Genomic DNA, 110,392 nt, shown 5'->3' with positions numbered 1-110,392 from the left:
ATGTGGCGCCCGCCGGGTTGGCGGGCGCCAAGTGGTGGGGCGTTTCGTTGGGCGTGTCCGGTCAGTCGGTGCCGTGCTGGCGGCTGCCGATCTCCTGCCGCTCGGGACGGGCGCTGACCGGCGGGTGGCCGGGCGACACCGGCGCTTCGGCTGGTTCCTCGATCGGATAGAAGAAGCCCCGGATGGCCGGTCCGAGCGCTCCGAGCCGGTTCATCTTCTTCGGCACGACCCAACCGGCGTACGGCAGCGCGGCGTGACCGTCGTGCCCGTCAGCACCGTGCGGCACGTCGGCGAGCGGCTGGTGGACCTCGTAGAACCGCCCGTCGGGCTGCCGGCGGATGATGCCGGTCTCCACGCCGTGCGCGAGCACCTCCCGGTCGTGCTGCTGGAGGCCCAGGCAGATCCGGTACGTCACGTAGTACGCCAGCGGCGGCACCAGCAGCAGGCCGATGCGACCCGCCCAGGTCATCGCGTTCAGGCTGATCTGGAACTTGTCCGCGATCACGTCGTTGCCACCGGAGAGCGTCAGCACGATGTAGAAGGCCACCGCCATCGCGCCCAGCGCCGTCCGACCCGGGTTGTCCCGGGGCCGTTCCAGCAGGTTGTGGATGCGGTAGTCCTTCGACCGCCGCGCCTCGATGAACGGGTAGAACAGCGGCAGCATCGTCAGGATGCCCGGCAGGACCACGGTGGGCCAGAAGATCGGCGGGATGACGTACCCGTCGCCGATCGGGATGTTGATCTGCCAGGCGGGCATGAGTCGGGTCGACCCGTCCAGGAACATGACGTACCAGTCGGGCTGGCTGGCCGCGGAGACGACCGCCGGCTCGTACGGGCCGAAAAGCCAGATCGGGTTTATCTGGAACACACCGCCGAGCAGGGCGATGACCCCGAAGACGATCATGAAGAAGCCGCCCTGCTTGATGGCGTACCGCGGGAACATCCGCTCGCCGACGACGTTCTCGTTGGTTCGACCGGGGCCGGGCCACTGGGTGTGCTTCTGCTTGAAGATCAGCCCGAGGTGGACGCTGATCAGCGCCACCAGCAGGCCCGGAATCAGCAGCACGTGCGCGATGAAGAACCGGCTGATGATGATCGTGCCGGGGAACTCACCGCCGAAGATCGACGAGCTGACCCAGGATCCGATGACCGGGATGGACAGGATGATCGCCGAGGCGATCCGCAGCCCGGTCCCGGAGAGGGCGTCGTCCGGCAGCGAGTAGCCGGTGAAGCCGGCCAGGAAGCCGATCCAGAACAGCAGGACGCCGATGATCCAGTTGGCCTCACGCGGTTTGCGGAACGCGCCGGTGAAGAAGACCCGCAGCATGTGCACGACGATCGACGCCATGAACAGCAGGGCCGCCCAGTGGTGCATCTGGCGCATGATCAGGCCACCGCGCACGTCGAACGAGAGGTTCAGGCTCGACGCGTAAGCGGAGGACATGGTGGTGCCCTGCAACGGCCGGTAGCTGCCGTTGTAGACCACCTCGGTCATCGCCGGCTCGAAGAAGAACGTCAGGTAGACGCCCGTCAGCAGCAGCACGATGAACGAGAACAGCGCGATCTCACCGAGCAGGAACGACCAGTGGTCGGGGAAGACCTTGTTGAGCAGGCCCCGCAACGGGGTGGCCACCTGGAACCGCTCGTCGACCCCGGCGGCGGTCTTGGCCGGTATCGCCCTCAGGTCCGTCTTTCGGCGCTTCACGGCCGCTCCCAGAAGTCCGGCCCGATGGTCTCGGTGTAATCCGACTTTGCCACGAAGAAGCCCTCGTCATCCACCCCGAGGGGCAGCTGGGGCAGCGCACGGCTGGCCGGCCCGAACACGGGCTTGGCGTTGTCGATGAGCAGGAACTGCGACTGGTGGCACGGGCAGAGCAACCGGTTGGTCTGCTGCTCGTACAGGCTGGCGGGGCAGCCGGCGTGGGTGCAGATCTTCGAGTACGCGACGTAGTTGCCGTACATGTAGTCCTGCTTGCCCGCGCGCTCGTTGGCCGTGCGGGCCGTCTGCGCGGCGTCGGGGCGCAGGTGGATGAGCAGCGTGGGCGAGTCACCGTACTTGTTGGTGTGCCCCTCCGGGATGCCGGGGAAGACCGTCATCTGCCCGCCGGTGCTGACGTCCTCGGGACGGATCGGCGTGCCGTCCTCCCGGGTGAGCCGGATCGGCTTGCCGTCCCGCGGCGCCCAGCCGGTGGTGAACATCTGGTTGTTCTTGTGCGGGTTCTGGATCAGCCCGCCGACCAGCGGTGCCGCCGCGACCAGACCGACCGGGGCCAGGCCGGCCAGCACCGACAGGCCGAGCAGCGGCCGCCGGCGTACGCCCAGCTCGTCGGCCAGGTAGAGCATGGTCTCCCCGGTGAGCTTCCGATCATCGTCGGACGACGGCCCGGTGTGCCGGTCCTGGATCGAGATCTCCTTGGGCAGCAGCTTCTTGCCCCAGGCGAGCACGCCGAAGCCGACGAGCAGCAGGGCCAGCCCCAGGGTGACACCGAGCAGCGGCGTGAAGAACCGCGAGGCGTCCTTGTCGAACTTCCACGGCCACCAGATGTAGACCACCAGGAAGGCGGTGGCCAGCAGGCCGACCAGCAGGAACATCCCGGCCAGGGTGCGGGTCAGCCGGCGTTCCTGCTTGGTGCCCGGCACCGGGAACTGGGGTTCGTAGTGGACGATCTCGATGTCGTCCCGGCGGGCCCCCTCCCGGACGATGTCGAACCGGGACAGCGCCGGGTCGTTGATGTCCACCCGATCCGCCCCCTCCTGCTCCTTGGCGCTCATGACTTCCCCGCAATCCACAGGGCGGCGAACACCAGGGCCACGATCCCGACCAGGAAGATCGCCAGGCCCTCGGTCACCGGCCCGTACCGGCCGAGGTTGAAGCCACCCTGGTCGGTGTGCTGATTCTTGAGAGTGTCCTGCACGTACGCGATCAGGTCGGCCTTCTGGTCCGGCCGGAGCTGGTTGTCGCCGAAGACCGGCATGTTCTGCGGGCCGGTCAGCATCGCCGCGTAGATCTGCCGGTCGCTGGCCGGACGCAGGCTCGGGGCGAACTTGCCCGAGGAGAGCGCGCCGCCGCCTCCGCCGAAGGCGTGGCAGGACGAGCAGTTGATCCGGAACAGCCGGCCGCCCTCGGCGACGTCGGCGCCCTCGGTGATGTTCCGGTCCGGCACCTGCGGACCGCCGCCGAGTTCCTGGATGTACTGGCCGAGCTGGCGGACCTGGTCGTCGTTGAAGACCGGCGGCTTGCGCTGCGCCTGGGCCTCCTGCCGACCCATCGGCATCCGGCCGCTACCCACCTGGAACTCGACCGCCGCGGAGCCGACGCCGACCAGGCTGGGGCCGCGACCCTCGACGCCCTGCGCGTTGGCACCGTGACAGGAGACGCAGCTCACGTCGTAGAGCGCCTTGCCGTCGGCTGCGGCCATGCTCAGCTGCGCGTTGTCCTCGGCACTGGCCTGCAGGCCCGGGGCGAACACGGAGTACGCACCGCCGGCCAGGGTGAGCGCGGCGAGCAGTCGGACCGCGGCTCCCAACCGCCGGCGGCCCCTGCCGGGGCGCAGCCGGCGCCGGGGGTTGGCGGAGGCGAGCACCGGCTCCGCCCCCCTGCCGGGGCGCAGCCGGCGCCGGGGGTTGGCGGAGGCGAGCACTGGCTCAGCTCCCCTGCTGCGCGGCGCGGACGGCCCGCGACGCAGCCGCGCGAGCAGACCGCGCGATCCCGTGCGGTCCGGGCGGCCGGCGCCGGATCGCGCGTCGGGGGTGTCAGATGTCATGGCCTGTGTCCTTAACGGTTTCTCGACCTTGTTTTCTCAAGACGGAGCGTCGGCGCGGAACGTGACGTCGCCAAGATCACTGCAACCAGTAGATCATCCCGTACAGCGCGATCCACACCACGTCGACGAAGTGCCAGTAGTAGGACACGACGATCGCCGAGGTGGCCTGCGCGGGGGTGAACCGGCCCATGGTGGTACGGATCATGAAGATGATGAACGCCACAAGGCCGCCGGTCACGTGCAGCCCGTGGAACCCGGTGGTCAGGTAGAACATCGACCCGTAACCGTCACCGTTGATCTTGACGCCCTCTTCGACCAGGTGGCGGTACTCGTTGACCTGACCGAGCACGAAGATCAGGCCCATCACGAACGTGACGGCGAACCAGCGCCGCAACGCGAAGACGTCGCCCCGCTCCGCCGCGAACACGCCGAGCTGACACGTCACCGACGACGCCACCAGGATGAACGTGAAGACGCTCGCGTACGGCACCTTCAGGACCTCGGTGTGCGTCGCCCACTGGTCCGGCGCCGCCGCCCGGATGGAGAAGTACATCGCGAAAAGCGCCGCGAAGAACATCAACTCGCTGGAGAGCCACACGATCGTCCCGACGCTGACCATGTTGGGACGCGTCAGGGAGTGGATCCGGCTCTTGTCAATCGCTGGGGCCGCAGTCACGCGGTCATTATTGCCCCCGACCCCCGTCGGCCATCGGCGGGGTGGCCAACTTCGTCCCGGAACGGGTCACCGATATGGTCCGGAAGGCCAGCCCAAGGCCCCACCCGGGCCGGGTCGCCACCGTACCCGGGCCGGGCCACCGCCGGGCGCCGATCGGCGGTGTCGGGGCCCCCCGAGGCGCCGGGAACTTACCGGTACGATCAGCGGGCAGCTACGAGGTGGGAGCCCGATGAGCGATCGTCTTTACACCGTCCTGCTCTACAGCGACGACCAGGCCGTCCGCGACCGGATGCGCCTGGCCGTGGGCACCCGGCCCGCCGCCGACCTGTCGGTCGAGTTCGTCGAGGCCAGCGAGTACAACGAGTGTGTCCGGCTGGTCGACGAGTACGAGATCGATCTGATGCTGCTCGACGGCGAGGCCAATCCCGGCGGCGGTCTCGGCATCGCCCGGCAGATCAAGGACGACCGGCCGGACGCCCCACCCACCTGCCTGGTCATCGCGCGGGCCGCCGATCGCTGGCTCGCCGCGTACGCACGGGTCGACGCCACCCTCGTCCACCCGCTCGACCCGGTGGCCACCGGCCAGACCGTGGCCGCCCTGTTGCGGGACCGCGCCGCCGGCGCGGCGCCGGTCCGCTAGCCGGAGCGGGTACGGCACCGGGTCGGTCCACCGGCCCGGTATCCAACCGTCGGATCGGGAGGCTCGCCGTGGGCGATCGAACCTGGCCCAACCTGCTGGCCGCGCTGCTGCGCGGTGAGCATCTCGCCACCGCCGACACGGCGTGGGCGATGCAGGAGATCATGACCGGGTCCGCCACACCCGTGCAGATGGCCGGCTTCGCCGTCGCGCTGCGGGCGAAGGGTGAGACGCCCGCCGAGGTGACCGGCCTGGCCGAGGCCCAGCTGAGCCAGGCCCTGCTGGTGGACCTGCCCGAGGCGGTACGCGCCGAGTCGGTGGACGTGGTCGGCACCGGCGGCGACCGCGCGCACACCGTGAACATCTCCACGATGACCGCCATCGTGCTGGCCGGCACGGGCGTCCGGGTGGTGAAGCACGGCAACCGGGCCGCCTCCTCGCTCTGCGGCACGGCCGACCTGCTCGAACACTTCGGCATTCCGCTGGATCTGGGCCCCGAGGGCGTCCGGCGGTGCATCCTGGAGGCCGGTATCGGCTTCTGCTTCGCCGCCCGGTTCCACCCGGGGATGCGGCACGCGTCGGTGACCCGACGGGAACTCGGGGTGCCGAGCTTCTTCAACTTCCTCGGCCCGCTCACCAACCCGGGCCGGCCCCGGGCCGGCGCGGTCGGCTGCTTCGACGCCCGGATGGCCGGTGTGCTGGCCGCGGTCTTCGCCGAGCGCGGCGACTCGGTGCTGGTGATGCGCGGCGAGGACGGTCTGGACGAGTTCACCACCACCAGCCCGACCCGGCTCTGGCTGGCCCGGGACGGCCAGGTCACCGAGACCGTGCTGGACGCGGCCGACCTCGGCCTGCCCCGCAGCTCCCCCGCCGACCTGCGGGGCGGGGATCCGGCGTTCAACGCCGACGTGGCACGCCGGCTGCTGGCCGGGGAACGCGGTCCGGTCCGGGACGCGGTCCTGGTCAACTGCGCCGCCGCCCTGGCCGCCGCGTCGGGCCTGACCGGTGACCTCGCCACGACGATTCGCGCCAACCTGGACCGGGCCGCCGCAGCCATCGACTCGGGAGCGGCGGCCGAGGTGCTGCCCCGGTGGATCGAAGTGGCCAACGCGGCCCGCAGCGCCGACTGACCGCCACATCCCGCGCCCCACGCCAGGCCGCCCGGCCCGGGAACTCTGGGCGCCCGGACCGGGAAACTGTCGGTGCGGCGTGGAAACTACAGGGAGGTAGTTTCACGCCGGTCAGGAGGAGACACCCGTGTCGAGCCGAGAGCTGCCCTGCGACGTCTGCGACGACCTGATGCTCTTCGAGGCGCCGCCGTGCCCCGACGGGCACGGGATCGACTGCCCCGAGCTGAGCTGCGTCGGCTGCGGCACGGCCGTCCTGATCGGTCCCGGGCCCCTGACGGCCGTCGGCGCCCGGTCGGGCCGGGCCGCCGGCGCCGGGCGTCGCCCGCCGCGCCGGCCCGTCCGGCCCGCAGCCCGCCGCCACGCGGCCTGACCAAACCGGCCACCGCGCGCTCTGACCAGCCCAGGAGCGCCGGGCCGGACCACCGCGTACGGGGGCTGAGGAACCGGCCGCCGCACAGGGGGCCTGAGGAACCGGCCCGCCGCGCACGGAGGCCTGAGGAACCGGCCGCCACGGGGCTCGCGGGACGGGTCGGCCGCGACGGGCCAGGTCACCGGGCGCGGCCCTGACGAGCGACATGAGAACGAGGGCCGGTGACGGGATGTCACCGGCCCTCGGCCGTTGGTACGTCGTGGAACCGGTACGTCGTCGACCGCGTCCGGCGTTGGCCGGTCCACGGCGACGCCGGACGCGGTCCGTCGACGTGGGCCGGGTCGGACCCGGGTCGGTGGAGATGGACCCGGTCCTGCCCCAGGATCAGTGCTCGGCGGTGCGCCGGGTACCGGTGTAGTACTCGAAGATCAGGCCACAGGCGCCGAAGACGACCGCCACCAGCCCGACGCCGAGCAGCCAGAGCTGCCAGAACACCAGGCCCAGACCGGCGACCGTGGCGGCCAGCGCGAGCCCGAACGGCCAGTAGCTGCCCGGGCTGAAGAAACCGACCTCGCCCGCGCCATCGGCGATCTCACCGTCCGCCCGGTCCTCCGGGCGCAGGTCGATCCGGCGGGAGACGAACCAGAAGAAGCCCCCGAGCATCGCCGTCAGCAGGAACGACAGCAGCAGGGCCACCGAGCCCACCCACTCGACGTGACCACCGGGCTGGCCGGCCGTCCACGCGGCGTACAGGGCGGTCGCCACGAGCAGGAAGCCAGCGACGACGCTGAAGATGCGCCACTCGGTCCTCATTCCGGTCCCCTCAGTTGCCCGCGCCGGCGGCGGCGGCCTGGTTGAAGTTGGTGGCGTTCCGCTTGGTGTCGAAGGGCTTGGTCCGCTCGGCGTACGGTTCCTCGCCGATCTGCGACAGCGCCTCCTGGGTCGACTTGCCAGCCTTCTTGGCCGCCATGAACTGGTCGAACTTCTCCGGCGAGACGGCCCGCAACTCGAAGTTCATCATCGAGTGGTACGTGCCGCACAGCTCGGCGCAGCGTCCCACGTACGCGCCCTCGGCGGTGATGCTCTCCACCTCGAAGACGTTACGGATGGTGCCGGGGAAGACGTCCCGCTTGAACAGCAGCTCCGGCACCCAGAACGAGTGGATCACGTCCCGGCTGGTCTCCTCGAACCGGATGGCCCGGCCGGTGGGCAGGACCAGGATGGGGATCACGTCGGAGGTGCCCAGCGTCGAAGCGACGGTCTTGGCCTCCGGACCCTCGCCGTCCCGGTAGTTGAACTGCCAGTTCCACTTGAACGCCACGACCTCGACCACGACGTCCGGGTTCCGGTTCAGCTTGTCGACGTTCGTCTGCACGATCGCGGTGTAGTAGAACAGCACGCAGACCACGAGGATCGGCGCGATCGTGTAGAGGAACTCCATCGGCATGTTGTAGCGGGTCTGCGCCGGCAGTTCGTCGCCGCGCTTCCGGTAGCGGATGACGCACCAGAAGATCAGGCCCCACACGAACACGCCGACCACCAGGGCGGCGATGACCGAGCCGATCCACAGGTCGTACATCCGGTTGGCCTGCGGGGTGACGCCGTTCTGCGGCCAGCCGAAGCCGTCGAAGGTCTTGCCGACGTCGCAGCCGGTCAGCACGGTCAGCAGCAGCGCGGACCCGAGACCGAGCCCGACGACGCGGCGCACGCCCCGCGCCTGAGCACGTCCACCGGCCCGGGGCCGTTGCTTCGAATCCCAAGCGTGCACCTGGTCCTGCCTCCCTTACGCACCGCCGGTGGTGCGGCGATCGCTGCCCACACCGGCGGCAAAGGCCTCACCGACGGTCGCAGATTACTCGACCTTCACAGGATGACCGGCCCGGGGGTGGGATGTCCGGCCTACGCCCGATCTTGTCCTCCCGGGGTGGGGATACCGTTTCCGGATGCGTCTGGGACGGGTTTCACCGGTGTCGGTAGGGCGGAGACGGGGCCCGGGTGACGGCCGCGGGGACGAGGGTCGGGCATGACGGTTCCACAGGTGTATCTGGACGCCGCCAGCGCCGTACCGCTGCATCCGGTGGCCCGGCAGGCGCTGCTCGCGGCCCTCGCGGACGGCTGGGCCGACCCGAACCGGCTGTACGCGGCCGGCCGCCGCGCCGCCCAACTGCTCGACGCCGCCCGCGCCGCCGTGGCGGAGGTGCTGGGGGTACGTCCGGACGAGCTGTCGTTCACCTCCGGTGGCACCACCGCGGGGCACGCCGCGGTGCTGGGCGGACTGGCCGGCCGGCGGCGGGCCGGGGCGACCCTGGTACACAGCGCGATCGAGCACTCGGCCGTGTTGCAGGCGGCGCAGCGGCATGTCGCGGCGGGTGGCGCGGCGGTGTCCGTCCCGGTCGACCGGCTGGGCCGGCTGGACCTCGCGGCCTGGTCGGCGGCGGTGACTCGACCGGGGGTTGCGCTGGCCGCGCTGATCGGGGCCAGCCACGAGGTGGGCACGGTGCAGCCGGTGGTCGAGGCCGCCGAGGCGAGCGCGGCGGCGGGGGTCCCGTTGTACGTGGACGCCGCCCAGCTGATCGGCCGAGTGCCGGTCCCGGCGGGATGGTCGGTGCTGACCGGCAGCGCGCACAAGTGGGGCGGCCCGGCCGGGGTGGGGCTGCTGGTGGTGCGCAAGGGGACCCGGTGGGAGTCGCCGTACCCGGCCGACGAGCGGGAGTTCGGTCGTACCCCCGGGGTGCCGGATCTGCCGGCGGTGGTGGCGGCCGCCGCGGCCCTGCGCGCGGTGGCGGCCGAGGCCGCGGACCAGGCGGCCCGGTTGTCCGCGTTGGTGGACCGGATCCGGGCGGTCGTCCCGGCGTCCGTGCCGGACGTGGAGGTGGTGGGCGACCCGGTACGCCGGTTGCCGCACCTGGTGACCTTCTCCTGTCTGTACGTCGACGGTGAGGCCCTGCTGCACGCGCTGGACCGGCGCGGCTTCGCGGTCTCCTCGGGCTCGTCCTGCACCTCCTCGACGCTGCGACCGTCGCACGTGCTGGAGGCGATGGGGGTGCTGTCCCACGGCAACGTGCGGGTCTCGCTGCATCCGGGCACCACGGCGGACGAGGTGGAGCGGTTCCTGCTGGAGCTGCCCGGGATCGTCACCGACCTGCGGGCCGAGGCGGGGGTGACGGATCTCTGAGCGATTATTGACAGTAACTATCAACTTGGCATCTACTCTCATTATGAGAGTAGATGCCAAGAGAAATGCCGCCGTCGTCTCCTCCGACTCCCGCCGATGGTGGGGCCTCGCGGCCCTCGCCCTGAGCGGCCTGGTGATCGGGCTGGACATCACGGTGCTCAACGTGGCGCTGCCCACCCTGGCCACCGGGCTGCGAGCGAGCACCGGCGACCTCCAGTGGATCGCCAACTCGTACAACCTGGCCCTGGCCGCGGTGCTGCTGCCCGCCGGCATGCTGGGCGACCGGTTCGGCCGCCGACGACTGCTGCTCGGCGCGCTCGCCCTCTTCGGCACGGCCTCGGTGGCCTGCGCGTACGCCTCCTCGGTCGGCTCGCTGATCGCCGCCCGGAGCCTGCTCGGGATCGCCGCGGCCGCCGTGCTCCCGCTGTGCATGGCGATGCTGCCGGTCCTGTTCCGACCCGCCGAGCGGACCCGGGCCATCGCCGTCTGGGTGACCGCCAACGGGATCGGGATCCCCCTCGGGCCGGTCCTCGGGGGCTGGTTGCTGGACCACTACTGGTGGGGATCGGTCTTCCTGATCAACGTGCCCGTGATCGCCGCCGCGCTGCTGGCCGGGACGCTGCTGCTGCCCGAGTCCCGCAGCGACCGGCCGCTGCGGATCGACGCCGTCGGCATCCTGCTGTCCGGCGTCGGGCTTGTGGCGGCCACGTACGGGATCACCACCATGGGTGAACACGGACCGGGCGACGGTCCGGCGCTGACCGGCCTGGTCGCCGGAACGATCCTGCTCGTCGCCTTCGCGGGCTGGGAGCGCCGGATCCACCGGGCGGGCCGGCCGCCGCTGGTCGACCCCAGGCTGCTGCGCTCCCCCGTCTTCGCCTGGGCGGTCGCCCTGGTCACCATCGTGATGTTCACGACGTTCGGTGCCCTGTTCACGCTGCCGCAGTACTTCCAGGCGGTACAGGACGCCGACGCGCTCGGCACCGGCCTGCGCCTGCTGCCGATCATCGGTGGTCTGGTCGTCGGCGCCCGCCTGGCCAGCACGCTGGTACCACGCACCGGACCACGGGTCCCGGCCGCCGCCGGCTTCCTGGCGCTGGCCGCCGGGATGCTGGCCGGCACCACCACCGACATCACGACCGGGTACGCCGTGGTCGCCGGGTGGCTCACCGTCGCCGGTCTCGGCATGGGGCTGGTGGTCTCCGCCGGCATGGACACCGCGATCGGCACCCTCCCGCCGGACCGCGCCGGCGCCGGATCGGCCCTGATCCAGGCGCTGCGCCAGGTCGGCGGAAGCATCGGGGTGGCCGTACTGGGCAGTGTGCTCAACGCCGGCTACCGGGACCACCTCGACCTGCCGGGCGTACCCGGCCAGGCTCGGGAGACGCTGCGGGAGAGCGCGTCGGCCGGTGTCGCCGTGGCCCGGCAACTCGGCGACCCGACCATCCTCGCGGCGGTCCGGTCCGCCTTCGTCGACGGCATGACCGGCACCCTGTGGGTCTGCGCCGGGCTCGGCGTCCTCGGTGCCGTCCTGGCGTCGCTGTTCCTGCCGGGCCGGTCGGTCGGATCGGCCCCGGATGCCGGGGTCGGTGGACCAGCGCCAGCTACCGGGGTCGGTGGACCAGCGCCAGCTGCCGGGGTCGGTGGACCGGGTCCGGCTGCCGGGGTCGGCGGACCGGCTCCCGAACCCGGGGTCGGCGGACCGGGTCCGGACGCCAAGGTCGGCCGGTCGGTGGATGGCACCGCCGGTCAGGTGGTCCCGGCGGTGCGGGTTGGCTCGACTAACGGGGAGACGGGACAATCGGCGGACAGGGTCGACGAGTAGAGGAGGCTGGACGCCAGGTGCCGGGGCTACGGGAACGGAACAAGGCCAGGACCCGCGCGGAGATCCGCCGGCAGGCGTTCCGGCTGTTCAGCGAGCAGGGGTACGCGGCCACCACGGTGGACCAGATCGCCGCCGCCGCGGATGTGTCGCCGAGCACCTTCTTCCGATATTTCCCCACCAAGGAGGACGTGGTCCTCCACGACGACCTCGATCCGCTGGTGATCGCGGCGTTCCGGGCCCAGCCGCCCGACCTGACCCCCGTGCAGGCCACCCGCGCCGCCTTCCAGGCCGCGCTGAGCGGACTGCTCAGTGACCAACTGGCCGAGGAGGCGGAACGGCAGCGACTGATCCAGTCGGTGCCCGAACTGCGGGCCCGCAGCGTCGACGCCCTGGTGCAGGCGGTGTATCTGCTGGCGGGCCTGGTCGCCGAGCGGATCGGCCGGCCCGCCGACGATCTGCCGCTGCTGGCGTTCGCCGGCGCGGTGACCGGGCTCGGTCTGGCTACCATGTTCGACCCCGAGCGGAGCCTGGAGGAGCGGTTCCAGCGGATGGACGAGGCGCTCGGCATGCTCGAGGCGGGCCTGCCGCTGTGACCGGCGACCGGGCGGACGCCGCTGCCGGCGACGAGGATCTGACTGCCGGCGTCGGGAGCGGTACGGAGACGCTGGACTGTCTCGGGCAGCGCTGCCCGCTGCCGGTGATCGCGGTAGCCCGGCGCATCCCGCACGTACCGGTCGGCACGGTGTTGCGGGTGTTGGCCGACGACCCGGCGGCGGCGATCGACATCCCGGCCTGGTGCCGGATGCGCGGACAGGACTTTCTCGGCGCGGTGCGCACCGGCGCCGGCCCCGGATACGAGGTCCGGCGCCGGCACTGAGCCGGGCGATCCGAGAGATCGTGGATTTCTGCTGCCCCGTCCGGGGCAGCAGAAATCCACGATGTCGGCGTGCGGAGCGTGCCGACCGCGGTGTCGATGTCGGCGTGCGGAGCGTGCCGACCGCGGTGTCGATGTCGGCGTGCCGACCGCGGTGTCGATGTCAGCGGATGGTCACTGGCCCAGGTGGTTCCGGACGTCGTCACCGGCCGCGTCGCCGTACGACTCGGTCATCCGCTTGACGAACACGTCCCGGCGGACCTCGTACTCCTGCCCGCCGAAGGATTCCAGCACCATGGTCGCGAGCAGGCAGCCGACCTGCGCCGAACGCTCCAGGTCAAGCCCCCAGGACAGCCCGGCGAGAAAACCGGACCGGAACCCGTCGCCGACGCCCGTCGGGTCGAGCGCCTGGATCTCCCGGGCGATGGGTACCCGGATCGGGGCGATGTCCCGACCGGCGATCTCCACACCGTCCTTGCCCAGCGTGGTCACCCGGATCTTGACCCGTTCCAGGAGTTGGGCGTCGGTGAGCCCGGCCTTGCTCTGCAACAGCGACTTCTCGTAGTCGTTGGTCATCAGGTAGTCGGCGCCGTCGATCAGGCCGACCACGTCCGAGCCGTCCATCCGGGCGAGCTGCTGGGACGGGTCGGCGGCGAAGGCGTACCCGCGCTCGCGGCACTCCTGCGAGTGCCGCAGCATCGCCTCGGGGTCGTTGGCGCTGATCATCACGAGGTCGAGCCCGTCGAGCCGGGCGGCCACCGGCGCCAACTCGATGTTGCGGGCCTCGCTCATGGCGCCCGCGTAGAACGAGGCGATCTGACACATGTCGGTGTCGGTGGTGCAGACGAAGCGGGCCGTGTGCGCGATCTCGCTCACATGCACCGAGTCGCAGTCCACGCCGTGCCGCTCCAGCCAGGACCGGTAGTCGGCGAAGTCCGCGCCCACCGCGCCCAACAGCACGGGCCGCAGACCGAGCTGAGCCAGACCGAAGCAGATGTTGGCGGCGACACCACCGCGCCGCAGCACCAGGTCGTCCACGAGGAAGGACAGCGACACCTTGTGCAGCTGGTCCGCGATGAGCTGGTCGGCGAACCGGCCGGGGAAGTTCATCAGGTGATCGGTCGCGATCGAGCCGGAAACGGCGATCTTCATGTAGGGCCCTCGGAGTCGGCTACGGGGGAGCGCGCGAAACGCCGGGTCAGCCTACCGGCTCGGTGATCCCCCCGGCCCCGATCGGCGAGCTGACCGACACGGTGCCGTGATTCACGCGAACGGGGCCACCACCGGCGGTAACCGGCGATGGCCCCGTATCGGGCGTTATCTCAACCAAGGAACGTTCCCCGACGGCGATCTTTCTTCACGACCCCGGGCGTTCACGGGCCGCGACAGCTTCGCGACCGCTACCGTTCCCGGCTGTCAGGGTTTTCTCGACTCAGTGGAACGAGTCACCGCAGGCGCAGGAGTTCTGCGCGTTCGGGTTGTCGATGGTGAAGCCCTGGGCGTCGATGCGGTCCGCGAAGTCGATCGTGGCACCCGTGAGGTACGGCGCGCTCATCCGGTCGACCACGACCTCGACGCCGCCGAAGCCGCTGACGACATCGCCGTCAAGCGACCGCTCGTCGAAGAACAGCTGGTAACGCAGTCCGGAGCAGCCACCCGGCTGCACCGCGACCCGCAGCCGCAGGTCGTCGCGGCCTTCCTGCTCGATCAGGGCCTTGACCTTCTGCGCCGCGACGTCGGTCAGGACGACGGTGGTCGGGGCCTGAGCCTCGGTCGACTCGGTCTGCGCTGGCGTGGTCACGTGGAACTCTCCCCTGCGACGGTTTGGACATCCGTACTGGCCAACGCTATCCGTCCGGCCGGCCATTCCCAATGCGTACGGAACCCATTGTAGGCCGGTGCGGCGCTCGTCACCCTGGTGACGGCGGGCACCCGACGAGCGGACGGACGGTGGCAGGCCGGCGCGGGGCCGTTAACGGGGCCGTTGACGGGGCCGTTAAGAAGGGGCCCTTCCTCCGAAAGCGATAACAAGGTGCCCTTCCTTACAGCTCAGCGGCTCCACTGGGTGGCTAGGCGGGCGGCCAGGGCGCGCAGCCCGTCGGCCGGCTCGGCCAGGGCCCGGTCCAGCCCGCCGTGCTCCTCGCCGCCGTAGTGGTCCACCAGGCTGTGCGACTCGGTCACCCCGGCGGCGGCGGCCTCGCGGCGGCCGGCACTGACCTGACCGGCCAGCACCACGCACGGCAGCCCGCGGTCCCGGGCCGCCCCGGCGACCCCGGCGACGACCTTGCCCCGCAGCGACTGGTGGTCGAACGAGCCCTCGCCGGTGATCACCAGATCGGCCCCGTCGAGCGCGGTGTCCAGGTCGAGCGCCCGGGTGACCAGGTCGATCCCGGACTCGCACCGGCCGCCGAGGGCCAGGATCGCGGCGCCGAGCCCGCCGGCGGCACCGGCGCCGGGCAGGGCGGCCAGTCCGGCGGGACAGGTCGGCAGGTTCTCCTCCAGCACGGTGCCGAAGCGCTCCAGGGCCGCGTCCAGCAGCAGGACGTCGGCCCGGGTGGCGCCCTTCTGCGGCCCGTAGACGTTGGAGGCGCCGTGCAGGCCGGTCAGCGGGTTGTCGACGTCGGTGGCCGCGACGAGGTCCACCTCGCGCAGCCGGGGGGTGCCGGTCAGCCCCGCCACGGCCGTGAGCGCGGCTCCGCCGTACGGCAGCGGCGCGCCGGTCCCGTCCACCGGCACCGCGCCGAGCGCCGTGAGCATGCCGGCTCCGGCGTCGTTGGTGGCCGAGCCGCCCAACCCGATCACCAGGCGGCGCGCTCCGCTCTCCACCGCCGTGGCGATCAACACACCGAGCCCGTACGAGGTGGTCGCCTTCGGGTCGCGCTCCGCCTCGGTGAGCAGGTGCAGGCCACATGCCTGGGCGCTCTCCAGATAGGCGGTCGGCGGCGTGCCGTCTCGGGCGTCGACCAGCAGGACCTCGCCGGGCACCGGCCGGCCCAGCGGGTCCCTGGTCGGTACCGGCACCCGCCGGCCGGGCAGCGCCGTGGCCAGCACCTCGACGAAGCCGGGCCCGCCGTCGGCCAGCGGACGGACCACCAACCGGTCGTCCGGGGCGGCCGCCCGCCAGCCGGCCACGATGGCGGCGGCCACCTCGGGCGCCGGGAGCGTGCCGGCGAACTTGTCCGGACAGATCAGTACCCGCATGGGCGGATAGTGTGGCAGCCCACATCCGTCGCCGCGGCGGCCCACCCGGGTTGTGGGACCATGGTTTCGTGACGTCGACCTGGGTTGAGCCCGACAACACCCCCCTCGCCCTGCTGCTGCTCGGTCGGGGCAGCGACCCCGCCACCGAGCGCGGCGTGGAGTGTCCGGGCGAGCTTCCCCCGCCGAGTGACCCGGACCTGGTGGCTCGGGCCACGGCGGCGAAGGCCGCGCTCGGTGACCGGGTTTTCGTGCTCGGTCACCACTACCAGCGCGACGAGGTCATCCAGTTCGCCGACGTGACCGGTGACTCGTTCAAGCTGGCCCGCGAGGCCGCCGCCCGGCCGGGCGCGGAATACATCGTGTTCTGCGGTGTGCACTTCATGGCCGAGAGCGCCGACATCCTGACCGGCGACAGCCAGCGGGTGGTCCTGCCCGATCTGGCCGCCGGCTGCTCGATGGCCGACATGGCCGCCCTGTCCCAGGTCGAGACGGCCTGGGAGGTGCTCGCCGACGCCGGGGTGGCCGACTCGACCGTCCCGATCACGTACATGAACTCCTCGGCCGACATCAAGGGCTTCGTGGGTCGCAACGACGGCGTGGTCTGCACCTCGTCGAACGCCCGCCGGGCCCTGGACTGGGCCTTCGAACGCGGCCAGCGGGTGCTGTTCCTGCCCGACCAGCACCTCGGCCGCAACACGGCCGTGCTGGAGCTGGGCCTGGACGCCGACGACTGCGTGCTGTACGACCCGCACAAGCCGGGTGGTGGGCTGACCGCCACCCAGCTGCGCGAGGCCAGGATGATCCTGTGGCGGGGGCACTGCTCGGTACACGGCCGGTTCACGCTGGACAGCGTCAACGAGGTCCGGCAGCGGGTGCCCGGGGTGAACGTGCTGGTGCATCCCGAGTGCCGGTACGAGGTGGTCACCGCGGCCGACCAGGTCGGCTCCACCGAGTACATCATCAAGACCATCGAGGCCGCGCCCGCCGGCTCGGCCTGGGCGGTGGGCACCGAGCTGAACCTGGTACGCCGGCTCGCGAAGGCGCATCCGGACAAGGAGATCATGTTCCTGGACCGGGCGGTCTGCTACTGCTCGACCATGAACCGGATCGACCTGCCGCACCTGGTCTGGGCGTTGGAGGAGTTGGTCGCCGGGCGGGTGGTGAACCAGATCACCGTCGACCCGGAGACCGCCCGGTACGCGCGGGCCGCGCTCGACCAGATGCTGGCGCTGCCCGGCACGGACAAGCCGGTCAGCAGCGCCCGTAATGACTGGGTGTGACCGAGGTGGGACGCTGAGCGGGTAAGTCATCCGATTGATCGCTGAAAGACCGGTCTGACCGAGTCATTATGGTCACCGAGGGCTATGCTCCCTCCGGCGACATCGAAGCCGGCTTCCCACGCCGGCAAGCGTCCGAACTCGACGGGGCCGGATCGGAAAGCCCCACACCCCCCAAACTGCAGCACCCGACCCGCTGGAGGTTGCGTTGACCGACGACGTACTGGTCGTGCACGGAGGTACCCCGCTGGAGGGGACGATCCGGGTCCGCGGCGCCAAGAATCTGGTTTCCAAGGCGATGGTCGCCGCCCTGCTCGGCGACCAGCCGAGCCGGTTGTACGACGTACCGCGGATCCGTGACGTCGAGGTGGTCCGGGGCCTGCTCGACCTGCACGGCGTCCGGGTGACCGACGGTGCGGAGGACGGCGAGCTGGTCCTCGACCCGGCGAACGTGGAGAGCGCGCCGACCGACGAGATCAACGTGCATGCCGGGTCCAGCCGGATCCCGATCCTGTTCTGCGGACCGCTGCTGCACCGGCTCGGCCACGCCTTCATCCCCGACCTGGGCGGCTGCCACATCGGGCCGCGCCCGATCGACTTCCACATGCAGGCGCTGCGCGAGTTCGGCGCCGTGGTGGACAAGCGGCCCGAGGGCCTGCACCTGACCGCGCCGTCCGGGCTGCACGGGACGAAGTTCGCGCTGCCCTACCCGAGCGTCGGCGCCACCGAGCAGGTGCTGCTCACCGCGGTGCTCGCGGAGGGCGTCACCGAGCTGCGGAACGCGGCCGTCGAGCCGGAGATCATCGACCTGATCTGCCTGCTCCAGAAGATGGGCGCGATCATCAAGGTGCACACCGACCGGGTCATCGAGATCCAGGGTGTGCCGCGGTTGGGCGGGTACGTCCACCGGCCCATCCCGGACCGCATCGAGGCGGCCAGCTGGGCCGCGGCGGCGCTGGCCACCCGGGGTCACGTCGAGGTGCTCGGCGCCCAGCAGGCCGACATGATGACCTTCCTGAACGTCTTCCGCTCGATCGGCGGCTCCTACGAGGTGACCGACACCCGGCCGCCGCGCAACGGTCACCCCGGGCAGGAGGGCGGGATCCGGTTCTGGCACCCGGGCACCGAGCTGAGCGCGACGGCGCTGGAGACGGACGTCCACCCGGGCTTCATGACCGACTGGCAGCAGCCGCTGGTGGTGGCGCTGACCCAGGCCCGCGGCCTGTCGATCGTGCACGAGACCGTCTACGAGCAGCGCCTCGGCTACACCGACGCGCTGAACAAGATGGGCGCCAACATCCAGGTCTACCGGGACTGCCTGGGCGGGACGCCGTGCCGGTTCGGCCGGCGCAACTTCAAGCACTCCGCCGTGATCGCCGGGCCGAGCAAGCTGCACGCGGCCGACCTGGTCATCCCGGACCTGCGGGCCGGGTTCAGCCACCTGATCGCGGCGCTGGCGGCCGAGGGCACCTCCCGGGTGTACGGCGTCGACCTGATCAACCGGGGCTACGAGGACTTCGAGGCGAAGCTCGCCAACCTCGGCGCCCACGTCGAACGCCCGTAACGGCACGTACCACCGCCCGGACCGCGTCCGGCCGCACCGCGGTGTGCGGTCGGCGCGGCGGGTTGGCTACCCTTTCTGACGTGCCCGCGCTGTTCCGTCGCAAGCCCGCCGACCTCGTCGAAGAATCCGCCGACGAGGTCGAAGCCGCCACGCCCGCCGCCGCCCGCCGGGGATACACCCCGGCCAAGGGACGGGAGACGCCCAAGCGACCCGGGACCAATCCCCGGCGCCCGGCGACGACCGGTCCGCTCAGCAAGGAGGAGGCTCGGGCCAGGCGCCGCGAGGCCCGGGCCGAGGCGACCGCCGAGTTCCGCAAGGTCGGCGGGCCGCGCGACCGGGGCCCGGAGCGGGCGTTGGTGCGGGACGTGGTCGACTCCCGGCGCACCGTGGGCACCTGGTTCTTCGGTGGTGCCCTGGTCGTTCTGCTCGGCTCCGGGCCGAGCATGCCGCGCGCCGTCCAGTTGGCCTCGAACCTGATCTGGGTGCTGCTGGCGCTCGGTGTCGTGATCGACTCACTGCTGATCTCCCGGAAGATCCGGAAGCTGATCCGCGAGCGGTTCCCGAAGAGCCAGGAACGGTTGGGCTCGCTCTACTTCTACGCGATCATGCGGTCGATCGCGTTCCGCCGGATGCGCACCCCGACCCCCCGGGTCCAGGTCGGCGACCCGATCTGAACCCGACGTGCTGATCATTGGGCGGCGGGCGCCGCACCGGTGACCGGGACGTGCTCCGGAGCGCGGTAGAGCCTCGTCACCACGTCCTCGATGTCCGGCTCCACGATCGAGATGTCCCGCAGCGCCGACAGTCCGGCCAGCTGGCGTACCAGCTCGCCGGCGGTCAGTTCCTCCAGCGCGAAGACCAGACGCCGACCGTCGGCCTCGACCCGGCGTAGCGGCGCGCCGGGCACCACCGGCAGCTCGGCCACGGGTTCCGCCAGGTCGACCACCACCGTCCGGTGCGAGCCGTAGCGGGCGTGCAGCCGCTCGATCGACCCGTCGTGCACCACCCGACCATGGTCGATCACCACGAGCCGCCGGCACAGCCGCTCGATGTCGGCCAGGTCGTGGGTGGTCAGCACCAACGTGGTGTCACCGGCCCGACCCAGCTCGGCGAGGAACTCCCGGACCGCCTGCTTGCTCACCACGTCGAGCCCGATGGTGGGCTCGTCCAGGAACAGCACCTCGGGGCCGTGCAGCAGCGCGGCGGTGAGTTCCCCGCGCATCCGCTGCCCCAGCGAGAGCTGCCGGACCGGCGTGTCGAGGAAGGCGTCCAGGTCGAGCAGTTCGTGGCAGCGCCGCAGCCGGGCGGCGTGCTCGGCCGGTGGCACCCGGTAGACGTGCCGGAGCAGGTCGAACGAGTCCCGCAGGGGCAGGTCCCACCACAGCTGGGAGCGTTGCCCGAACACCACGCCGATCCGCAACGCCAGCCGGGTGCGCTGGGCGACCGGCACCAGCCCGCAGACCCGCACGTCACCGGCCGACGGGGTGAGCACCCCGGTGAGCATCTTCAGCGTGGTGGACTTGCCGGCGCCGTTCGGCCCGATGTAGCCGATCATCTCCCCGCGTTCGATGGTCAGGTCGACCCCGTCGACGGCGCTCACCGTGCGCTTCTCCCGCCGGAACCGGCCGGCCCGGACCCGGATGTCGAAGTCCTTCCGCAGCGCGCGTGTCCTGATCACGATCTCGCTCATGTCCACCCCTCGCCGCGCTCGGTCATGACCCCGTACTCCGGTAGTGCCTGATCCCGGTCCGCCAGGCGGCGGCCGCGGCGACCACCGCCAGCATCGCGACGCCCGGCGCGGCCCAGCCGGTCCAGCCCGGCAGGCCCAGCGGGTCGGTCCGGCCGAGCAGCGCCAGCGCCGGGTAGTAGGCCACGAAGGCGAACCCCAGACCGTACGCGAAGATCGCCCGGAACCAGCCGCCGTAGACGGTGATCGGATAGCTGGTGAAGTCCCGGCCGCCGTAGGTGAAGGCGTTGCCGATCTCGCCCGAGTCGATCCACCAGAACGCCACCGAGGCGGAAGCCACGAAGATCGAACCGAAGAAACAGGTCCCGGCCAACGGCGCGACGATCGCCAGCAGCACCCGCCCCGGCGTCCAGTCGAGGTCGGCCGTGCCCAGCGCGATCAGCAACACGGCGGTGCCGAAGATGACCCGGGACAGCTTGCGCATCGGCAGATCCATCAGCAGCAGCTGCGGCAACGCCCGCAGCGGCCGGACCAGCACCGCGTCCATCAGACCGGACCGGACGTACCCGCGGACCCGCTCGACGTTGCCGACCGTGAAATCGGCGGCGGCGAACGAGCAGGACGAGAGCCCGACCATGACCATGCCCTCGCGCAGGGTGAACCCACCCACGTTCCGGGTGACGCTGAACAGCACCAGCACGGTGGCCACGTCGAAGACGGTGGCGCCCACGTTGCCGACCAGGTCGATCACGAACGACGTCCGGTAGGCGGCCTGCGACCGGGCCTGCGCGCGCAGCAGCGCCAGGTAACCTCGCGCGGTGCCACCGGTGACCGTCCGCTCAGCCGCCCGGCTGCCGTCGGTGCTCGTCCGCTCAGCCACCCTGCACCACCAGCCGGCGCTCCGCCCGGCGCTGCACGACCCGGCAGGCCAGCAGGATCAGGCCCGCCCAGCACACCTGGACGCCGACCAGGCCGAGCTGGATCGGTGGTGGATCCCGCTCGACAAGCACGTCCAGCGGGGCCTGGAAGAGGCTGGGCAGCGGCGTCAGCGACCAGATCGCCACCACGACCGATCCCGGCAGGAACCGCAGCGGGAAGTAGAGCCCGGCGCCCACCCCGGACAGCAGCGTCCAGAGGATCATCGGGCCCCGCACGTCGTTCAGCCAGTATCCGGTGGCGTTGACCAGGTAGCGGCAGCCGAAGCAGATGACCACCGCCAGCGCCACGGAGAGCGCGAACAGCGGTGGGGTGGACCAGCGGTGTGGCAGGTACACGTCGAAGAAGACCGGGCCGATCAGCAGCGGCGGCAGGAAGCGGGCCAGCAGCGCGTAGCCCGCCCGGCCCAGGTCGGTGGCCAGGTAGTGCGACACCGGCGAGACCGGCCGGAGCAGGTCCGCGACCACATCCCCGGTCCGGATCCGTTCGGCCAGTTCGGTCCATCCCCACAGCAGGACGACGGCCAGCAGTCCCTGGCCCACCCAGACGAACGTGACGAGCTGGCTCCGGTCGTACCCGCCGACCCGGCCGGAGGCTGCCGAGCCGGCCACCGCCATGAGCAGGTAGCAGCGGAGGAATCCGAAGACGGTGTTGGTGAACGCCCCGGCCACCGCTGCCTGCCGATAGGTGGCGTAACGGCGGAAGCCGGCACGCGCGATGGCATGGAATGTCCGAAAGCGTGCACTAGGCTGGTCAGGGTCCGCGGGCCGAACGCTGGCGTTCACGAAGGCCACGCCGTTACCCTCCTTCCGCGACCAGGCTGTCGCAAACCGGGTGACTCTAACCCGGTACGGACCGCTGCCCAGCTTATTTTCCGACGAGGTGGAACCCCCGTGAGCGAGCGACGCGAGCCGGCGTACCGGCCGCGCCACACGCCCCACGCCGGGTGGACGCACGGTCACGGCGGGGCACGGCCGTCCGCCGGCACCGGCCGCGGCGAGGTGGCAGCGTGACGGACAGGTACGACCGGTGGGGTGACGCGGCGGAGCCGACCTGGATGGTCGAACCGACCTCCGAGTGGCGCGCCGAGTTCCCGGGCCAGCGCTACCCCGGCGACATCGGGCCGCATTCGCCGGGTGGACCGTCCCGGAACCGTCCGACCGCGACCGGCCGGGCGGGAGTACGACGATCCGGGCCCCGGCCGGCCGACGAGGAGCCGGAGGAGCGCACCGGGGCCAGGTTCATCGACTCCGGCCGCCCCGCCGCGAGGTTCATCGACGCCGACGGGCCGGGTCAGCGGTCCGGCCAGACCGAGCGGTCCGGGCCTCGGTTCGGCGCCGACGGCCGGTACCGGTGGCAGGCCGACCGGCCCGGTGCCCGGCACGCCGGCCGGGATGCCGCGCCGGTCGACGACCAGGGAAACCCGTGGGACGGCGAACGGCCGAGCCCGTGGCGGGCCGGCCGGGACAGCGGGTGGAGCGAGACCGGCCCGGCCGCCTGGGCCGGCGTCGACGAGGACTACGACGAGCCGGAGTACGGCCCGGTCGATCCCCTCTACCAGGCGGAAGCCGAACACTATCCGGAGCCCACCGTGCCGTGGCGGGCCGAACGCCGCCCCGCCGGTCGCGATCCACGTGAGGATCGCACCAGCTACCCGGGGTCGCCCGCCCCGGGTGGCGGCCGGCCCGCAGCCCGGGACGGCTGGACCCCCACCGACCGTCCCGACCGGTGGACCCCCGCCGACCGTCCCGACGGCTGGGTCCCCGCCGCCCGTGCGGACGACCGCTCGGCTGCGCCGGTCAGTGGCGGCTCCCGATTCGGTCCTCGCCCCGAGCCGCCGTACGACGACGTCGACCCGTCCCGGGAGCGGCGCCGGACCCGGGGACCGGTCCCGCCGGAGCACCCGCCCGTCTCGCCGGCCCGGCCCGGTCACCGCCGGGACATCGAGCCGGACGACCCGTCCGGCGGACGCGGACAGTTCCGCGACGCGGATCCGTACGACACTCCGGTCCGGCCGGCCGCCGGGCACGCCCAGCGACAGGACTTCCGGCCCGCCCCCAACCGGCCTGGGCAGCCCCGACACGACCGCCCGGAACCGGTCGACGCGGATGGTGCCCGCCTGTACGGCCGGCCGCGACCCGACCCGCACCGACCCGACCCGCACCGACCCGACCCGCACCGATCCGGTGGCCCGAGCGAGTCGACGCCACGCTCCGCACCCCCGTACCGGCCCGGTGAAGAAGCCGCCCGCGGAACCGCACCACGATCGGCACCTCCGTACCGGCCGGCCGACCCGGCACCGCCGCGGCACAGCCGTCCCGCCGAACGGCCGCCGCTGCGTCTGGTACCCGACGAGCCCGAGTCGCCGCAGCCGACCGCCGCCGACGATCGACCACTGCGGGCCGTACCGCCCGTCGAGGCGGCGCCGCCGGTCAAGCCGGCGCCATCCGTACCATCTGTCCGACCCGTGCCGCCACGCGCGACACCGGCCGCCGACCAACCCTCGGTCCGGCCGGTGCGGCCGGCCGAGCCGGCCCCGGTGACGCCGCTGCCGCTGCCGGTGCCGCCACCGGACGGGGTGGTTCCGCCGCCCACGGTGGTCTCGGCCACCCCACCCCCGCCGCCGACGCCGGTTCCCACCACCCCGTTGGCGACGCCCACGGCGGTGCCGCTCACCCCGCTGGCCCCGCCACGGCCCGTAGCGGCGACTCCCCTGGCGGCGCCCCCGGCGACTCCCGCGGATCCGGAGACGCCGCCGGCTCCGAAGCCGCAGGTGCCCAAGCCGGCCCCGACGCCCACACCCAAGCCAGCCCCGGCACCCGCACCAACTCCGACGCCCCAACCAGCCACGCCGGCCCCGGCGTCCGAGCCGACACCGACACCGGCACCGGCACCCGAGTCAATCCCGACACCCGCCCCGGACCCGGCACACCAGGCGGACGCGGCGGCTCCGAGCCCCGGACCGGCCCCTGCGCCTGTGCCTGCGCCTGCGCCTGCGCCTGCGCCTGCGCCTGCGCCGATCGTGCCCGTGCCGACCCCCGAACCGGCGCCCACGCCGGTCACGCCCGCGCCGACCCTCAAGCCCGCACCCACGCCGGTCACGCCCCCGCTGGTACGGCCCGCGCCGGAACCGCCGCGACCCGGGTCCTCCCCCTCGCCCGCGTCGGTGCCGTCCCCACCCGCCCGGCTGGAGCCACCCACGCCTGCCCGGCCGGGGCCGCCTCCGCCCGCCCGGCCGGGGCCGCTGGCCCACCCACGGCCCGCACCGGAAACATCCGCCACCCCGCCGGTACGCCCACCCGCGCCCGCGGTCGAACAGCCAGCCGCCGAACGCCCCACGCCGGTGCCTCCCGCCACGCCGGAGCCGCCCACCCGGTTCACCCCGAAGCCGTTCACACCACCGCCCGCCACACCACCGCCGTCCACACCGCCGAACGTTGACGAACCATCGGTGAATCGGCACGTGGACCCGGCGCCGGTGGACGACTGGTTCCAGCCGGCGGCCCGGACCGCGTCCTACGCCCCACCTGTGCCGGACGCCGAGGTGTCCAACGGTCCCTCGACTCCCTCGGATCCCTTTGCTCCCTCGGCTCCCTCTGCCGAACCGGTGGTATCCCGCGAACCGGTGGAATCGGCTCCGATCGTCACCGGTCCTCGGCCGGGCGGCCCAGCCGACCCGCATGGGTCACCGGACGGCATGCCCGCTGAGCCGGACGACCTGCGCGCGGAACCAGACGACCTGCGTCTGGAGCCGGGCGCAACCGCCTTGACTTCGCCGCCGGCCGTCGCCGAGTCCCCTGCCGGTCCGTCGGCCGGTACCGCACCGGACCACGCCGACCCGTCCGCTGGCGACGAACCGGCTGGAACCGATCAACCCGACGTCGCCGGTGCAGCGGCCGGCGCTGATCACTCGCACAGTGGCGACGAAGCCGCCGGCACCGGTCGACCGGATGTTGCCGGCGGACGGGCTGGAACCGGCCAACCGGACAACGACAGTGGGCCGGCCAGGCTTGATCGCCCGGGTCGCGGCGACACATCGGCCAACGGTGGCCAGCCGGTCCCGGCAGCCCGACTGGACCGGCCGGAACCGGCAGGCCGTACCGAAGCACGGCGGCACCCGGTCATCCCGGCCTCGTCCGCCGCAGCGCTGCGGCTGGACTTCCGATCCAGCTCCCGACCCGCCGCCGCGAAGCCGGTGGCGTCCGCTGGCGCGGCACCGCCCGGCCCGGCCCAGGACCAGGCGCTGGACCGGGACCACAACCCGGCGCAGACACAGGCCCAGAACCCGGCCCCGGCACGGGAGCAGGCCCAGAGCCGAGACCAGGGCCAAGGCCAGGGCCAGGGCCAGGGCCGGAACCAAGCCCAGGGCCAGGGCCAGGGCCAGGGCCAGGGGGAGGTTGCTCCGGACGACACCGGGTCGGCGCCCGTCCCGGCCATGGCGGTCCGCCACCCGGCGGATGACGCGGCGCCGATCCTCGACGGGGGCGACCCCGCGCCGGCCGCCCAGGACGGTCCGGTAACCATCGCCGGGGCGGCCGACCCGACGACGGTGGTCGAGGCGGAGGACGACCCGGCGGCCCTCACCGATGAGGCCGCCCCCGCGCCGACCGCCGAGGAAGCCGGCCCGGCATCCGCTACCCAGGAACCCAGCGCGGCATCCACCGCCCAGGAATCCAGCGCGGCATCCACTGCCGAGGAGCCCAGCGCGGCATCCACCGCCGAGGAAGTCGACCCGACATCGACGGCCGAGGAGGTCGACGCGGTTGCGGCTCCGCCCGAGGATCCGGAACAACTGCTCGCCTCGCACCGTTGGCGGTTCCACCCCGAGACGTTGCGGGAACTGGTCGACGATCCGGACGAGTTACGCCGGATCCGCGACGGTCTCACCGAGAAGCTGAGCAGCGCCGCCGACAACCGCCGCCGGGCCCGGTTGCTGAGCCTGCGGGCCGTGGTCTCCCGCATCCTCGGGGACCTCGACGCGGCCACGGACGATGGCCGGCTGGCGGTGACCCACGCCGAGGCCACCGGCGAGCTGCGCCGGATCGCCATCGCCCAGGCCCGGCTCGCGCACGTACTGCAGTGGCGGGGTGACTTCGTGGAAGCCGACCGGCTGTTCGCCGAGGCGAACTCGCCGGAGCTGCCCGACCGGCTCCGGGCCACCATGCACGAGCACGCCGGGCGTTCGTGCTACGACCAGGGCCGCTACATGGAGGCGTGCAACCACTTCGAGCGTGCGCTGGACCTGCGCCGGGCGGACGATCCGAACCTCATCGCCCGTACCGAGGTGGCGCTCGACGCCGTCTTCACGAAGATGGCCCAGAACGGGCTGGGACCGTACCCGCGTACCCCGGACGAGATCCGCCAGATCCACCGCCCGCCGATGCCGGTGCTCGACGAGGAGCGGGGCCGATGGGGTTATGACACCCCCGAGGGGACCCGGACCATCCCGGCCGAGTTCAGCGAGGCCCGGCCGTTCCACGACGGACTTGCCTGGGTACGCCGGCCGGGAAACCGGACCTGGGACCTGATCGACGAATCCGGTACCCGAATCGAGGCCGCCGCGGGTTACCGGGCCGTGGGCTCGTTCGCGGAGGGTCTGGCCTGGGTCTCCCGGGAGGGCACCGGCGGATGGATCGCGATCGACCGGAACGGTGCGGTCGTGATCGGCGTCGGCTTCGAGGACGTACGACCGTTCCGGCGCGGCCTGGCGGCGGTCCGGCGCGGCGCCTGGGGCGCGATCGACCACACCGGTCAGGTGGTGCTGCCGCTGCGGTACGGCGCGTTCGTCACGGCGCTGGCGGACGGCCGGTACGTGGACGGCTTCACCGACGAGGGCCTCGCGGTGGTCGACCTGGACGGCCGGCGCGGGGTGGTCGACCGGACCGGGGCCGTCGTCGTCCCGCCGAGGTACTCCGGGCTGGTCATCCACCCGGTGGCGTTCCTCTTCGCCGCCGGTGTCGGCCGGTGGGGCGCGCTGGACCGCCGGGGTGACCTGCTGATCGAGCCGGTCCATCCGAGCCGGGCCGAGGTGACCGAGGAGATCGAACGGCTGCTGGCGGACACCGAGCCGGTGCTCTGATAAGACGTTAGGAAGGGCCCCTTCCTATACAAAAAGCGATAACAAGGGGCCCTTCCTTACATCACGGGCCGGGCCAACGGGCCGATTTGCCTGGTCAACGATATGGTCGGTGTCATGGAGTTCCGACACCTTGGCCGCTCCGGCCTCATGGTCAGTGAGATTTCGTACGGCAACTGGATCACCCATGGCTCACAGGTGGAGGAGGACGCCGCCCTGGCCTGTGTCCAGGCCGCACTGGACGCCGGCATCACCACCTTCGACACCGCGGACGTGTACGCGGGCACCCGGGCCGAGTCGGTGCTCGGGCGGGCGTTGAAGGGCGAACGCCGGGAAGGGCTGGAGATCTTCACGAAGGTCTTCTGGCCGACCGGACCGGGCCGCAACGACCGTGGCCTGTCCCGCAAGCACATCATGGAGTCGATCGACGGCTCGCTGCGCCGGTTGCAGACCGACTACGTGGATCTCTACCAGGCCCACCGGTTCGACTACTCCACGCCGCTGGAGGAGACGATGGAGGCGTTCGCCGACGTCGTACGCTCCGGAAAGGCGCTCTACATCGGCGTCTCCGAGTGGAACGCCGCGCAGATCCGCGCCGGCTTCGAACTGGCCCGCAGCCTCAACATCCAGCTCGTGTCGAACCAGCCGCAGTACTCGATGCTCTGGCGCGTCATCGAGGCCGAGGTCGTGCCGACCAGCGAGGAGTTGGGCGTCGGCCAGATCGTCTGGTCGCCCATCGCGCAGGGCGTGCTGACCGGGAAGTACCTGCCGGGGCAGGCCCCGCCGGCCGGCTCGCGGGCCACCGACGAGAAGTCCGGCGCCACCTTCATCTCCCGGCTGATGAGCGACGAGGTGTTGACCGCCGTGCAACGACTCAAGCCGCTCGCCGAGCAGGCGGGGCTGAGCATGGCCCAGTTCGCCATCGCCTGGGTGCTGCAGAACCCGAACGTCTCCTCGGCGATCATCGGCGCGTCGCGTCCCGAGCAGGTCGGCGAGAACGTCAAGGCCGCCGGGGTCAGGCTGGACGCCGGCCTGATCAAGGCCGTCGACGAGGTGTTGAACCCGATCGTCCAGCGGGATCCGTCGCTGACCGAGAGCCCGGCCGAGCGACCGTGACCGACGGCCCCGGCCCCACCCCGGCAAGAGTGACCGGTCCTACCGGTCTGCGCCGACCGTGACCGACCCGGCCGTTCTCCGCGACAGCGACCAGCGGATGTGCCGGCGAGCGTGACCCACCCGGCCGTTCCCCGAGCCGTTCGACGGCCGGGGAACGGCCGGTCCGGGCATCAGGCCGACCAGAACCGCATCAACCGCAGGCCGACCGCGGCGAAGTCGGTCGGCAGGCCGATCAGATCGGCCAGGGCGTCCACGCCGGAGAAGAACCAACCGCCGATCCGGGGGTTCCACAGCAGCGCGATGAGCAGCAGGAACCCGTACGGGGCGAACAGGTCGTACATCCGCCGCCACTGCGCGGACAGCCACGGTTCGATGATGTTGCCGCCGTCCAGACCCGGCACCGGCAGCAGGTTGAGCAGGCTGGCGGTCAGTTGCAGGAAGCCCAGCGCCGCGAGCCCGAACCAGAATTCGGTGTGCTGATACGGATCGATCCCGACCACGAACGGCACCGCCACGACCAGCGCGAAGAGCACGTTCGTGGCCGGACCTGCGAAGCTGACCAGGGTGTGCCGCAACCGGCCGGGGATCGCGTGCCGGTCCACCCAGACCGCCCCACCGGGTAGACCGATGCCGCCGAGCAGCACCGCCAGCACCGGAAAGACGATCGACAGCAGCGGGTGACTGTACTTCAGCGGGTTCAGCGTCAGGTAGCCCCGGTGCGCCACCGTACGGTCACCGGCCCGGAACGCCACCACGGCGTGCGCGTACTCGTGCAGGCACAGCGACACCAGCCAACCGGACACCACGAACAGGAAGACGCTGAGCCGGACGTGACCCGCCCCGGTCCAGGCCAGCACGCCGCTGGTGACGAAGAGGGCGACCAGGGCCAGGAAGATCGGACTTGGCCGGAACGCCGCCCGGGGTACGCCGAGAACCAGCCGGTCATCCCCGGTCCGGTCGAAGTTCATGGCGCTCACCGTGCCGCCAGCCCGGTTCGTGACTGCGAGGCTCGCAAAACCGGCTCACTCCTCGCGCTCACCGCACTCACTGTGACCCTGGCTGGAGGCTCATCCGGTACTCCACCCGCTCGTCCTCGATCAGGGTGACCGAACTGACCCCTGCGGCCGCGAGCTCACGCCAGGTCTGGCCGATCCACGACTCGGCGTCGGCCTGGCTGCCGAACGTCTCGCCCGGCCCGCTGACCGGCTCGCCGTCCGTGCCCTCGTACCGCCAGCTCCACGGCATTGTCGCGTCTCCCCTCGCCGATGTCCCGCCGACAACCTCCGCAAGCGTAGTCGGGGTCCGCGCGGATCGGCCGGCGCCTCTGCGCCGACCCCGGAGCCGGCCGGGGAGCCACCTCCCAGCGAAAACCACGGCACGGCGCTCTAAGGTACGGACATGTCGGTTGACGGGTGGAACACGCTCCTCGTACTCGGCGGAATTCGGTCAGGTAAGTCCGAGTTCGCCGAGTCACTGCTGCGCGACACCGGCCGGGTCCGGTATGTCGCAACGGCCGCCGACACCGGCCCCGACGACCCGGAGTGGACCGCGCGGATCGCGGTACACCAGGGCCGCCGGCCGGAGACCTGGGACACCGAGGAGGCGAGCGCCGACCCGGCCCGATTGATCCAGCTGATCGTGGAGGCCGGTCCCGACGAGACGCTGCTGGTGGACGACCTGGGTGGCTGGGTCACCGTGCTGCTCAACCCGGCCCACCAGCCGGCCGACGACGTGGCGACCATCGAGGAGTTGGCCGGGGCGGTCCGGAACTGCGCCGCCCGGGTGGTGCTGGTGAGCCCCGAGGTGGGGCTCTCAATGGTCCCGATCACCCCCCTGGGGCGGGCCTTCGCGGACGCGCTGGGCGCCACCAACCAGGCCGTCGCGGCCGCCTGTGACGCGGTGGTGCTGGTGGTGGCCGGCCAACCCGCGTGGCTGAAACCGGACCACGGGGCATCGGCCGGCCTGGTCCGCGACGACGGCACCGCCGTACCGGCCGGGAGCCCGGTCGGGGCGTCCGCGGGCGACCCCACCGGCGCCGTCGTACCGGCCGGGACATCCACCGACGACCCGACCGCCACCGCCGGGTCGGGCGGGACGCCCACCGGCGGCCCGGTCGCGACCGTCCCGGCGCAACCGGGCGGGCCGGCCGACGGGGTGCCCGACGCCGCCTCCCCCGACGTGCTCACCCCGGCCGTGGCCCCGCCCGCGCCGAGCGCCCCACCCGCCGGTCCCGGTTGGGCCGCGCCGACCATGACCCTGCCCATGGTGGCCACCGGTCTGGTCATCCAGGCCGGTATGGAGTTGCCGCTGCCGGACGAGTTCACCGGGCCGCGCGGGGTGGACCGGTTGGCCACCCTCGATCTGCCCGGCGCCGGCCTGGGCAACCTGGACCGGGTGGTCGGGTTCGCCGCGGGTACCCAGGGCACGGCGGTGCCCGAACCGTGGCGCTCGGTCCGGGTCCTGCTCGTACACGGCGACCACGACGGCGGAGCCGCGGCCGGCGTACCGGCGGGTGAGTCGGGACGCCGGGCCGAGCAGGCCCGCGCCGGAGAGGGGCCGCTGGCCCGGTTGGCCGCCGAGGTGGACGCCGGGCTCCAGGTGATCGACGCGCCCACCGCGGCGCCCATCGAGGAGGAGTCCGCGCTGACCGACGCGGCCGTCGAGTCCGCCCTGCGGTACGGGTGGCGGCTCGCCGAGGAGGCCGCCGACGCCGGCGTACAACTGCTGGTGCTGGCCGCCTGCGGTGCCGGCGCCGACACCGCGGCCGCCGCGGTGCTCGCCGCGACCGCCGGCGCCGAGCCCGCCGCGGTGCTGGGCCGGGTCTACTCGGCCGGCGGCCGGATCGACGACAACGCCTGGATGGAGCGTTGTTCGGCGGTCCGGGACGCGCTGCACCGGACCCGCCGTAGCTCGCGTGGGCCTCGGGAGATCCTGGCCGAACTGGCTGGCGGGGACATCGCGATCGCCACCGGAATCCTGCTCGGCGCGACCGCCCGGCGGCTGCCGGTGCTGCTCGACGGCCCGGTGGGCGTCTCCGCCGCGCTGATCAGCCGGGACCTCGCCGGACAGGCCCGGCACTGGTGCCTGCTGCCCGACCACGGCGGCCACCCGGCCGTGAAGCTGGCCGCCGACGTGCTCGGCCTGACCCCCCTGTTCGACCTGCGGCTCGACCTCGGCGAGGGTGCCACGGCGCTGGTGGCGCTCCCGCTGCTGCGCTCCGCGCTCACCCTGGCCCGGTCGCTGCCGGCCCACCCGCGGCTGCCCACCGGCGGCGACCCGGACCCGGACCGGTCGGCCAACACCGGATCCGGGTCGAACGTTCCCGGGCACGACGAGACCGACGGGAGCGGTTGGACCGGCGGCGGGGTGGGTGACGACCACCGCGCGGCGGACGAGGAGTTCGGCGAACCGGACGGGGCGGGTCCAGGGCCCGCCGACCCCGAGCGTCCGTCGCAGTCGCCGCCGGATCCGGCGAACGGGCCCGGTACGTACGCCGAGGACAGCCGCACACCGTACGGTGGCTGACCGGCCGTTCGGCCCCGGCGCCCGGCTGGCGTTCACCACCTTCACCGTGCTGCCGCTGCCGGTCGGCCGGGTGGACCGGCGCACCGCGGGGGTGGCGATGCTGCTCGCCCCGGTGGTCGGCGCGCTGCTCGGCGCCGCCGCGTCGGCGACGCTGCTCGGGTTGACCGCCGCCGGCGCGCCGCCGCTGGTGGCCGGTGGGCTCACCGTGGCCGCCGGGGCGGCACTGACCCGTGGACTGCACCTGGACGGCCTCGCCGACACGGTCGACGGGCTTGGCTCCTACCGCACCGGCCCGGCCGCGCTGGAGATCATGCGCCGGCCGGACATCGGCCCGTTCGGCGTGGTTTCCCTGGTACTCGTGCTGCTGATCCAGGCGGCGGCGCTGGCGGCGCTGCCCGGACGCCCGTGGCCGACGGTGCTGACCGGTCTGGTCGCGGCGGCGGCCACCGGGCGGCTGGCGGCGGCCTGGGGTTGCCGGCGGGGCGTGCCGGCGGCCCGGCCGGACGGGCTGGGCGCGCTGGTCGCCGGCACGGTGGGCACGGTGCCCCTGGTCCTGGCCGCCGTGGCGGTCGCGGCGGTCGCGCTGCCGGCGGTGCCGCACCGCGCCTGGCAGGGTCCGGTCGCGGTGCTCGGCGGGCTCACCGCCGCCGGGCTGCTGCTGCGGCATCTGGTACGCCGGCTGGGCGGAATCACCGGCGATGTCCTGGGTGCCCTGGTAGAGACCGCCGTGACCGTTGTCTACCTGGGACTGGTGCTGACCGCCTGAACCCTGTCGGTCGGCAGAGGTAGCGTCGCGGGAGACCGTAACGGCTACCGGGAGCGCGCATGACCATCACGGACGACTTCCTACCCGTCCCGGTTCCGGAGGCGCTGACAGCGACCTACCTGGTACCGGTGGTGGGTCGGGCGCCCGATCCGGCCGAGGCGCTGGCGGCGCTCGGCCCCCAGTTGGCCGGGCCGATCCGCGACCTGGCCGAGCAGATGCTGGCCGGACCACTACTGACCGTACGGACCAGTTCGGTGGCCGAGATGCCGACCCTGCCCCCCGACCTGCTGGCCGCGTTCGGTGCCGCCGACGGGCAGTTGACCCGGCTGCGCGCCGCGACCGAGCTGACGATGGTGCAGGCCGAGTTCCGGCCGGGCTGGCCGCCGGCGCACGAGTGGGCGGCCCGAGCGGTGGCGGCGGCACTGGCCCGGTCGATGGGCACCGACCTCATCGACGTCTTCGGCTTCCAGTTCCTGGACCCGGCCACCGCCGTGCGTTCGCTGCCCGACGACAAGGGCCGGATCCGGCTGGTGGACTGGCTCCTGGTGCCGTATTCGGACCATCCGGACGGCCTGTGGTTCACCACCAAGGGCTTGCGCCGGTTCGGCCTGCTGGAGTTGCAGGCCCAGGGCGTGCCCGCCGCGCTCACCCGGGCCTGGGCGGCGGTGATGACCGGGGTGGCCCGTCGGCTGCTGCGCACCTGGACCGACCGGCTGGGTGACGAGGACCTGCCGGCCTTCGTCCAGCTCCCGGTGATGGCCTCGGTGAACAGCCACGACATCGCGGTCGCGTACGGCAATCCGGAGCGGCACGACGGCAGCCCGCCGGCCCGGCTCCGGCTGGAGCTGGACCCGTCGACCGACCCCGAGGCCGATTCGTTCCTGTCGCTGCTGCCGCCCGAGGGTCACCCCGGACCGCCCGGCCGGTACTTCGGGACCGTCTGCGCCACCCTGTTCGGCACCGACCGCCCGGAGATCCGGCACACCCGGGCCGACGACGCGATGGCTCGGGCCATCGCCACCGCCCGGACCGGCCTGCCCGGCGCCCGGGACCGGTTCCTCGCCGGTTCACTCCCGGACGGCACCCGGCTGGTGGTGAAGTACGGTCTGCCCGGCCCGGACGGGCCCGAGTACGTCTGGGCCGAGGTGACGTCCTGGCGGGCGCCCGAGCGGATCCTGGGCGCCAGCGCCAGCGACGCGGCGAACGACGCCGAGATCCGGGCCGGCGCACCCGTGGTGGTCAACGCGGCCGACGTGGTGGACTGGGCGTTGCTGGCCGGCGACCGGATGGTCGAGGGCGGCTGGACCCAGGCCGTGCTCGACAACGGCTGAGCCGGTGCCCGACCGTGCCCCGGCACTCGCCGGGGCACGGGGGTCAGCGCACGGACGGTCGGACGAACGGTGGCTTGACCACCCGCATGGCCGACCGGCGGCCCCGGACGTCCACCTCGACGGTGTCGCCGTCGGCGAGTCCGGCGGTCGTGTCCAGCAGGGCCAGCGCGATGCCCACCTTCCTGGACGGCGAGAAGGTACCGCTGGTCACCTGGCCGACCTCGGTGTCACCGACGAACACCGTCATACCGGGACGCGGGATGCCCCGGTCCACCGACTCCAGCCCGCGCAGCGTGCGGCGGGGTCCGGCGGCCCGTTCGGCGAGCAGCGCCGCCCGGCCCCAGAAGGCCGGCTTGTCCCAGCCGACGGCCCAGCCCGACCGGGCCTGCACCGGCGTGATCTCCAGCGAGAGGTCCTGGCCGTGCAGCGGATATCCCATCTCGGTCCGCAGCGTGTCCCGGGCGCCGAGGCCGCAGGGCCGCAGCCCGAACTGCTCGCCGGCCGTCAGCAGCGCGTCCCACACCCCGACCGCGCCGGCCGCCGGCACGACCAGTTCGTACCCGTGCTCGCCGGTGTAGCCGGTGCGGCAGACCACCAGTTCCGTTCCGGCCAGGGTGCCCGGCGAGAAGCTCAGATAGTCGTGCTCGGTGGGCAGGCCGAGGGCGGCGAGCAACTCGGCCGAGCGCGGGCCCTGGACCGCCAGGACGGCGTGCTCGCTGTGCTCGTCGGCGACGGTGATCCCGGCCGGCGCCGCGGCCCGGAGCCGGCGGACCACCTCGGCCGTGTTCGCCGCGTTGGGCACCAGGAACACGTGGTCGGCGCCGTACAGGTAGGCGATGATGTCGTCGACCACGCCACCTGTCGACTCGTCGCAGCAGAGCGTGTACTGCGCCCGGCCCGGGCCGATCCGTCCCAGGTCGTTGCTCAGGCAGGCGTTGACGAAGTCCGCCGCGCCCGCCCCGGTGACCCGTACCTTGCCCAGGTGGGACACGTCGAAGACGCCCACCGCGGCGCGTACCGCCGCGTGTTCCTTCAGCACCCCGCCGCCGGCGTACTCCAGCGGCATGGACCAGCCGCCGAACGGGGCGAACTTGGCACCGAGGGCGGCGTGCCGATCGTGCAGGGGCGAGTGGCGCAGGGCGGTGGGGGCGTCCCCGGTGACGTCCGTCATGCCTGGCAACCTACCTGGCCCGGACCGCCGGCCGACGGCGGCCGGACCGCACGGTGCCCCGGCGACCTGGCATCGTGGCGCCCGGCGACCTGGCATTGCGGGGCCGGGCGGCGGGACAGGCATCCGGGCCGGCAGGTAGGTTCGCCCGTGAGAACGTCCACCGCCGGCCTCCCACGAGGAGTCCGGCCAGCCCGTCCCGGAGCCGCCGAGTGACACCGTCCAGCCCAACCCTCAGCCTGGTCGACACCGATCCCGCCGAACTGGCCGTGGACGCGGTCGTCATCGGCGTACACAGTCAGTCCGAGACGTCGACCGAGGCGGCCGGACCGGCCGGGCTCGCCGGGACGCTGCTGCTGGCCACCGGCGCCGAGGCCCTGGCGGTCGCGTTCGACGGCAAGCTGACCGAGACGCTGGCGCTGCTCGGTGCCACCGGAGCCCCCGGCGAGGTGACCAAGCTGGCGACCCTGGGCACGGTGACCGCGCCGGTGGTCGTCGCCGTGGGTCTCGGGCCCGAACCGACCGGCGCCGCCCCGGCGCCGGAGACGCTGCGCCGGTCCGCCGGCGCGGCCGTCCGGGCGCTGGCCGGTGCCGAGCGGGTGGCGTTGGCCCTGCCGGTACCGGACGACGCGGACGCCGCCACCGCGCTACGGGCGCTGGCCGAGGGCGCCCTGCTCGGCGGTTACCGGTTCGCCGGCTACAAGACCAAGCCGCAGCCGGCCCGGCGGGCACCGGTGTCCCAGGTGGTCATCTGCGTGCCGGACGCCGCCGACGAGCGGGCCGGGACCGAGGTCGCCCGGGCCAGCGCGGTCACCCGGGCGGTACGGCTGAGCCGGGACTGGGTCAACAGCGCCCCCAACGAGCTGCGCCCGCCGTCCTTCGCCGACGTCGTCGCGAAGGCCGCCGGCGAGGTCGGGCTGGCCGTCGAGGTGCTGGACGAGGTCGCGCTGGCCGACGGCGGGTACGGCGGCATCCTGGCCGTCGGGCAGGGCTCCACCGCGCCGCCACGGCTGGTCAAGCTGTCGTACCGGCCGCAGGACGGCGGCAACGGCAAGCGGGTCGCCCTGGTGGGCAAGGGCATCACCTTCGACTCCGGCGGCTTGTCGATCAAGCCGGCGCAGGGCATGTGGGAGATGAAGTCCGACATGGCGGGCGCCGCCGCGGTCGGCGCGGCGATGCTGGCCATCGCCGAACTCAGGCCGGCCGTCGCGGTCGACGCCTACCTGTCGATGGCCGAGAACATGCCCTCGGGCGGCTCCTACCGTCCCGGTGACGTCATCACGATGTACGGCGGCAAGCGGGTCGAGGTGCTCAACACCGACGCCGAGGGCCGGATGGTGCTGGCCGACGCCATGGTGCGGGCCTGCGAGGACGGCTGCGACTACCTGCTGGAGACCTCGACCCTGACCGGTGGCCAGGTGGTGGCGCTGGGCAAGCGGGTCGCCGGGGTGATGGGCACCGCCGAGCTGTGCGAGCGGGTCAGGGTGGCCGGCGACGCGGCCGGCGAGCCGGCCTGGCCGATGCCGCTGCCCGACGACGTACGCCGGGGAATGGACTCCGACGTCGCGGACATCTCCCAGACCAACGCGGGGATGGACCGGGCCGGACACATGCTCCAGGGTGGGGCGTTCCTGCGGGAGTTCGTGGCCGAGGGCGTGTCCTGGGCGCACATCGACATCGCCGGCCCCGGCTACCACAGCGGCGAGGCGACCGGCTACCTGACCCGGGGCGGCACCGGCGTGCCGCTGCGTACCCTGCTGGAGCTGGTCGACGACATCGCCGCGCACGGCTGAGCGGGTAAGGAAGGGCCCCTTCTTATCGCTTTTCGTATAGGCGGGGGCCCTTGTTAACCGCGTGCCGTCCGGCTCAGCCCGGCGGGCGGAGCTTGCGGCGGGCGTTGTAGTCGCGCATCCGCTGGGGATAGCCGACCAGCCGGACGTCGTACACCGGGATGGCCAGCCGGTGCGCGAACCGCCGGGCCCCCTCCGGGCCGTCTATCCGGCGGCGGGTCCACTCGCCGTCGGCGGCGATCAGGATGATGGTGGTTTCGGTGACCGTGGTACGGGGCTCGATGAGCGCCTCGACGCCGCGTCGGGTACGGACGAACTGCTCAAGGTGGTCAAGATCGGCCTTCCGGGCCGGTGGGTCCCCCGCCACGCTCAGCGCCCGCCGGCGCCGCCGAAACCAGGCCACCGATAGTCTCCCCCCGACCGGCCGCGCCAGGATGCCCGGCGATTGCGGCAAGCGTACGTGCCGCGAACGTGTCCTTGGGCACCTCGCTCAGCGCAGCGCGATGACAAGTGACAAGATGACCGAGGCGACTGTGTCCATTTACCTGGCACGACCCTCGTAGCAGTGACGCGACCTGGGAGAGAAACTGTGACCGAGCCCAACGAGGCAACCTTCGACGTCGTCATCCTCGGAGGCGGCAGCGGCGGCTACGCGGCGGCACTGCGGGCCGCGCAACTGGACCTGTCGGTCGCGTTGATCGAGAAGGCCGAGCTGGGTGGCACCTGCCTGCACCGCGGCTGCATCCCGACCAAGGCTCTGCTGCACGCGGCCGAGGTGGCCGACCAGACCCGCGAGTCGGAGCAGTTCGGCGTCAAGGCCGAGTTGGTCGGCATCGACATGGCCGGCGTGAACTCCTACAAGGATGGCGTCGTGGCCCGCCTCTACAAGGGCCTCCAGGGGCTGGTCAAGGCCGCCAAGGTGACCTTCGTGGCCGGCGAGGGCCGGCTGGTCGCCAAGAACGCGGTCGAGGTCGACGGCAAGCGCTACACCGGTCGCAACATCATCCTGGCCACCGGGTCGTACTCGCGGAGCCTGCCCGGTCTGGAGATCGACGGTCAGCGGGTGATCACCAGCGAGCAGGCGCTCAAGCTGGACCGGGTGCCCTCCTCGGTGATCGTGCTGGGCGGCGGGGTGATCGGCGTCGAGTTCGCGAGCGTCTGGCGCTCCTTCGGCGTCGACGTGACCATCATCGAGGCGCTTCCCCGGCTGGTCGCGGCCGAGGACGAGGAGTCGTCGAAGGCGCTGGAGCGGGCGTTCCGCAAGCGCGGGATCGTCTTCAAGACCGGCAAGCGGTTCGAGAAGGTCGAGCACTCCGACGCGGGTGTCAAGGTGACGGTCGAGGGCGGCGAGACCGTCGAGGCCGAGCTGATGCTGGTCGCCGTCGGTCGTGGCCCGACCACCGCCAACCTCGGCTACGAGGAGCAGGGCGTCCGGATGGACCGCGGGTTCGTGCTGACCGACGAGCGGCTGCGGACCAACGTCGAGAACGTGTACGCGGTCGGCGACATCGTCCCGGGCCTGCAGCTCGCGCACCGCGGCTTCCAGCAGGGCATCTTCGTGGCCGAGGAGATCGCCGGCCTGAACCCGGCGGTGATCGACGAGAACGGCATCCCCCGGGTGACGTACTCCGACCCCGAGCTGGCCTCCGTCGGGCTCACCGAGGCCAAGGCCAAGGAGCAGTACGGCGCCGACAAGGTCACCACGTACAACTACAACCTCGGCGGCAACGGCAAGAGCCAGATCCTCAAGACCAACGGCTTCGTCAAGCTGGTACGGGTGCAGGACGGCCCGGTGGTCGGCATCCACATGGTCGGAGCCCGGGTCGGCGAACTGGTCGGCGAGGCTCAGCTGATCTTCAACTGGGAGGCGTACCCGGCCGAGGTCGCACAGCTCGTACACGCCCACCCCACCCAGGGCGAGGCGCTCGGCGAGGCACACCTCGCGCTGGCCGGCAAGCCGCTGCACGCGCACGCCTGAGATTTTTCCGCGCCGCCCGCCGGTACGCGGGCCAGGATCGCACCACGCGACGAAGGAGTCTGGAGAGATGCCGGTATCGGTCACCATGCCCCGGCTGGGTGAGAGCGTGACGGAGGGCACCGTCACGCGCTGGCTCAAGCAGGAGGGCGACCGGGTCGAGGTCGACGAGCCGCTGCTCGAGGTCTCGACCGACAAGGTCGACACGGAGATCCCCTCCCCGGCAGCCGGGGTGCTCAGCCGGATCGTGGTGAGCGAGGACGAGACCGCCGAGGTGGGCAGCGAGCTGGCCGTCATCGCCGGTGAGGGCGAGTCCGCTGGCGACTCCGGCGGCACGGCGGAACAGCCGGCCGCCGAGGAGCCGGCGCAGCAGCCCGCCGCCGAGGAGACCGAGCCGGAGCCGCGGGCCGAGGCGACCCCGCAGGTGCGGGAGTCGGCACCGCAGGGTGGTCAGCAGTCGGCCCCGGCCGGGCCGAGCGGTGGCGACGCGGGCGGCGAGCAGACCTCCGTGACCCTGCCGGCGCTCGGCGAGAGCGTCACCGAGGGCACCGTCACCCGGTGGCTCAAGCAGGTGGGCGACACGGTAGAGGCCGACGAGCCGCTGCTGGAGGTCTCCACCGACAAGGTCGACACGGAGATCCCGGCCCCCGCCGCGGGTGTGCTGGTCGAGATCAAGGTGAACGAGGACGAGACGGTCGCGGTCGGCACCGAGCTGGCCGTGATCGGGGCGGCCGGCACCGCGCCGGCCGCCGCCCCGTCGACCGAGCAGCCGACCCCGGAGCGGGGCACCGAGCCGCCGTCCGTCGCGCCGAAGCAGGAGGCTCCGAAGCAGGAGGCTCCGAAGGAGGCTCCGAAGCAGGAGTCGGCACGGCCGGCGGCCCGTACCGAGCAGGTCAGCGAGCCGACGCCGGGGGTGTCGTACTCGGAGCCGGCCCCGCAGACCGAAACCGCCGCGCAGCCGGCCCGGACCGAGCAGGCGGCCCAGCCCGCGGCACCGAGCGCGGGCGCCGAGCGTCCGACGCCCGCCCCGAACGGCGCGGAGGCAGCCGGATACGTCACCCCGCTGGTCCGCAAGCTCGCGGGCGAGCACGGGGTGGACCTTTCCAAGCTCAACGGCACCGGGGTCGGTGGCCGGATCCGCAAGCAGGACGTGCTGGCGGCGGCGGAGCAGGCCAAGGCCGCCGCGGCGGCGCCGGCTGCCGCCCCGGCGACGGCCACCCCGGCCGGTACCGCGCCCGCCAAGCCGGCCGCGAAGCCGCAGCCGAGCCCGAAGCGCGGCAGCACGGAGAAGCTGCCGCGGATCCGGGCCACCATCGCCAAGCGGATGCAGCAGTCGCTGCACGAGATGGCGCAGCTGACCACGGTGATCGAGGTGGACGTCACCAAGATCGCCCGGCTGCGGACGCAGGCCAAGGACGCCTTCCAGCAGCGGCACGGGGTGAAGCTGTCGTTCCTGCCGTTCTTCGCGGTGGCGGCGGTGGAGGCGCTCCAGACGTACCCGGTGGTCAACGCCAGCATGGACCTCGACGCCGGCACGATCACCTACCCGGGCTCGGAGCACCTGGGCATCGCCGTGGACACCGAGCGCGGCCTGATGGTGCCGGTCATCCACGACGCCGGTGACCTCAACCTCGGCGGCGTCGCCAAGCGGATCGCCGACCTGGCCGAGCGGACCCGGACCAACAAGATCAGCCCGGACGAGATCGCCGGGGCGACCTTCACGCTGACCAACACGGGCAGCCGGGGCGCGCTGTTCGACACCCCGATCGTGCCGTCGCCGCAGTCGGCGATGCTCGGCACGGGTGCCGTCGTCAAGCGCCCGGTCGTGGTCAACGATCCCGATCTGGGTGAGGTCGTCGCGGTCCGCTCGATGGTCTATCTGGCCCTCTCGTACGATCACCGGCTGATCGACGGCGCGGACGCCGCCCGATTCCTGGTGGCCGTGAAGGAACGCCTGGAGGCCGGCAACTTCGAGGCGGAGCTGGGCCTGGCCTGAGCCATCCGCACCAGCACGAACGGGGGCGCCCCGACCAGTCTCGGTCGGGGCGCCCCCATTCGTCGCACCCGACCCGACCCGTCCGCTAGGACCCGCCCGCGCGGCTCGGCTGGCCTGCCTGTTCGGATCTTGGATTTCTGCTGCCCTTCTGGGGGCAGCGGAAATCCAAGAGCTGAACATGGCTACCGGTTTTGATAGTGTCCCGGGCGTGGTTTCGGCGGTGATCATCGGTGGGACCGGGCTGATCGGCCGGGCCGTGGCCCGTCGGTTGGTCGCGGCCGGATGGCAGGTCACCGTCACCGGCCGGGACCGCACCCGGATGCCGGCCGACCTCGCCGGCGCCGGGGTCCCGTTCCACCCGGTGGACCGGGACGACGCCGCTGGCCTGGCGACAGTCGTGGGCGATGGCTGTGACCTGCTCCTGGACTGTGTCTGCTTCACCGCCGCCCAGGCTCGGCTGCTGGTGCCGCCGGCCCGCAACGCCGGCTCCACGGTGATGATCTCCAGCAAGGCCGTGTACGTCGACGACGCCGGAAACCACAGCAACTCCACGTCCCCACCCCGGTTCACCGCCCCGGTGACCGAGCAACAGCCCACGATGGCACCGGGCGACATGCCGTACGACTCGCCCGAGGGGTACGGCCCGAACAAGGTGGCCGCCGAGCGGGTCCTGCTGGACAGCGGCCTGCCGGTGACCGTGCTCCGCCCGTCCAAGGTGCATGGCGAGGGCGCTGCACCGGCGCGGACCTGGTACTTCGTCAAGCGGGCGGTGGACCGCCGACCGGCGCTGCCGCTGGCCGCCCGCGGCACCGGCGCGGACCATCCGTCGGCGGCCGTCAACATCGCGGCCCTGGTCCAGGTGGCCGCCGAACAGCCGGGACGGCGGGTCCTCAACGCCGCCGACCCCGACGCCCCGGACGGCCTGGCGATCTCCCGGGCGGTCGGGGCCCGCACCGGGTACGCCTGGCGGGAGGTCCTGCTCGACGACGAGGCGCCGCCGGCACTCGGCCGGCACCCGTGGCACCGGGTGCCGCCGGTCGCCCTGGACACGAGCGCGGCACGGGCGCTGGGCTACCGCCCGGTCGGCGACTTCGCCACGACGGTCGCCGACGAGGTCGACTGGCTGCTCCGCTCGGCGACCCGCGATCCTGGCTGGTCCCCGCCCGGGGTCGACGAGGGGCTCCCCGGCCGCTGGTTCGACTACGCCGCCGAGGACGCCTGGCTGCGCGACTCCCCCGCGCGATGACCGGCGCCCGGCCCACCTACCTGAAGCCGACAGCCGGCTGCCGGCTGCCGCTGGCCCGCCGCCGCCGACCCGGCCGGCCATTGACGAAGAGCACACCAGGCATCGACAATCGGTAATCTTCGCTCGCTCCGGGAGGTCACATGGAACACCGGCTGTCGACCGGGTGGCGCCGGGCCGCTGCCGTGCTGAGCATGGCGACCGGTCTCGTGCTGACCGCAGCGGTCACACCCGCTCAGGCGAAACCCACGCTCACGCACTACATCTCGTTCGTCGACTACTACAGCGACGCGACCTACACCCAGTTGGTGGGCAGCCGCACCTGGAACGACTGCCCCGGCGAGCAGGGCACCTACGGTTGGGGCCTGCAGACCTCGTACCACGTCACCACGTACGAAGAGTGCCCCTGAGCACCGCCGCTGGACGACTGCCGGAGCCGTGGCCACCACGGACATCCCGGCCCGCCCGTGCCCGCTCCAGGTCCCGCACGGCAGACCGATGTCGCCGTCCCGGGCGACAAGGCCGGGGATCAGCCCGCGATCTCCTCGTAGTAGCGGATCTTCTGGCGCAGGTGGTCGTACTGCCGCTGGAGCAGCCGCATCTGGCCGGCGACCGTGTCGGCGTGCTCCTCCAGCAGCTTCCGGCGCTCGGCCGCGGTGTGGTCGCCCTCCCGGGCCAGTGCCGCGTACCGGCACATCTGCGCGATCGGCATGCCCGTGTCCCGCAGGCATCGAAACAGGTCGAGCCAACCCAGGTCGTCATCGGTGAAGATCCGACGACCGCCGGTGGTCCGGCCGACGCCGCTGAGCAGCCCGATCTTCTCGTAATAGCGCAGGGTGTCGAGGCTGAAACCACTCCGGCGGGCGGCCTCGGACGGCGAGTATCCGCTCATGGTCCCATCGTACTTGACCTGGAGCGCGCTCCAGGTTGAACAGTGGGCTGATGACGACGACACGGAGACTGGGACGCAGCGGCATCGAGGTGAGCGCGATCGGCATGGGTTGCTGGGCCATCGGTGGTCCGCTGTGGTCGGGCGGTCAACCGTTCGGCTGGGGCGAGGTCGACGACGCCGAGTCGATCCGCACCATCCACCGCGCGCTCGACGTCGGCATAACCCTGTTCGACACGGCCAGCAACTACGGCGCCGGGCACGGCGAACGGGTCCTCGGCCGGGCGCTCGCCGGCCGCCGCGACCAGGCTGTCATCGCCACCAAGTTCGGCAACCGCTCCGACGAGGCGACCCGGGAGTGGACCGGCAACGACGGCAGCCCGGCGTACGCGGTCGCCAGCCTCGACGAGTCGCTGCGCCGGCTGGACACCGACCATGTCGACCTCTACCAGCTGCACATCAACGAACTGCCGGCGCCCCAGGCGGTCGATCTGGTCGGCACGCTGGAGGATCTGGTCGCCCAGGGCAAGATCCGGGCGTACGGCTGGAGCACCGACTCGGTCGAGTCGGCGCGTGCCTTCGCCACCGCCGGTAAGCACTGCGCGGCGATCCAGCACGACCAGTCGGTGCTGGCGGACAACGCCCCGATGCTCGCGGTCTGCGAGGAGTTGGACCTGGCCAGCCTGAATCGCGGCCCGCTGGCCATGGGCCTGCTCACCGGAAAGTACGGCCGGGGCGGGAGCCGACCGGCCACGGACGACGTCCGGGGCACCGCGCCGGACTGGCTGCGCTGGTTCACCGACGGGGCGGCCACGCCGGAATGGGCGGATCGGGTGGAACGGGTCCGCGCCGCGCTCACGGCCGACGGCCGTACCCTCGCCCAGGGCGCGCTCGGCTGGCTGCTGGCCCGCAGCCCGCGCACCGTGCCGATCCCGGGTTGCCGCACGGTGGCGCAGGCGACGGAGAACGGCGGCACCCTCGCGGTCGGCCCGCTGCCCGGTGACGCCTACGCCGAGGTCGAGCGACTGCTCGCCGAGTTGCGCGCGTGAAAGGAAGGGCCCCCTGTTATCGCTTCTTGTATAGCAAGGGGCCCTTTTTAACGTACGGCGGAGTTGCGGTCAGCCCGACCGATTGGCCGGCTGCCCGGCCGGATCCCGGACCATCGGCGAAGATGGGGACATGCGCATCATTCTCGCCGGCGCGTCCGGGTTCCTGGGACGTTCCCTGGCCGACCGGCTCGGCGCGGACGGGCACCGGCTCACCCGGCTGGTACGTCGGCCGCCGCACCACGCCGACGAGGCCCGGTGGGACCCGTCGGCCGGATACCTGGACCCGGCCACGCTGGCCGGCGCCGACGCGGTGATCAACCTGGCCGGGGCGGGCGTGGGCGACAAGCGGTGGACCGACGGGTACAAGAACGTGATCCGGTCCAGCCGGGTCGACAGCACCACCACGATCGCCACGACGATCGCCGGGCTGCCCCCGGCGGACCGGCCGCGGGCCCTGCTCAACTCCTCTGCCGTCGGCTGGTACGGCGACACCGGCGACGCCCCCGTGACCGAGGAACACCCGCCGGGCGACGGGTTCCTGGCCGACGTCTGCCGGGTGTGGGAGGCCGCGACCCGGCCGGCCGAGGATGCCGGGGTACGGGTGATCCGGCTGCGTACCGGTCTCCCGCTGGACGCCTCGGGCGGTCTGTTGAAACCGCAACTGCTGCCGTTCCGGCTGGGCGTCGGCGGGCGACTGGGCGGCGGGCGGCAGTGGATGCCGTGGATCTCGCTGCCGGACTGGTTGTCCGCCGTGGCGTTCCTGCTGGACCGTGCGGACCTGGCCGGCCCGGTGAACGTGGTCGGCCCCGCGCCGGTGACGAACGCCGAGTTCACCCGGGAACTGGCCGCCGCGCTGCACCGGCCGGCCCTGCTGATGGTGCCCGGCCTCGGGCTGCGGGCGCTGCTCGGCGAGTTCGCCGGAGAGGCCCTGCGCAGCCAGCGGGTGCTGCCCGGGGTCCTGGACCGGTCCGGATTCCGCTACGCCCACCCGGATCTACGTTCCGCCCTACCCGCCGCCCTACACACCCAGCCCACCCCCACCTGACCCCCCACCGCCCACCGCCCACCGCCCACCGCCCGCGCACGCGCACGCGCACGCGCACGCGCACGCGCACGCGCAGATCTTGGAACCCTGCTACCCCGCGCGGGGTAGCGGCATTCCAAGATCTCACCGCTCTCCCTCCCCGGTGCCGGCTTGAGGTGGTCGGTCTGCCTCACCGGCGCCGGCTTGAGGTGGCTGGTCTGCCGCCGCTTAGGTGGTCGGTCTGCCTCACCGGTGGCGGCTTGAGGTGGCTGGTCTGCCGCCGCCGCTTAGGTGGTCGGCCGGGTCGGGTTGGTAATCTGCGGCGTGCCGCTATCCCCGCCACTGCTCACCGGGCCGTCGCCCGACCCGGCCGACCCGGCCGACCCGGTCGGCCCGCCGGTCGGCGCCGGGCCGCCGCGCCGCCGCGTCGACCTGTTGGCCGTGGCGGCCAGCCTGGCGTTGGCGTTCTGGGTGACCAGCGGCTTGTGGACCGATCCCAACCGGCGGGCCGTCGCGGTGAACTCCAGCGACCAGTCGCTGTTCGAGTGGTTGCTGGCGTTCGGGGCGCACACCGTGAGCCACGGCGAGAACCCGCTGTTCACCCACCTGATCAACGTGCCGGACGGCGCCAACCTGGCGGTCAACACCTCGATCACCGTGTACGCGGTGCTGTTCGCGCCGCTCACGTACCTGCTCGGGGTGCCGCTGACCTTCCTGGTCATCCTCACCGCGAACCTCGCGGCCACCGCGCTGGCCTGGTACTGGCTGCTGTCCCGGCACCTCGTCCGGACCGCCCCGGCCGCGCTGCTCGGCGGGCTGTTCATCGGCTTCTCCCCCGGCATGGTGTCGCACGCGAACGCCCACCTGAACTGGACCGCCGGCTGGCTGGCCCCGCTGATCATCTGGCAGGTGCTGCGGCTGGCCGGACCGGGCCGGTGGCGGCGGCGGCGCGGCATCGCGCTCGGGGTGGCCGTGGCCGTGGCGTTCTCGATCGCCGCCGAGGGACTGTTCTTCATCGCGCTGGCCTGCGCGGTGTTCCTGGCCGCCTGGGCGGGACACCCCACCAACCGGGCCGCCGCCCGGGCCGCGCTGCCCAGTTTCGTACGTGGTCTCGCGGTGGCCGGCGCCGTCACGCTGGTCCTGCTGGCGTACCCACTGTGGCTGCACTTCCTCGGACCGCAGCGGTTCCACGGGACCGGTTTCAACCCGATCATCCATGCCGAGGACATCGCGGCGTACGTCGCCTTCCCGCAGCGCTCGCTGGCCGGGCTGGCCGGCCTGGGCACCTCGCTGGCGCCCAACCCGACCGAGGAGAACTCGTTCTTCGGCGTACCTCTGCTGGTTCTCGCCGTGGCCTGCGCGATCCTGCTCTGGCGGCGGGCCGGACCCCCCCCCCGGGCCACCCTGTGGGCGCTGCTGGTCACCGCGGGCGTCTTCGTCGTGCTCTCCTGGGGTCCGAAGGCCAAGATCCTTGGTACGCACACGGCCGTCCCGCTGCCGTTCGCGCTGCTCGGGCACCTGCCGGTGATGAACGCGGCGCTGCCCTCCCGGCTGGCCCTGGTGGTGACGCCGATCGTCGCGCTGCTCCTCGCGTACACCGTGGACAGCCTGGCGCTCGATCCACCCGCCGGCCGCCGACGGCGGGTGAGCTGGGTCGCCGGCTTCGCGCTGGCCCTGGTGCCGCTCCTCCCGATCCCCCTGCTGACCATCGACCGGGAGCCCGTGCCGCGGTTCATCACGGCCGGGACCTGGCAGCGGTACGTCCCGACCGGCGGGGTGCTGGCGCCGCTGCCGTTCACCCTGGACGTGACTCCGGACGGGCAGCGCTGGCAGGCGTACGCGCTGACCCACCGGCAGGGCGAGTTCGCCATCCCGTCCGGCTTCTTCCTCGGTCCCGGTGGCCCGGCCGGGCGGGGTCGGATCGGCCCGGTCCCCCGGCCCACGGACGCGCTGCTCAACGAGGTCGCCGAGACCGGTGAGGTGCCCCCGATCGGCCCGGCCGAGCAGGCGGCGGCCCGGGAGGACCTGCGGTACTGGCGGGTGGACGTGGTGGTGCTGGCCGACGAGATCCACGGGGCCAAGTGGCCGGTCCGGCACGACGCGCTGCTGCGGGCCGCGACCGAGTTGTTCGGCCCACCGCAACGGGTGGACGACGTCTGGCTGTGGCGGGTCCCCCGGACCTGAGCATCACGCGGCGGTGATGGGTGTCACCGGCGGTGAGGTCACCGGTGGGACTACCCTGAGCTGGTGACCGGCACGATTTCCGGGCTCTTCCCGGTGCGCATGGGCGTGGTCGATTACACCGCCGCCTGGGACGAGCAGCGCCGTGTGCACGCGGCGGTCGTCGCGGGCGAGACGCCGGACACGGTGCTGCTGCTGGAGCACCCGAGCGTCTACACCGCCGGCAAGCGCACTGAGCCCTGGGACCGGCCGACGGACGGCACCCCGGTCATCGACGTCGACCGGGGCGGCAAGATCACCTGGCACGGTCCGGGTCAGCTGGTGGGTTACCCGATCGTCAAGCTGCCCCAGGTCGACGCCGGGTTCCGGGTCGACGTGGTGGCCTTCGTCCGGCGGGTCGAGCAGATGCTCATCGACGTCTGCGCCGAGTTCGGGGTGGCGACCACCCGGGTGCAGGGCGACAACCGGAGCGGGGTGTGGGTGCCGGCGGACGACCGCGGGCCGGACCGCAAGATCGCCGCGATCGGCCTGCGGGTGGCCCGCCTGGTCACCCAGCACGGCTTCGCGCTCAACTGCGACTGCGATCTGAGCTGGTACGACCGGATCGTGCCGTGTGGCATCCGCGACGCCGGCGTGACGTCGCTGAGCGCCGAGCTGGGCCGACCGGTCACCGTGGCCGAGGCGCTTCCGGTGGTGGAGCGGCACCTGCCCACGCTGCTGGGCTAGGGCGGGGGTCGAAGCCGCTGGCCGGCCCGCGTCGGCCCAGGCGGCGCCCCGGCGGGCCGTTGGTCCCGAGGTGTGACCCGTTGTGACGGTGCCGTTCCCGTCCAGCACAGCGAAGAATTAGCCTGAAGCGACGGGCCCGCCGAGGTGGCGGCGCCCGCGCCACTCACGGCGGCGGTGGCTCGGTTGTTGCGGGTGCAGGTCCTCGGCGAGGTACGCGCGTGGCGGGACGACCACCCGGTCGATCCCGGCCCGGCGGCCCGGCGCGCGGTGCTCGGCCTGCTCGCGCTGGCCGGTGGCCAGCCGGTGCCGCGGGCCGATCTCGTGGCGGGCGTGTGGCACGGGCGGCAGCCCCCGCCGAGCGCGGTCAACATCCTGCACACCCACGTGAAACACCTGCGTCGGCTGCTCGAACCGGAGCGGACCGCCGGCACGACCGCGACCGTTCTGCGCCGCGTCGGCGAGGGCTACGCCCTGCACGTACCCCTGTGCGGGGTGGACGTGCTGGAGTTCCGCGGCGACGTGACGGCCGCCGCGAAGCTGCGTCGGGAGGGCGACCTCAGCGGCGCGGCCACGCGGCTGGAGCGGGCGTTGTCCCGGTGGCAGGGCCCGGTGCTGGCCGACGTGCCGGCTCTCGCCGGGCATCCCAAGCTGGTCGCGCTGGCCGAGGAGCGGCGCTCCGCACTCGGCTGGTACGCGGATCTGATGATCAACGCGGGGCGGGCGGCCGAGATCATCGGCGGGTTGGAGGAGGAAGCGGCGGTCCACCCGCTTGACGAGGCCGTACAGGCGCGGTTGATCCTCGCGTACCGCGCGCTTGGGCGCCGCAACGAGGCGTTCGCGATCTACCACGCCGTGCGCCGCCGGCTCGTCGACGATCTCGGCGTCGACCCCGGGCCGGAGCTGACGAGCGCCCATACGGACCTGTTGCGCGACGCCCCGCCCGTCGCCGGAGAGGTGGCCACCCACGGCGGGCCGGCTGCCGCGCCGCCCGCGTCCGAGCGCGTACCACCGGCGCAGCTGATCGTCGACCTGCCGGTGTTCGCGGGCCGGACGGCAGAGTTGGCCCTGCTGGACACGGTCCTCGACGCGCTGGACGACCGGTCGGGGCCCGGCACCGACGCCCCCGGGGCGGTCGTCCTGTCCGGGCCCGCCGGGGTGGGCAAGACCAGCCTGGCGGTGCACTGGGCGTACCGGGCGGCCAGCCGGTTCCCGGACGGCCAGTTGTACCTGAACCTTCGTGGGTTCCACCCGACGGGCGCCGCCGTGGAACCGGCGGAGGCCCTGCGGATCTTCCTGGAGGCGCTCGGCGTCCCGGCCGCCCAGATCCCGACCGACCTGGACGCGCGGGCCGCCCTCTACCGGAGCTGGTTGGCCGGCCGGCGGATCCTCGTCCTGCTGGACAACGCCGCCGACGTGGCACAGGTCCGACCGTTGCTGCCGGGCCGCGCCGCCTGCCTGGCCGTGGTCACCAGCCGTAACCAGTTGGCCGGCCTGGTCGTCGGGGAGGGGGCGCGGCCGGTCCCACTCAGCCCGCTCACCACGGCGGAGGCCACAGACCTTCTGGTACGCCGGATCGGCGCCACCCGCGCCGCCCGCGAACCCGGCGCGGTGTCGGAGATCGTCGAGCGGTGCGCCGGGTTGCCCCTTGCGCTGGCGGTGGTCGCCGCCCGGGCCGCCATCGACGCCGGCCAACCCCTCCAGGGGTACGCCGAGGAACTGCGTCCGACCGGGAGTCCGCTGGACGCGCTGTCCGCCGGTGACGCGGCCACCGACCTGCGTGAGGTGTTCTCCTGGTCCTACCGCGCCCTCGGCGACCTGCCGGCCCGGCTGTTCCGGCTGCTCGGCACGCATCCCGGCCCCGACATCTCCGTCGCGGCGGCGGCCAGCCTCGCGGGATGCGCCCCCCAGGACGCGCGTACGGCGCTGACGGAACTCGCGTCGGCCAGCCTCGTGCTGACGCCCGTACCCCGGCGTTACGCGCTGCACGACCTGGTCCGGGTGTACGCCGCCGACCTGGCCGGGCGTACCGATCCGGCGACCGACGCCCGCGCCGCGAGCCGCCGGCTGCTCGCGCACTGCCTGCACACCGGGTACGCGGCCGACCGCGTGATGAATCGGAACCGCGATCCGATCGCGCTGGACGACCCGCCGCCGGGCGTGACTCCCGAACCGATCACCGACAGCGCGCACGCCATGGCGTGGTTCGCCGCCGAACACGCCGTCCTGCTCGCCATCGTCCGCGACGCCGCGAGGTCCGGACGCGACACCGAGAGCTGGCAGCTCGCCTGGACCCTGTGGACGCATCTCGACCGGCAGGGGTACTGGGACGACCTGGTCGACGTCTCGCACCTCGCCATCGCGGCGACCGGGCGGACCGGCGGCCCCCTCGCACAGGCCGCCGCGTACCGCATGCTCGCCCGGGCGTACACCCGGCTGAACCGGCTGGACGACGCCCGTGCCCAGCTACGCCGCGCGCTCGAGTTGTGCCACCGCACGGGGGACCGCCCCGGTCAGGCGGAGACGAACCTGAACCTGGCACTCGTGTGGGAGCGCCAGGGCGATCACACGATGGCGCTCGACCGGGCCCGTACCGCCCTCGCCCTTTTCATCGCCGAGGGTGATCGGGCCGGGCAGGTCCGCGGACGCAACGCGGTCGGCTGGTACCACACGCTGCTCGGCGACCACGTCCAGGCGCTGGCGCACTGCCGGGCGGCGCTGGCCGACGTGGCCGCGATCGGCGGCGGTCCGGGCGCGGCGCCGATCTGGGACAGCCTCGGCTACGCCCATCACAAGCTCGGCGATCATGTCCGCGCGATGGCGTGTTTCCGGCGCGCCATCGATCTCTACCGCGAGCGGAACGACAGGCATCTCGAGGGCATCGTGCTGGTCCATCTCGCCGAGGCCCGGCAGGCGCAGGGCGACACCGCCGGGGCGCGGGCGGCGTGGCACTCGGCGCTGGTCATCCTCACCGAACTCGATCCGCCCGCCGCGGAGCGGGTCCGCGCCGCCCTGGCGGGCCCGCCGAGCGGGCCGGCGGCTCAGGACTGACCGGGCACGGCCCGACCCGACCCGTTGCCCCCCGACCCGGCCCGTCGCGAGCCCTTGCCGACCCGATGCCGCCCTTGTCGGCCCTTGCCGACCCGATGCCGCCCTTGGCGGCCCCTTGCCGACCCGACCCGACCCGGCTCGTCGCGGGCCCGGGCCGATCGTTCGTGGCCGCCGGGCGATCCAGTCGAAAACCAGGGCAGGTCCAGTGCGTGTCGCCAAGCTGAGATCCATCTTGGACTTCTCCTTGAAGGAGGAACTTTCGTGACAACCTTCGCCCGTACCCTCCGCCGCCGGGTGATCGGCGTGCTCGCGATGGCGCTGGCCGCGCTCGTGATCGCGCCGTCGCCGGCGCACGCCTCACTCGGCCCCGCGCAGACCATCGACGTTCAGCTGACCACCTACTCGAACTACGGGTACCTGGTCCAGGTGGGCCGGGTGTACGGCACGATCCAGTTCGACACGAACAACACGCAGTACTACCTGTCGTTGGTCGTCTGCCGGCAGTCCAGCTACACCAGCCCGAACGTGCGTTTCAACGTCAACGGCTCGGTCAGCGGGGTCTACAACGCCGAGGACAGCACGCGCCGGCCACAGATCTGCGGCGGATGGGGCACCTCCGGGGTCATCGCCGGCACGTTCTCGTACGGCACGACCGTGAGCGGCGTCGGGGTCGGCGTCGAGGGCATCTACTTCGACGGTTCCAGCGCCCGCTCCGTCGGCGGCGGTGCGTACGCCGACAACCCGTACAACTGACCGCTCGCGCCGCGGCACGGCGGCACGGCTTCGGCCGTTCGCGAGGATCGCTGGGCCCCACCTGTTAGGAAGGGCCCCCTGTTATACAAAAAGCGATAACAGGGGGCCCTTCCTTTCCTCTCAGGGCGTGAGGCGGTGCAGGTCGCGCGGGAAGGCGGTCACCTCCCGTACGTTGGCGGCGCCGGTCAGCCGGGCCACGAACCGTTCCAGCCCGATCGCGAAGCCGCCGTGCGGCGGCATGCCGTGGGCGAACGCGGCCAGGTACTCCGCGTACGGCTCCGCCGGCTCGTTCCGGGCGGCTAGCGCGGCGAGGTAGTCCGCGTGCCGGTGCAGCCGCTGCCCGCCGGTCACCAGCTCCAGTCCCCGGAACAGCAGGTCGAAGCTGTTCGACCAGGTCGGTCGGGCCGGGTCGGGATGGGTGTAGAAGGGCCGCTTCGCCATCGGGTACCCGGTGACGAAGACGAAGTCCGAGCCGTGTTCCCGGCGGGCCCAGTCGGCCACCGCCCGCTCGTGCGCGGGCGCCAGGTCCGGTTCCTCCGCCGGTGCGCCCGCGATCTTCAGCGCCTCGGTGAAGTGGACGGCCGGGATCTCGACGGGTACGTCCGGCAGCTCGACGCCGAGCGTCGCGCAGGCCGGGCCGGCCCGCTCGGCCACCTCGGCCAGCATCCCCGCCACGGTGTTCCGCAGCACGGCCATCACGTCCCGGTGGTCGGTGACGAATCCCAGTTCCGCGTCCAGCGAGGTGTACTGGGCCAGGTGTCGGGCGGTGTCGTGCGGCTCGGCCCGGAACACCGGACCGACCTCGTACACGCGCTCGAACACCCCCACCATGAGCTGCTTGTAGAACTGCGGCGACTGGGCCAGGTACGCGGGCCGGCCGAAGTAGTCGAGGGCGAACACGTTCGCCCCGGACTCGGTGGCCGAGCCGACGATCTTCGGGGTGTGGATCTCGGTGAAGCCGGCCCGGTCCAGCGTCGCGCGGAAGCCGGCGGTCGCGGCCGCCGAGATGCGCAGGGCCGCCGACCGGCGCGGGTGACGCAGCGCCACCGGCGCGTTGTCGAGCTGGGTGGGAAGGGTCGCCGCCAGCTCGGGCCGGAACAGGTCGAACGGCGGGGGTACGGCCGGTGCGCCGAGCGGGCGTACCAGCGGGTCGGTCAGCTCGACCCCGCCGGGAGCCGCCGGGTTGGCCACGGCCGTGCCGGTGACCTCGACGACGCTCTCCTCGGGCAGCGCCTCGACGGCGGCCCGGGTGGCCGGGTCGGTGATCACCACCTGGGCGGTTCCGGCGACGTCCCGCAGGATCAGGAACGCCACCGACTTGAGCAGCCGGCGGCGGTGTACCCAGCCGGCCAGCCGGACGGGCTCACCGGCGTGCCGGGACAGTTGGTCGGACAGGATGCGTTGCATGGCGGCTACCTCCTCGTGGACTGCGCAACGCGATCCCAGGGAGGTGTGGGCGAGCGGGAACCTCGCGGTGCCACCACACCTTCACCACCGGCTACCCGGTCTCCCCGACGGGGGGCGACCGTGCGGCCGGCGGCCTCATTCAGCCCCGTGACGTGGGGCAGCGGCGGGCTCTACTGAGGGTTAAGCGGGGACCCTTGCTATACCGGAAACGATAAGAAGGGGCCCTTCCTTACACCGTTCTTCCCGCGGCTCGGGAGGGTCTTCGCGGGCCGGCCGGAGACCACCTTCCAGCAACCGGTGGCTCTCTGTACTCCGGGATCGACCCACTACTTGGCTCCGTCGACGCCTTGCGCCGTACCATAGTCGATCCGGGCCCGCGTACGACACTTACTTATGACACCGAAAAATCGGTAGACGGTGAGGGGTGTCACAGCATTGGAGGACGTGAGCCCGATCGCCCACGGTTCAACGACAGCTGGTCCGGGCGTAGTCTCGAACCCGTGACCATCGCTCCCGAAGGACGCCGGCTGCTGCGGATCGAGGCGCGCAACGCCGAGACCCCGATCGAGCGTAAACCGCCATGGATCAAGGTCAAGGCCAGGATGGGCCCGGAATACAGCCACCTGCGCGGCCTGGTGGCTCGTGAGGGCCTGCACACGGTCTGTCAGGAGGCCGGGTGCCCCAACATCTACGAATGTTGGGAGGACCGGGAGGCCACCTTCCTCATCGGGGGTGACCAGTGCACCCGCCGCTGTGACTTCTGCCAGATCGACACCGGCAAGCCGGCGGAGTTCGACGCCGACGAGCCGCGCCGGGTGGCCGAGTCGGTGGCCACGATGGGTCTGCGCTACGCCACGGTCACCGGCGTCGCCCGGGACGATCTGCCCGACGGTGGTGCCTGGCTGTACGCCGAGACGGTCCGGCAGATCCACGCGCTCCAGGCCGGGTGCGGCGTCGAGCTGCTGATCCCCGACTTCAACGCCGTTCCCGAGCAGCTCGCCGAGGTGTTCGGCTCCCGACCAGAGGTGCTGGCACACAACGTGGAGACCGTGCCACGGATCTTCAAGCGGATCCGGCCGGCCTTCCGCTACGAACGGTCGCTGGACGTCATCCGGCAGGCCCGCGCCGCCGGCCTGGTCACCAAGTCCAACCTCATCCTCGGGATGGGTGAGGAACGCGACGAGGTGTCGCAGGCGCTGCGCGACCTTCACGAGGCGGGCTGCGAGTTGATCACCATCACGCAGTACCTCCGCCCGACGCCGCGGCACCACCCCGTGGAGCGGTGGGTCAAGCCCGAGGAGTTCGTCGAGCTGAGCGCCGAGGCCGAGGAGATCGGTTTCGCGGGGGTGCTGAGCGGGCCGCTGGTGCGCTCGTCGTACCGGGCCGGCCGGCTCTACCGGCAGGCGGTCGAGGCCCGCGCCACCGCCGCCGCCGGCTGAGCCCGCGCGCCGCCCCTTCCCACCGCCGGATCAGTTCGCCGCCGGATCAGCTCGCCGCCGGTACGGCCAGCAGACCCAACCGGTGCGCGACCGCGGCCGCCTCGATCCGGTTGGCGACGTCCAGCTTCGCGATGATCCGGGACACGTGGACGCTCGCCGTTTTCGGTGAGATGAACAGCCGCTGGGCGATCTGGCTGTTGCTCAGTCCCTCGGCCACCAGTCGCAACACCTCGTGTTCGCGGGCGGTCAGCGGGTCCGTGCCGCCGCCGTCCGCCGGCGTGGCCGAGCGCAGGCCGACCCGGCGGGCCAGGACACCGATCCGCTCGGTCAGCGGCGCCGCCGCGAGCCGCCGGGCGATCTCGGCCGCCTCCTCGACCGAGGCCGCCACGGTCACCCGGTCGCCGGCGGCGGCCGCCGCCTCGGCCTGCCAGAGCAGGGCCCGGGCCAACGGGTACGGCTGACCGGTCCGGCGCCAGGCCGCCACCGCGACCCGCCACTCGTCGACGGCGACCGAGGGCTCCGCGAGCAGCGCCGACAGCTGGGCGGCGTAGGCCCGTTCGGCCGGAAAGTCGGCCCGGAGCGCGGCTGCCGCCCGGGTGATCCGGTCGGCGAGCCGGGCCCCGCCCGAACCACCCGCAGCAGAGCCACCGGCGAACCCGGACGCACCCGAGCCACCGGCGAACCCGGCCACGCCCGAGCCACCGGCGAACCCGGACGCACCTGGGTCGGCATCGAGTCGGGTGGCCACCTCGGCGCTGGCGGCCAGCACCGGCCAGGCGTACCGGGGAAAGGTGGTGACGGCGGGGTCGGCGAGGGCGGCCTCGGCGCTCCCGACCGCGTCGGTCAGGTCCCCGGCGGCCAACGCCGCCATCATGCGCAGTTCCAGTAGCGGCAGGCGCTGTTGGGGGTGCAGGTACGGGCGGCCGAGGAAGGCGAGTGCCCGCCGGGTCAGTTCGGTCGCGCCCTCCTGGCCCCGGGCCAGTCGCAACCGGGCCCGAAGCTCCAGCCAGTGCAGCCCGAGCGTGGCCGCCGGGTCCAGGCGGGCCGCTTCGGCGCAGGCGGCATCCGCCGCGTCCCAGTCGCCGAGCGCCAGCAGCGCCTCGGCCCGGTTGCTGAGCAGGAACGCACCGGTCGAGCGGCTGATCCCGACCCGCCTGGCCACCGCGTCACCCTCGGCCGCCACGGCTACCGACTCGGCGTACCGGCCCTGCTCGAACAGCGCGTCCGAGATGTTGACGAGCGCGTGCACCAGGCCCGTCGGGTTGTCGTTCGACCGGGCCAGTTCCTCGGCCCGGCGCAGGTCGGTCAGCCGGGTGTCCGCACCGGCGTCCCGGCCCCGCAACCGACCCCGGGCCAGGTGGGCGTGGATCAGCGCGGTGACGTCGCCCAGCGCCTGCGCGGTGGCCATCGCCTCGCCGAGGATCTGATCACCCTCGGTCGGGTCGAGTTTGGACAGGTACGAGCCGATCTCGGCCAGCAGCCGGACCCGGCGCGGGTCGCCGTCCGACGGCGTCCCCGCCACCAGCCGGTACGCCTCGCGCAGCTCGTCGACCCCGTCGCTCTTGCCGAGCACGGTCAACAGCCGGCTGCGCCGGGTGAACAGCCGGGCCGCCCGGACGGGCTGCGCCACCGGGTCGACCTCGGCCAGCGCCGCCCGGCTGAGCGTCAGGGCTCGGGCGTGGTCACCGGCGGCCGAGGTCGCGGCCAGGGTCATCTCCACCAGGGCCAGATGATCGGTGCCGAGCAGGTCAGCGGCGTCGGGCACCTGCTCCCACAGCTCCAGCACCCGCTCCAGCAGCCGGCTCTGCTCGGCGTACGCGCATCGGACCCGCGCCGCCTTCGCGGCGGTCAACGCGCTCACCAGCGCCCGCGGGTGGTCGTGCGCCGCGTGCCAGTGATGGGCCACCTCGGCCGCCGCCCGGCCGGCGGCGACGAGCTGGGGATCGGCCTCGATCGCCGCGGCGTACCGGGCGTGCAACCGGGCATGCTCGCCGGGCAGCAGCTCGTCGTGGACCGCCTCGCGCACCAGGGCGTGCCGGAACTCGTACCCCCCGTCGGGGTCCGCGACGACGAGTTGGGCCGCGACGGCGGGGCGTAACGCCTCCTCCAGCTCCCCGTCCGGCAGGTCGGCCACCGTCGCGAGCAGGTCGTGACTGAGCCGGCCGCCGCCGGCCGCGGCCATCCGCAGCACCCGCTGGGCCGGATCGGGCAACCGCTCGACCCGGGCCAGCAGCAGGTCCCGCAGGGTCTCGGGCAGGGTCGCGCAACCGGCCGGGTCGCCGGCCACGGTCAACTCCTCGATGAAGAAGGGGTTGCCCTGCGCCCGTTCGTGTACCGCGTCCACGGCGGGGCCCGGCGGTTCAGCCCCGAGCAGATCGGTGAGGATCGCGGCGGTGCCGTCCCGGTCGAGCCGGCCGAGCTCGCGGCGCTCCACGCCGCGTACCCGGTCCAGCTCCGCCAGGAACGGCCGCAACGGGTGACCCCGGTGCAGCTCGTCGGTGCGGTACGTGCAGATCAGCAGCGCCGGGGCGGGCCGGGCGGCCCGGACCAGGAACCCGATGAGGTCGCGGGTGGACCGGTCGGCCCAGTGCAGGTCCTCGATGACCAGCACCAGCGGCTGGTCGGCGGCGAGCCGGGCGAACAGCTCCGCCACCACCTCGAACAGGTAACCCCGGTGCCCGTGCGGGGGGTCGGCCCCGGCCAGCATGCCGGCGGACAGCCCACGGCCGAGCTCCGGCAGCAGCCGGGTGAACTCCGCCTCCTGCCCGGCCAGCACCCCCGGCCCGTGTCGGCGCAGCACCTCGCGCAGCGCCGCCGCGAAGGGGGCGAACGGCAGACCCTCCTCACCGAGCTCGAGGCACTGCCCCACGAACATCTGGGCGCCGTCGTCTGCGACGAGCCGACCGAACTCCTCGACCAGGCGGCTCTTGCCCACGCCCGCCTCGCCGCCGACCAGCACCGCGCCCGGCGTACCGCCCCGGGCGCGCTGCTGGGCGGCCCGCAGCGCGTCGAGGTCGGCTGCCCGGCCGACGAAGGTCCGGCTACTCATCCGGGTGGTCACGGCATCGAGGATGCCACGTCGCTCCGACAGGTTGCCCGACCCGGTGGTGGACGTCCCGAACCGGGCCGGTCCGGGCGCGCCCCTGACCGCCGCCGCAGGCGCGCCCGTGGCCGATCGGGCCGGTCCGGGCGCGCCCCGTGCCGCGCCCGGACCGGACAGCCGCCCCCCGGAGGTGCCCCGGACCGGGTGTGCGGACCCGGACCCCGGGGGTACGGCGATCACCCGAGGTGCCGGTCGGCCGTACCCCGACGCAACCAGGACCTCCCCGTACCGTGCCGGGTACGCGGCACCGCACGCGCGAGCCGGATCTCGTCCGCCTGACGGCGCAGCTCCCGGGACCGCATGTGGTACATGTCGAGCAGGACTTCCTCGTGGGTCGGACCGAACATCGCTGGCCTCCTGAGCCGTTGTCGTTCCCTGATGACACTGACTCTGCTCGGGCAGTCACCCCCGGCACATTGGCAACGGGCCTCATCCGGGACGCCCCGACCCTCCTTACCCGGGCCGGCCACGACCCCGGAGCCGGCTAAGGTCCTTAGCCGTGCCGGCCGGCGGGCGTGACCTGCCGGACGCGAATCCGAGGGATCAGTGGCGACCACTAGACTTCCTGCCATGGCAAAGCCCCAGGAGAAGGCGTCGTTCGGCCAGCGGCTGAAGCAGATCGGGATGGTTTTCTCGTTCACCGCCAAACAGGACAGGTGGTTCATCCCGCTGCTGGCGGCGGCGGTACTCATCCCGCTGGCCGTCACCGTGGTCGCCGCGCTCATCTGGGGCTGGATCTGGCTGCCGGTCGGCATCCTGATCACGCTGCTCGCCGCGCTGATCGTGCTCAACCTGCGGTCCAACGCGGCGATGATGAACGCGGCCGAGGGACAGCCCGGCGCGGCGGCGCAGATCGTGGAGAGCATCCGCGGCGACTGGCGGGTCACCCCGGCCATCAGCGCGACCACCCAGATGGACATGGTCCACCTGGTGATCGGCAAGCCCGGCGTGATCCTGCTGGCCGAGGGCAACCCGCAGCGGGTCCGCGGCCTGCTCGGCCAGGAGAAGCGTCGGCTGGCCAAGGTGATCGGCTCGGCCCCGCTGTACGACTACCTCATCGGACCGGGCGAGAACGAGCTGCCGGTCCGCAAGCTGCGCAGCACGCTCATGCGGCTGCCCCGCAATCTCACCGGCAAGGACGTGAACGCGCTGGACAAGCGCCTCAAGGCGCTGTCGGCCCGGCCGCAGATGCCCAAGGGCGCCATCCCGAAGAACATGCGGCCGCCGCGGGGCGCGTTCCGGCAGATGCGCGGCCGCTGACCCGGCCCGAACGGCGAACCCGCTCCGGACCGGCTGGTGAGCCCGGCCGGCCCGGAGCGGTCGGGCGGATCAATCGAGTACGACGTACGCCCGCACGGGAAACGTGCCGAACTCGCGTACCCGGGGTGGGGCGGCGTGCAGCCGGGCACCGGTCACCGGCACCTCGGCCAGTCCGGTGAGGTGCTCCAGCACCGGGATCCCCGCGCCTAGCAGGATCGTGTGCGCCGGTCGGTGCGGGTCGGCCGTGTCGTCGATGTTGACGCTGTCGATGCCGACCAGGCTGGCCCCGGCCTCGACCAGGTACCGCGCGCCCGCCTCGGTCAGGAACGGAGCGGGATCGCCGTAGCCGTCCGTCCCCCAGTGCCGGTCCCAGCCGGTGTGCAGCAACACCGCCCGGCCGGCCACGTCGAGCGCCGCCAGGGCGGGCAGGTCGATGCCCCGGCGACCGCTGTCGGCCAGCCGCGCGACGGTCACCGGCAGGTCCGCCACGGCGGTCAGGGCCAGGTCCGCCAGGTCCGCGCCGCCGCTGAACCGGTGGTACGGGCTGTCCAGGTAGGTGCCGGTGTTACCGATCAGGCTGATCCGGTCGATCGAGAACTCCACCTCCGGGGCGTACCGCCGCCGGGACTCCGCCCGGGTCAGATGTGGGGTGATCTCGGGGCCCGGCAGGCCGGGATAGGTGGTCATGCCGGCGGTGATCGGGTGGTTCAGCTCGACCAGCCGCCGTGCGCTCCGCCCCGACCCGGCAGGGCTTCGCTCCGACGGCTCGGCCGACGACGGCCGCGGTGGCTCGGCCGGCGACGGCTGTGGCGTCTCGGCCGGCGACGGCCGCGGCGTCTTGTGCGGCTCGGCGAAGATCCGCAGGTTGCTCAGCCGGATCCGGTCGACCATCACCAGATTCAGCAGCTTGACGAACAGGGCGGCCACCCGTTCCTCGGGCACCTCGGCGGCCGGCAGGTCCAGCCGGAAACCCTGGGCCTGTAGGCCACCACCGTTCAGGAAGGTCACGTCGGCGTCGAACTCGGCGCGGTATTCGGTCACGACGCAATGGTCGACCGATTCCGCGTTCGGGCGGTACCGGTTTTGCGGCCGGGCCGCGTGGGGGTCAGCGGCTGCGTGGGGGTCAGCGGCTGCGTGGGGGTCAGCGGCTGCGCGGGGGTCAGCGGCCGCGCGGCGGTGCGGGTATCACGATCGAGCCGGCCAACCGGTCGTGCCAGCCACGTCGTTGGTCATCCATCAGGACGGCCGGTACGACCAGGGCCAGCAGCACGCCGCGCAGCAGTGCCCGGGCCACCCCGATCCGGCCGCCGTCGACGAAGGACACGCACCTGATCCGGGTCAGCAGCATGCCGGGGGTCTGGGCGAACAGTCCGATGAAGAAGCCGTACTCAAGGATCAGGACCAGCACCGGCGGCCAGCCGGCGTGGACGGGATCGGCGATGAGGCCCCCGGCGAGGAGGCAGAGCACCCAGTCGACGAGGAGGGCGCCGAACCGCCGACCGAGGCTGGCCGGATCGATCCCACCGGCGGCGAGCCCGGTGCCGGGTGCGGACCCGGCGGGCCGTTCGCGGTCGTACTGTTCGGTCACGGCATGTCAGCGTAGTCGTGACCCGGCCGGCGACTCGGACCGGCCGGCTCAGCGGGACAAGGTCCTGGCACGCCACCCAGGGACACGCCACCCAGGGAAATGAGCGGCGACATGATACCGGGAGAAACGCCGCAAAGCTCCACGTCTTCCCGCGACCACCGGGCCGGGCGTATCGTCAACGGTGGTCGTAACACGGCAGAAACACACGTGGAACGTCGAAGCAACCACCCAGCCCTACCCTCGCCAGCGACGTCGGAACGCCAAGCGGACGTGCCAGGAGGAACGAGTGTTCGCAAATCCCGAGGAACTGCTGCGGTATCTCAAGAACGAGGACGTCAAGTTCGTCGACGTGCGGTTCTGCGACCTGCCCGGGGTGATGCAGCACTTCAATCTGCCCGTCGAGTCGTTTGACGAGAGCGTCTTCGAGGATGGCCTGGCCTTCGACGGATCCTCGATCCGCGGCTTCCAGGCGATCCACGAGTCCGACATGCTCCTGCTCCCGGACGTGGCGAGCGCGTTTGTCGACCCGTTCCGGACCCAGAAGACCGTCGCGCTCAACTTCTTCATCCACGACCCGTTCACCCGCGAGGCGTACACCCGCGACCCGCGTAACGTGGCGAAGAAGGCCGAGGCCTACCTCGCGGCCAGCGGCATCGCGGACACCGCGTACTTCGGGCCGGAGGCCGAGTTCTACATCTTCGACTCGATCCGTCACGAGACCTCCGCGCACCAGGCGTACTACTACATCGACTCGATCGAGGGCGCCTGGAACTCCGGCCGGGAGGAGGAGGGCGGCAATCGCGGTTTCAAGACCGCGTACAAGGGCGGCTACTTCCCGGTGCCGCCGGTCGACCACTACGCCGACCTGCGCGACCAGATCGTGCGCCGGCTGGTGGACACCGGCTTCACCGTGGAGCGTTCGCACCACGAGGTGGGCACCGCCGGCCAGGCCGAGATCAACTACCGGTTCTCCACCCTGCTGCACGCCGGTGACCAGCTCCAGCTCTTCAAGTACATCGTCAAGAACCAGGCCTGGGCGGCCGGCAAGACGGCCACCTTCATGCCCAAGCCGCTGTTCGGCGACAACGGCTCCGGCATGCACACCCACCAGAGCCTCTGGATGAACGGCGAACCGCTGTTCTACGACGAGACGGGCTACGCCGGACTCTCCGACACCGCCCGCTGGTACATCGGCGGTCTGCTGCACCACGCGCCGTCGCTGCTGGCCTTCACCAACCCGACGGTCAACTCGTACCGCCGGTTGGTGCCGGGCTTCGAGGCGCCGGTCAACCTGGTCTACTCGCAGCGCAACCGCTCGGCCTGCACCCGTATCCCGGTCACCGGCAGCAACGCCAAGGCCAAGCGGGTCGAGTTCCGGGTGCCGGACCCGTCGGCCAACGTCTACCTGGCCTTCTCGGCCATGCTGATGGCCGGCCTCGACGGCATCCGCAGCAAGATCGAGCCGCCGGAGCCGATCGACAAGGACCTGTACGACCTGCCGCCGGAGGAGTGGGGCTCGGTCAAGCAGGTGCCGGGTTCGCTGCCCGAGGTGCTCACCGCCCTTGAGGCCGACCACGACTACCTGCTCGACGGCGGGGTCTTCACGCCGGACCTGATCTCCACCTGGGTGGACTGGAAGCGGGCCAACGAGGTTGACCCGGTCCGGCTGCGCCCGACGCCGCACGAGTTCGAGATGTACTACAACGTCTGAACCGAGTCGCACGGCGGCACCGGACGGCTTGAAGCCGTCCGGTGCCGCCGTTTTCGTGATGGCGACGACGTCAACCGAGCTTGTCGTGACAGCGAGGCCAACCGACCCAGCCGGTTACGGCCACCAGCCTGTGGCACTTCCCACAGCGCCGCAGAGCTGGGTGCCCGTGTGGCACTCACCGGCCGTAGAGACAGATTCATAACATCACGCTGTGCCCTCACAACAACACGAAGCGTTGATCGAGCTGTTCCGGCATCGGCCCGCCCTTGCCGCCGAGTTGCTCAGCGGCCAGCTCGGGGTTCCCGTCCCCACCTATCAGCAGATCCGCCTCGATTCCGACGATCTTCCGGATCTCACCCCCACCGAATACCGCGCCGACGCCGTCATCACGCTCATCCGTGACGACGCTCCCGTACTGTCCGTGGTGATCGAGATCCAACTCCGCCCGGACCGGGGCAAACGACGCAGCTGGCCCGTCTACCTGACCACGCTGCACGCCCGCTCGCGCTGCCCCGCCATGCTGCTGATCCTCTGCGCCGACGAGCGCACCGCCGGTTGGTGCGCCACCCCCATCAAGATCGGCCACCCCGGCTGGACGCTGGTCCCGCTCGTGGTGGGCCCACAGCGGATCCCAGCCGTCACCGACCCCGCCCAGGCGAGCGCCAGCCCCGAGCTGGCGGTGCTCTCGGCCATGTCACACGGCACCCATCCGGACCGGGACAAGATCCTTCAAGCCCTGTTCAGCGCGCTGAACACGATAGATCGAGACCATGCCACGCTGTACGCTGACGTCGTGCTCGCCGCCCTCCCGCAGGCGGCCCGGCAGCACCTGGAGGCCCTGATGACCAGTGCGACCTACGAATACCAGAGCGACTTCGCCCGCCGCTACTTCCACCAGGGCAAGGCCGAAGGCATCGCCGAGGGAATCGCCGAGGGCAGGACGGAAGGCAAGGCCGAGGGCAAGGCCGAAGGAGAAGCCACCGCGCTGCTCGCGGTGCTGGCGGCGCGCGGCATCGACGTATCCGGTTCGGCACGGCAACGGATCACCGGGTGTACCGACACCGACCAACTCGAAACCTGGATTCGCCGCGCCACCTCCGCCAACACGATCGACGAGATCTTCGCCTGACGCTCCGGCGGTGAGCGAGCACGGGTACGGGGAGCCGTCGACCGCAGCCGGCGAGTGCTCCGGTCGTTAAGCGGGGGCCCTTCCTATACAAAAAGCGATAACAGGGTGCCCTTCCTTTCAGCTCAGCCTTCGAGGACGCGCTCCATGGCGGCCCGGGAGCGGCGGGCGGTCCGCAGGTAGTGGTCGAGGAACTCGCCCGGATCGTCGGCACCGAGCAGCCGGACCACCCCGGCCAGTTCCACGCCGTGCCGGGGAAGCTGGTCGCCGACCCGACCCCGGATCAGCATCAGCGCGTCCCGGACCTGGGCCGCGAGCGTCCAACCGGCGGCCATCGCGGCCGCGGCGTCGGCCGGGAGCAGGCCGGCGTCCCGGGCCGCGGCCAGCGCCGCCAGGGTACGGGTGCCCCGCAGCTCGGGCTGCCTCCCGGCGTACCGCAGCTGGAGCAGTTGTACGGCCCACTCGACGTCGGCCAGCCCGCCCCGGCCCAGTTTGGTGTGGGTGGCCGGGTCGGCTCCCCGGGGCAGCCGTTCGGTCTCCACCCGCACCTTGATCCGGCGGATCTCGACCATCTGTTCCCGGGTCAACCCGTCGGCCGGATACCGGATCCGGTCGGCGACCGCCAGGAACTCCTCCGCCAGGTCGGCGTCCCCGCAGACGTACCGGGCCCGCAGCAGCGCCTGCGCCTCCCAGACCTTCGACCAGCGGGCGTAGTACGACGTGTACGCGGCGAGGCTGCGCACCAGCGGGCCCTGCCGGCCCTCCGGTCGCAGGTCGGCGTCCACCACCAGCGGCGGGTCCGGTGCCGGCATGCCCAGCAGCCGGCGCAACTGCTCGGCCACCGCCAGCGCGGCGGCGCTGGCCGCGTCCTCGGCCAGCCCGGCGGGTGGGTCGTAGACGAACAGCACGTCGGCGTCGGAGAGGTAGTTCAGCTCCCGACCACCCAGCCGACCCATGCCGATCACGGCGAAGCGCATCCCGGGCGGCATCGGTCGGGTCGCCAGGGCCACCCGCAGGGTCGCCGCCAGTGTCGCGTCGGCCACGTCGGACAGCGCGGCGCCGATGTCCGTCACGGCCAGTGACTCGGGCGGGGCCAGCGACCCGGCCCGGTGCAGCACGTCGGCACAGGCCAACCGGAGCAGTTCGCGCCGGCGCAAGGCCCGGACCGCCCGGCTCGCCTCGATCGCCGCGCCGTCGTCCGGTGTCCCGCCGGCCCGCGACCCGGCAACGGCCGGCCCCGAGCCGGCCGACCCCGAGCCGGCCGGCCCACCGGCGGACGGTCCCGAACCAGCCGGTCCGGCGACGGCGGTCGGACCCGTGTGCCGGTCCACCGCGGCGGTGAAGCCGGCCAGCAGCGCCGCCGGTGGCCGTGGCACCAGTTCGGTGTCGGTGGCGAGCAGCCGCAGCGCCTCCGGCTCCCGGCCGAGCAGGTCGGCCGCGTACCGCGACAGCGCCAGGGTCCGGGCCAACCGCCGGGCCACCGGTCCCTCGTCGCGCAGCACCCGCAGGTACCACGGCGTGCTGCCGAGCTTGTCCGAGACGTGCCGGTAGGTGAGCAGGCCACGGTCCGGCTCCGGGGCGTCGGCGAACTCGGAGAGCAGCACGGGCAGCAGGGTGCGCTGGATCGCCGCGGTCCGGGTCAACCCGCCGGTGAGTGCCTCGATGTGCCGCAGCGCCCCGGCCGGGTCGGCGAACCCGAGCACCTCCAGCCGGCTGCGGGCGGCCTCCGGGGTGAGCCGCAGTTCCTCGGCCGGCACCCGGGCCACCGCCTCCAGCAGCGGGCGGTAGAGCAGTTTGGCGTGCAGCCGGCGTACCTCGGTGGCGTGGGTGACCCACTCGGCCCGGAACGCCTCGACGGCGTCCCGGCCGGCGCTCGGGGTGTAGCCGAGCGCCTGGGCGAGCCAGCGCAGCGCGGCGCGGTCGCGCGGGACCGTGTGGGTGCGGCGCAGTCCCTGGAGTTGGAGGCGGTGCTCCACGCCCCGCAGGAACCGGTAGCCGCGCAGCAGCGCCTCGCCGTCGGCCCGGCCCACGTACCCGCCGGAGACCAGTGCGCGCAGCGCGGGGATGGTCCCGGGCCCCCGTAGCGACTCGTCGGCCCGACCATGCACCAGTTGCAGCAGCTGGACCGCGAACTCGATGTCGCGCAGCCCGCCCGGCCCGCGTTTGATCTCCCGTTCCAGTTCGGCGGGCGGAACGTTGTCGATGATCCGCCGGCGCATGGCCCGGACGTCCTCGACCGCCTCGGGGCGTTCGGCGGCGTGCCAGACCAGGGGGGCGAGCTGATCGATCCACTCCTGGCCGAGGTCGATGTCGCCGGCCGCCGGCCGGGCCTTGAGCAGCGCCTGGAACTCCCAGGTCCGCGCCCACCGCCGGTAGTACGCCAGGTGACTGGCCAGGGTGCGGACCAGCGGACCGCGGCTGCCCTCGGGTCGCAGTGCCGCGTCCACCGGCCAGGCCACCAGCCCGCAGACGTGGATCAGCCGGGTGGCCACCGTGGTGGCGGTGGCCAGATCCTCGTCCCCGCCGGCCACGAAGATCACGTCCACGTCGGAGACGTAGTTCAGCTCGTCACCGCCGCACTTGCCGAGCGCGACCACGGCCAGCCGGGGCGTCGTGGTGCCCGCGGGCAGTTCACTGAGCGCGAGGTCGTAGGCCGCCGCCAGGGTGGCGTCGGCGAGCCCGGAGAGAGCGGCCATGGTCTGCTCCAGCGACGCGCCGCCGGTGAGGTCGGCCGCCGCGATCCGCAGCAGGGCCCGACGGTACGCCAGCCGCAACGCCGGCACGGTGGGCTGGCCCTCCGGGAACGCTTCGAGCCTGCCGGCGGCCGCCGGGGCAACCCCGTCCACCCCGGCCAGCGCCCGGCAGTCGCCGGGGTTGGCCACCAGGTGATCGCCCAGTGCCGACGAGGCACCGAGTACGGCGAACAGCCTGCGGCGCAGCCCCGGGTCCTCGGCCAGCGCGGTCAGCAGCGGCGTGCCGGTGCCGGCCTGGGTACGGCGTTCGGCCTCGACGATCCGGTGCAGTTGGCGCAGCGCCAGGTCCGGATCGGCCGCCCGGGACAGCCCGGACAGCAGCTCGGCGGCGGCCTGGTCCACCGGTTCCTGGGCGTCCGGCGCCCACAGCCCGAGCCCGGCCGGCCCGAGCAGGTCGTCGACCCGCCCCACCGACTCGCCGTTGACGCCGCCGAACCCGTACCGGGCCAGCCGGCCCGGTGCCTTGGCGGGCCGGCTCATCGGCCCAGCAGTGGCAGGTCGCGGCGGGGTTCGGCGCCGGCCAGTTCGCCCCGGGCCAGCGCGGCGAACCGGATCGCGAACGGCTGCCAGGCTTCCTCCACGTCGGCCAGCTGTCGCGCGCTGGCGGCCACCACGAGTTCCGGGTCGTACTCCAGCCGGTCCAGCAGCTCGGAGCCGTCGGCCCAGTCCCGGACCGAGACCTCGTCGCACTCGATGTGGAACTGGAGCCCCCAGGCCCGGTCGCCGAGCCGGAACGCCTGGTGCGCGCAGCGGGTCGAGGCGGCCAGCAGGGTCGCCCCGTGCGGCAGTTCGGTGATCTCGTCGGAGTGCCAGTGCAGGACGTCCGGTATCAGCGGGACCCAGCGGAACAGCGGATCCTGGTCCGCGGCGTCCCGTTTGCCGACCACCCCCGGTCCGGCCTCCGGTTCGGCGGCCGGTTCCACCAGGCCGGCGTGCGCCACGGCCAGCAACTGGGCGCCGAGGCAGATGGCGAGGGTCGGCACCCGGTGCCGGACCGCCTTGCGCAGCAGTCCCTCCAGGGCCGGGAACCAGGGCGCGCCGGGGCTGCCGTCGGCCGCCGGGTAGGCGTGCTGCGGACCGCCGAGCACCACCAGCGCCGCGTAACCGGTCAGGTCGTCCGGCAGCGGGTCACCGGCGTACGGCCGGAGCACGCTCAGCTCCAACCCGCCCTCGGTCAACCACTCCGCCAACCGGCGCGGGCCATCCTTCGGGTCATTTTCGATCAACAGTGCGGTCGCCACGCTGTCGAGGCTAGTCGGTCCACCGGGGATCGGGATCGGCCGCCGGTCGGCGGCGGATAGGCTCGGTGACCATGCTCGACGAGATCGCGGTCCGCCCGCCCGTGCTGCGCCCCGGGGACGCCGTGATGCTGGTGTCGCCGTCCGGACCGACCCGCCCGGAACGGGTCGCCCGGGGCATCGAGCTGATCACCGGCTGGGGGTTGCGGCCGGTGGTGGCGCCCAACGCCTATGCCCGGCACGGCTACCTGGCCGGCACCGACGAGCTGCGGGCGGCCGACCTGAACGCGGCGTTCGCCGATCCGCGGATCCGGGGGGTGCTCTGCACCCGGGGTGGGTACGGCGCGCAGCGGGTGGTCGACGCCATCGACATGGCGGCGGTGCGCCGCGACCCCAAGGTGGTCGCCGGGTTCTCCGACATCACCGCCCTGCAACTCGCGCTCTGGCGGGGGGCGCGGTTGGCCGCGCTGCACGGCCCCGGCGCGGCCTGGTTGGACGAGCGCACCCCGACCGCCTCGGCCGAGGCGTTGCACCGGGCGCTGATGACCACCGAGCCGATCTCGGTGGTCCGCTCGGCCGCCGAGGAGACCGCCCGGGTGCTGGTGCCGGGCGTGGCCACCGGGCCACTGCTCGGCGGGAACCTGTGCCTGATCACCGCCTCGCTGGGCACCCCGGACATGCCGGATCTCACCGGAGCGATCCTGCTGGTCGAGGAGGTGGAGGAACCCCCGTACAAGATCGACCGGATGCTCACCCACCTGCGTCGGGCCGGTGCGCTGGACGGGATCGCCGGGGTGGCCATCGGGCAGTTCACCAACTGCGCCGACGACTGGCCGGTCACGGTCGGCGAGGTGCTGCTCGACCGGCTCGGCGATCTCGGCGTACCGGTGCTCGGCGGGCTGCCGATCGGGCACGGTGTGGGTCAGCTCACCGTGCCGGTGGGCACGTCGGCGACCCTCGACTCGGTCACCGGAACCCTCACCGTCGCCCCCGCCGTCCGCTGACCCACCCGCCCGGCTGACCGACCGGCAAGAATTCTCAGCCGGCTGACAGGGTCGCCACGGCCAAAACCCAGTTCGATTCCGCACGGTCGTCGGGTCATCACAGATTCGTGAACAACTCGGAGGAACCCGATGAACGTGACAGTCACCCGTAGGAACGCCCTGGCCAGCCTGGCCGCCGTCGGCGTGCTGGGGGTGGGCATCGCCGTCCCCGCCCTGGCGTTCGCCGACAGCGGGACCCCGAGCCCGACCACCTCGTCCGCCACGACGGCGGACCGGGACGGTCCACCGCGCCGGGACGGCGCACCGGGCTGGAACGGTGCGGCAGACCGGCAGTCCCAGTTCGCCGCCGAGCTGGCCAAGGAGCTTGGCGTACCGCAGGACAAGGTCGAGGCGGCGCTCCAGAAGATCCGCACCGAGCACAAGCCGGCCGACCGGCCCGGGTCCACCGACCGTACGGCGGACCGGGAGGCCGCGCTGAAGGCCCGCCTGGACCAGGCCGTCAAGGACGGCAAGCTGACCCAGGAGCAGGCCGACGCGATCACCAAGGCGATCGACGCGGGCGTCTTCCCCGCCTTCGCGGGCTTCCCGGGCGGCGGCTGGCGCGGTCACGGCTGGAACCACGGGGGTACGACCAGCGGCGGCAACTGACCGCCATCTTGTTGACCATGGGCGCTACCGCACCGCCGAGAGCGATCGGGCGCGGTAGCGCCCATGGTCATCGCCCGGCCGGGAAGAAGCACCAGCGGGGTAGCCGGGCCGGAGTGAGCCGGGGAGCCGGGGAGCCGGACCCCCCGGGGACACGTCGTGGAGGGTCGGAGTTACCGTCGGGGTGTCCGCGCGGCGGGCGGGCATCGGGGGACGGGGAGGTCCGATGGCGAGGGTCCTGGTGTCGTCACTCCCGTTCGCCGGGCACACCGGTCCGCTGAGCGCGGTGACCGCGGAGCTGGTCCGGCGCGGGCACGAGGTCGTCGCGTACACCGGCGCCAAGTACCGGGACCGGTTCACCGCCGCCGGCGCGAAGCTGCTGCCGTGGGAGCGGGCGCGGGACTTCGACGACGCGGACCTGCCGGCCACCTTTCCCCGGATCGGCGACGGCAAGGGCACCCGGGGCGCCATCGCCAACTCCCGGTACCTGCTGTTCGGCACGGCACCCGGCCAGGCCGAGGACATCCTCGCGGCGGCCCGGACCGACCCCTTCGATCTGATCGTCACCGACCAGTTGGCGTTCGGTGGCGCCCTGGCCGGCGAGCGACTCGGCATCCCGTGGGCCTCGGTCGCGGTCACCCCGCTGAACCTGCTCAGCCGGGACCTGCCGCCACCCGGCGTCCGGGTCCGAACAGGTCACGGCCACGGCGACAGCGACAGCCACGGACGCAGCCACGGCGACGGCCACGGACCGGCGGTACGGATCCGCGACGCCGCCCTGCGCCGTCTCGCCCGGATCGGATACCGCCTGGTCGATCCGCAGCTCAACCGGATGCGCGCCGCCGTCGGGTTGGGCCGGGCCGGGTCCAGCGGCCCGGAATCCCTCTACTCACCGCATCTGGTGCTGGCCCAGGGCGTACCCGGGTTGGAGTATCCGAGGTCGGACCTGCCGACCCAGGTCCATTTCGTCGGCCGGCTGGCCCCGGCACCCGGCACGGGCATGCCGCTGCCCGACACCGGCACGGCGGCCGTACCCCCGGCGCTGCCCGGGGCCGGCGCAGGCATCCCCACGGCGGCCGGCACCGAACCGGGTAGGCCCGAGGCGCTGCCCGACTGGTGGCCGGAGCTGCTCGCGGCGCGGTCCGCCGGCCGGCCCGTCGTACACCTCACCCAGGGCACCCTCGACGTGGACCTGAGAGATCTGGTCCGGCCGGCCCTCGTCGGGCTGGGCGCGGGTCCCGAACTGGTGGTCTGCACCACCGGTGGGGCGGACCCGGCGGTCCTCGGCCCGCTGCCGGACAACGTCCGGAGCGCGCCGTTCCTGCCGCATGACGCACTGCTGCCGCTGGTCGACGTGATGATCACCAACGGCGGTTGGGGCGGGGTGCTGGGCGCGGTACACGCCGGGGTGCCGCTGGTGGTGGCCGGCGGGTCGCTCGACAAACCGGAGGTCGCCCGCCGGGTCGCCTGGTCCGGCGTCGGCCTCGACCTGCGCACCGGACGCCCCCGACCCGACCGGGTCCGCCGGGCCGTCACCGAGGTGCTGACCCGGCCCGAGTTCCGGCGCCGGGCCGGCGAACTGTCCGCGAAACTCACCGCCGCCGGCGGTCCGCCCCGCGCCGTCGACCTGCTGGAAACCCTGCTCGCTCAGTACGCCTCGTAGCCCATCGGCGGTGGCTCGTACCTGACGCCCGGCTCGGCGTACCTGATCAGCGGCGCGATCCGCTTGATGAGGTCCGGCCGGCGCTGCTGGTGCAGGGCGGTCAGCCAGTCGACATCCTCGGGCACGATCCGCAGCGTCCGGACGCCCAGTTCGTGCAGCCGGAGCCGGGCCTCCAGCGCCAGCTCGGTGGCCCACCGCCGCCGGCCACGCGCATCGTCACCATCGATGAGCCGCACCACGATGTCGGCGAGCACCCGGTCCGTGTCGCGATCCCGGCCCAGGTACGCCAGGCAGCACCGCAGCACGGCGGCGTAGGGCAACTCGTCGGCGGCGCGCCCGTTGGTCAGACTCGTCAGGACCTTGACGGCCGCACCCGCGTCGAGCTGGTCGTCCACGGCCAGGTGGTCGAGCACGAGTCGGAGGAACCCCAGCCATTGCGGCGTCAGGTGCGCCACGCTCATAGCGGGAATGGCCATCCGCTCGTAGATCCGGACCCGTTCCTCGACAGGGTCACCCTTCGACTGCGCTATGACCAGCGACCACAGTAGATGCGCGGGTGAGCGCAACCGGTCGGCGCGTAGCGCCACGAACGAGTTGAGCAACTCCGGCATTTCGTCGAGGGGGTCCAGCGCGTGCTGCAACAGATCCCCGTTGATGCCGCACTCGAAGTGGATCTTGCGCCGGAGCCGGGCCGGCTCCCGGGTCAGCATGAAGCAGACGACCTCCTCGTCCGGGTCGTCCGGGGCCTCCGGGTCGTTCCCGGTGTGCAGGGTCCAACCGATGTCGATGGGAGGCGCGGTGGTGCCAGCCCCGTGGCGGATCAGGAGATCCCGGGCTGAACCGGACCAGCGGCGTTCCACCTCGACGGTGTTGACCAGGCTGGTCCACTCCTCCGATGTGAGTTGGGAGCGCCAGAGGAGGGCTTGGGCGTGCCACTCGGAAACCACGTCGGCGGCGTCCGGATAGAGCCGTCCACCGGGAATTTCGCCAGCCGCGCAGACGGCGAGCACCAGCAGGTTGGCGCTGTACGCGGCGTACCGGGCGGGCACGGTGAGCGGTAGCGGCGCGTAACCGGCGAAGCGGCGCGTGCCGCCGGCGTGGTGCACGGACCGGAACAGCCGGATCAACAGGTCCCCCCAGGCGCTCCGGCGCCCCTCGTCCAGCGTCGACAAACGCTCGGCGAGGAAGCCGACCACCGGAGCCCGCCTGGTCAGCACGGCGTACGACAGCAGCGCGTGCAACAGATCATCATCGACGGGCGTGCCGCCCAGCGACAGGCTGGCCGCCGACTCCCGGGCCACCAGGTCGTCCATCACCAACCAGGTGAGCCGGGTCACCAGGTACTCGCCGAAGGTGGCGTGCAGGAACTCGTACGCGGTGGGCCGGTCCGCATCCCGGGCGGCCTGGGAGCGGTGCACGAAGAAGAACCGGCCGAGGACGATCTCGGCGGCCCGCAGCGGGGTACGGCGGTCGTCCCGGGGCACCGCGCCCGCCCCGGCGAACGGCAGCGCGACCAGATCGGCCTCCAGCTCTGCCTCGGTGACCCACTGCGCCCCCCGGTTGAACATGGCGAACGCCACCACCGACAGCCGGCGCAGTTCCTCCTCGACAGCCCGGTCCAGTTCCCGGCCGGCCAGCCCGGCCCGGTGCTTCTCCACCTCACGACGGGCGAAGCTGACCAGCAGCCGCTCGTACAGCTCACCCTGGCCCAGGTCGCCAGCCGAGCGCAGGTCACCGCCACCCGCGTCGTAGAGGGCCAGCATGAGCAGCAGCAGCGGTTGTCCGGCCAGGTCCCGGTGCCGCAGCACCACGTCGGAGGGCATCGGCTGAAACCCGGCGACACCGATGTTGACCGCGTTCCAGGTGCGCAGCCAGCGGGTGACCCGGGGCGCGTCGAACGGCTCCAACCGCACCGCCAGCGCCCCGGCCGGCGGCCTGGCCCGGTCGGCCACGCTGGTCCGACTGGTTACCAGTACCGCGACCGGCCGGCCCTGCACAAACTCACGGCGCTGGAAGTCGGCCACCCGGGTCAGGTAGTCGCTCTGGCTGACGCCGGTGGCCTGGAGCAGCTCGTCGAAGCCGTCGAGCAGCAGCACCGGCAGCGCGCCACCGGCCGAACGGGACAGCGCCGGCCAGTCCAGCCGTTCCCCGGTGGCGTCCCGGACCGCCTGCTCAAGCTGCTCCTGTACCCCCGCGGCGGCCGACACGCCCCGGAGCACGACCCGGATCACCAGGAAGTCCGCGGCCGGCAGCTGGGCCGCGAGGATCTTGGTGAGCACCGACTTGCCCGAGCCGGGTTGGCCGAGCACCAGCAGCGGTGCCCGGACCGCGCCGGGCGCGGTGAGCTGCCCGACAAGGATGTCGGCCAGGTCGTCCCGGACCGGCCGGTCGGTCCACCAGCCCTCGTCGGCCGGCCGGGCGTCCCCGCCCAACTCCGCGAGCCGGAACCGCGGTGGCACGTACGCGTCGCCGAGGGTGGGCAACCGCAACCCCGCGGGTACGTCGCCGGACTGCGCGATCGGCCGGGTCAGCTCGTCCGCATACGCCCTGGCCAGGGCCGCCCGCCGGTCGTCCGGCGCGGTCCCGGTGCTGATCCGGTCCAGCGTCGCGCGCAGCTCGACCAGCCCGGTGGCCAGCTCCCGCACCTCACCCCGGGTGGCCTCGTGCTCGTCCAGCCCGATCCAGAACCCCACCTCGGGAAAATCGCTGGCCAACTTGGTCAGCAGCTCCCGGTGCCGGTCCAGGGCCGCCGGTCGGATCACCTGGGTCACCGCCTTGGCAACCTGTACGGTCCGGGACGATCCGTCCTCGCCGGCCAGTTCGGAAACGAAGTTCACGAGCCGGTTTCCCAGTCCGGAGTAATACTCCGCCAGCCCGTCCCGCAGTCGCGGATACGGCAGGGCCGGGCCGGGCACCGGGGCCGGGGTGTCGAAGAACGCCTGCACCACCGAGCGCGGATCCGCCGGCCGGGCGCCGCCGAGGGACAGCTGTTCGGCCTTCACCAGGTCCAGTTCGGACAGCGCGATCGGCAGGTCGGCCTCGGCCAGCACCTCGAAGTACGCGGTCACCGCGATCACCGCGTGCGCGGCCTCCAGCCGCCGGGTCCGGTCGTACCGGGACAGCCCGGAGCGCCGCTCGGACACCTCGCGCAGCAGGTCGCGGCCGAGGCGTACCAGCCCGACCTTGGCGTCGACCAGGCCGGCCAGGCCGGGGACCGGGAGGGCGGCGGACAGCAGCGCTCCCCCGGTGACCTTGTCGATCAGCTCGACCCACCGGTTTCCCTGGCCGCCGAGCAACCGGACGGCGTCGGCGTAGCTGAGCGAGTCGGACACCCGGTCTCCTCCACTGTGGTCCCAGAACGCGATCGGAGGTCGCGATCCGCTTACCGTGCAGGCGTTCCAGCATGCCTGGTCGGCGCCAGCCACACCGGCCCGGACCCGGCCAGCCCGGACCCGGCGGTCACCGACCCGGCGGCCCGGACCGGCAGCCCGACCCAGCGGCCACCTTGGCGCCACCGAACTTGGAGCGTTAGCGTGATTCTGAAATCCGAAGCGCTTGACGGACTGGGGACCGGCATGACCGCCGACCGGCAGGTGACGATGGTGAACTCCTGCACCCGGCAGGGACAGGGCGGCAGCCCCACCGCTGTCGTGTTCGACGACGGCACCCGCACCGACGAGGAGCGACGCGCGATCGTCCGGGCCGCCGGCACCTCACACGCCGCGTTTCTCGACCTGGACGGCGACGCCACCGTGCCGACCGTGCGGTTCTACACCACCGGCGGCGAACTGCGGAACTGCGGCCACGGCACCATCGCCGCGCAGGCGGTCCTGCTGCACCGCAGCGGCGACGGTCGCCACGAGGGACGGCAGTCCACCGGTGGCCGGACGTTCGCCACCACCGCCGTGCGGCACCGGCACGGCGTGGAGGTCTGGTTCGACCAGGGCGTGATCGACCTGGGCGACCGGGCCACCGAACCGGACGACGGCGTCCTGGCGGCCCTCGGGTTGCGCGCTGAGGATATCGCCGCCGAAGGCATCGCCGGCAGAGACGTCACCGCCGAGGACATGCCCGGCGGGGTGCGGGTCGCCTCACCGGGTACGCCGCGGCTGCTCGTCCCGGTGCGCGACCGGGGGCTGCTGCTGTCGATCCGGCCGGACCTCGACCGGCTGGCGGCCGAGTGCCGCCGGCTGGGCTACCTGGGCTGCTTCGCCTACACGCTCTCACCGACGGAAGGGACCGCGACCGGCCGCATGTTCGCCCCCGCCATCGGGGTCGACGAGGACATCGTGAACGCCAACAGCGCCGGCTGCCTGGCCGCGCACCTGCTCGACACGGGCCACCCCGGCGTCGTCGAGGTGCACCAGGGTGACGCGCTCGGCCGCCCCTGCACGGTCTCCGCCGAAGCGACCCGCACCCCGACCGGCATCGCCACGAGGATCGGCGGCTTCGTCAGTTTTCCCGACGAAGCCGCCGCGTCAACCCTCGGTCTCAGAGGGAGAGGTAGCGGCGCCGCTCGTACGGGGTGACCTCGCGGCGGTACTCCTCCCACTCGGCCCGCTTGTTGCGGAGGAAGAAGTCGAAGACGTGCTCACCGAGCACCTCGGCGACCAGTTCGGAGCCGGCCATCACGTCGATCGCCTCGGCCAGGTTCTCCGGCAGCGCCTCGTACCCCATCGCCTTGCGTTCCGCGTTGGACAGCGACCAGACGTCGTCCTCGGCGCCCGGCGGCAGCTCGTAGCCCTCCTCGATGCCCTTCAGCCCGGCGCCGAGCATCACGGCGAAGGCCAGGTACGGGTTGGTGGCCGAGTCCAGTGACCGGACCTCCACCCGCGCCGAGACGGGCTTGCCGTACGCGGGCACCCGCACCAGCGCCGAGCGGTTGAGGTGCCCCCAGCAGACGTACGCGGGGGACTCGGTGATCCGGTCCGGCAGGGTCAGCGGGAACAGCCGCTTGTACGAGTTGACCCACTGGTTGGTGACCGCCGTGTACTCGCGGGCGTGCCGGAGCAGTCCCGCGATGAACGCGCGGGCGACCTTGGACAGCTTCATCGGGTCACCCGCGTCGTGGAAGGCGTTCCGCTCCCCCTCGAACAGCGACAGGTGGGTGTGCATGCCGTTGCCCGGCTGGTCGGTGAACGGCTTCGGCATGAAGCTGGCGCGTACCCCGGTGGAGAGCGCCACCTCCTTGATCACGTGCCGGAAGGTCATGATGTTGTCGGCGGTGGCCAGCGCGTCGGCGTACCGCAGGTCGATCTCCTGCTGGCCTGGCGCCACCTCGTGGTGGCTGAACTCCACCGAGATGCCGATCCGTTCGAGCGCGAGCACGGCCTGCCGGCGGAAGTCCCGGGCCACGGCGTGGGTGGTGTGCTCGAAGTAACCACCGCTGTCGACCGGCACCGGCACCGAGCCGTCGGTCGGCCCGTTCTCCAGCAGGTAGAACTCGATCTCGGGGTGGGTGTAGAAGGTGAAGCCCTTCTCGGCCGCCTTGGACAGCGCCCGGCGCAGCACGTGCCGGGGGTCGGCCCACGACGGCGTCCCGTCCGGCAGCAGGATGTCGCAGAACATCCGCGCGCTCTCCCCGCTGACCCCGCCCTCGAAGGGGAAGACCTGGAACGTCGTCGGGTCAGGCATGGCGATCATGTCGGACTCGAAGACCCGGGCGAACCCCTCGATGGCCGAGCCGTCGAAGCCGATCCCCTCGTCGAACGCCGCCTCCAGTTCGGCCGGCGCGACGGAGACGCTCTTGAGCGTGCCGAGCACATCGGTGAACCACAACCGGACGAAACGGATGTCCCGCTCCTCCAGGGTGCGAAGCACGAACTCCTGCTGACGGTCCACCATCCACCCCTCGTGCCGGTACGCCGCCGGCCGGCAAGACCGACATGGCGGCAAGTCTGCGCCGGTTGGGTTTCACCGCCGTTACGGCCGCCCAAGGAGCGGACGTCCACGCGGTGCCGACCGGTTCCCCGTCAACATACCGCCGGCCAGCCCAACCTGGGTGGTCAGCATCGACGTACCCGGGTCGGCGGACCGGTGACCGACCCGGAGATGCCCGCCGGCGGGCTGGGGCAAGATGAGGGCATGCCCATGCTGCGACTCGCCCTCGCCCAGGTCAATCCCACGGTCGGTGACCTCGCCGGCAACGCCGACATCGTCCGGCGGACCGCCCGGGCCGCCGCCGAGGCCGGTGCCCACCTGGTGGCGTTCCCGGAGATGATGCTCACCGGGTACCCCGTGGAGGATCTGGTCTTCCGCGACTCCTTCGTGCGGGCGTCCCGGCACGCCCTGCACGCCCTCGCCGCCGATCTGGCCGCCGACGGCCTCGGTGAACTGCCGGCACTGGTCGGCTACCTGGACGCCGACGGCCCGCCGGCGATCAGCGCCGACGCCGTACCGGACCGGGGACCGCGCAACGCCCTGGCCGTGCTGCACCGCGGCGGGGTCGCGGCCACCTACTTCAAGCACCACCTGCCCAACTACGGCGTCTTCGACGAGGACCGGTACTTCGTACCGGGTGACACCCTCACCGTGGTCCGGATCGGTGGCGTGGACGTGGCGCTGACCGTCTGCGAGGACCTGTGGCAGGCCGGCGGGCCGTTCGCGGTCGCCGGCCGCGCGGGCGTCGGGCTGGTCGTCACCATCAACGGCTCGCCCTACGAACTGAACAAGGACGACATCCGGCTGCCGCTGGTCCGCCGCCGGGCCGCCGAGGCGGGGGCCGCCATCGCGTACGTCAACATGGTCGGCGCCCAGGACGAGCTGGTCTACGACGGCGACTCGCTGATCGTCGCGGCCGACGGCACACTGCTGACCCGTGCGCCGCAGTTCGTCGAACATCTGCTGGTCCACGACGTACCCCTGCCGGAGGCCGACCCGGACCGGCCGGCGGAGGAACCGGCCGGCGTCGGCGCCGGGGCGACCACCACGGCCGCCACCGCCGCGGCGGCCGTCGCCGGCCCGGCGGAGATGGCGGTCCGCCGGGTGCGGGTGAGCGACCCGGTCCCGGCGCCGGTCGGTCCGGCCGCGACCGGCGGGATCGTCGACCCGGCCCCCGACGAGGCCGAGGTGTGGCACGCGCTGGTCCTCGGCCTGCGGGACTACGTCGACAAGAACCGTTTTCCGTCGGTGATCCTCGGGTTGTCCGGCGGGATCGACTCGGCGCTGGTGGCGGCGCTCGCGGTCGACGCGCTGGGTCCGGATCGGGTGGTGGGGGTCTCGATGCCCAGCCAGCACTCCTCGGAGCACTCCCGGGCCGACGCCGCCGACCTGGCCAAGCGGACCGGTCTGGACTTCCGGACCGAGCCGGTCCAACCGATGGTCGACACGTTCCTGGCCAACCTCTCGCTGTCCGGCGTGGCGGTGGAGAACCTCCAGGCGCGGGCCCGCGGCGTGCTGCTGATGGCCCTGTCCAACCAGGAGGGGCACCTCGTGCTCACCACCGGCAACAAGACCGAACTGGCGGTCGGGTACTCCACCCTCTACGGGGACTCGGTGGGCGGCTTCAACCCGATCAAGGACGTGTGGAAGTCGCTGGTGTGGCAGCTGGCCCGCTGGCGCAACGCGGAGGCCACCCGGCGGGGTGAGGTCCCCCCGATCCCGGAGAACTCGATAACCAAGCCGCCGAGCGCCGAGCTGAGCCCGGGACAGCTCGACACCGACACGCTGCCCGACTACGCGCTGCTGGACCAGATCCTGATCGGCTACGTGGACGGGGACGCCGCCCGGGACGACCTGATCGGCGCCGGCCACGACCCGGCGGTGGTGGACCGGGTGCTGCGGATGGTGGACGCCGCCGAGTACAAGCGCCGGCAGTCCGCGCCCGGTACCAAGATCTCGATCAAGGCCTTCGGCCGGGACCGCCGGCTGCCGATCACCAACCGGTGGCGGGAGCACGGTGTCTGACGTGTGAAAACCTGCACTGCGCCCTGCCCCGTGGCCCGCTCGCGGTGCGACCATCGGGTGGGGCGGGTGCCCGGGTCCTCGGTTCGAGCCGATGACCCGGGCGCCCGCCCGGGGCGGGCGTCGCGGCGGTCCGTGCCGCCGCCCCGGGACCCGGGGACCGCGAACGCGGCCTCGAGGAAGGAGACGAACATGGTGGAGTCCACCCCCACCGAGGTGACCGCGCTGTACGGCGGCCCGGCCACCCGGCGGATCCGCACCCGCGACCTGCTCGCCGCCAAGGAGCGCGGCGAACGGTGGCCGATGCTGACCGCGTACGACCAGTACACCGCGGCGATCTTCGACCAGGCCGGCATCCCGGTGCTGCTGGTCGGCGACTCGGCCGCCAACAACGTGTTCGGGCACGAGACGACCCTGCCGGTGACCGCCGACGAGCTGCTGTCGCTGGTCCGGGCCGTGGTCCGGTCCACCCGGCACACCCTGGTCGTCGGCGACCTGCCCTTCGGCTCCTACGAGGAGGGGCCGGCGCAGGCGCTGCGGACCGCCGTCCGGTTCATGAAGGAGGGCGGCTGCCACGCGGTCAAGCTGGAGGGTGGCCGGGTCTGCGCCGAGCAGATCGCGGCGATCACCAACGCCGGGGTGCCGGTCATGGCCCACATCGGTTTCACCCCGCAGCGCGAGCACACCATCGGTGGCTACCGGGTACAGGGGCGCGGTGACACCGCCGAGGAGGTCATGGCGGACGCCCGGGCGGTCGTCGAGGCCGGCGCGTTCGCCGTGGTGCTGGAGATGGTGCCCGGCGACGTGGCGAAGCGGATCACCGCCGAGCTGCCGGTCCCGACGGTGGGCATCGGGGCCGGTCCCCACACCGACGCCCAGGTGCTGGTCTGGCAGGACATGGCCGGGTTGCGGTCCGGCCGGACGCCACGGTTCGTGAAGCGGTACGCCGACCTGGCCGGCGTGCTCACCGAGGCCACCCGACGGTTCGCCGCCGAGGTACGCGACGGCGAGTTCCCCGCCGCCGAGCACACCTTCTGACCGAACCGCCGACCCCCGACCGACCGAGCGGGTTGATCAGGGCGTTCCGCGTCGTGAGCAAGCGCTCCCGGTGACGCAGACGCCTTGATCAACCCGGGAGGGCGCGGTTACAGGTCGGTCACCCGGATGCCGGAGTGCGTCTTGTAGCGCCGGTTGATCGCGATGAGGTTCGCGGTGAACGCCTCGATCTGGTGCGCGTTGCGCAGCCGGCCGGCGTAGAGGCCACGCATCCCGGAGATCCGTGCGGCGAGCGCGGCGACGGTGTCCACCAGGTCGCGGTCCTCGGCGCAGATCAGCACGTCGAGATCGATCCGGTCGACCTCGGGGTCGGCCAGCAGCGGCGCGCTCACGTGGTTGAACGCGGCGCAGACCCGCGAGTCCGGCAGCAGCGCCGCGGCCTGCTGCACGGCGCTGCCCTCGGGCACCGCCAGCGGGTACGGGCCGTGCTTGTCGAACCCGAGCGGATTGACGCAGTCGATCACGATCTTTCCGGTCAGCGGCTCCCGCAACTCCGCCACGGTCTGCGCGTGCCCGTCCCACGGCACGGCGATGACGACGACGTCGGACCGGCGGGCCACCTCGGCGTTCCCGTCCCCACCCACGCCCGGGTCGGCCGGCACCCCGGGGAGGGCGGCGATCTCCCGAGCCGCCTGCGCGGCCCGGTCCGCCGACCGGGAGCCGATCAGGACCCGCTGGCCCGCGCGGGCGAACCGGTACGCCAGGCCCCGCCCCTGGTCGCCGGTGCCGCCGATGATGCCGATCGTCAGTCCGGAGACGTCAGGTAGCGCGCTCGCGTCGTATGCCATGGTCGCCATCCTCGCAAATCCCGCCGCCACCGGCCGGTCGGGAACCGCGGGAGACGGCTCACACCCGCTCGAACCGGACCCGGCGCTGGACGGGATCGGCGGTGACCAGCCGGACCGAAACCCGCTGGCCGAGCGGCAGCTCACCGTCGCAGCGGGCCCGTACCGGCGGATCGTCCAGCGCGACCGTGCCGCCGGGCCGGCGCCGCTCGGCGGACCGGGGCTTCGGCGCCGGACCCGGGACCGACCCGGTGGGCTCCGGGACCGGGTCACCGGACCCGGCGGCCGACCCACCGGGCTCAGTGGTCGGGCCGGTCGGGCCGGTCGTGTCCAGCACGGCTGCCTCGAAGGTCTCGCCGACCCGGTTGGCCAGCAGGATGGCCTCGGTGAGGTCCACGGCGGCGCGTGCGGCGCCCGACGCGAGCCGGTCGGTGCCGGCCATCACCTCCGGCAACCGGGGCAGGGCCGACCGGACGTGCTCGGGCACCTCGGTGCCGGCGTGCAGGGCCAGGCACACCTCGGTGGCGTAGCGATCGGCCAGCCGGCGCAGCGGGGCCGTGACGTGCGCGTACGCGGCGGCGACCCCGCCGTGCCGGTGCGCCGCCGGCACCGCGCCGTCGAAGGCCGTGTAACCGGCGCCGCGCATCAACTCGGCGGCCTGGTCGAGGAACGCGGCCGCCCGGGGACGCGCCGGGTCGACGGTGGCCAGCACCCGCCCGACGCTCATCCCAGCTGGCCAGTCGATGCCCAGGGCGTCCGCCGCCGCTCGCAGCCGGTCCACCGCGGCCGGATCGGGATCCGGCATCGTCCGCAGCAGCCCGATCCCGCCGGCGACCATGATGTCCGCCGCGACCATGCCGGTCAGCAGCGAGATCTGGGCGTTGTGGTCCTCCATCGGCGTGGGCGCCCGCAGCACCAGCCGCCATCCGTCGCCGTCGGGTTCCACGTCCTGCTCGGGCAGCGGCAGGTTGATGGCACCCCGGTCGAGGCCACGGGCCTGTAGCAGCCCACCGATCTCCGGCAGCAGCGCGATCGGCTCGGCCAGCCGGCCCGCCGCCGCGTCGGCCTGCACGCCCACGTAGTCGAGCTTGGCCCGGCTGCGTACCAGGGCGCGGTACAGCTCGACCCCGGCCACCGCGCCGGCGGAGTCGAGGTCGATGGTCCAGAGCACCGCGGGTCGCGCGCCGTCCGGGAGCAGGCTGGCGGCGTTCTCGCTGAGGGTCTCGGGGTGCAGCGGCACCTTGCCGTCCGGCAGGTAGACGGTCTGGCCGCGCCGCCACGTCTCGGCCTCCAGCGGCCCGTCGGGTGGCACGAACCCGTACACGTCGGCGATGGCGTAGCACACCCGGTAGCCGCCGCCGGACCGCCGGGTCAGGCACATCGCCTGGTCCAGGTCCGTCGAGGTGGCCGGGTCGATCGTGACGAACGGGATGTCCGTCCGGTCCCGGTCCGGCTTCGGCGGCCGGGCGGCCGCCTCGTCGGCCTCGCGCTGCGCCGCGGGCGGGAACCGCTCGGGCAGTTCCAACTCGCGGCGCAGCGCGCCGAAATCGATGCGGGGTGCCACGACCCGTCTGATCACCACGGGTCATTCCTACCAGTACCCACACCGGCCCGCCCGGGTCCGCGCCCGGGCACCTCGGCCCCGGTCAGCCGATCGTACGGCGGGTGGAGCGGCCGGCCTGCTTCGCCGGTGACGTCCGGGTCGCCGCCTGACTCGCCGGCGACCGGCGGGCGGCCACCTTCCGGGCCGACGTTGCCCGGCCGGTGGAGGTCCGCGCGCCGACCCGCTTGGTCGGGCTCGCCGTACCCGCTCGCCGGCTCGCCGCGGCGGCGGTCGCCGCCCGCTTGGCCGGCGCCTTCTTCGCTGGCGCCTTCTTCGCCGGGGCCCGCTTCGCGGCCTTCTTGGCCGTGGCCTTCCGGGCCGCCGTACCCGCCGTCTTGCGGGCCGCCGTCGTGGTCTTCCGGGCCGCCGTCGTGGTCTTCCGGGCCGCGGTACCCGTCGTCTTGCGGGCGGTCGTACCCGCCGTCTTGCGGGCCGCCGTGGTGGTCCTGCCGGCGGCCGCGGTGGTCTTGCGGGCGGTCGTACCGGTCGTCTTGCGGGCGGCCGTCGTGGTCTTGCGCGCGGGAGCCTTCTTGGCCGGAGCCCTCTTGGCGGGCGCCTTCTTGGCCGCCGTGGTCCGCGTGGTGGTGCTGGTCCTCTTGGCCGGGGGCCGCTGGGCTGCGGTCGTCCGCTTGGTGGTACTGGCCTTCTTCGCGGGCGCCTTCTTGGCCGCGGTCGTCCGCTTCGCGGCCGCCGTGGTCTTCTTCGCCGTTGTCGACTTCTTGGCGGGCGCCTTCTTGGCCGCCGCCGACGTCTTCTTGGCCGGGGCCTTCTTCGCCGGCGCCTTACGCGCCGTCGACCCGCCGGCACTTCGGCTGGCGGTGGTGGTGCTCTTTCGGGTGGCGGCGCGCTTGGTCGCCGGCCGGGTGGTGGCCCGTGCTGCTTCGGCCATCTGGGTTCCTCCTCGGAACATGCTCCCGGCGGACCTGGAATTCACCCCAGGCGCCGGAGTCCCTCGACGCGGACCCTTGCCGCGTCGACCTATCTCTCCTCCCCGGCCCAGCGGGCGTCCTCCGCATCCCACGCCTCGTTACGGCCCCGGACCTGCTCCAGCGCGTTCTCCGCTTCCGCGGCGCTGGCATACGGTCCGAGTACGTAACGGGCGGGGCAGACGTCGGCCTCGGTTTCAACCCGATGGTGTCGCGTGCACCAGAAGTACTGCGCGCCACGTCCGCTGTCGCTCATGGGAACACTGTGCACCGCGCAGCGCTCCGGCGCCACCGATTCGGCCAAAAAGCGGCATCCCATCCACAATAGACCCGGCACGTTTCCGCAGGTGAGGATTCCTGGAATGCCCGGCCGATCCGTTGAATACCTTGCCAGTCAACGGAATTCCTGGGATCAGGATCACCGGATGTCATCCGAAGAGTCATTGCCGGTACGGCTTGCTGAGCCGGAAAATAAATATCCGTGATCAGCGATCAACGGGAGAAATCGGCAGCCGAGCCGGTCCACTGCCTCCGCTGCGCGAGGCCGACCGTGACGGTCCAGGGCGCGACCCCATGGTGCGGCGCCTGCGAGTGGAACCTCGACCTCTACGAGGTCGGCCGCACGACACCGGAGTTCGGCTGGATCTGGGTGGACCGCAGACTGCGGGCGGTGGCCCACCGGCTCACCCGGGGACAGTTCACCGAGTTGGCCGAGGCACCGGCCGACGGCGTTCGGCACGGTGCCGCGCGGGTCGTCCTGGTCACCGCCTCGGTACTGCTGCTCGGCGGTGTCGCCCTGCTGGTCGCCGGAGCGGGCTGGCTGTTGTGGCGTCATCCGCTGCTGTCGCCGTGGACCCTGCTGGCCGCCTTCGGGCTGGGAGTCGCCGTGTTGCTGCGGCCCCGGCTGGGCCGGCTGGACCCGCTGGCCCGGGTCATCGACACCGACCGGGCGCCCAACCTGCTCCGGCTGGTCGGTGAGGTCGCGGACGCGATCGGGGTACGACCGCCGCACGTGGTGGCCGTCAACGAGGGCTTCACCGCGTACGCCGCCTCGGTGGGGTTGCGGCGGCGCCGGGTGCTCTGCCTGGGGTTGCCACTGTGGGCGGCGCTGCAGCCGCAGGAACGGGTCGCGTTGCTCGGCCACGAGCTGGGGCATTTCGCCAATGGCGACGTCCGGCGCGGACTGCTCACCCAGCCCGCCTTCACCATGCTCGGCGCCGCCGCCTCGATCATCAGCCCGGTGGCCGGAGGCGGCGGATCGGCGGGTCTGATCGCTTACGTCGCCGAACTGCTCGCCCGGCTCGTGCAGTGGACACTGTCGCGGATGCTGCTCGTGGGGCATCTGCTGCTGTTGTGGGTCGGGCTGCGCGACGGCCAGCGCGCGGAGTACCGCGCCGACGAGCTGGCCAGCATGGTCGCGGGCAGCGCCGCCACGGTGGGCCTGCTCGACGTCCTGGCCGTGATGCACGTGGTCGAGATGATGGTGCGCCGGGAGGCCCGGGCCGGACTCGGTCCGGCGCACTGGCAGGCGGCCGTGACCCGGGCCCGCGCCGACGGCGCGCAGCGGCTGCCGCTGCTGCGCCAGCTCTCCGTCCGCGACGAGGTGTCGCTGTTCGCCAGCCACCCGCCGTCCGGGCTGCGGGGTCGCCTGATCGAGGCCCGCCCGTGGCGCGACCCGACGGTGGTGCTGGACCCGGACCGGGCCGACCGGATCGACGCCGAGTTGGCCGAGGACTACGCCCTGGTGCGCCGCGAACTCGTCAGCTCCGGCTGAGCCGGCCCGGTCGGGTTGCAGCGCGATCCAGCGGCACGGTTCGGTCCGGCGGCACGGCCCCGGTGACGCGATCCCGGCGACACGATTCACGGCTCCGGCGTACCCGCGCGCTTCGCGGCGTCCGGGACGCGCCGCGTGGCCAGCGATGCGCCGACCCGTCGCCGCGCCCGGATAGGGTCGCCGGGTGGCGGTCCCCGAATACATCCTCCAACTGCGTAAACACATCGGCTCCGACCTGCTCTGGCTGCCCAGCGTCAGCGCGGTCGTCCTCAACCAGGGCGGCGAGGTGCTGCTCGGCAAGCGGTCCGACGACGGACGATGGTCGGTGATCAGCGGGTTCGTCGAGCCGGACGAGCAACCGGCCCGGGCCGTGGTGCGCGAGGTGGAGGAGGAGACCGGCGTGCTCGTCACGCCGGAACGAATCTCCAGCGTCTGGTCGCACCCGCACACCTACCCCAACGGGGATCAGTGCCAGTACCTCAACATCACCTTCCGGTGCCGGTTCCTCGGTGGCGAGGCCCGGGTCAACGACGACGAGTCCACGGACGTCCGCTGGGTGCCGCTGGACCGGTTGCCCGAGCTGGACGAGCACGCCCGGCTGGCCATCGCGCAGGCCGTAACCGACCGCCCAGCCGCCTGGTTCGAAGCCTGACCCGGAAAGGAAGGGCCCCCTGTTATCGCTTTTTGTATAGCAAGGGGCCCCTCTTTACAGCCGAGCGGGCGCGCACGACGCCGGACCGGGCAGCGGCAGCGGCAGCGGCAGCGGACCGTGAACCAGCGGGGCCGGCAACGCGGCGGGCACCTGCGGAACCGTCAGTAGGACTGCATTTCGATCAGGTTCCCGGCTGGGTCGCGCAGGTGGCCGGCGCGTAGTCCGGCGCCCCACTCGGGCCGGTCGGCCGCCGGCGCGAGCTGGCGGGCACCGGCCCGTACCGCGAGTTCCATGGCGGTGTCCACGTCCGCGACCCGCAGGATCAGCATGACCGCGTCGGCGGTCGGCGTCCCGGCGCCGGTCGGCGCGGACCCCGTGCTGGCCTCGGCCGGCGCGGACCTCGTGCTGGCCTCGGCCGGCGCGGAGTCAGTGCCGGTGTCAGCCGGGGTGGGCCCCGTGTCGGTGTCGGCCGGCGCCGGGGCGCCGGTCAGCAGCCGACGGTCCAGGATGGCGAGCCGGGTCTGCCCCGCCACATCCCAACTGGCGTACGGGCCGGCCGCGTCGCCGCGGGCGCGCACGGCCCCCGCCAGCTCCGGCAGCAGGCGGTCGTAGAGGGCGAAGGTGGCGGCGAAGTCGTCCACCAGCAACCGGGGGTACGGCGCTTCCATTCAGATCCAATCGTTGGTGCCAACCAATCATTGGCGGTGGCCTACCATAACCCGATGGCGGAGAATCCCGATGGTGGGCATGGCCAGCCGCCGACGCTGCTGGCCATCACCACGTTCCTGCTGTCCAAGGTTGGCCACCTGGCCCGGCGCCGGCTCGCCGAGCGGCTGACCGAATACGGCCTGAAGCTCTGGCACGTGGCCGCGCTGGCCTCGCTGGCCGACCTCGGACCGGACAGCCAGCGGGCCCTTGGAGAGCGGCTCGGCATCGATCCCAGCGACCTGGTCGGAGTGGTGGATGACCTTGAGTTCGCCGGCCGGGTCGTCCGCCGCCGCGATCCGGCCGACCGCCGCCGGTACGTCGTCACGATCACCCCGGCCGGCCGGGACATCCTGGCCGAGGTCGGACGGGTGGCCTCGGAAACCGAGGCCGAAGTACTCGCGCCGCTGACCGACCACCAGCGCGCCCAGCTACACGACCTGCTCCACCGCGTCTACACCGCTTGAAAGGAAGGGCCCCCTGTTATCGCTTTCTGTATAGGAAGGGTCCCCTCCTAACATTCGGCAGCCGCCGCACCACCGAGCCGCCGCACCACCGAGCCACCGCGCCACACAGCCCACCGCGCCAACAGCGTCGGCACAGGTGACGCCAGCGAGAGTGCCCGGGACAGGCGACACTGCCGGGCCAACAGCGCCGGAACGGGGGCGCCGCGCCGCGCGGGGCGGCACACTCAGCACGGGAACACTCAGCACGGGGATGCCGATCGGCACCGGAACGCCGATCGCCGGCCGGAGGATCATGAGGAGCACCGGATGCGTACCGTCAGCACCCTGTTCACCGACGGCCCGGCCGGCAGCACCCGGCGGGACCTGCCGGCCGACCTCGACGGTGTCCCGCCGGCGCGCTGGGTGCTCACCGGACACGAGGTGCCGGGCGACCACCTGTACGAAAGGGTCGGGCCGGATGCGGACGGCGGCTGGACGATGCGGTACGTCCGCACCGACCCCACGGGCATGACCGAATAGCCACACCGCGCCCGGACTGCGCGGCATGACCGAGTAGCCACACCGCGCCCGGACTGTGCGGCATGACCGAGTAGCCGCGGCATGACCGAGTAGCCACAGCGCGCCCGGGCTGCTCGAACCGTCGCACCACCAGTATCAGCGCCACTCACCGGCACCCCGACGGTATGGCGAGAACCGGATTTCCGACACAGCGATCCGGTCGCCCGGTCGCACCCGTACGGTCGCGGGCATGGCGCAGGACGGCTGGTATCCGCCCCGGCTCAGCCGGATGGCGCCGGCGGCTCCCGTTCCCCGACTCGACCGGCCGGCGCCGCTGCGGGTGCTCTCCGCGGCGGCCACCCGGCTGGTCACCTGCGTGGTCGCCGGTCCGGGGTACGGCAAGACGACGCTGCTGGCCGACTGGGCGGGGCGGACCGGTGCCGCCTGGTACACCGTCGAGGACCGGGACCGCGACCCGGCTGTGTTCGTCGCCGGCCTGCTCGCCGCGGTCCGGGACCGGATGCCGCTCGACACCGCCCCACCGGCGAGCCCACTCGGCCCACCGACGAGCCCGCTCGGACCGCAGGCCGGCCGGGCGTCCACGGTGGATGCGATGGTCGCCAACCTGGCCGAACTCCTCGACCGGGCGCTCACCACCGACCTGGTCCTGATCCTCGACGACTGCGCCGAGTTGCCGGTCGGCAGTCCGGGCGCGGCGGTCCTGGGAGCGCTCTGCCGGCAGGCACCCGCCCGGCTGCGGCTGGTGCTGGCCGGCCGGCGGGATCCACCCGTCCGGCTGGCCGGGCTGCGCGGTCGCGGGCTGGTGGCGGAGCTGACCGCCGACCAGCTCCGGTTCACCGCCGCCGAGACCGCGGCGCTGCTGGACGCGGTGCTGGGTGCCGGTGGCGCGAGCCTGGCCGAGTCGGCGTACCGGCTGAGCGGGGGTTGGCCAGCCGCGGTCCGGCTGCTCGCCGAGACGCTGGCCCGGGTTCCGCCCGTCGACCGCCCGGCCCGGTTGGCCGGGCTGCACCGGGCCGGTGGCGGTCTGGTGGAGTACCTGGCCGAGGAGGTCGTCGCCGGTGCGGAACCGGCGGCGCGCACGCTCTGGCCGCTGGTGGCCGACCTGCCGGGGTTCACCGCCGGTATGTGCCGGCCGGCCGGCCTGGACATCACCGAGGCGACGCTGCGGGACCTCGTCCGCCGAGGGTTGCTGCGCGCGGTCGAGGACGGCCCGGAACCGCTGTTCGCCGTACCCCCGATGTTGGCCGACGCGGTCCGGACCGCCCTGCCGGCTCCGGCGTCCGGCCCCCGGGACGCCGTGCGGACCGCCGTCGTCGACTGGTTCGTGGCCCGGGGGCGCTCCGGCGAGGCGCTGCGGGCGGTCCGCGCGACCGGCGATCCGGCCGCCCTGGTCGCGCACCTGCACCGGTACGGCGACCGGCTGCTGGCGGCCGGTGAGGTCGCCGCCGTCACGGACGCGGTCGACGGGCTGCCCCGGCGGGCCCGGACCGCCACCCTGTACCGGCTGACGGGGCAGGCCCGGCAGATCCGGGGCGACTGGGTGGGCGCGCTGGCCGATCTGCGCCGGGCCGCGGGCGACGATCGGACGGTACCGGCCGGACTGGCCTGGCGGACGGCGCTCATCCACTACTTCCGGGGTGAACTCGACGACGCGCTCGCGCTGCTCAACCGGGGCCTCGACGATCCCGCGCCGGCCGACGGCGACCGGGCCCGGGTGCTCGGCTGGCTGGCCACGGTGCACTGGCTGCGGCAGGACCGGGAGCGGTGCCGGGCGGCGGCCACCGAGGCGCTGGAACTGGCCGCCGGTGGTGACGACGACGGCGCGCTCGCCGTGGCGCACACCGCGATGGCCATGCTCGCCGTGCTGGAGGGTGACCAGAGCGGGAACGTGACCCACTACCGGTACGCCGAACGGGCGGCCGAACGGGCCGGTGACCGGCTCGCGCTGATCCGGGTCCGCAACAACCTCGGTTCCCGACTGCTCGAGGAGGGCGCCTACCGGGCCGCCCTACCCGCGTTCGAGGAGGTCATCCGGTTGGCCGGGGAGACCGGGTACGCCTCGCTGGGCACGCTCGCGCTGCACAACCGCGGGTTGGCGAATCTCGGGCTCGGCCGGCTGGACGAGGCCGTCACGGACTTCGGCGCGGCGGTGGCCAGCTACCGGGAACTGGGCAGCCGGATGGTCGCGTACCCGCTGATGCGACTCGCCGAGGTGTACCGGTTGCGTGGCGAGCTGGGCCAGGCCCGTACGACGTACGAGCAGGCGGTGGCGGAGGCCCGCGCGGCCGGTGACGCCCAGGGCAGCGTACCGGCCCTGGCCGGGTTGGCCCGGGTGCTGGTCGACGAGGATCCCCAACGGGCCGGCGCCCTGGTCCGGGAGGCCCTGACCGGTGGACCCGGCCTGCCGGAGACGGAGGCCCTGCTCGCCGCCGGCTGGCTGGCGCTGGTGGGTGGCGACCGGGCCAGCGCCGCCGGCTGGGCCCGGCGGGCCCGCACCGCCGCACAGGCCCGGCACCACCGCCCACGGCTGGCCGAGGCCATCGAGCTGGCGGCGCTGGCCGAGGACCGGCCCGAGCTGGTGGATGTCCGGCTCACCGAGGCGGCTCAGCTGTGGGCCGCGATGGAGCACCGGCTCGGTTCGGCGGTCAACGACTACCTGCGGACCCGGCTGGCCGGCCGACCGACCGGTGGGGCCGAGCACCGGCTGGGCAGCCTCGGCGTACCGGTCGACGGCGCGCGGCACGGCGCCGGTCCGCTGCGCTGGCTCGCCTGCGGCGCGGCCCCGCCGGCGGTCCGGCTGCGCACGCTGGGTGGGTTCACGCTGTTGCGCGACGGGGTCCCGGTGTCACCGGAGCAGTGGCGGTCCCGCAAGGCCCGCGACCTGCTCAAGCTGCTGATCACCGAGTACGACCGGATGGTGCCCCGGGAACGGTTGGCCACGGCCCTGTGGCCGGACGAGGATCCGGACCGGGTCGCCAACCGGCTGTCGGTGGCGCTGTCGACGGTGCGCGCGATCCTCGACCCGGGCCGGCGGTTCGACCCGGACCACTTCGTCCGGGCCGACCGGGTGAGCGTCGGGCTCGGCGCGCTCGACGTGGACGTGTTGCACTTCCTGCGTACCGCCTCGACCGGCCTCGCCCGGCTCGCCACCTGGCAGGCCGGGGACGGCGTCGACCCCGAGCCGGTACGGGCGCTGCTGGCGACGACCGCGGCCGGGTACACCGGGGATTTCCTGGCCGACGACCCCTACCTGGACTGGGCGACACCGCTGCGGGAGCGGGCCCGGGCCCGGTACCTCCAGGTCGTCCGCGCGCTCGCCGAGTTGTCGGCGGCGCACGGTGACCCCGACGAGGCCGTGCAGTACCTGTTGCGGCTACTCGAACACGACCCCTACGACGAGGCCGCGCACCTGCGGCTGGTCCGGGTGCTGCGGCAGGCCGGCCGGCACGGCGAGGCCCGCCGGGGCTACCAGCGGTACGTGGCGCGGATGCGGGAGTTGGACGTCGAACCGGCGCCGTACCCGCAGCAGCGGCCGGCCCGGCCACCAGCCGAACCCCACCCGCCGGCCGGAACCCGGTCGCCGGCCGTTGTTTAAGGCTGGTCAAAGAGTGCCGCCGATCCTGGACGGCGAGGGTCGCGACGCGTCGTCGCGGCAGCTCACGCAACAGGGTCGCGACGCGTCGTCGCGGCACCGCGCACACCAGGAGGAACCATGCGTACGACCCTTCGCCGCCGGGTGGCCGCGGCGCTGGCCGGGACCGCCCTCGCCGGCGCGCTGGCCCTGGCGCCGGCGACCCCGGCCTTCGCGGACACGCCCTGCCCGGCCGGGGTCTTCACCCAGGTCGACTTCTACGTCAACCCGCTCTGGCCGGTGACGCCGCGGATCCAGGTCAGCGGCACCCCGTCCTTCTCGTACCGCTGGTACGGCACGGCGTTCCCGTTCTTCTACGAAAGCGGACTGATCTTCGGCACCTTCACCGATGTGCTGATCCCGCCGGGCGTGGGCACCACCCTGGAGATCAGGTGTACCACCAACGGCAGGTTCACGCACTGAGTCAGGCTGTCTCCGGGGTCGAGGTCCTGGTCGATCCTCATGACCAGGACCTCGACCCTCATCGCCGGGGCCTCGGCCGGGCCGGTCGGAACGGCCGGCCTAGTTGAAGGCGGCGGCGAACATGCCGGCCTGGTACGAGCCGCCCCGCTGGCGCGCGATCACGCCGAGCCGGTTGGCCGCGTTGATCAGGGCGACCAGGCAGACCAGTGCGGCGATCTGGTCGTCGTCGTAGTGCCTGCCCGCCTCGGCCCAGGTCTCGTCGGACACGCCCTGGTAGGCGTCGGCGAGCCGGGTCCCCTCCTCGGCGAACGCCAGCGCGGCCCGTTCCGCCTCGGTGAAGACGTCCGACTCGCGCCAGGCGGCGACCAGGTTGAGCCGGACCGCGGTCTCGCCATCGGCGGCGGCCTCCTTGGTGTGCATGTCGATGCACCAACCGCAGCCGTTGATCTGGCTGGCCCGCAGCGACACCAGTTCCTGGGTGGCTTTCGGCAACGTCGACTGCGCGACCACCAGGCTGGCGTTGGCGAACCGCTTGGCGAACTTCCCGCCGATCTCGTTGTCGAACAGGTTGATCCGAGCGCTCATGATCCGTCCTCACTCTTCGTTCCTGGTGAACGAACATGAGATGCCGGCCGACGGATCCCTGTGACGGTACGTTCCGGTGACGCCCGCCACAGGCGGCGGAAATCGGCTGCCGGCCCGGTGTCACACGGCCGTGGGTTGGGGCGTCTCATGGGTGACGCCGCCAAGTGAACAGGAGTCGACCCATGCCCGGCAGGTCGCAGACCCCACCTACCGAACGTGGCCGGTACGGCAGCCGCGACGGCCGGCCGGACGCCGCCACCGAGGCGTTCCTCGACCATCGCAACCTGCTGTTCACCGTCGCCTACGAGATGCTCGGTTCGGCCGCCGACGCGGAGGACGTACTACAGGAGACCTGGCTGCGGTGGGCGGGCGTCGACCTCGACGCGGTGCGGGACCGGCGCGCGTACCTGGTCCAGATCACCACCCGGCAGGCGCTCACCCGGTTGCGTACCCTCGGCCGGCGCCGGGAGTCCTACGTCGGGTCCTGGCTGCCCGAGCCGCTGCTCACCACCCCCGACGTGGCCGAGGACGTCGAGCTGGCCGACAGCGTCTCGATGGCGATGCTGCTGGTGCTGGAAACGCTCACCCCGACCGAGCGGGCGGTCTTCGTGCTGCGCGAGGTGTTCGACGTCGGATACGACGAGGTCGCCGAGGCCCTCGACAAGAGCCCGGCCGCCGTCCGCCAGATCGCCCACCGGGCCCGGGAACACGTCGCGGCCCGCCGGCCCCGCCAGGTCGTCTCCGCTACGGACACCCGGTACGCGCTCGACGCGTTCCAGCGGGCGGTCGAGACGGGCGAGTTGCAGAGCCTGCTCGACATCCTCGCACCGGACGTCGTCCTGATCGGCGACGGTGGCGGCGTCAAGCAGGCCGTCCTACGGCCCGTGGTGGGGGCCGACAAGGTGGCCCGGTTGCTGGCCACCGGGACGGACCGGGTCGGCGCCCGGATCTCCATGCGGCCGGCCCAGGTCAACGGCTGTCCGGCGCTGATCCTCCAGCTCGGCGGCCAGCTCGACACCGTGCTGGCGGTACGCATCGACGACGGCCTGATCACCGGGCTGTACGCCGTACGCAATCCGGAGAAGCTGTCCCGGATGGACCGGGAGACCACCCTGCGTCGCTGACCCGGGATCAGTCGTCGGCCCCGGACGGTTGGGCCGTGAGGAACTCCGAGATCAGCCGCTGGATCTCACCGTGCGGTGCGCCGTACCCGGTGAGATCGCCCAGACCGCGGACCTGCTGGACGACGTCCCGCACCCGAACGAGCGAGACCGGATCCGCCACCCACCGGGCACGCTCGACCCCGAGCACCACGGCAAGCAGGTCCCCGGGAAAGCGGCCACCGTCCAGAAGCGGTTCCCGTTGCAGCCAGGCCGCCGCGCGGGGCAGGAGGATCTCCGTTCCCACGTCCTGTGCCAGGAGCACACGCAGGTCAGCCGCGCCCAGGCCGCCGATGGGTCGGCGGCGCAGCTCGTGCGCCCGACGTACCAGGGGGGTCGCCTCGGCCGTCGCCGCTGGCCAGACGTCGTCCTCCAGCTGTTCCAGGGACAGGTCGTCCTCGGCGTCCGCGCACACCGTCCACCGGCCGTCCTCGTACCGCAGATACAGGATGCCGACGTGGGACGGGCGCCGGAACCGGCTGAGGGCGAGGTCGCCGAAGACACGAACGCTCAGGATCTCGATGCCGGACCAGCCACCGGCTTGCCCCTCCCCGGCTTCGGCCTGATCCTCCCGACCGGGATCGTCAGGATTCTCCTGGTGGGGATCATCAGGGTCCTCCTGGTCGGGGCCGAAGACGTTGTCCAGGAATTCTTCAGCCTCGTCGGCGCACATCAGCGCGGCCATCTCGCGGGGCACTCCCCGATCCACCGCCACCGAGAAGTCTCGGACCAGGTCGCGGATCAGTGACTCATCATCGTCCCGGGAGGCCATACCAGGCATCCTGTCAGGACGCCGCGCTCCGCCGAAAGCCGACCGCCGGCACTCGCCCCGCCGATCGCCGGGTGGTCACCGGTCGGTCATCCCGGACAACCGGTCGGTCATCCCGGATATCTGCCGTCGGGCGGCACCACGCACGGCGACCTCACGATCAACGCCAGCCAGACCCGGTCGCCGGAACTCGCCCACGTGATACTGAAGCCATCGGCGGGTACTCGCAGCCGGAGTTCACCACCGGTGTCTCCAGCGAGATCGCGGGAACTCACCACCTCGTATCCCGTCGCCGAGGCTTGGTCACGCAGCTTCGCCAGCGCTGACCGGTGTTGATCCGCCGGCAGGGTCACGTGGCTGTAGCCGCTGACGTAGAAGCGTCCGTCCGTTCCCGCCGCACCGTTGGACCCGTCGCAGGGTGCGGGGCCGACCTGTGGTTCGGCGGGGTCAGGCGTGCCCTGGTCCACCAACGCGATCGCGGCGGTGAGGTGCGTCCGGGTGGCTTCCTCGACCTCGGCGAGGGACTGCGTCTGCAAGGTGGGGTCTTCCTCCCTGGGCGGGGGCGCGGGATGCGAGCAGCCGGTGGTCAAGGCGAGTCCTAGCGCTATGGCCAAAGCGGCGTGCCGTCGTGTCACTGCGGCGGTCTCCCGAAGTCAAGGCTGACGTCTCCGTACATGCCCACAACGATTCGGGCCTGGTTGTCGAGGCTGTCGCTATTTGGCATCCAGTAGCCGCTGTGCCCCACGGTGTCTACGTGGTATCGATTGGCGCCGAAGGATGGATCGCTCGGTTCTGGCCCGTGAATGCCAGGGATACCGCCAAGATCACCCGAGATCGGGTCGTCCGCCGCCGCTCCGGCCCAAACATGCCGCGGGTCCAGTTGGAGAGCCCGCGCATCGTCGACGTGCATGCCGGGGCTGCCTGCCGTGACGATGTCATCGACGGCCAAGCCGTCGCCATGGCTGGCGGCCTCACCGATGACGGTACTGCCGTAACTGTGCCCGAGCACCGTGGTGTGTGCCGGTCCGGAGGTGTGGGCGGCGTGCAGGCCGTCGGTGAAGTTGTCCAGCTCGGGCGCACCTGCCTCGGACAGTCGGTCGGAGACGGCGCTGCCGTCGAGGCCGGGTGTGTCGTACCCGAGCCAGGCGATCACGGAAACGCCACCGGCGGTCGCTCCGCCCAGCCGGGCTGCCTCCCGCTGCAGGTCAGCGGCCCGGTCGATCTGGCCGCGCATGCCGTCGAGCGTGGTTCCCACCCCTGGCACCATCACCGCCGTGTGCCGGGCGGTGTCCGGGTTGCCGACCGCCACAATGGCCCGACCGTCGCCGTTGTTGTTGAGGCCGAGGAGCAGCAGTTGCTGATCGGTCGGACCGAAGCGGCTGGCATCCAGCTTGTCGAGCAGGTTGGTCAGGCGGGACCTGTCACGCTCGCCCTGCTCACTCCAGCTCGACGCCATCTCCAACTCGCCGAGGTGCGCGTGCAGGGCCAGCCGGTTGGCTTCGTCCCGAGTGAGCGCCGGAAGGCCGTTCAGCGCACCGATGCGTTCCGGATAGGCCGCCAGATAGAGCTGGCGTTGGTCGTCGGTCAGCCCTCGCCACCAGGCAGCGGCCTGGGCAGAGTCGGCGGGGATGGTGGCTTCGCCGATCCCGAGCAGGGCGGCGGCCTCCCGCGCGTCGGTGACCGCGTCCTTCCACTCGTACGGATCCATGGCGCCCGGCCGGTCAGGTTCCAGCCGGCCCAGGGCGTGCTGGACGTTCTGGTCCTCGGTGGTGGCCTCGGCCACCAGCTTGCCGATCAGCTCGGTGTAGATGTCGGCGTTCTGGATATCCCGCTGCCGAACTTTCGACTGCTCAACGCTGAGCACCTGGAGGCCGTCAAGTGGCGGCGGATGCACCACACCGTCGCCGTCCACGGTCAGGCCGAGCAGCGCGACGGCGTCGAGCGCGGCGTCGAGGCGTTGTTGAATGTTGCGGAACCGGGCCGCGGCCGCGTTCAGGACGGCGGTGACCGTCCGGCTCTGCAGCGCGGCGAGGCCGACCTGGCCGCCAATGTCCGACAGCCGGTGGAAGGCGGCGTCGGCGGCCAGACCCGCCCAACTGTTCGCCCGCAACGACCGGGTGACGTCCTGGTCGACGCGCTTCTCCAGGCCGGCCATCTTCCCGGCGAGCGACCGCCAGGCCGCCGCGGCCTCCGTCAGCGCGCCCAGGCGTACGTCACGAAGGTCGGCGAAGGTCACCATCCAGCCACCGCGCCGAAGTGGTCGGCGTTGGCATGGTCGGTCTGGCGGTAGTCCCGGGCGCAACCGCGCAGCCCGTCGCTCATCCGGGTGAACTGGTCGGCCAGCTTCCTCAGGTCGTCCCCCCAGAGCCAGAGCAGGTTCTCCACGGCCCGGGCGGTCCGCCAGCCCGTCAACTCGTGTACGGCCTGTTGCGTCTCCGGGGTGACGGCCGAGGCGTTCCGGCGCAACTCTTCGCACAGGTCATCCATGGCCAGCGCTCCGGCGTCCAGCGCCGCCGGGTCCACGCGAACCTCGTCAGGCATAGACAATCCTCCCTGCAACTCAAAGTAGCAGCCTGAGTACGGAGGATGAAGGTTGGCGAATGGTACCGATCGACGGAGGTGACCTGAGCGGCTTGGCGTCGACCCGAGCCACGGCAGCCGGGTCGGCTCCACCGTCGCCATCGATCGGGCACGTCACTGAGCCGGCCGACTATCGGCCTTGATCAGGACCGTGAGCTGGTGGGCGACGGACGAGTCGACCTGTACGCCGGATTATGAATGGGACACGCACCCTGAGCAGGCGTTCCGGTCGCCAGATACCCGCTCAGGGCGTCGCCAGGGCGTCAGGGCGTGACCGTCCTTCTCCCGGGTCCCTGACGGTTGAGGATCATTCGTACCCGCTCGCCATGACGAGCGCCTCGGCGAGGAGCTTCCAGGTGGGCTGGTCGGGGAAGCTCTCTCCCCGGTTCGCGTAGAGGGAGGGCAAGCCCTCCAGTGACGCCGACAGAGCGTCGAGAAAGCGTTCCAGCGTCGGGTTTTCCCAGTCGCTCGGGTGTCGACGAAGATCGCTGAGCATTTCATTGACGACTCGCGCCAGGTCGGTGTGAGAGGCGATCTGATCGAGGCCGCTCACCTCGGCGAAGCGGCCTGTCTCGTAGGGGTTACTCATCTGACCATCGTCCCTTGCTGGGCGTTGAACAGGTCATCGATGGCGTTCCGGGTGCGTTCCTCGCTGGCCGGCATCAGGTGCGTGTACACCCGGAGCGTGAAGCCCGGATCGGCGTGGCCGAGGTACGACGCCAGGGCCTTGATGCTCTCCCCCGCGTCGAGCAGCGACGAGGCGTAGAAGTGGCGTAGTGCGTGCATCCCGGTGGCCCGGGTCGGCGTGATGCCGGCCGCCACGACAGCCGGTCGCCAGCTCTTGTTGTCGAAGGTGCGCCGGTTGATCGCACCCCGCCGGGTGGTGGTGAACAGCAGCGGCACCGTGACCCGCTCGTCATCGGCCGGGTTCTCCCACGGCAGGGTGAGCGACACCGGGGCGAAGTCGTCGACGTGCTTCCGCAGCACCAGGGCGACGGAGTCCGGCAGCGGCACCCGACGATCACGGTCGTTCTTGGGCAGCCCGAAGACGAGCCGGGAGCGGACGAGCTTGACCTGACGCGAAACGTGCACCCAACCGGCGTCAAAGTCGATGTCATCGACACCGAGCCCCAGGATCTCCCCCTGCCGTAGCCCGCAGCCCGCGCCGAGGTCGACCATCGGGCGGTACCGCTGGGCGAGGCCACCGCGGATTGCCGAAACCTGGTCGTACCGCCACGGCACCACCCGACGCTGAACCGGTCGCGGCGGCTTGACCGACTTTGCCGAACAAGGATTCTTCGCGATCCGTTCGTCGTCGACCGCAGCGCCGAGGATCGTCCGCAGGTGCGCGAAGACCACAGCCCGGGTCGCCGGAGCCAGCTTGCCGACCATCGCGGCGTCCCACTCCCGGATATGCCCCGGCTTGATCGACGCCAGTTGCCGAGAGCCGAAGAACGGCAGCAGGTGTTTCCGTACCCGGAACTCGGTGCTTTCCCTGGTCGACTCGTCGAAGGAGCGCGTCCGGAGCCAGGTTTCGGCGTACTCCGCGAAGGTCATCCGGCCGGCGACCGGGTCGACGTAGGACCCCCGGAGCTTGTCCGTCTCGGTCGAGACGAGGAACGCCTCGGCCTCGCGCTTGGCCCGGTCGGGGTAGGACTTCTTCCGTTCCTTGCCGTCCGGCCCGATGTACCGCACCCGGTAGCGCAGCCCTTTGCCGAACAGATTCGTCTTGACCCGCTCCCGTCGCCCGCCCGGGTGGTGAACCGTCTTGTACCAGCGATCCTCCACGTGCCCCATCAGGCCGCCATCTGGTCACGTACCCACGCCCGGACCGCTTCCGGCTCGTACCGCAGGTGTCGACCGACCCGGGCCGCAGGCGGACCGTACTTGATCTTCCGCCAGCGGTACAGCGTCTCCTGCGGCACCCGCAGGTACGCCGATACGTCCGCGACGGTCCACAGCTCGTCGTGCTGGTTCACCGTTGCCCCTCCCCCGTGCTGGTGACCGTTGCTTCCGTCGGCGCCACCGGTAACTGCGCCGCCCGGTCCTTGGCGGCGAGGAGTTCGGAGCGCCACCGGGCGCGTTCGCTGATCGAGCGCAGGAGCCGGTGTGCGAGCGGCGGTACGTCCTCGTCGTCGGGTCGGGCGAGTTCCCAGGCGTGGGTGACCCGGTCGGCGGTGGCGCCTTGGACGTCGACGGGTTCGGTGGTGGCCGCGTCGGTGGTGACGCCGAGTAGGGCGCGGACCCAGGCGCGGGCGTCGTGTTTGTGGTCGGCGAGGGTCTTTCCGGACCAGTCGCGGGAGATGAGGATGCACCGGCCGCCGATGCCGAGGGTGTCGCGTTGGTGGACCTTGCCCTTGCAGCGGCCGGGCTTGAGCTTGGCGTGCGCCTTGCGCGGTTGGACGCCGTAGAGCAGCCAGTTGGCGCACCGGTCCGTGCAGGGGGTGACCCGGAGCTGTTGCCAGAGCCGGTCGAGGTGGGCGCGTTGCCGGTCGGTGGTCGGCTTGTGGCAGTCCCCGGCCTGCTTGGTGATGTACTTCGTGATGTAGCGCACAGTCCGGGCGGCGTCCTCGGTGCCGGGCATGACGCCGCGGGCGTCGACCTGGGCGCCGAAGCGCACGACGTGGACGGGTTGGGCGTCGTCGTCCTGGTCGATGGCGTCGAGGGCTTCGGTCCAGGTCGGCAGCGCCCGCCGGGTGTCGGGATCGACCCAGACCGCAGCGTCTGCGTCCCATACCGGGGGCCGGTCGGGGGTGTACGCCTGGACGTCGGTGGCCGGCCACCACACCTGGTGGTACGTCGCGGCGGCGACGGTGCGGAGGATGTCGCGTGGGATGGTGCCCCGGATGGCGAAGTGCGCGTGTGGGGCGAGTCGGCGTTGTGGCTCGACGCAGCCGGCGTACTGGACGTTCCATCCTTCGCACCGTCTGAGGTTCTGCCAGAACCGGTCGAGCAGTCGGGGGAAGTGGACGGCGTCCCAGGCGGCGCGGCGGTAGTCGTACCGGTCGGGGTTGACCGGGGTGCCGTCGGGGCGGACCGGGCCGTAGGAGTCGAGGGTGAGGGTGAGCCACATCGACGGTCGGTAGGTGTGGCCGTCGGGTGCGGTGTAGGTGCGGCCGACCGTACGCGGGTCCACCTTGCGGCGGGGCAGGTCGGGCGCGTCCTGCCGCCGCCGGGTGGACCGCTTGCGGCGAGGCCCGGTGTCCTCGTCGTCCTGCTCGCCGTCGGGATTGGCGTGCGGTGGGGCGACCCGGCCGCGGAGTCCTTCGGCGCCGATCATCTCCTCGACTTCCCGGATGGCCTCGTCGAGGTCGGCGACCTGGTCCCACTGGCTGGCGCGGGCGGCTTCATCGCGGCCGAACTCGAAGTGCGCCCGCAGCAGGATCAACGCCTTCTGGTCGTCGGTGGCCGGCTCGGGCGCGGGTACGGGTTCGTCGGTGCGATGCCAGCCGTCACGGATCTGCACCTGCCGCAGCCGTCGGTTCCGCTTGGCGCACGGCGGGCACTTGTCCTCCCGGGTCGCGCCGCAGGGCAGGTCGATGACCTCGGTCTGCCCGGTGTTCAGGTCGGTGCGGCGCATGGCCAGGGGTCGGATGCAGACGCCGTACTCGGTGGCGATGTCCTTGAGCACATCGACCGAGCGGGGCAGCGCCATCCGGGCCGCCCGGGAACCCGGCCGAGGAGCATCCGCAGCCGGGGCGATCGGTTCGAGGCCCGGCAGGGTCGGCGCGGTCATCGTGCACCAGCCCGGCGATCGTCGGCCGTAGGGCAGACAGGTTCCGTTCGAGCTGCCATGATTTCGGGGTGCGTACCTACACCCCGGGTCGCAACTTCAAGGAGCGCCCATGGCCGGACATCGCTGCACGGTTCCATGAGGTGGCCGGCTTCTCGCCGAACTCCCGGCACATGGCGGACATCGTGGACAGCATCCTGACCTGTGGCGGCGCGGAGCGGCTGGCAGGGCTCACCTCGATGTTCGACCTGATCGTCGCCGCCAAGCCACTGGTCCAGGACGGGCCGAACCACCTCGTGATCGTGCACGCACCGAACAACCTCCGGATCAAACCTGGCTGGGTGCATATCGAGCACCAGACCGTAACCGGACGGAACGATGCGATCAGCCGCCCAGTGGAGGATGCCGTACCGCTGTTCTGGCGATTCATGATCGAGAAGTTCGGGATCGAGCCGGTGCGATAGCCGCCGTTCCTGTGGCCGGAGTCGGATTCGACCAGTCATCGGGCACCCCCGGCCGGTCGGACGACGCCGAGTGGTGGCAGCACTGTGGACGAGCCGGCTCGAACCGGCAGGGGCACGGCTGGAGGTACCGGCCGGATTTCGATCACTGGTTCGGCCGGTACCGGATCGGGGTCGGCTTCGACGGGCGGTGCGAGGTGGGGCGGCGCGGTGTCGGTCGGAACCGGGCCGGGTCGGCTGGTGGACAGGACGACCTTGACCAGGGCGAGGAACGCCAGGGACGGTACGGCTGCGACGGTCCAGCCCCACACGGTCGGTTCCGCCTCCGCAACCTGGGCGGCCAGGGAGAGCAGGGCGAAGCCGGCGAGCAGGGTGGCGACGAGACCGACCGGACGGCCGACGCGGCGCCGGGCGCGGATTTCCAGGCCGAGGTAGATGGCCATGAGTTCGACGGCGACGGCGTTGGCCCAGCCGATCCAGTCGGGTTGACCGTGGGCGACGGTCAGGTCGTGGACGTGGGTGAAGGCGGCGGCGCCGGCCATCCCAGCGATGGCGAGCAGGATGAGCACCCGGGCGGCGGTTTCGGCGCGGTTGTGGATCATCGGTCACCTCCGGTCAGGGCGGATGGTGGTGCGGACGTGGTCGGGTGGGTCGCCGAGGGAGGCGACGGCTTCGGACAGGCAGCGCCACAGCGCCCACGCCTCGTCCGGGGTGAGGTACATGCGGCGCCGGCCGCCGCCGACGGCGAGGTAGACGGGGAACGGGTCGGGCCGGTCGGGGTCGACCCGGACGGAGACGGCGGTGTCCGCACCGGTCAGGCCGGGGACGCGGAGCCGGTAGAACCGGCGGCCGGTCACGGCTGTTCTCCCCGGTCGCGGTCGAGCTGGCCCCTGTCAGGGCCGTCGCGGTCGGACTTGTCGCGGTCGAGGAGGTTCAGCAGCGAGTTCGGTAGCAGTGGCCCGAGCGCCGGGCGTGGCTTCGGCACCCGGGAGGGTTCGGGGGTGGTTTCCCGGCCGACCTGGGCGAGGATGTCCGCCGCGTGCTGCGGGGCCGGGTAGTGCCGGGCCATCTCGCGGATGTGCTGGTCGGTGAGGTAGGAGAACCGGACCCGCATCGGATCGGGGGTGCCGTCGAGGATGACGTAACCGACGCCCTTGGCCCATCGGGGCATCTGATCCGCGAGAGCACCGCGATTGCGGGCACCGTCGCCGAGAATCATGTCCACCTGGGACTCCTCGGTCAGCCCGAGCGCGATCCGGGTCGGGAACAGATCCCGAAACGGCAGAACCTCCTTGCGCGGGTCCTGCAACGCCGCCACCACCAACACACCCACCCCGGCCCCCTGGGACAACAGCAGCCCCAGCGACGAGGCGATCCGACGCCGCAGGTCGGGATCTTGCAGGTACGCGGTGAGCGCGGCCAGCTCGTCGACGACGACCACGACCAAGGGGTCGGCCTCGGTCGGGGTGTGCACCCGAACGGTGCCTGCGAGCCGGGACTGTCGGTCCCGCAGCACTGTCACGGCCTCGTCGAGCAGGTCGGCCATGGCCTCGAAGGACTTAGCGGCGAACCGGGCGAACATCGGCCGGCCCATCGCGAACTCCATACCGCCCTTGGGATCGATCACCCACAACCGCACCAGGCCGGTCGTGACCCCGTTCGCCAGCGCCCGGACCAGGGACCACAGCACCGAGCCCTTGCCCCGGCGGGTCGCGCCACCGATCAGGACGTGCGTGGCCAGCAGGTGCAGGCACCAGACCCGCAGGTCTTCCCGCCGCGCCAGGGGTAGGGCGGTGAAGTCCGGCACCACATGCGGAGAAAACGGGGGTACGACCGTGCGCAGCGCATCGGTACGGACCAGGACCAGGTACACCACCGACGGCCGATCCCGGAACCGCCACCGATCCACCAGTCCGAGCACCAACGCCCAGGAGCCGGTACGAGTCGGCGGATCATCCGGGCGTTCCGAGTAGACCCGGGCATGCCGGCGGCCGAAGGCGTACGCCAGGTTCGCCGTCGCCTTCTGGAACTCCGCCGGGGTCTGCCCGCGCACCATCCGGATCGTCAGCACGTCAAGGGCCTGGTCGGAGCGGACCCTGAGCAGTTCCGGCAGGACGGTCCGATGCTCGTAGGTGCGGGACAGGCCGCACAGGGTCATGGCCTCCCGCCACGCCCGCCGGTACACGAACACCTGCCGCCACCGGCCGAGGATCGGTCCGGTGCACCAGGCCCACCAGGACGTTTCGTGCCGCCACCGCCAGATTGCCGACGCGGCACTCATCAGGACCAGCGGGACGACGATGCCCGGCCAGCCGTACCGGATGAAGGATGTGATGGCGCCGGCCGTGACACCCACGGTCACCGGGTGGCGCAGGCACCACCAGCAGAACCGGGCCGCCGCGCGTAGCAGCAGACCCAGCACCACCATCCAGACTGGCAGTTCGAACCGCTTCGGGCGGATCACCACCAGATCCCCGGCCGTGGTCATCACGACCTCACCCCGCGGCCGGCGCATCACCACGCACCGCCGGGAGCCGCTACGGGGTGCCGATCCGGCATGAGGGCAGCACGAGCCCTACGCTTGACCATGTCACTACCTCTCTCCATGCGAGTAGGGGGAAGACAGAGGGCGGGGCTGCCGTCCGCCAAGACCTGACAGCCCCGCCCACACCTGATGCGGCTACGCCGCCGCCTTCTGCTTGCTCGTGTTCACACCCGCCGGGGCGCGCATCCCGGTCGCCCGCAGCGAGTACGCCATCCGACCGTTGTTCGCCACATACGGCGTGACAGTCATGCCGTCGAACTCCACCGCCTCGAACGGCGTCCCCGTCGGCGGCACCGGCTGGTAGTCAGCCGAGATCTTCACCGTCGTCTCCCGGGACCGCTTGCCCAACTCCGGGTCAAGGTCCATCACCCGGACCTGCCACACCCGCTGGCCGGTCACCTTGTCCTTCGCCGGCGACCGCCGACCGGTCTTCTCGTCGTAGTCCTCCACCTCACCCAGCGACTCGGGTACCAACGCGCACCCCGCCGGGAACACGTCCTCACATCGGACCGAGAACCTGGTCCCGCCCCTCAGAGCCATCGCCCAACCTCCAGCTTGTAGACCTGTCTGCCAAGTTGTACTGAGCACGGTAACCCCAACTTGGCAGACAAGTCAACGGGCTTTGTCTAACTCGTGCCGGTGCTACAAGGGCCTCTATTCACTTCGGCATACGCCCAGGCGACCTGGGCCCGCCTTCATGAGGCGCCCAGTCATGCCCTGCCCAGGCCCAGCGGCCCGACGTTGAACTGATGCTGGACCCAGGATTTGATCGCTTTCGCGAGCCGCTCGCCGAAGTATGGCGCGAGATCAACCGAGTAGCTCGTGCTCACCTGCGCAAGGTAAGCATCCCTGGCATAAGCCTCTGCATTGTTCGCTGCGAAATTTGCGAATTCTCGCAGTGAATTTTGGGAGACACTCACCTTTGCCGCTCGGGCCAACTCCTCGTAGACCGGTAGCCAAGTCTCTTCATGGCGGCACCTACGCCATTGTTCGATCTTCGCTGCTTCCGTCAGGTTAGCCGAGTATGGCAGCAAAGAACTTAAGTTGCGGACCGATCTCTCTATCCGCACCCTCCGCCGAATGTTCGCGATTGAGGCATCATCAATGACTTCCGAGAGAGTTATCTCTCCCGCAGCCAAATTCGGCACCTGAGCACGCAGGGAGGCAATCATGTGCACGAGCACGTCATCCACCCAGCCGTATGACATAGCGAATGCAGCCAGGTCACGGCTGTAATCCGCTTTGCTTGCCCATCTGCGATCGAAGGTCGATTCATGGACTCGAAATTCACGCGCTCGCAATTCGGCTACCAGCGTCTGCCTACTGGCAATCCTTCCACTTCGCTCTTGTGCGATTTCTGATCGCAGATTGCGGCCAAGACAGATGTCAATTCCTGCTTCCAGGAAAGCTAAGGTGTCGGGGAGATTGACATCTCTGGGGTTTCGAATCGTTGGCATGAAGCCAGGGGGCAAGATCCTCTTCGCTGGCCCGGGCTTGTTCTTGTGCGTCATGGCAAGAGGCTGCCCTAAGGGGTGGAGTTCCCACAAGTACTCCCCTGAATGTGTGGAGCGACTCCGCCCCAGGAAAGTGAAGATAATTTGATTCTAAGGTAGCCGATGCCGAATCGTAACCAAAGCGGATTGCATGTCATCCGCACCGAGGATCGGCTACATCACCCGTGGGGAAAGCTTCCTACAGACATCGAGCGGCCACGGCAAGCGGGGCAGCGCGGACACGAGCTATCCCCGAGACGTAGGTGCAAGGCCATTCGACAGGATCGTGACCAGGGCGTCTGCTCTAGACTCGATGATCTTCATGCGAGCGGCATACTCCACCGGGTCGCGATGGGTGGCTTGGCCGGTCATTTGGCCGGGCCACTTCCGGTACAGCAACCCTGGCTCCGGCGTAAACCAGCCCTCGGTGGTGACGCTGGCGGCTAGGAGCAGACCCGTGTCCTCAGACGCCGGCAACGCCATCCAGCCGCCGAGTGCCAGAAGTAGGCCCCGCCGCATACACAGCGTGGCTGGATGAACCGGTGCCCGGTAGTCGTGGGCCTTCCAGAGTGCGAGGACTTCGCCGCGGGCGATGCGTCCGGCTGGTGGGTCCATATCGAAGCCGATGGTGTGGCCGTCGGGCATGAGGTCTAGGACGCGGGAGGTGGTCCACCCGATGTCGGGGTGTTCCTCCAGGGCCGCGATGTCGCGGGCGAGGGTGCCGGGGGTGAGTTGGTCGTCGGCGTCCAGGACCTTGATGTACTCCCCCTCAGCCCGGGCCAGGGCGAGGGTGCGGGCGACGCCGGGTCCGCCGGGTCGGCCGCTGCCGCCACTGATCCTCGGGTCTGCATTGGGGAGATGGTCGATGAGCAGGTTGTGTTGGCCGTCTTCTTGGGCGAGCCATTGCCAGTCCCACCCGTCGGGCATCTCCTGTGCGGTCAGGGAGGCGTATGCCTGGGCGAGGTATCCGATGCTGGGCCCGTGGACGGCGGTGATGACCGAGACGAGCCGGGTCACGCCTTCCACCGCTTCAACACGGTGGTGTAGACCAGTTCAGTCCGGTCCCCCGGCAGGACGATGTCCGCGACCTCGACCACTTGGCCGTTGATGTCGGTGGAGATCTTCCGGACGGTCAGCACGGAGACGCCGGCTTCGATGTCGAGGAGTTCAGCCTCATCCGGTGAGGGTGGGCGGGCGCGGATCTCGTCGGTGATCTGGTCGACCTCGACGCCGATGGTGTGCAGTTGGTGCATGGTGCCGCCGGGCCAGGGCTCGTTCTCCTGATCGAGCAGGTCGGGATTCTTCGCCACCAGCTCGTACGGCAGGTACGAGTACGAGATCGACAGGGGGGCGCTCTCGTGGCGGGAACTGGTCCAGTACACCCGCCGCAACAACCGGGTACCGACCGGCAGGTTGAACACGGCGGTCATGTCCTCGTCGGCGTCCACGCTGGTGTATTCGGCGTGGAACTTCAGGTCATCGACGGTCAGGCCGGTGTCGTGTTCCGTACCCCCGGAGCGGCGGCGTTCGACCTCGCTGGCCAGCGCGCGGTCTTTCTCCCACTGGTACCGGTCGGTGTTGCGGCGCCGCACCCGCTGCCGGGGTGCACGGACGTAGGTGCCCCGGCCCTGCTCGGCGCGCACGAGGCCCCATTCGCGGAGTTGGCGGATGGCGTTACGGACCGAGGTGCGGGAGAGGCCGGAGGTGTCGGCCAGCTCGGTTTCGCTGGGCATGGCCGAGCCTTGCGGGAGTTCCCCGGACACGATGCGGGCGCGTAGGTCCTCGGCCAGTTGCAGGTAGCGCGGTCGCCAGTCCCGGGGGATCACGCCGGTAACGCTACCGCCTAGACGTTGGTACGTCTGCCGGGTGGTCGGGTCGGGCCGGTCAGTCACCGTCGGACCGGGCCACAGCCCGCCGGGCGGTACGGGTTTCCCGCAGGATCTCGTGACCGCGGGCCAGGTCGAGCAGGAACCGGCCCACCTGGTCGACGGTCAGCACGATGCTCTGCGTCGGCCCGTAGCGGGTGGTGTCGATGCGCAGCATCGGTTCCCGGCGACGGAACCGGTCCAGGAGGACGTGCAGGCTGATCCACCCGCCGCCCTCGGAGCCGATGGTGGTCAGGTCGGTGCGGTGCATCGGGTCGTCCGGGCCGCAGCCCTCGCACCAGGGCGGGCACTCTCCCCCGACAAGCTCTGAACGCTCGTCACTGTTCATCGGTGGCCTCCTGGGTAGGTGGGGTGTAGCCGGCGTCGGCGAGCAGGTGGTCCAGTCGGCGGGCGAGCTGCCAGGCGTCGGGCAGGGGCAATTCGACTGTCCCGGCGATCCGGCTGATACCGGCGGCGTGTAGGCCGATCAGGGGTGGTTGGCCGTGGGAGGCGACCAGGTGGACGATCACCAGTCCAGCGCCGCACACCGTGCCGAGACGGGCGGACGACCCGACGTGCCGGCGGGGCATGTGCGACATGATCGGCGGTACGAGGTAGCCGCAGCGCCGCCGGTCACACCACACGGGATGCTCCGTCTGTCGCGCGGGTGGTTGCGGTTGGCGGGTCACCGGTTCCACCGCCCGCCGTTGCTCCGGTACGCCTGGCCGAGGGTGAGCAGCGGCGCGTACCGCAGATTCGGCAGCTTGACGGTCGGACTGTCAGCCCACCGCAGCGATGTTGCTGTTGGAGATTCGGTGGTCTTGGCGTGTCGGGCCAGTGTCTGGGTTGGCCGGCGGTTCCAGGGCCACCAGGACCAGCGGCCGTTGTGTCGACGGTGGGAACGGATCATCGCTGCACCTCCACGGCGACGGGCGAGGGAGCCGGTGGCCGGCCGCCTGGGAGTACGCGAGCCGACCACCGGCCCCTCGACGGCACGGCGCACACTGATGCGGGCAGTGGCGGGTAGCGCCGTGCTGGGACTGTGGGCACGTCGAATCAGCGCCACCGGCCGCTGCCGAAGACGCGAAGAAACCGTTGAGTGCGGCCGGGGCCGGTCCTGGTGCCAACCCCTTGTCATCAGCCGTCCCCGACCGCCTTCGAAACGTACCTACAACTAGACGACTTGTCTATACATCTGGCATGACGCGTGCCGGACCGGTTGAGAACCCGGCAGACAGGTACCGTGACCGATGTGCCAACCCCGCACAAGCAACCCCGCTACCGCGCCATCGCCGACGAACTCCGCCACCGCATCACCAGCGGAGCCATCCCGGCCGGCGCGTTGATCCCCTCCGAACCCGCCCTCATGCGCGAATTCGGCGTCGCCCGCGGCACCATCCGCCAAGCCATCGCCCACCTACGCGCCGACGGCACCGTCACCACCGAACACGGACGAGGCACCTACGCTCGCCCCTCCACTCAACTGAGCCGCCTCCAGCCGCACGCGCCCCGGCAGGCAGGGACGAATACCGGATGCCTGGATCGCTCGATAGGTTCAGCAGTCGATGAAGAGCAGGTCAGTGGCGAACACCGCGAGGTGACCGCTACACCGGAACTGGCGGAACTTTTCAACGTGCCCGTGGGAGCCATGCTCCTGGAGCGTCAGGCGCTCGTGCGCGTCAACGGTGTTCCGCAGCAGCTGATGACCTCCTACTACCGGCTAGGCGACCTAGGCGACGCCTCGCTTGCGCTCTTGGACAAGCCACCTGCGCTCTCCGCGCACATCGTCCTCCTAACCCGGCTCGGACGACCTGTCACCAAGAGCGTCGAGACGATCCGAGCCCGCATGCCCACGGACACCGAGGAAGGTGCGCTCCAGATGTCCAGAAACACGCCTGTCCTCTCCATCACACGCCGCACCTACTCAGGACACCGCGTCGTAGAGGTTGCCGCAGATATCGTCCTACCCGCCGACCGGATCGAGTGGGAGTACGAGTACTTGTTCGCTGTCGACCACCGTTGAGTCGCCAACGAGGCCCCCGGGAAGGCGCGACATTCAATACCACGAGGTTGTTTCGTGCGGAAGACGGGTTCACGATAGATGGATTGATCGCATGAGCCGTCTTCACGACAATGCCAGGAGACTGATCGTGAAGGGGATCGGCAGCGACACCTTGCCACCGATCCACCCTGAGTCATCGAACAAGTGTCCCAATAACTCATAACCAACGAGAGCAACATCGCGAAGGATGGGCGAAGTGCAGGCGTCCGTAGGGCTAATCAAGATCACTAAGGCAATCGTTCACACAATCCCCAGGGTTTCAAGGTCCGACGCGAACCCACCCTCGGTCGTGATGGGTAACGCCGTTTGCAACCTCGAAGGCGAGGCCGAAGCTCAGTTAGAAACCCGCCTCCGCGACGTTGTAAAGAAAAACGGACGGCAAATCGTTGAAAACGATGCCGTCACGTCAAAGACACCTGAGACGATACGGAATCTCCTAGCGGACCCTTCGATCGATTTTGTTTCAACCTCCCAACAATTAGCACAAATCTTAAGGGATAGCCAATCGGGAACAACCTCCGCTGGAATACTACTAGTCGCAGAATGCATCGTTGACAACTCGCGCTCTATCCTACTAGTTAAGATTGAGCAGGAAGGAGGCATGCGGGCCGAAGAGTCTGTTGAAGCAGCCGGCGCGCAGGCTGTCAGGTACTTTTCGGACCTCTTCCTAACGAGTCGGTCGAAAGTCTACAAGGTCGGCTTGTTTCGAGCTGCAGACCTGGACGGCGGATTGTTATACGGGTGGGCAGCAGATCGGCAGATGACTGGAGGAGAGGTCGCTGCCTTCTTTCTTCGGAAGTACCTCGGCTGCCGCCTACTGGAGGAGCCAAAAGAGGTCACTCGCCTCTTTTATCGCTACACCCAAGACTGGATTAACCAAAGTACTGGCAACCCCGAACTCCGCACCCGTTATGCCATGGCTCTCGCCTCCGAGCTGTTGAGTGAGCGGACGACTGTTTCACCACGTGGCTTTGCGACGACGCATATTAGAAACGGGCAACGCGACGACTTCCTCAATTTTCTAATGAAGAAGGACGTCCCAACCTCCACCTTCGATAAAGACACCTACTTCGTAGAAACCAAGTTGAAGCAATTTAGCATCGCTTTCGAGAGCGGACTTACGCTCGCTGGACCGAACTCTGTCCTCGACAGCGACCTAATCAAGTTCGAGCAGGGGGACGGGCAAGCAGATAGGATAATCATTACAGACAGGATGGGGCCAGTTCGAGGACGAGGAATACCGGGGAAGCAAGCGGCAAAAGATGAGCAGCCTGAATGAGTGACATCGCCGCAGAGGCCAGGGTTCGCTATTCGGAAGAGCGGCCACGCTACGAGCAGCTAGCCCAAGAAACCGCCCAAAGAATTCGCCTTCTTGCTGTGAAAGCGCGAATCGATTGCACTGTTACCTATCGCGCAAAGGAGGTTGGAAGCTTCGTCAAAAAAGCTATAGTTAATGACTTATCCGACCCATGGAAGCAAATATATGACAAAGCCGGGGTTCGGGTCGTCGTTCGCCACTCAGGGGACTTAGACCGCGCCGAAGAGATGGTCCGCAGCAATTTCCACGTCACTTGGTCCGCAGACGACCGCAAGGAAGGCGGGGACGAGGACAGGCTGACTTACCCTCGCCTTCACCTGCAGGTTAAGCCGTTTCTACCAGTCGCGCCCGGTGGAGCCGAACCGGACGAAGACCGTGACTGCGAAATCCAAATCCGAACGGCGGCGTCGGACCTTTGGGCGGTTATGTCCCATAGGCTCCTGTATAAGCCGTCGACTGATCTGCCGAGAAGTGTCAGACGCTCGTTGTATGGTCTGCTTGCGTTGGTCGAAGTCTACGACCGGGAGGTTGCGCGGGCCATGGAAGCGATGTCCGACCTGCCCGACTACTTCCTGAACTCGGTCCTTGACCAGACCGAAAGAATCTTTTACACGTTCTGCACAACCAAGTACAACGAGCAACTCTCGCGAGAAGTTTTGAATGCAGTTC

Annotated in this window: 96 protein-coding genes and 2 pseudogenes (1 of these 98 running past the window's edge); 47 read left to right on the top strand and 51 right to left on the bottom strand. The window is 71.9% G+C overall.

All coding sequences use genetic code 11. From position 1 onward, the window contains the following. Nucleotides 1–61: 61 nt before the first annotated feature. From qcrB to ctaE, 4 genes are all read right to left on the bottom strand, one after another. Nucleotides 62–1,705, bottom strand: coding sequence for a cytochrome bc1 complex cytochrome b subunit (gene qcrB / locus ACXN5W_RS05070; RefSeq protein ID WP_473156955.1), 1,644 nt, complete (start codon nt 1,703–1,705; stop codon nt 62–64). Further along, nucleotides 1,702–2,772, bottom strand: coding sequence for a cytochrome bc1 complex Rieske iron-sulfur subunit (gene qcrA, locus ACXN5W_RS05065; protein ID WP_473156954.1), 1,071 nt, complete (start codon nt 2,770–2,772; stop codon nt 1,702–1,704). The genes qcrB and qcrA overlap by 4 nt, the downstream gene beginning before the upstream one ends. Continuing rightward, on the bottom strand, nt 2,769–3,764 hold the full coding sequence (gene qcrC, locus ACXN5W_RS05060) for a cytochrome bc1 complex diheme cytochrome c subunit (RefSeq protein ID WP_473156953.1): 996 nt from the start codon (nt 3,762–3,764) through the stop codon (nt 2,769–2,771). Before qcrC ends, qcrA begins: the two co-directional genes overlap by 4 nt. Before the next feature lie 76 nt (nt 3,765–3,840). Next, the gene (gene ctaE, locus ACXN5W_RS05055) at nt 3,841–4,440 is read right to left on the bottom strand and encodes an aa3-type cytochrome oxidase subunit III (protein ID WP_473156952.1); all 600 of its coding nucleotides are present in this window, start codon (nt 4,438–4,440) and stop codon (nt 3,841–3,843) included. 229 nt (nt 4,441–4,669) lie between these two features. Between ctaE and ACXN5W_RS05050 the strand changes: the two genes are divergently transcribed. The 3 genes from ACXN5W_RS05050 (at nt 4,670) to ACXN5W_RS05040 (ending at nt 6,577) form a co-directional block, all read left to right on the top strand. Beyond that, nucleotides 4,670–5,080 carry a hypothetical protein gene (locus ACXN5W_RS05050; protein ID WP_473156951.1) on the top strand — a complete coding sequence of 137 codons (411 nt, stop codon included), beginning with the start codon at nt 4,670–4,672 and terminating at the stop codon, nt 5,078–5,080. A gap of 68 nt (nt 5,081–5,148) precedes the next feature. Then, nucleotides 5,149–6,207, top strand: coding sequence for an anthranilate phosphoribosyltransferase (gene trpD, locus ACXN5W_RS05045; protein WP_473156950.1), 1,059 nt, complete (start codon nt 5,149–5,151; stop codon nt 6,205–6,207). A 127-nt stretch (nt 6,208–6,334) separates the two neighbouring features. Further along, complete coding sequence (locus ACXN5W_RS05040) at nt 6,335–6,577, top strand: hypothetical protein (RefSeq protein WP_473156949.1); 243 nt, start codon at nt 6,335–6,337, stop codon at nt 6,575–6,577. 384 nt (nt 6,578–6,961) lie between these two features. Here the strand turns inward: ACXN5W_RS05040 and ACXN5W_RS05035 are convergent, their stop codons facing one another. Together ACXN5W_RS05035 and ctaC are read right to left on the bottom strand one after the other, a co-directional pair. Next, the gene (locus tag ACXN5W_RS05035) at nt 6,962–7,390 is read right to left on the bottom strand and encodes a cytochrome c oxidase subunit 4 (RefSeq protein WP_473156948.1); all 429 of its coding nucleotides are present in this window, start codon (nt 7,388–7,390) and stop codon (nt 6,962–6,964) included. Nucleotides 7,391–7,400: 10 nt separating this feature from the next. Further along, complete coding sequence (gene ctaC, locus ACXN5W_RS05030; protein ID WP_473156947.1) at nt 7,401–8,345, bottom strand: aa3-type cytochrome oxidase subunit II; 945 nt, start codon at nt 8,343–8,345, stop codon at nt 7,401–7,403. Nucleotides 8,346–8,600: 255 nt separating this feature from the next. On the opposite strand from ctaC, the gene ACXN5W_RS05025 reads away from it, so the two are divergent. The 4 genes from ACXN5W_RS05025 to ACXN5W_RS05010 are packed head-to-tail and all read left to right on the top strand — an operon-like array spanning nt 8,601 to nt 12,454. Next, nucleotides 8,601–9,752, top strand: coding sequence for a cysteine desulfurase family protein (locus ACXN5W_RS05025; protein ID WP_473156946.1), 1,152 nt, complete (start codon nt 8,601–8,603; stop codon nt 9,750–9,752). Between the two features lie 43 nt (nt 9,753–9,795). Next, nucleotides 9,796–11,577: an MFS transporter gene (locus ACXN5W_RS05020; RefSeq protein ID WP_473156945.1), complete on the top strand. Its 1,782-nt coding sequence runs from the start codon at nt 9,796–9,798 to the stop codon at nt 11,575–11,577. 17 nt (nt 11,578–11,594) lie between these two features. Beyond that, nucleotides 11,595–12,170, top strand: a complete 576-nt coding sequence (locus ACXN5W_RS05015; RefSeq protein WP_473156944.1) for a TetR family transcriptional regulator — start codon at nt 11,595–11,597, stop codon at nt 12,168–12,170. Between the two features lie 38 nt (nt 12,171–12,208). Further along, nucleotides 12,209–12,454, top strand: a complete 246-nt coding sequence (locus ACXN5W_RS05010; protein ID WP_473156967.1) for a sulfurtransferase TusA family protein — start codon at nt 12,209–12,211, stop codon at nt 12,452–12,454. Between the two features lie 171 nt (nt 12,455–12,625). Here ACXN5W_RS05010 and ACXN5W_RS05005 read toward each other — a convergent pair whose 3' ends face one another. The 3 genes from ACXN5W_RS05005 to ACXN5W_RS04995 form a co-directional block, all read right to left on the bottom strand. Beyond that, a complete protein-coding gene (locus tag ACXN5W_RS05005; protein WP_473156943.1) occupies nt 12,626–13,603 on the bottom strand; it encodes a carbohydrate kinase family protein in 978 nt (325 codons plus the stop codon). A 280-nt stretch (nt 13,604–13,883) separates the two neighbouring features. Further along, nucleotides 13,884–14,252 carry an iron-sulfur cluster insertion protein ErpA gene (erpA, locus tag ACXN5W_RS05000; RefSeq protein WP_473156942.1) on the bottom strand — a complete coding sequence of 123 codons (369 nt, stop codon included), beginning with the start codon at nt 14,250–14,252 and terminating at the stop codon, nt 13,884–13,886. Nucleotides 14,253–14,500: 248 nt separating this feature from the next. Next, nucleotides 14,501–15,652, bottom strand: a complete 1,152-nt coding sequence (locus tag ACXN5W_RS04995) for a glycerate kinase family protein (protein ID WP_473156941.1) — start codon at nt 15,650–15,652, stop codon at nt 14,501–14,503. A 68-nt stretch (nt 15,653–15,720) separates the two neighbouring features. On the opposite strand from ACXN5W_RS04995, the gene nadA reads away from it, so the two are divergent. From nadA to ACXN5W_RS04980, 3 genes are all read left to right on the top strand, one after another. Further along, nucleotides 15,721–16,932: a quinolinate synthase NadA gene (gene nadA, locus ACXN5W_RS04990; protein ID WP_473156940.1), complete on the top strand. Its 1,212-nt coding sequence runs from the start codon at nt 15,721–15,723 to the stop codon at nt 16,930–16,932. A gap of 205 nt (nt 16,933–17,137) precedes the next feature. Then, nucleotides 17,138–18,493, top strand: coding sequence for a UDP-N-acetylglucosamine 1-carboxyvinyltransferase (murA, locus tag ACXN5W_RS04985; RefSeq protein ID WP_473156939.1), 1,356 nt, complete (start codon nt 17,138–17,140; stop codon nt 18,491–18,493). A gap of 80 nt (nt 18,494–18,573) precedes the next feature. Next, complete coding sequence (locus tag ACXN5W_RS04980) at nt 18,574–19,167, top strand: DUF3043 domain-containing protein (protein ID WP_473156938.1); 594 nt, start codon at nt 18,574–18,576, stop codon at nt 19,165–19,167. Between the two features lie 14 nt (nt 19,168–19,181). On the opposite strand, the gene ACXN5W_RS04975 is transcribed toward ACXN5W_RS04980, so the two are convergent. From ACXN5W_RS04975 to ACXN5W_RS04960, 4 genes are all read right to left on the bottom strand, one after another. Then, entirely contained in the window at nt 19,182–20,183 is a 1,002-nt protein-coding gene (locus ACXN5W_RS04975) for an ABC transporter ATP-binding protein (protein ID WP_473156937.1), read from the bottom strand. Between the two features lie 22 nt (nt 20,184–20,205). Then, nucleotides 20,206–21,060 carry an ABC transporter permease gene (locus ACXN5W_RS04970; protein WP_473156936.1) on the bottom strand — a complete coding sequence of 285 codons (855 nt, stop codon included), beginning with the start codon at nt 21,058–21,060 and terminating at the stop codon, nt 20,206–20,208. Continuing rightward, entirely contained in the window at nt 21,053–21,787 is a 735-nt protein-coding gene (locus ACXN5W_RS04965) for an ABC transporter permease (protein WP_473156935.1), read from the bottom strand. Before ACXN5W_RS04965 ends, ACXN5W_RS04970 begins: the two co-directional genes overlap by 8 nt. A 3,014-nt stretch (nt 21,788–24,801) precedes the next feature. Beyond that, nucleotides 24,802–25,233, bottom strand: a complete 432-nt coding sequence (locus ACXN5W_RS04960; RefSeq protein WP_473156934.1) for a hypothetical protein — start codon at nt 25,231–25,233, stop codon at nt 24,802–24,804. A 78-nt stretch (nt 25,234–25,311) separates the two neighbouring features. On the opposite strand from ACXN5W_RS04960, the gene ACXN5W_RS04955 reads away from it, so the two are divergent. Together ACXN5W_RS04955 and ACXN5W_RS04950 are read left to right on the top strand one after the other, a co-directional pair. Then, nucleotides 25,312–27,195, top strand: coding sequence for a WG repeat-containing protein (locus tag ACXN5W_RS04955; protein ID WP_473156933.1), 1,884 nt, complete (start codon nt 25,312–25,314; stop codon nt 27,193–27,195). 114 nt (nt 27,196–27,309) lie between these two features. Further along, a complete protein-coding gene (locus ACXN5W_RS04950) occupies nt 27,310–28,308 on the top strand; it encodes an aldo/keto reductase family protein (protein WP_473156932.1) in 999 nt (332 codons plus the stop codon). Between the two features lie 170 nt (nt 28,309–28,478). Here the strand turns inward: ACXN5W_RS04950 and ACXN5W_RS04945 are convergent, their stop codons facing one another. Together ACXN5W_RS04945 and ACXN5W_RS04940 are read right to left on the bottom strand one after the other, a co-directional pair. Beyond that, nucleotides 28,479–29,276, bottom strand: coding sequence for a site-2 protease family protein (locus ACXN5W_RS04945; protein WP_473156931.1), 798 nt, complete (start codon nt 29,274–29,276; stop codon nt 28,479–28,481). 76 nt (nt 29,277–29,352) lie between these two features. Beyond that, on the bottom strand, nt 29,353–29,553 hold the full coding sequence (locus ACXN5W_RS04940; RefSeq protein ID WP_473156930.1) for a hypothetical protein: 201 nt from the start codon (nt 29,551–29,553) through the stop codon (nt 29,353–29,355). Between the two features lie 153 nt (nt 29,554–29,706). Between ACXN5W_RS04940 and ACXN5W_RS04935 the strand changes: the two genes are divergently transcribed. Genes ACXN5W_RS04935 through ACXN5W_RS04925 form a run of 3 tightly spaced genes read left to right on the top strand, consistent with a single transcriptional unit; the run spans nt 29,707 to nt 33,930 of the window. Then, nucleotides 29,707–31,833 (top strand): bifunctional adenosylcobinamide kinase/adenosylcobinamide-phosphate guanylyltransferase, encoded by a 2,127-nt coding sequence (locus ACXN5W_RS04935; protein ID WP_473156929.1) that lies wholly within the window; start codon nt 29,707–29,709, stop codon nt 31,831–31,833. Next, nucleotides 31,826–32,599, top strand: a complete 774-nt coding sequence (locus tag ACXN5W_RS04930) for an adenosylcobinamide-GDP ribazoletransferase (protein WP_473156928.1) — start codon at nt 31,826–31,828, stop codon at nt 32,597–32,599. Before ACXN5W_RS04935 ends, ACXN5W_RS04930 begins: the two co-directional genes overlap by 8 nt. 59 nt (nt 32,600–32,658) lie before the next feature. After that, nucleotides 32,659–33,930, top strand: a complete 1,272-nt coding sequence (locus ACXN5W_RS04925) for a DUF2314 domain-containing protein (RefSeq protein ID WP_473156927.1) — start codon at nt 32,659–32,661, stop codon at nt 33,928–33,930. Between the two features lie 43 nt (nt 33,931–33,973). Here the strand turns inward: ACXN5W_RS04925 and gcvT are convergent, their stop codons facing one another. Beyond that, nucleotides 33,974–35,101 carry a glycine cleavage system aminomethyltransferase GcvT gene (gene gcvT, locus ACXN5W_RS04920; protein WP_473156926.1) on the bottom strand — a complete coding sequence of 376 codons (1,128 nt, stop codon included), beginning with the start codon at nt 35,099–35,101 and terminating at the stop codon, nt 33,974–33,976. Between the two features lie 209 nt (nt 35,102–35,310). On the opposite strand from gcvT, the gene ACXN5W_RS04915 reads away from it, so the two are divergent. After that, complete coding sequence (locus ACXN5W_RS04915) at nt 35,311–36,891, top strand: leucyl aminopeptidase (protein ID WP_473156925.1); 1,581 nt, start codon at nt 35,311–35,313, stop codon at nt 36,889–36,891. 73 nt (nt 36,892–36,964) lie between these two features. Here ACXN5W_RS04915 and ACXN5W_RS04910 read toward each other — a convergent pair whose 3' ends face one another. Continuing rightward, a complete protein-coding gene (locus ACXN5W_RS04910; protein ID WP_473156966.1) occupies nt 36,965–37,261 on the bottom strand; it encodes a hypothetical protein in 297 nt (98 codons plus the stop codon). Nucleotides 37,262–37,477: 216 nt separating this feature from the next. On the opposite strand from ACXN5W_RS04910, the gene lpdA reads away from it, so the two are divergent. The 4 genes from lpdA (at nt 37,478) to ACXN5W_RS04890 (ending at nt 42,512) form a co-directional block, all read left to right on the top strand. Then, nucleotides 37,478–38,866: a dihydrolipoyl dehydrogenase gene (gene lpdA / locus ACXN5W_RS04905; RefSeq protein ID WP_473156924.1), complete on the top strand. Its 1,389-nt coding sequence runs from the start codon at nt 37,478–37,480 to the stop codon at nt 38,864–38,866. Nucleotides 38,867–38,933: 67 nt separating this feature from the next. Then, nucleotides 38,934–40,859 (top strand): 2-oxoglutarate dehydrogenase, E2 component, dihydrolipoamide succinyltransferase, encoded by a 1,926-nt coding sequence (gene sucB, locus ACXN5W_RS04900; RefSeq protein ID WP_473156923.1) that lies wholly within the window; start codon nt 38,934–38,936, stop codon nt 40,857–40,859. A gap of 208 nt (nt 40,860–41,067) precedes the next feature. After that, nucleotides 41,068–42,105 (top strand): NAD-dependent epimerase/dehydratase family protein, encoded by a 1,038-nt coding sequence (locus tag ACXN5W_RS04895; RefSeq protein ID WP_473156922.1) that lies wholly within the window; start codon nt 41,068–41,070, stop codon nt 42,103–42,105. Between the two features lie 140 nt (nt 42,106–42,245). Continuing rightward, nucleotides 42,246–42,512: a DUF6289 family protein gene (locus ACXN5W_RS04890; RefSeq protein ID WP_473156921.1), complete on the top strand. Its 267-nt coding sequence runs from the start codon at nt 42,246–42,248 to the stop codon at nt 42,510–42,512. 119 nt (nt 42,513–42,631) lie between these two features. On the opposite strand, the gene ACXN5W_RS04885 is transcribed toward ACXN5W_RS04890, so the two are convergent. After that, entirely contained in the window at nt 42,632–42,994 is a 363-nt protein-coding gene (locus tag ACXN5W_RS04885; protein WP_473156920.1) for a MerR family transcriptional regulator, read from the bottom strand. Between the two features lie 50 nt (nt 42,995–43,044). On the opposite strand from ACXN5W_RS04885, the gene ACXN5W_RS04880 reads away from it, so the two are divergent. The 6 genes from ACXN5W_RS04880 to ACXN5W_RS04855 all read left to right on the top strand — a co-directional run bounded on the left by ACXN5W_RS04880 (nt 43,045) and on the right by ACXN5W_RS04855 (nt 51,772). After that, nucleotides 43,045–44,040, top strand: coding sequence for an aldo/keto reductase (locus ACXN5W_RS04880; RefSeq protein ID WP_473156919.1), 996 nt, complete (start codon nt 43,045–43,047; stop codon nt 44,038–44,040). Between the two features lie 130 nt (nt 44,041–44,170). Continuing rightward, a complete protein-coding gene (locus tag ACXN5W_RS04875; protein WP_473156918.1) occupies nt 44,171–45,085 on the top strand; it encodes a TIGR01777 family oxidoreductase in 915 nt (304 codons plus the stop codon). A gap of 303 nt (nt 45,086–45,388) precedes the next feature. Beyond that, the gene (locus tag ACXN5W_RS04870) at nt 45,389–47,248 is read left to right on the top strand and encodes a DUF6311 domain-containing protein (protein WP_473156917.1); all 1,860 of its coding nucleotides are present in this window, start codon (nt 45,389–45,391) and stop codon (nt 47,246–47,248) included. A gap of 99 nt (nt 47,249–47,347) precedes the next feature. After that, nucleotides 47,348–47,971 (top strand): lipoyl(octanoyl) transferase LipB, encoded by a 624-nt coding sequence (lipB, locus tag ACXN5W_RS04865; RefSeq protein ID WP_473156965.1) that lies wholly within the window; start codon nt 47,348–47,350, stop codon nt 47,969–47,971. A 192-nt stretch (nt 47,972–48,163) separates the two neighbouring features. After that, the gene (locus ACXN5W_RS04860; protein ID WP_473156964.1) at nt 48,164–51,019 is read left to right on the top strand and encodes an AfsR/SARP family transcriptional regulator; all 2,856 of its coding nucleotides are present in this window, start codon (nt 48,164–48,166) and stop codon (nt 51,017–51,019) included. A gap of 261 nt (nt 51,020–51,280) precedes the next feature. Beyond that, the gene (locus ACXN5W_RS04855) at nt 51,281–51,772 is read left to right on the top strand and encodes a hypothetical protein (RefSeq protein WP_473156916.1); all 492 of its coding nucleotides are present in this window, start codon (nt 51,281–51,283) and stop codon (nt 51,770–51,772) included. A gap of 120 nt (nt 51,773–51,892) precedes the next feature. Here ACXN5W_RS04855 and aspS read toward each other — a convergent pair whose 3' ends face one another. Next, nucleotides 51,893–53,179 carry an aspartate--tRNA(Asn) ligase gene (aspS, locus tag ACXN5W_RS04850; RefSeq protein WP_473156915.1) on the bottom strand — a complete coding sequence of 429 codons (1,287 nt, stop codon included), beginning with the start codon at nt 53,177–53,179 and terminating at the stop codon, nt 51,893–51,895. 500 nt (nt 53,180–53,679) lie between these two features. On the opposite strand from aspS, the gene lipA reads away from it, so the two are divergent. Further along, on the top strand, nt 53,680–54,618 hold the full coding sequence (gene lipA / locus ACXN5W_RS04845) for a lipoyl synthase (protein WP_473156914.1): 939 nt from the start codon (nt 53,680–53,682) through the stop codon (nt 54,616–54,618). Nucleotides 54,619–54,664: 46 nt separating this feature from the next. On the opposite strand, the gene ACXN5W_RS04840 is transcribed toward lipA, so the two are convergent. Beyond that, nucleotides 54,665–57,691, bottom strand: a complete 3,027-nt coding sequence (locus ACXN5W_RS04840) for a helix-turn-helix transcriptional regulator (RefSeq protein WP_473156963.1) — start codon at nt 57,689–57,691, stop codon at nt 54,665–54,667. Nucleotides 57,692–57,897: 206 nt separating this feature from the next. Then, complete coding sequence (locus tag ACXN5W_RS04835) at nt 57,898–58,068, bottom strand: hypothetical protein (protein WP_473156913.1); 171 nt, start codon at nt 58,066–58,068, stop codon at nt 57,898–57,900. A gap of 223 nt (nt 58,069–58,291) precedes the next feature. On the opposite strand from ACXN5W_RS04835, the gene ACXN5W_RS04830 reads away from it, so the two are divergent. Continuing rightward, nucleotides 58,292–58,981 carry a DUF4191 domain-containing protein gene (locus ACXN5W_RS04830; protein WP_473156912.1) on the top strand — a complete coding sequence of 230 codons (690 nt, stop codon included), beginning with the start codon at nt 58,292–58,294 and terminating at the stop codon, nt 58,979–58,981. Between the two features lie 69 nt (nt 58,982–59,050). On the opposite strand, the gene ACXN5W_RS04825 is transcribed toward ACXN5W_RS04830, so the two are convergent. Together ACXN5W_RS04825 and ACXN5W_RS04820 are read right to left on the bottom strand one after the other, a co-directional pair. Further along, on the bottom strand, nt 59,051–60,022 hold the full coding sequence (locus ACXN5W_RS04825; protein WP_473156911.1) for a cyclase family protein: 972 nt from the start codon (nt 60,020–60,022) through the stop codon (nt 59,051–59,053). Between the two features lie 118 nt (nt 60,023–60,140). After that, on the bottom strand, nt 60,141–60,500 hold the full coding sequence (locus ACXN5W_RS04820) for an RDD family protein (protein ID WP_473156962.1): 360 nt from the start codon (nt 60,498–60,500) through the stop codon (nt 60,141–60,143). Nucleotides 60,501–60,855: 355 nt separating this feature from the next. On the opposite strand from ACXN5W_RS04820, the gene glnA (ACXN5W_RS04815) reads away from it, so the two are divergent. Further along, nucleotides 60,856–62,280, top strand: coding sequence for a type I glutamate--ammonia ligase (gene glnA, locus ACXN5W_RS04815; protein ID WP_473156910.1), 1,425 nt, complete (start codon nt 60,856–60,858; stop codon nt 62,278–62,280). Nucleotides 62,281–62,491: 211 nt separating this feature from the next. Beyond that, entirely contained in the window at nt 62,492–63,409 is a 918-nt protein-coding gene (locus ACXN5W_RS04810; protein WP_473156909.1) for an RpnC/YadD family protein, read from the top strand. Between the two features lie 122 nt (nt 63,410–63,531). Here ACXN5W_RS04810 and ACXN5W_RS04805 read toward each other — a convergent pair. From ACXN5W_RS04805 to ACXN5W_RS04795, 3 genes and pseudogenes are all read right to left on the bottom strand, one after another. Continuing rightward, a pseudogene (locus tag ACXN5W_RS04805) lies at nt 63,532–64,593 on the bottom strand ([protein-PII] uridylyltransferase family protein); the annotation flags it as partial. Between the two features lie 123 nt (nt 64,594–64,716). Further along, nucleotides 64,717–66,639 (bottom strand): annotated as a pseudogene (locus ACXN5W_RS04800) (bifunctional [glutamine synthetase] adenylyltransferase/[glutamine synthetase]-adenylyl-L-tyrosine phosphorylase); the annotation flags it as partial. After that, nucleotides 66,636–67,400, bottom strand: coding sequence for a type 1 glutamine amidotransferase (locus tag ACXN5W_RS04795; RefSeq protein WP_473156908.1), 765 nt, complete (start codon nt 67,398–67,400; stop codon nt 66,636–66,638). The gene ACXN5W_RS04795 and the pseudogene ACXN5W_RS04800, both read right to left, overlap by 4 nt. Nucleotides 67,401–67,471: 71 nt before the next feature. Between ACXN5W_RS04795 and ACXN5W_RS04790 the strand changes: the two genes are divergently transcribed. The 3 genes from ACXN5W_RS04790 to ACXN5W_RS04780 all read left to right on the top strand — a co-directional run bounded on the left by ACXN5W_RS04790 (nt 67,472) and on the right by ACXN5W_RS04780 (nt 70,709). After that, complete coding sequence (locus ACXN5W_RS04790; RefSeq protein WP_473156907.1) at nt 67,472–68,401, top strand: S66 peptidase family protein; 930 nt, start codon at nt 67,472–67,474, stop codon at nt 68,399–68,401. Nucleotides 68,402–68,530: 129 nt separating this feature from the next. Next, on the top strand, nt 68,531–69,049 hold the full coding sequence (locus tag ACXN5W_RS04785) for a hypothetical protein (protein ID WP_473156906.1): 519 nt from the start codon (nt 68,531–68,533) through the stop codon (nt 69,047–69,049). Nucleotides 69,050–69,272: 223 nt separating this feature from the next. After that, complete coding sequence (locus tag ACXN5W_RS04780) at nt 69,273–70,709, top strand: glycosyltransferase (RefSeq protein ID WP_473156905.1); 1,437 nt, start codon at nt 69,273–69,275, stop codon at nt 70,707–70,709. Here ACXN5W_RS04780 and ACXN5W_RS04775 read toward each other — a convergent pair. After that, complete coding sequence (locus ACXN5W_RS04775) at nt 70,694–74,041, bottom strand: NACHT domain-containing protein (protein ID WP_473156904.1); 3,348 nt, start codon at nt 74,039–74,041, stop codon at nt 70,694–70,696. The genes ACXN5W_RS04780 and ACXN5W_RS04775 overlap by 16 nt on opposite strands. A gap of 201 nt (nt 74,042–74,242) precedes the next feature. On the opposite strand from ACXN5W_RS04775, the gene ACXN5W_RS04770 reads away from it, so the two are divergent. Beyond that, nucleotides 74,243–75,238 (top strand): PhzF family phenazine biosynthesis protein, encoded by a 996-nt coding sequence (locus ACXN5W_RS04770; RefSeq protein ID WP_473156903.1) that lies wholly within the window; start codon nt 74,243–74,245, stop codon nt 75,236–75,238. Here ACXN5W_RS04770 and glnA (ACXN5W_RS04765) read toward each other — a convergent pair. After that, on the bottom strand, nt 75,201–76,550 hold the full coding sequence (gene glnA / locus ACXN5W_RS04765) for a type I glutamate--ammonia ligase (protein WP_473156961.1): 1,350 nt from the start codon (nt 76,548–76,550) through the stop codon (nt 75,201–75,203). The genes ACXN5W_RS04770 and glnA (ACXN5W_RS04765) overlap by 38 nt on opposite strands. 210 nt (nt 76,551–76,760) lie before the next feature. On the opposite strand from glnA (ACXN5W_RS04765), the gene ACXN5W_RS04760 reads away from it, so the two are divergent. Both ACXN5W_RS04760 and panB read left to right on the top strand, forming a co-directional pair. Beyond that, nucleotides 76,761–78,614: an NAD+ synthase gene (locus ACXN5W_RS04760; protein ID WP_473156960.1), complete on the top strand. Its 1,854-nt coding sequence runs from the start codon at nt 76,761–76,763 to the stop codon at nt 78,612–78,614. A gap of 189 nt (nt 78,615–78,803) precedes the next feature. Next, the gene (gene panB, locus ACXN5W_RS04755) at nt 78,804–79,649 is read left to right on the top strand and encodes a 3-methyl-2-oxobutanoate hydroxymethyltransferase (RefSeq protein WP_473156902.1); all 846 of its coding nucleotides are present in this window, start codon (nt 78,804–78,806) and stop codon (nt 79,647–79,649) included. Nucleotides 79,650–79,756: 107 nt separating this feature from the next. On the opposite strand, the gene npdG is transcribed toward panB, so the two are convergent. From npdG to ACXN5W_RS04740, 3 genes are all read right to left on the bottom strand, one after another. After that, entirely contained in the window at nt 79,757–80,455 is a 699-nt protein-coding gene (gene npdG / locus ACXN5W_RS04750) for an NADPH-dependent F420 reductase (RefSeq protein WP_473156901.1), read from the bottom strand. A gap of 58 nt (nt 80,456–80,513) precedes the next feature. Then, nucleotides 80,514–82,034 (bottom strand): RNB domain-containing ribonuclease, encoded by a 1,521-nt coding sequence (locus ACXN5W_RS04745; RefSeq protein WP_473156900.1) that lies wholly within the window; start codon nt 82,032–82,034, stop codon nt 80,514–80,516. 64 nt (nt 82,035–82,098) lie between these two features. Next, entirely contained in the window at nt 82,099–82,944 is an 846-nt protein-coding gene (locus ACXN5W_RS04740) for a hypothetical protein (protein ID WP_473156899.1), read from the bottom strand. 587 nt (nt 82,945–83,531) lie between these two features. On the opposite strand from ACXN5W_RS04740, the gene ACXN5W_RS04735 reads away from it, so the two are divergent. Both ACXN5W_RS04735 and ACXN5W_RS04730 read left to right on the top strand, forming a co-directional pair. Further along, a complete protein-coding gene (locus ACXN5W_RS04735) occupies nt 83,532–84,755 on the top strand; it encodes a M48 family metallopeptidase (RefSeq protein ID WP_473156898.1) in 1,224 nt (407 codons plus the stop codon). Between the two features lie 184 nt (nt 84,756–84,939). Next, nucleotides 84,940–85,407 (top strand): NUDIX hydrolase, encoded by a 468-nt coding sequence (locus ACXN5W_RS04730; RefSeq protein WP_473156897.1) that lies wholly within the window; start codon nt 84,940–84,942, stop codon nt 85,405–85,407. Nucleotides 85,408–85,568: 161 nt separating this feature from the next. On the opposite strand, the gene ACXN5W_RS04725 is transcribed toward ACXN5W_RS04730, so the two are convergent. After that, nucleotides 85,569–86,075: a VOC family protein gene (locus ACXN5W_RS04725; RefSeq protein WP_473156896.1), complete on the bottom strand. Its 507-nt coding sequence runs from the start codon at nt 86,073–86,075 to the stop codon at nt 85,569–85,571. Nucleotides 86,076–86,129: 54 nt separating this feature from the next. Here ACXN5W_RS04725 and ACXN5W_RS04720 point away from each other — a divergent pair, with 54 nt between their 5' ends. The 4 genes from ACXN5W_RS04720 (at nt 86,130) to ACXN5W_RS04705 (ending at nt 91,152) form a co-directional block, all read left to right on the top strand. Then, nucleotides 86,130–86,579, top strand: coding sequence for a MarR family winged helix-turn-helix transcriptional regulator (locus tag ACXN5W_RS04720; protein WP_473156895.1), 450 nt, complete (start codon nt 86,130–86,132; stop codon nt 86,577–86,579). A gap of 306 nt (nt 86,580–86,885) precedes the next feature. Further along, on the top strand, nt 86,886–87,098 hold the full coding sequence (locus tag ACXN5W_RS04715) for a hypothetical protein (protein WP_473156894.1): 213 nt from the start codon (nt 86,886–86,888) through the stop codon (nt 87,096–87,098). Nucleotides 87,099–87,327: 229 nt separating this feature from the next. Next, nucleotides 87,328–90,693, top strand: coding sequence for a BTAD domain-containing putative transcriptional regulator (locus ACXN5W_RS04710; RefSeq protein WP_473156893.1), 3,366 nt, complete (start codon nt 87,328–87,330; stop codon nt 90,691–90,693). Between the two features lie 117 nt (nt 90,694–90,810). Next, on the top strand, nt 90,811–91,152 hold the full coding sequence (locus tag ACXN5W_RS04705; RefSeq protein WP_473156892.1) for a hypothetical protein: 342 nt from the start codon (nt 90,811–90,813) through the stop codon (nt 91,150–91,152). 99 nt (nt 91,153–91,251) lie between these two features. Here the strand turns inward: ACXN5W_RS04705 and ACXN5W_RS04700 are convergent, their stop codons facing one another. After that, nucleotides 91,252–91,737: a carboxymuconolactone decarboxylase family protein gene (locus ACXN5W_RS04700; protein ID WP_473156891.1), complete on the bottom strand. Its 486-nt coding sequence runs from the start codon at nt 91,735–91,737 to the stop codon at nt 91,252–91,254. 182 nt (nt 91,738–91,919) lie between these two features. On the opposite strand from ACXN5W_RS04700, the gene ACXN5W_RS04695 reads away from it, so the two are divergent. After that, a complete protein-coding gene (locus ACXN5W_RS04695) occupies nt 91,920–92,861 on the top strand; it encodes an RNA polymerase sigma-70 factor (RefSeq protein WP_473156890.1) in 942 nt (313 codons plus the stop codon). 7 nt (nt 92,862–92,868) lie between these two features. Here the strand turns inward: ACXN5W_RS04695 and ACXN5W_RS04690 are convergent, their stop codons facing one another. The 8 genes from ACXN5W_RS04690 to ACXN5W_RS04655 all read right to left on the bottom strand — a co-directional run bounded on the left by ACXN5W_RS04690 (nt 92,869) and on the right by ACXN5W_RS04655 (nt 99,982). Next, complete coding sequence (locus ACXN5W_RS04690) at nt 92,869–93,669, bottom strand: contact-dependent growth inhibition system immunity protein (protein WP_473156889.1); 801 nt, start codon at nt 93,667–93,669, stop codon at nt 92,869–92,871. Nucleotides 93,670–93,776: 107 nt separating this feature from the next. Continuing rightward, entirely contained in the window at nt 93,777–94,202 is a 426-nt protein-coding gene (locus ACXN5W_RS04685; protein ID WP_473156888.1) for a hypothetical protein, read from the bottom strand. A gap of 95 nt (nt 94,203–94,297) precedes the next feature. Further along, entirely contained in the window at nt 94,298–95,905 is a 1,608-nt protein-coding gene (locus ACXN5W_RS04680) for an alpha/beta hydrolase (protein WP_473156887.1), read from the bottom strand. Continuing rightward, the gene (locus tag ACXN5W_RS04675; RefSeq protein WP_473156886.1) at nt 95,899–96,207 is read right to left on the bottom strand and encodes a WXG100 family type VII secretion target; all 309 of its coding nucleotides are present in this window, start codon (nt 96,205–96,207) and stop codon (nt 95,899–95,901) included. The genes ACXN5W_RS04680 and ACXN5W_RS04675 overlap by 7 nt, the downstream gene beginning before the upstream one ends. Before the next feature lie 346 nt (nt 96,208–96,553). Beyond that, nucleotides 96,554–96,835, bottom strand: coding sequence for a DUF7660 family protein (locus tag ACXN5W_RS04670; RefSeq protein ID WP_473156885.1), 282 nt, complete (start codon nt 96,833–96,835; stop codon nt 96,554–96,556). Then, complete coding sequence (locus ACXN5W_RS04665) at nt 96,832–98,043, bottom strand: tyrosine-type recombinase/integrase (RefSeq protein WP_473156884.1); 1,212 nt, start codon at nt 98,041–98,043, stop codon at nt 96,832–96,834. The genes ACXN5W_RS04670 and ACXN5W_RS04665 overlap by 4 nt, the downstream gene beginning before the upstream one ends. Further along, a complete protein-coding gene (locus ACXN5W_RS04660; protein ID WP_473156883.1) occupies nt 98,043–98,225 on the bottom strand; it encodes a helix-turn-helix domain-containing protein in 183 nt (60 codons plus the stop codon). Before ACXN5W_RS04660 ends, ACXN5W_RS04665 begins: the two co-directional genes overlap by 1 nt. Continuing rightward, nucleotides 98,222–99,982: a replication initiator gene (locus ACXN5W_RS04655; protein WP_473156882.1), complete on the bottom strand. Its 1,761-nt coding sequence runs from the start codon at nt 99,980–99,982 to the stop codon at nt 98,222–98,224. The genes ACXN5W_RS04660 and ACXN5W_RS04655 overlap by 4 nt, the downstream gene beginning before the upstream one ends. 68 nt (nt 99,983–100,050) lie before the next feature. Here ACXN5W_RS04655 and ACXN5W_RS04650 point away from each other — a divergent pair, with 68 nt between their 5' ends. After that, nucleotides 100,051–100,443, top strand: a complete 393-nt coding sequence (locus ACXN5W_RS04650; RefSeq protein WP_473156881.1) for a hypothetical protein — start codon at nt 100,051–100,053, stop codon at nt 100,441–100,443. 35 nt (nt 100,444–100,478) lie between these two features. Here ACXN5W_RS04650 and ACXN5W_RS04645 read toward each other — a convergent pair whose 3' ends face one another. The 10 genes from ACXN5W_RS04645 to ACXN5W_RS04600 form a co-directional block, all read right to left on the bottom strand. After that, nucleotides 100,479–101,042: a DUF2637 domain-containing protein gene (locus tag ACXN5W_RS04645; RefSeq protein WP_473156880.1), complete on the bottom strand. Its 564-nt coding sequence runs from the start codon at nt 101,040–101,042 to the stop codon at nt 100,479–100,481. A gap of 3 nt (nt 101,043–101,045) precedes the next feature. After that, nucleotides 101,046–101,297: a hypothetical protein gene (locus tag ACXN5W_RS04640; protein WP_473156879.1), complete on the bottom strand. Its 252-nt coding sequence runs from the start codon at nt 101,295–101,297 to the stop codon at nt 101,046–101,048. Next, nucleotides 101,294–102,955 (bottom strand): FtsK/SpoIIIE domain-containing protein, encoded by a 1,662-nt coding sequence (locus ACXN5W_RS04635; protein ID WP_473156878.1) that lies wholly within the window; start codon nt 102,953–102,955, stop codon nt 101,294–101,296. The genes ACXN5W_RS04640 and ACXN5W_RS04635 overlap by 4 nt, the downstream gene beginning before the upstream one ends. Before the next feature lie 165 nt (nt 102,956–103,120). Then, entirely contained in the window at nt 103,121–103,525 is a 405-nt protein-coding gene (locus ACXN5W_RS04630; RefSeq protein WP_473156877.1) for a transcriptional regulator, read from the bottom strand. 170 nt (nt 103,526–103,695) lie between these two features. Continuing rightward, a complete protein-coding gene (locus ACXN5W_RS04625) occupies nt 103,696–104,496 on the bottom strand; it encodes a hypothetical protein (protein WP_473156876.1) in 801 nt (266 codons plus the stop codon). A gap of 228 nt (nt 104,497–104,724) precedes the next feature. Then, complete coding sequence (locus ACXN5W_RS04620) at nt 104,725–105,495, bottom strand: glycosyltransferase (protein WP_473156875.1); 771 nt, start codon at nt 105,493–105,495, stop codon at nt 104,725–104,727. After that, entirely contained in the window at nt 105,492–106,304 is an 813-nt protein-coding gene (locus ACXN5W_RS04615) for a GntR family transcriptional regulator (protein WP_473156874.1), read from the bottom strand. Before ACXN5W_RS04615 ends, ACXN5W_RS04620 begins: the two co-directional genes overlap by 4 nt. 58 nt (nt 106,305–106,362) lie before the next feature. Beyond that, a complete protein-coding gene (locus ACXN5W_RS04610; RefSeq protein ID WP_473156873.1) occupies nt 106,363–106,692 on the bottom strand; it encodes a hypothetical protein in 330 nt (109 codons plus the stop codon). After that, nucleotides 106,682–107,032: a hypothetical protein gene (locus ACXN5W_RS04605; protein ID WP_473156872.1), complete on the bottom strand. Its 351-nt coding sequence runs from the start codon at nt 107,030–107,032 to the stop codon at nt 106,682–106,684. The genes ACXN5W_RS04610 and ACXN5W_RS04605 overlap by 11 nt, the downstream gene beginning before the upstream one ends. Further along, nucleotides 107,029–107,253, bottom strand: coding sequence for a hypothetical protein (locus tag ACXN5W_RS04600; protein WP_473156871.1), 225 nt, complete (start codon nt 107,251–107,253; stop codon nt 107,029–107,031). The genes ACXN5W_RS04605 and ACXN5W_RS04600 overlap by 4 nt, the downstream gene beginning before the upstream one ends. A 333-nt stretch (nt 107,254–107,586) precedes the next feature. On the opposite strand from ACXN5W_RS04600, the gene ACXN5W_RS04595 reads away from it, so the two are divergent. The 3 genes from ACXN5W_RS04595 to ACXN5W_RS04585 all read left to right on the top strand — a co-directional run. Further along, the gene (locus ACXN5W_RS04595; RefSeq protein ID WP_473156870.1) at nt 107,587–108,366 is read left to right on the top strand and encodes a GntR family transcriptional regulator; all 780 of its coding nucleotides are present in this window, start codon (nt 107,587–107,589) and stop codon (nt 108,364–108,366) included. Nucleotides 108,367–108,592: 226 nt separating this feature from the next. Further along, entirely contained in the window at nt 108,593–109,684 is a 1,092-nt protein-coding gene (locus ACXN5W_RS04590; protein ID WP_473156869.1) for a nucleoid-associated protein, read from the top strand. Beyond that, a protein-coding gene (locus ACXN5W_RS04585; protein WP_473156868.1) for a GTP pyrophosphokinase crosses the window boundary here: on the top strand, nt 109,681–110,392 show its 5' portion. 269 nt of this gene lie beyond the right edge of the window; only the first 712 of its 981 coding nucleotides appear in the window; its start codon is at nt 109,681–109,683; its stop codon lies beyond the right edge, outside the window. Before ACXN5W_RS04590 ends, ACXN5W_RS04585 begins: the two co-directional genes overlap by 4 nt.

The organism is Plantactinospora sp. A48 (assembly GCF_055793945.1).
This window is presented reverse-complemented; position numbering and strand designations above follow the sequence as displayed.

What these genes read in the sequence shown, in the direction of transcription:
- npdG (WP_473156901.1), bottom strand. Translation starts at nt 80,455, where the DNA reads ATGGCATACGACGCGAGCGCGCTACCTGACGTCTCCGGACTGACGATC.
- ACXN5W_RS04680 (WP_473156887.1), bottom strand. Translation starts at nt 95,905, where the DNA reads ATGGTGACCTTCGCCGACCTTCGTGACGTACGCCTGGGCGCGCTGACG.
- panB (WP_473156902.1), top strand. Translation starts at nt 78,804, where the DNA reads ATGGTGGAGTCCACCCCCACCGAGGTGACCGCGCTGTACGGCGGCCCG.
- ACXN5W_RS04590 (WP_473156869.1), top strand. Translation starts at nt 108,593, where the DNA reads ATGGGCGAAGTGCAGGCGTCCGTAGGGCTAATCAAGATCACTAAGGCA.
- ACXN5W_RS04740 (WP_473156899.1), bottom strand. Translation starts at nt 82,944, where the DNA reads ATGGCCGAAGCAGCACGGGCCACCACCCGGCCGGCGACCAAGCGCGCC.
- aspS (WP_473156915.1), bottom strand. Translation starts at nt 53,179, where the DNA reads ATGCAACGCATCCTGTCCGACCAACTGTCCCGGCACGCCGGTGAGCCC.
- ACXN5W_RS04665 (WP_473156884.1), bottom strand. Translation starts at nt 98,043, where the DNA reads ATGGGGCACGTGGAGGATCGCTGGTACAAGACGGTTCACCACCCGGGC.
- ACXN5W_RS04625 (WP_473156876.1), bottom strand. Translation starts at nt 104,496, where the DNA reads ATGACGCACAAGAACAAGCCCGGGCCAGCGAAGAGGATCTTGCCCCCT.
- ACXN5W_RS05005 (WP_473156943.1), bottom strand. Translation starts at nt 13,603, where the DNA reads ATGAAGATCGCCGTTTCCGGCTCGATCGCGACCGATCACCTGATGAAC.
- ACXN5W_RS04875 (WP_473156918.1), top strand. Translation starts at nt 44,171, where the DNA reads ATGCGCATCATTCTCGCCGGCGCGTCCGGGTTCCTGGGACGTTCCCTG.
- gcvT (WP_473156926.1), bottom strand. Translation starts at nt 35,101, where the DNA reads ATGACGGACGTCACCGGGGACGCCCCCACCGCCCTGCGCCACTCGCCC.
- ACXN5W_RS04705 (WP_473156892.1), top strand. Translation starts at nt 90,811, where the DNA reads ATGCGTACGACCCTTCGCCGCCGGGTGGCCGCGGCGCTGGCCGGGACC.
- ACXN5W_RS04995 (WP_473156941.1), bottom strand. Translation starts at nt 15,652, where the DNA reads ATGCGGGTACTGATCTGTCCGGACAAGTTCGCCGGCACGCTCCCGGCG.
- ACXN5W_RS04610 (WP_473156873.1), bottom strand. Translation starts at nt 106,692, where the DNA reads ATGAACAGTGACGAGCGTTCAGAGCTTGTCGGGGGAGAGTGCCCGCCC.
- ACXN5W_RS05035 (WP_473156948.1), bottom strand. Translation starts at nt 7,390, where the DNA reads ATGAGGACCGAGTGGCGCATCTTCAGCGTCGTCGCTGGCTTCCTGCTC.
- ACXN5W_RS04835 (WP_473156913.1), bottom strand. Translation starts at nt 58,068, where the DNA reads ATGTTCGGTCCGACCCACGAGGAAGTCCTGCTCGACATGTACCACATG.
- ACXN5W_RS05025 (WP_473156946.1), top strand. Translation starts at nt 8,601, where the DNA reads ATGACGGTTCCACAGGTGTATCTGGACGCCGCCAGCGCCGTACCGCTG.
- ACXN5W_RS04710 (WP_473156893.1), top strand. Translation starts at nt 87,328, where the DNA reads ATGGCGCAGGACGGCTGGTATCCGCCCCGGCTCAGCCGGATGGCGCCG.
- ACXN5W_RS04880 (WP_473156919.1), top strand. Translation starts at nt 43,045, where the DNA reads ATGACGACGACACGGAGACTGGGACGCAGCGGCATCGAGGTGAGCGCG.
- ACXN5W_RS04720 (WP_473156895.1), top strand. Translation starts at nt 86,130, where the DNA reads ATGGCGGAGAATCCCGATGGTGGGCATGGCCAGCCGCCGACGCTGCTG.
- ACXN5W_RS04715 (WP_473156894.1), top strand. Translation starts at nt 86,886, where the DNA reads ATGCGTACCGTCAGCACCCTGTTCACCGACGGCCCGGCCGGCAGCACC.
- ACXN5W_RS04760 (WP_473156960.1), top strand. Translation starts at nt 76,761, where the DNA reads ATGCCCGCCGGCGGGCTGGGGCAAGATGAGGGCATGCCCATGCTGCGA.
- ACXN5W_RS04780 (WP_473156905.1), top strand. Translation starts at nt 69,273, where the DNA reads ATGGCGAGGGTCCTGGTGTCGTCACTCCCGTTCGCCGGGCACACCGGT.
- ACXN5W_RS04675 (WP_473156886.1), bottom strand. Translation starts at nt 96,207, where the DNA reads ATGCCTGACGAGGTTCGCGTGGACCCGGCGGCGCTGGACGCCGGAGCG.
- ACXN5W_RS04885 (WP_473156920.1), bottom strand. Translation starts at nt 42,994, where the DNA reads ATGAGCGGATACTCGCCGTCCGAGGCCGCCCGCCGGAGTGGTTTCAGC.
- lipB (WP_473156965.1), top strand. Translation starts at nt 47,348, where the DNA reads ATGGGCGTGGTCGATTACACCGCCGCCTGGGACGAGCAGCGCCGTGTG.
- ACXN5W_RS04935 (WP_473156929.1), top strand. Translation starts at nt 29,707, where the DNA reads ATGTCGGTTGACGGGTGGAACACGCTCCTCGTACTCGGCGGAATTCGG.
- ACXN5W_RS04700 (WP_473156891.1), bottom strand. Translation starts at nt 91,737, where the DNA reads ATGAGCGCTCGGATCAACCTGTTCGACAACGAGATCGGCGGGAAGTTC.
- ACXN5W_RS05050 (WP_473156951.1), top strand. Translation starts at nt 4,670, where the DNA reads ATGAGCGATCGTCTTTACACCGTCCTGCTCTACAGCGACGACCAGGCC.
- sucB (WP_473156923.1), top strand. Translation starts at nt 38,934, where the DNA reads ATGCCGGTATCGGTCACCATGCCCCGGCTGGGTGAGAGCGTGACGGAG.
- ACXN5W_RS05020 (WP_473156945.1), top strand. Translation starts at nt 9,796, where the DNA reads ATGAGAGTAGATGCCAAGAGAAATGCCGCCGTCGTCTCCTCCGACTCC.
- ACXN5W_RS04600 (WP_473156871.1), bottom strand. Translation starts at nt 107,253, where the DNA reads ATGATCCGTTCCCACCGTCGACACAACGGCCGCTGGTCCTGGTGGCCC.
- ACXN5W_RS04725 (WP_473156896.1), bottom strand. Translation starts at nt 86,075, where the DNA reads ATGGAAGCGCCGTACCCCCGGTTGCTGGTGGACGACTTCGCCGCCACC.
- ACXN5W_RS04670 (WP_473156885.1), bottom strand. Translation starts at nt 96,835, where the DNA reads ATGAGTAACCCCTACGAGACAGGCCGCTTCGCCGAGGTGAGCGGCCTC.
- ACXN5W_RS04890 (WP_473156921.1), top strand. Translation starts at nt 42,246, where the DNA reads ATGGAACACCGGCTGTCGACCGGGTGGCGCCGGGCCGCTGCCGTGCTG.
- ACXN5W_RS04830 (WP_473156912.1), top strand. Translation starts at nt 58,292, where the DNA reads ATGGCAAAGCCCCAGGAGAAGGCGTCGTTCGGCCAGCGGCTGAAGCAG.
- ACXN5W_RS04630 (WP_473156877.1), bottom strand. Translation starts at nt 103,525, where the DNA reads ATGGCTCTGAGGGGCGGGACCAGGTTCTCGGTCCGATGTGAGGACGTG.
- ACXN5W_RS04785 (WP_473156906.1), top strand. Translation starts at nt 68,531, where the DNA reads ATGAACGTGACAGTCACCCGTAGGAACGCCCTGGCCAGCCTGGCCGCC.
- ACXN5W_RS04635 (WP_473156878.1), bottom strand. Translation starts at nt 102,955, where the DNA reads ATGCGCCGGCCGCGGGGTGAGGTCGTGATGACCACGGCCGGGGATCTG.
- ACXN5W_RS04925 (WP_473156927.1), top strand. Translation starts at nt 32,659, where the DNA reads ATGACCATCACGGACGACTTCCTACCCGTCCCGGTTCCGGAGGCGCTG.
- ACXN5W_RS04690 (WP_473156889.1), bottom strand. Translation starts at nt 93,669, where the DNA reads ATGGCCTCCCGGGACGATGATGAGTCACTGATCCGCGACCTGGTCCGA.
- qcrA (WP_473156954.1), bottom strand. Translation starts at nt 2,772, where the DNA reads ATGAGCGCCAAGGAGCAGGAGGGGGCGGATCGGGTGGACATCAACGAC.
- ACXN5W_RS04945 (WP_473156931.1), bottom strand. Translation starts at nt 29,276, where the DNA reads ATGAACTTCGACCGGACCGGGGATGACCGGCTGGTTCTCGGCGTACCC.
- ACXN5W_RS04975 (WP_473156937.1), bottom strand. Translation starts at nt 20,183, where the DNA reads ATGAGCGAGATCGTGATCAGGACACGCGCGCTGCGGAAGGACTTCGAC.
- ACXN5W_RS04645 (WP_473156880.1), bottom strand. Translation starts at nt 101,042, where the DNA reads ATGATCCACAACCGCGCCGAAACCGCCGCCCGGGTGCTCATCCTGCTC.
- ACXN5W_RS04950 (WP_473156932.1), top strand. Translation starts at nt 27,310, where the DNA reads ATGGAGTTCCGACACCTTGGCCGCTCCGGCCTCATGGTCAGTGAGATT.
- ACXN5W_RS04790 (WP_473156907.1), top strand. Translation starts at nt 67,472, where the DNA reads ATGCTCGACGAGATCGCGGTCCGCCCGCCCGTGCTGCGCCCCGGGGAC.
- ACXN5W_RS04655 (WP_473156882.1), bottom strand. Translation starts at nt 99,982, where the DNA reads ATGACCGCGCCGACCCTGCCGGGCCTCGAACCGATCGCCCCGGCTGCG.
- ACXN5W_RS04695 (WP_473156890.1), top strand. Translation starts at nt 91,920, where the DNA reads ATGCCCGGCAGGTCGCAGACCCCACCTACCGAACGTGGCCGGTACGGC.
- ACXN5W_RS04940 (WP_473156930.1), bottom strand. Translation starts at nt 29,553, where the DNA reads ATGCCGTGGAGCTGGCGGTACGAGGGCACGGACGGCGAGCCGGTCAGC.
- qcrC (WP_473156953.1), bottom strand. Translation starts at nt 3,764, where the DNA reads ATGACATCTGACACCCCCGACGCGCGATCCGGCGCCGGCCGCCCGGAC.